Origin of the sequence: Limosilactobacillus oris (genome assembly GCF_025311495.1) — a bacterium.
GTDB classification, from domain to species: Bacteria; Bacillota; Bacilli; order Lactobacillales; family Lactobacillaceae; genus Limosilactobacillus; species Limosilactobacillus oris_A.
Genome location: NZ_CP104398.1, coordinates 57,672 through 173,014 on the forward strand (window position 1 = coordinate 57,672; position 115,343 = coordinate 173,014).

Genomic DNA, 115,343 nt, shown 5'->3' on the forward strand with positions numbered 1-115,343 from the left:
TGGTAACCATTGACCTGCATGCTGCCCAAGTTCAAGGATTCTTTGATATCCCGGTCGACCACCTGCAAACAACAAGCCTTTTTGCGGATTATTTTGCAAAGCATGACCTGATTAACGATGAAACAGTTGTGGTGGCACCGGATCATGCCGGCGTTAGTTTTGCACGGAAGTTTGCGGAACGGATCAAGGCGCCCATCGCGATTATTGACAACCGGGCCGATGAGGTACGGGAACAAACTAATCAGAAGGTCCCCGAATATGTCATTGGGGATGTAAAGGGCAAGACCGCCCTCGTCGTCGATGATATTGTAGATACGGGGGTGCGGATGAAGTTATCTGCACAGGCCCTGGCCAAGTTTGGCGCTAAGAAAATTTACGGGGTGGCTACCCATCCAGTTCTATCTGCCGATGCAACCACCATTTTGCAGGATTCCCTCCTGGAGAAGCTAGTGGTCACCGATACGATTCACCTGCCGGCGGAAAAGCAGTTTCCTAAGCTGGTCCAACTTTCGGTGGCAGATCTACTAAAAGAGGCCATTGTTCGGATTCACAACCACCAATCAATTGACACACTCTTTAACCGCTAGGCTTCGTGTCTGCGTAAAGAGGAATGAGAAAAAGCATCCAAAATCTGCTTGGCAGCTGATCTTGAATGCTTTTTTGGTGTACAGCAAACTTTTAATTAACGCTTAAATTGAAATGGGGGAGCTGGTGGATGAAGTTCTGGTAAGCTTCCTGTTCACCGGTGGCAGTAACCTGCGCATCGTGGGCGGTGACCCTTCCCTGGTGGAGGAGGTCTTCGGCAATTTCAAGCTGGTGGGTAAAGGTAGCATTGCCGATTAATTCAATCCAGTAGCGGTGGTCGGCGAAGTGAACGCTGGTTTTGACCATCCCACCCGGATTGTAGACGGTAATTGCTTCGTCGAAGGCCGCGCTGGCGGGATGAAGTAGGGCAAAGGCCAGACTGGTGGCCGACATTCCGGTTCCGCAAGCGTTCGTGAAGCCAACCCCACGCTCATAGGTCCGAACAAAAAGTTTTTGTGGCCCGAGAATCTGAGCAAAGTTAACGTTGACCCCGTCGCTAAAGTAGGGGTTGGCGCCGTTAAGGTAGGACCCTAGTTCTCCCAAGAGGGGGCCCTCAATGGTTTCCTGGTTGACAAAGCTGATCAGGTGGGGGTTCGGAACCGCCAGGGTGGTGAAGGTGAGACCTGGAGCCAGCTCTGGTACCGGGGTACCCAATAGGCGGTCGTGTCCTAGATTGTCGAAGGGCAAGGCGGCCCTATTAAAGCGGACCGGTGAGATTTCCACGGCAAAGGCAGGGACGCCGGGCGCCAGTTCGCCTGCTTGCCGGACTTGCAAACTGCTGTCCATTGTGTCGACTTTGAACGACGTCTGGCCGTCCCGCTCCGCCACGTAGCGTGCGACGGTCCGGAGGCCATTGCCGCACATTGAGGCCTCGCTGCCATCAGCATTGATTACCCGCATTTGGGCGGTTGCCCCGGGGCGGGTTGGCCGGCCAACAACGAGGAGGCCATCCGCCCCGCCTAGCAAGCCATCCTGGGGGTCGGTCAATTGGCGGGCTAGGCGGCGGAGTTCGTCATCAGTTAGTGCCTGCTTCAGCTTTGTTTGGTCGAGGATAAAGAAGCTGTTCTGGGAGCCGTGAACTTTTAATAGTTGTGTCATCATAAAACCTCCTAATTAGCGAAGAACCGGTGATAAATTGCGCGGACAGCCTTGTCAGCATCCCGATCATAGGTGCCAATCATGATTGAGATTCGGGAGGCTCCCTGGTTGATGATTGGCACTGGGATCCCGTCTTCTGCCAGGGGGGCAAGGATGTCGTTGATTACCCCGATCCGGTTCCGCATTCCCTCGCCAACCACCATCGTGATGGCGTAGTTATTGATCCATTCGAGCTGGTCCGGGTTGATTTCCTCCTGGATTTCGTTGCAAATAGTATCCACTAGCTGGTCGTCGATTTGGTTCTTGTCTAAAATAATGGTGATATCATCAATCCCTGACGGCATGTGCTCGTAAGAAACGTTGTGGTGGGCCAGGATATTTAAGATTCGTAGAGTGAAGCCCGTTTCCTTGTTCAGAAGGTACTTGTGGAGGTAGATTGCGGCAAAGTGCTTACCGCTGACCACCCCGGTAACGATATCCGCGGGTTGAAATTTCTTGTCTGGGACAATCAAGGTCCCGGGCTTTTCGGGATGCTGGGTGTTCTTGACGTTAATCGGTATATTGCCCTGGATGGCAGGGATGAGGGCCTCATCATGGAAAACCGAGAAGCCGGCGTATGATAACTCCCGCATTTCCCGGTAGGTCATCTTAGCGATGGGTTGGGGATGGTCAACGACAGCTGGGTTCGCGACGTAGATTGCGTCAACGTCAGTGAAGTTTTCGTAGAGGTCAGCATGGAGGCCATGGGCAAGAATCGCCCCTGTAATGTCCGAGCCGCCCCGTGAGAAGGTTGCGAGGTGGCCGGCAAGGGTAATGCCGTAAAAGCCGGGGAAAATCAGCAGTTCACTGTCGTTAAAGGAAAACCGATCCAAGAGTGAGTAGGCCTCTGGAGTTACGCTGGCGTTATTGGGGGTCCCGGTGACCCGGAGACCGACCTGTTCGGGGGTAACAAAGCGGGCTTCGTAGCCCAACTGCTGGAGAATAATCGTCATCAATTGGGCGTTGAGCCGCTCGCCATGGGCCTTGAACGCGGCGAGAAGGTAGTTGTTATTGGGAAAGTGCCAGTTCGGCAACTTGTTAAGCCGTTCGGCTAGTGGGGCCAGCTTGGCCTGAGGAACGTTAAAATAGTCAGCAATCGCGGTATAACGGTCAATGATTTGGGTAACCGTTTCCTGGAACGGCTGTCCAGCGATTACTTGCTGGGCATATTTGATCAGGAGATCGGTGACCTTGGTATCATTTGCTGTCCGCTTACCAGGCGCAGAAGTGACAACGACCCGTCGCTGGGGGTCAGCAGTGATAATCTTAATCGCCTGGGCAAAGTGCTCACCATCTGCAAGTGAGCTGCCACCGAATTTAACGACTTTCATTTTTTAAGCACTCCTTTGGGAAAATGCCATTTGAACTCATTTTCCGTAAATAAATTTAACCGAATTCTAACATGTTTAAGAAAACTTGCAAGCACTGAATCTGAAAATCAAGTCTGTAATGGTGCACTTAACCAAAGCTAATTCTAGGGTTGCTTCATGCCAAATTAATTTTGCTATTGACTTTCTAATTATTTTTTTATAAACTAATTACAAATCGAAGAGGCGCAGCCAACACCAGTAAGTTGGGGGAGTTCCTGCCGGACGTTGATCCCCTCTGAACAGGGCGGCTGCCGAAGCACTTAACCGGGCGGCGGTTAGGCAGCTGGGGCGTGGTTGAATAAATCACGGACTGTCGCAGGACGGATAAGAGCCTGCGTTGCGCTATCGACAGATAAAATGGGTATTAGCTCCACTATTTGTTTTTGCGCAAATAGTGGATTTTTTTATCCCGTCGGTTTCCCCGTCAGCAGAATTGGAGGAATCAAGAATGAACGAACAGCTTTCAGCAAGCCAGCTTAACGCAGCCGGTCACCTAATGATTGGTGGCTGTGATAGCCTTGACCTGGCCCAGCAGTACGGAACGCCCCTGGTGGTTTATGATGTTAGTCAAATCCGGCACCAGATTCGCGCCTTTAAGCGGGTTTTCGAAGCTAACCAGGTTGAATACGAGGTTAGCTATGCTAGCAAGGCCTTTGCGGCGATTGCGATGTATCAAGTTGCCGACCAGGAGGGAGCCCATGTCGACGTAGTTTCCGGTGGCGAAATGTATACGGCATTGAAGGCCGGTTTCCCACTCTCCCATGCCAGTTTTCATGGCAACAATAAGTCATATGATGAGCTGGTAATGGCGGTTAAGAACAACATTGGCGTAATCGTGGTTGATAATTTTTACGAAATTAAGCTGCTAAACCAGGTGCTAACCGAACTGGACGCCCGGGTCAAAGTGATGTTGCGTATCACCCCGGGAATTTCCGCCCACACCAATAAGTACATCCAGACCGGCCAAGTCGACAGTAAGTTTGGCTTTGACTTAGAATCAGGACAGGCGGACAGGGCATTGGAGGCGGTCTTAGCGTCACCACGGATGACGATGATCGGCCTGCACGCTCACATCGGTTCACAAATTTTTGAACTGGCAGGGTTTGAAGGGGTTGCCAACAAGCTGGTGGAAGTAGCTAACCACTGGCAGCAGCGGTATGACTACCAAGCCCAGGTCATCAACGTTGGCGGGGGCTTTGGCATTCGTTATACAAAGGATGACCAACCGCTGCGGCCTGAGGAATTTGTCGATGCCATCATCAAGGCCATCAAGGCTGCGGTTGCGCCGACAGCTCTGGAAATGCCGGCAATCTGGATCGAACCGGGGCGGTCAATCGTTGGGCCGGCTGGCTATAACCTCTACACGGTTGGTTCCCGGAAAGACTTACCGGGTTACCGCCCGTTCGTCACCATTAACGGGGGAATGGGTGATAATATTCGTCCCGCCCTCTACCAAGCAGAGTACGAAACGGTGCTGGCAAGAGACCCCCAAGCACCATTGGCGGAACACGTCCGCCTGGCTGGGAAGTACTGTGAAAGTGGTGATATTTTAAGCCAGGACCAGGCCCTGCCGAAGACGAAACCGGGGGATGTTCTTGTAATGTTGGATACCGGGGCCTATGGATATGCAATGGCATCCAACTATAACCGAAATCCCCGGCCCGCAGTGGTCTTTGCGGAGAATGGCCACTCTCAGCTGGTGATTGAACGGGAAAGCTATGAAGACTTGGTTCACCTGGACCGTCCATATACTGAAGCAAAATAACATTAATATATAGGAAGAAAGAGTGATTAGAATGGCAGAATTAGATGCACAGGCAATCATCAACTACATTGGAAACGCCCCTAAGAAGACGCCAGTCAAGGTGCTGTTAAAAGGGGCAATCGACCAATTGACCTTCCCGGACGCGGTGCAGGCCTTCGCGGAAGAAAAAACGGCGACCCTTTACGGGGACTGGACAGTTATTAAGCCATTTTTAGCCGCAAACGAAAGCAAGATTGCGGATTACCACGTTGAAAACGACGCCCGCAATTCAGCGGTGCCCCTGCTAGACCTCAAGAAAATTAATGCCCGGATTGAACCGGGAGCCATTATTCGGGACAAGGTTCTGATTGGCGACAACGCCGTCATTATGATGGGTGCTATTATCAACATTGGCGCGGAAATCGGTGCTGATTCCATGATTGACATGGGAGCAGTGCTTGGCGGCCGGGCGATTGTCGGGAAGCATTGCCACATCGGCGCTGGAACGGTTCTGGCAGGGGTTGTAGAACCAGCCAGTGCCCAACCGGTGCGGATTGACGATAATGTTCTAATTGGCGCCAATGCCGTTGTTATCGAGGGGGTCCACGTTGGTGCGGGCGCTGTAGTGGCTGCGGGTGCGATTGTTACCCACGACGTCGAACCTGGGACAATGGTCGCGGGAGTTCCTGCTAAGTTTATCAAGCGGGTTGACCAGCAGACCAGTGACAAGACCGCCCTGGAAGATGACTTGAGGAAGCTATAATGGTATTAAATGAAGAAGAATTAATTCAGATTCGTCGCCACCTGCACACCATTCCTGAATTAGCCCTGCATGAAACGGCGACTCACGAGTACCTGCTTCAGGTGATTAAAAGTTTTAAGCAGGACTATCTGGAAATTAGGGAAACGCCAGAGCTGCCCACCGCCCTGTTTGTACGGGTAAAGGGGACGGCCCCTCGCCGGACGATTGGTTACCGGACAGACATTGACGCCTTGCCGATTACTGAACAAACGGGGCTTCCTTTTGCGTCGCAGCACCCCGGTGTAATGCACGCTTGTGGTCACGATATCCATATGACGGTGGCCTTAGGGGTCTTGAACTACTTTGCGGAGCACCAGCCGCAGGACAACCTGCTGTTCTTCTTCCAGCCAGCGGAGGAGAATGACTATGGTGGTAAGCGGGCGTATGAAGCCGGGCTGTTTGCTGGTAAGTGGCGGCCAGATGAATTTTACGGCCTGCATGACAATCCGGATTTACCTGCCGGCGCAATTGGCTGCCGCTTAGGAACCCTCTTTGCCGGAACTACGGAAGTTAACATTGATTTAGAGGGGAAGGGCGGCCACGCGGCTTATCCGCAGGACGCAAACGATACGGTAGTCGCTGCCGCAGCACTGATTATGCAGGTGCAAACGGTGATTTCCCGTAGCATTGACCCGGTTCAAAGCGGGGTCGTGACCCTGGGCAAAATTCGGGGTGGCGAGATCCGGAACGTTATTGCTGGTCACACCCGAATTGAGGGAACGATTCGGGGACTTACCCAGGCTATGATTGAAAAGATTGATGCACGCTTGGAAGATATTTGCGCGGGAATCGGGCGCAGCTTTAACATGAACGTCAACCTGGAGCTAAACCAGGGCGGCTACTGGCCGGTTGAGAATAACCCGCAATTGACTAAGTTCTTTATTAACTACATGCAGCAGGCCCCGAACGTAGACTTTGTGGAAACCGCCCCCGCAATGACCGGGGAGGACTTCGGCTTCCTATTGGCAAAGTTCCCAGGGACGATGTTTTGGCTAGGGGTTGATGATGACTCCCAGCTTCACTCCGCCACGTTAACGCCGCAGGAGTCGGCAATCAAGCGGGGCGTTGATGCTATCACCGGTTTTATTGAGGCACGAATGAACAAGGAGGAATAGTTATGCGATTAGCAGATGCAGACCTTTTGACGGCGATTGTCACGCCCTTTGATGATCAGGGGCAGGTTGATTTCGCCAGCCTGGAGAAGTTGACCAATTACCTGATTGACCAGGGGAGCAATGGCTTTGTGATTGGCGGAACAACCGGCGAAACACCAACCCTGACCCATGATGAGAAGATCCAACTATACGAGGAGTTCGGTAAAATGGTTGCGGGCCGAGTTCCCGTAATCGCCGGGACGGGAAGCAATAACACTGCTGAAACGATTGCCTTTACCAATGAGGTTGCTGCGATTCCGGGGATTGACTACGCCCTGGTCGTTGTTCCACCGTACAATAAGCCAAACCAACGGGGAATGAAGGCCCACTTCACCGCCGTAGCTGACCAGTCTCAACTCCCGATCGTGATGTACAATATTCCCGGACGCACGGGGGTCAAGATGGCCGCCGAAACAATCATCGAACTTTCCCAGCACCCGAACATCGCGGCCGTTAAACAGTGCGCTTCGCTGGAAGAGCTCGAAGAAATTGTTGAAGGGCGGGGAAGCGATTTTGCCGTCTTTACCGGTGAAGATGCCCAGGCACTGACTGCCCGTGTCCTCGGAGCCAATGGGGTAATCTCGGTTGCCTCACACAGCTATGCACACCAAATGCGGCGGATGTATGACGCCCTTTACCGGGGTGATTACCAGGAGGCGGGACGGCTGCAGCGCTGGCTGACACCACGGATGGCGGCCCTCTTTATGTATCCATCGCCATCACCAGTGAAGGCGGTATTAAATGCCCAGGGCTTTCAGGTGGGTGGCTGCCGCCTGCCGATTTTGCCGCTGAACGAAGAAGAACAACGGTCACTGGCAGCGGCGTTAGAACTACCAGCGGACCAACTATTAAAGAAGCAGTTACCACTTAACTTGGGGGAATAAGCGATGAAAAAAGTATTGATTGCGGGGGCCACTGGAGCAATGGGGCAAAAAGCGGTTGCCCTCGTCAACGGTCTTGCGGATACCCAACTAACGGCCGTGCTGGCACCTCACGCTACGGCAGACCAACGTGCCGAACTCGGGTTGGGACCAGACGTAAAAATCTACCAGAAGCGGGAGCAAGTCGACCCTAACGTGGCGGATATCTGGCTGGACTTTACCGTCCCGGCAGCCGTTTATGAAAATGTCCGGTTTGCGCTTGAGCACGGCTTGGCACCGGTGGTCGGCACTACCGGTTTGACTGACGAACAGGAAGCGGAATTAATCGCGGCGAGCCGGGCAAAGCATGTCGGTGGACTGGTCGCGCCAAACTTCGGAATGTCGGCGGTCTTGCTAATGAAGTTTGCCCAGGAGGCTGCAAAGTACTTCCCGGATGTTGAAATAATTGAAATGCACCACGCTGATAAAAAGGACGCACCATCAGGGACGGCCCTGAGTACCGCCAAGCTGATCGACCAGGTTCGTCCAAGTCACGAAAGCAGCCCAGACGAGGTGACCACCCTCGACAATGTGCGTGGTGGGGATTACCACGGAATCAAGGTTCACTCTGTACGCTTGCCCGGCTATGTTGCCCATGAGCAGGTCCTGTTCGGTGGTGCTGGTGAAGCGTTAACGATTCGCCAGGATTCTTTTGATCGGCAGTCATTCATGAGCGGGGTTAAGGTGGCATTGGAGAAGGTCCTGGATTTAGACGAGCTAGTAATTGGCTTAGAAAATATTTTATAGGAGGTAACACGATGCCATCATTAGCAAAAGAACTACGAGGGACTGCCAATAAGCGCATTGCTAGTCTGCCGCCCGCTCAAATTCGGGCCTTTGATGAGGAGATTTCCGGAGTGCCGGGAATCGTTAAACTGACTTTGGGTGAACCGGACTTTGACGTTCCAGAGCACGTTAAGCAGGCGGCGGTTAAGAGCATCCAGCAGAACGATTCTCACTACTCGGCTAGTCGGGGGACACTGGCGTTGCGGCAGGCAATTAGCCGTTATTTGAAGACCAGTCGGCAGGTTGATTATGATCCGGCAACAGAGGTTATTGTAACCGTTGGAGCTACCGAGGCCATTACCGCTACCACCTTTGCCCTCCTGAATCCGGGTGACAAGGTAATTGTGCCAACGCCGATTTATTCGCAGTATTTTTCGAGTATTGCGCTGACTGGGGCGCAGGCAATAATTGTTAACACTGCGCCGGATGGCTTCTTGCTAACCGCGGACCGTCTGCGCAAGGAGCTGGCCCAGGCAGGAACAGGGGTGAAGGCGGTTGTCCTTAACTACCCGAATAATCCGACCGGCAGAAGCTATTCCGCCATCGAAATGGCAGAGCTGGCACAAGTGCTGGCGGATCACCACTTGATTGCGATTGTGGATGAAATCTATAGCGAGTTGGTCTACGATCATCAATTTGTCTCCCTTGCTAGTCAGTTGCCTGATCAGACAGTGCTGATCAACGGCCTTTCAAAGTCCCATGCCATGACGGGATACCGGTTGGGCTACCTAGCTGCCCCAGCAGAACTGGTAGAACAAATTTCCAAGATGCACTCCTTTATGGTAACGGCAGCAAACGATACCGCCCAGGCAGCGGCGTTGGAAGCCTTAACCAACGGTAAGGAAGACCCAGCAATTTACCGTCAGCAGTACCAACACCGCCGGAATCACTTGGCGGGTGCAATGCGGGCGTTGGGCTTTGAAATTGCAATCCCTGACGGCGCCTTCTACCTTTTCGCCAAGATTCCCGCTCAGTACGGGGATGATGATGTTCAGTTTGCACGCGACCTGGCGCATCAGGCCCGGGTGGGTGTGATTCCCGGGAGCGCGTTTGGCCCCGGTGGTGAAGGTCATATCCGCTTGTCATACGCCGCTGCTGACAGTCAGATTGACGCAGTGATCGACCGTTTGCAGGCCTTTATGACCAAACTTAATAAGGAATAAAAATTAGCGAGTAAGGCTGGGAATAAAAGCTGGGAATAAAACCAGTCTTTTCGTCATTTTAAAAATAAAAAGGCAGTGCAGTGGCTGGTAGTTCAGGAGCAACCCCCATGGCCTGTGTGGGACGGGGCTAGTTTTATCATCCGCTCGGCGGAACCGTTAAATGAGAAAGCTTTCATCGGAAAGTAACCGAGATGTAAAATAGAAAGGGTTAACTTTTCCCTAATTTCGTGATAACTTGGCAGTATGCAATTAATGATTGCTTTAAATATTTACTGAAACGGGAGTGTTTAAAGTGAGCAATAAACACGAGATTGAAGAAGAGTTAGCACAGGCGGAGAGCCAATTGGCGACACTGTGCCAAAGCGAGCAGCACCCCACCTCTGATGGTAATGAAACAGTGACCATCCAGCCAACGTGTGGGGACCAGATGAGTTCATTGCGGGAAGAGTGCAGTCAGCTGCGAATAATCTTAGAGGCAATGGAAGCATCGGAAGATTAATTAGCTTAATTTAAGAATAACTGAAAGGGGGCGTGACAGAAGTCATTTATGACTTCGTCTTCACGCCTCCCCATAAGCAAAAAGAGGGCTTCAGAGTTCGGCTTTGCCGAGCACTGAGGCCCCTTTGTGTACTGCGCTGTTCGCTTTTTTTGTTAAAGTAATAGGACTTATTATGTCACGGTCTCCTTTTAATGTTGCTGCAAAAACGGGTAGCTGGTGGAAGTGATTGTCATGTCAAGGAAACGATTGCCCATGGGCTCACCATCCACCTGGCAAAATTCCAGCGAAGTGGTGGTAAGGTGAAAGTTCGTTCCTGACTGGTGGATTGCCCACCGGGAACTGGCGAGGCGTCCACGGTAGAACTGGTGAAGTTGCCAGAAGGTTAGCGGCCAGCCGCGTCGTTCGGCCACAATCAGGTCAAGGCTATTTTCGTGAAGCCCCCCTGTGGTAGTCAGCTGAATTCGGCTGTCGGTAAAGGGATGGTTAGCGACCATGGCGATGTAGGCTTTTGGTGATAACAGACGCCCGGTCGTACCGTTTAACATTAATTGAAACGGTTGCTGGTTGTAGAGGATGGCAGTTGCGCGGCTGAAAAAGGCTAACCGGCTCCAGCGAAACTTCTGCCGCTTGCTGGCCTGGTTGCGCTGGTTGAGTAGCGCAGCATCAAAGCCAATCCCAATGCTGTTTAGGAAGTAGCCGTCATTATCTTTGATGGCGTCATGGTAGTGGCCGATATGGACCTGTTCGCTCGCCTCGGTAGCTAAAACTTGCTGAAGGGCTCCAGCAGGGTCGAGGGAGATTCCGTAGGCACGGGCAAAGCGGCTGAGCTTACTGACTGGAATATATGCGAGGGGGAGCTGCTGCGCGTGCGCCGGTGTATTAGCGATTAGACTGTTCAAGACATCATGCAGCGTCCCGTCCCCTCCGATTACGAGGACGGTTGTCTTCGTAGAATGCCGCGCGGTTGCTAGGCGGCGGGCAAAGTAGTCGGCGCTGGTCTCGTCCTTTGTTGCCTGCATCGAAAAGTCGACCTGATTTTCTACTAATTGCTGCTGAATACCGGGCCATACCCGAGAACCGTTACCGTTGCCAGCAGTTGGGTTAAGAATAATTGAATAGTGCATAAACGATGTTCCTCTTTTGTGTAAGCAAGAAAAAAGAGGCTGAGTAATTTTTCCCAGCCTCTGACAATCCTAATTAAAATGTCGTGATTTTGAAGTTAGGATTTTGCTTCTCATATTCCAGCGCCTTGGTGTCAAGTTGTTCGACATATTCAATGTTATAGTCGGTGTTGTGCTCAACCATCAATAACGCTTCCGCTTCAGAATCCGCTTCGATGTAAATTGACTGCGTGTTCTCCCGCACGGGGCGCTTGGTATTATCTGGTTGAAAATATACTTTAAAAGTCATTCTACTAAAAACTCCTTAATAGTAATGATATTATGGTCTGCGATTTACTTAAACTATTTTAGCACATCTGCGAAAGGCTGTCTTAATAATTAGCAACATGGTATTATAATTTTAGGAAAGACAGGAGTGGGGGTCTGGTGGATGAAAGTATTTTTGATTTGTTTAATCGCGGTGATTCTAGTAGCGGGGCTCTACGTGTGGGTCCACCGGATTTTGATTAACCGGGCCACAATCATGCTCCGGAACCGGGCCCAACAGACGACGGATCAAGCAGTTAACCAGTGCTTGCAAGACGACCTTGGCTGGGACTGGACGCTGCAATCCGAGCTGGTTGCAGACGTGTGGGGAAAGGGCGTTTTAGCGTTCGAATATCATTTTCCGGTAGCAGACTTGGCAGACCTGACAAAAGAACGGCTGGAACAAAAACTCAATGACTATGCCCGTGGTCACCAGCTGCCGGAAGCCGGGGAGAGCTTTGTCGTGACTGATTGGTGGCAGTATGAGCATGTTCAGCATATTGACGTTGCCTACCTGTTGAATGAAGCCACGAGGGAATACGTTGCTGACCTAAAGAAAATTGACCATTAATAAAAGGGATTGCACCTTGCCGCAAGTAATCACTCAGGGAATATTTTCCGGGTGATCCTGTGGGGGTGGAATCCCTTTTGCTTTAGCTGATCATGATGGTATCAGCGGGAGCCTCAAATGGCTTTTGCTTGTTAATGTGGTCATAGAAAAGCATCCCGTGCAGGTGGTCAATCTCATGCTGGCAAACAATTGCCGGATAGTTCTTTAACCGTACCTGGTGCTTTTCACCGTTAGTGTCTTGGTAGCGCAGGGTGATCCGGTCATGGCGTGGAACATAGCCTGGGACATCCTTGTCTACGGAGAGGCAGCCTTCTCCTTCTGTCAGCGCGCCATACTGCACTGACTCGCTGACAATTACCGGGTTGATGATAACATCCTTGAATTCTGGTTTGCCCCCTTCTTCAGTTGCAGGGACCAGTACGGCTGCCATCTGTTTAGATACGCCGACTTGGGGCGCCGCTAGTCCGACACCCGCCCGTAACTTGTACTTTTCACAGAGTTCGGGATCTTGGCTGACTTCTAGGTACTCCATCATTTTTTTAGCAAGCTCTTGGTCCTCGTCAGAAAGGGGAAAACTGACCTTAGCTGCTCGTTTCCGAAGAACGGGGTCACCGTCACGGACAATATCCTTCATCAAAAACAAACTTTCCGCCTCCAAATAATATATTCTCATTAATTAGTCTACCATAATTAGTCTGATAACCATAAACCCGTGTATTGCAATTTAAACTTGCAGTCGAAAGTGACAACGTTTACATTGGGGCGTTTTCTAGTCAATACCCACTTAAAAAGTCTATGAAAGCGCTTGTATTATGATGAAAAATCGGTATACTAGAAACTGTAAGTAGGCAATCGCTTATATATGATGTTAATTGGATTTGGAAAGGGATGTTTATAATGGCCGATGCCAAAGCTGTAGACTTTGCTAAGATTAAAGCCGAAGAAGGCGCTGCATTCGCAAAGCCCGTTCAAATTCTGGATAACGATGGAAAAGTCGTTAACAAGGAATTGATGGCTAATTTTACTGATGACCAACTTGTAGACTTAATGAAGAAGATGGTTTGGGAACGCGCTCTGCACGAACAAACTATGAGCTTCTCCCAACAAGGTCGGCTTGGGTTCTACGCACCAACCTGGGGTGAAGAAGCCTCCGAAATGGGGACCGCGGCTGCGTTTAAGAAGCAGGACTTCTTGTTCCCAGCTTATCGTGACTTGCCACAATTAATCCAGCATGGTGCGACTGTCGCTCAGATGTACTTATGGTCTAAGGGCCACGTCAAGGGGAACCTCTTTGACGCTCGTGCTTTGCGGCCACAAATTATCATTGGTGCCCAAATGGTTGAAATGGCCGGTGGTGCCTTAGGAATTAAGAAGAACGGTGAAAAGGATACCGTTGCGTATGCCTATACCGGTGAAGGTGGTTCTTCACAGGGTGACACTTACGAAGGGATGAACTTTGCCGGTGTCTTCCAAGCACCTGCTGTCTTCATCATTCAAAACAATGGTTGGGCTATTTCCTACCCACGGAAGCTCCAAACGGAAGCTGAAACCATTGCTCAAAAAGGGGTTGCAGCTGGAATTCCTGCTGTTCAGGTTGACGGAATGGACGTCTTGGCATGTTACGAAGTTGCAAAGGAAGCCCGTGAATTTGCTGCCGCTGGCAACGGGCCTGTCCTGATTGAAACCTTAACTTACCGGTTTGGTGCCCACAGTTCTGCTGGTGACGACCCTAGCCGTTACCGGACAAAGGATGAAGAAAAGCCATGGTTCGACAAGGACCCACTGATTCGTCTCCGCAAGTACTTGACTGAAAAGAAGCTCTGGTCCGAAGAAGAGGAAGAAAAGTACGTTGCTGAATGCAAGGATGACTTCAAGAAGGCTATGAAGGAAGCCGACTCTGTTGAGCCAGAAAAGGTTTCTGACATGCTCAAGCGGACCTTTGAAGTACCAACCCCAGATATTAAAGAACAAATCAAGAAGTACGAAGCAAAGGAGTCGAAGTAATCATGGCTAAGAAGACTTATATCAAAGCTATTACTGAAGGTATTGACATTGCTTTAGCTGAAGATCCTAAGACCCTGGTTTTTGGTGAAGATGTCGGTAAAAACGGTGGTGTATTCCGGGCTACTAACGGCCTGCAAGAAAAGTACGGCGAGGATCGGGTCTTCAGTACCCCACTTGCTGAATCTGGTATCTTAGGCTTATCCATTGGGTTAGCGGTTACTGGCTGGCGGCCGGTTCCGGAAATTCAATTCAGTGGTTTTATCTTTGAAGCCCTGGATTCAATCGTTTCTCAAATGTCACGGATTCGTTTCCAATACAACGGTACCAAGAACGCCCCAATTACGATTCGGACACCATATGGTGGTGGTACCCATACCGCAGAACTCCATGCGGACAACTTCGAAAACTTCGTTATTGGTGTGCCAGGTTTACGGGTAGTTACGCCAAGTTCTGCGTACGACGCGAAGGGCTTGATTATTTCCGCAATTGAAAACAACGACCCAGTGGTCTTCCTGGAAAACTTGCGTCTGTACCGTTCCGTTAAGGGCGAAGTTCCTGATGACAAGTACACTGTTCCGTTGGACAAGGCAAACGTTGTTCAGGAAGGTAGCGACGTAACGATCATTGCTTATGGTGGTGAAGTTTCAGAAGCACAGAAGGCTGCTAAGAAGCTCGCTAAGGACAACATTTCTGCGGAAATTATCGACTTGCGGTCACTTTACCCACTCGACACCGATACGATTTTTGAATCCATCAAGAAGACACACCACGTTGTTATTGTGCAAGAAGCACAGAAGCAGGCGGGGGTCGGTGCTGAAGTTGCTTCAGCAATTTCCGAAGGTGCCATCATGTACCTGGATGCTCCAATCACCCGGGTAGCGGCTCCAAACTCTGTTTACCCATTCCCACAAGCAGAAAACGTTTGGATTCCAGCATCTAAAGATATCGAAGATGCAGTTCGCGAAGTAGTTAATTACTAATCGTTAATTTGTTAACGGTTATGAAAGGAAGTTAATACGATATGGCATATAAATTCAGACTACCAGAAATGGGTGAAGGACTGACCGAAGGGGATGTAGCTTCATGGTTGGTTAAGGAAGGCGACCAAATTAAGGCCGACGATCCGTTAATTGAAATTCAAACTGATAAGTCAACCACTCAGCTGGTTTCTCCTGTTGACGGGACGGTTAAAACTCTGAACGTCAAGGAAGATGACCACGTTGAAAAGGGCGACGACTTACTGTTGATTGATGACGGCAAAGATGGCGTCAGCACCAACGTTGAGGGTGACGACGATGATGATGAACCGGCTGCTGATGACGGTGCGGAGGAAACTGCTGCACCAGCAGATGACAAGAAGGAAGAAGCTGCTCCGGCCCAAGGTGGAGTTGCTCCATTAGCTGAACCAAACAAGCTGGTTATGGCAATGCCTTCAGTTCGTCAATACGCTCGTGATAAGGGTGTTGATATTTCACTCGTTCAACCAAGCGGTAAGCATGGTCAAGTCCTCAAGGCTGACATTGACAACTTTAACGGTGCCGCTGCCCCAGCTGCTGCTAAGGCTGCTCCAAAGGCCGCCGCTGCTGCCCCTGCTAAGGCTGCCGGGAACACCATCAAGCCATACAAGGGTGCTGGTGAAGATGCCGAAACCCGTGAACCATTGACACCAATGCGGAAGATTATCGCCAAGAACATGCGGAACTCCGTTGACATTAGCCCAATGGTTACCCTGTTCGATGACGTTGAAGTATCTAAGCTGATGGCCCAACGGAAGAAGTACAAGGCTGTTGCTGCTGATCAAGGTATTCACCTGACCTTCCTGCCATACGTTGTGAAGGCATTAGTTGCGACGATGAAAAAGTTCCCAGAACTGAACTGCTCAATCGATGACGCTACTCAGGAACTGGTTCAAAAGCACTACTACAATGTTGGAATTGCTACGAACACCGATCATGGTCTATACAACCCGAACATTAAGGATGCCGACAAGAAGGGTATGTTTGAAATTGCCCAAGAAATCGCCGACAACGCTCAGGCTGCCAAGGACAACAAGCTGAGTCCATCCTCGATGGCTGGTGGGAGTATCACGATTTCGAACATCGGTTCAATGCGTGGCAAGTGGTTCACTCCAATTATCAACCAACCAGAAGTTGCAATCTTAGGTGTTGGGACGATTGCTACTGAACCAATCGTTAACGACAAGGGTGAAATCGTTGTTGGACACATGATGAAGTTGTCCTTAACTGTTGATCACCGGTTGATTGATGGTGCATTGGCTCAAAACGCAATGAACTACCTTAAGCGGATGTTGAATGACCCAGAATTAATTATGATGGAAGGTTAGAATAGTATGGCTGAAGTTGAACAAAAAGATACTGTCGTTGTAGGTGGCGGCCCTGGTGGTTACGTAGCTGCCATTCGGGCTTCTGAACTTGGTCAAAAGGTTACCCTGATTGAAAAGGGTGACCCGGGCCTGGGTGGTGTTTGCCTGAACGTTGGTTGTGTCCCTTCAAAGGCCCTAATTGCTGCTGGACACCGTCTTCAGGAGGCTAAGGATTCATCGACTTATGGTGTTTCCAAGACTGATGCCACAATTGATTTCAAGAAGACCCAGGAATGGAAGGACAAGAAGGTTGTCGACCGGATGACCCGTGGGGTTGAAATGCTTTTGAAGAAGCACAAGGTTGAAATTATTAATGGTGAGGCCATTTTGGATAACGACCATCAACTTCGTGTCATCAAGCCAGGTCCAAAGCAATTTATGGACAATGACACTGGGCGAACGATTACCTGGAAGAATTTAATCCTGGCAACCGGTAGCCGTCCAGTCGAAATTCCCCACTTCAAGTTTGAAGGCCGGGTCATTGACTCAACTGGTTGCCTGAACCTGCCTGAAATTCCAAAGGAACTGATTGTGATTGGTGGTGGCTACATCGGTTCAGAATTGGCTGGTGCATATGCTAACCTGGGATCCCATGTCACAATTTTGGAAGGACTTCCATCAATTCTGAACGGCTTTGATGACGACATGGTCAAAGTTGTTGAAAAGAACATGAAGAAGAAGGGCATTGACATCATCACTGGTGCAATGGCGAAAAACTCCGAACAGGACGATTCTAGCGTCACTGTTACCTACGAAGTTGATGGTAAAGAACAGACCATCAAGGCGGATTACTGCATGGTTTCCGTCGGCCGGAAGCCAAACACCGACAACTTCGGTTTAGACATGACCAGTGTTGAGTTCAACGATCATCACCAGGTAATCGTTGACCGGCAAGGTCGAACCAACGTTGACGGCATCTGGGCAATTGGTGATATCGTTCCTGGTCCGGCCCTGGCCCACAAGGCATTCTTTGAAGCAAAGACTGCGGCGGGTGCTATTGCTGGCAAGAACACTGCTAATGACTGGGTAGGTGTACCAGCAGTTTGCTTCACTGATCCAGAAATGGCAGAAGTCGGGCTGAACAAGGAACAAGCAAAGGAAAAGGGCATTGAAGTTGCTACTGCTCAATTCCCATTTGCCGGGAATGCCCGGGCCGTTTCCCTGGACTCACCAGATGGCTTTGTTCGCCTGATTTACACGAAGGATGAAAAGAACGTTGTCGGTGCACAAATCGTTGGTCCTGGTGCCAGCGACATGGCCGGTGAATTATCCTTAATTGTCAACTGCGGCATGAACGTGGAAGACGTTGACCTGACGATTCACCCGCACCCAACCTTGAATGAACCAATTCAAGAAGCAGCGGACATTGCAATGGGCTTCCCAACCCACATCTAAAACTATTGAGAGCATGTTGGAAGTTTGCTTCATGCCCTGAAAGTACAAGCAGGTCTCTAGCGTCCGGTTTTACCGGCGCTAGGGGCCTGTTTGTTTTTATCCGCGTACTGTGAGGAACTGTAAAAATAATGGCCTACGGAGGGAATCGTCAGGAATAAGGGGCTGGGGCTTTGATTTTTATAGGTCGGTAGCGAATCGATAGAAAGTGGGCAGAGCCAAGCAAGTTAGGTCCGGTCGCCGTTCTTTTCTCGCCAATTTAAAACTAGCACGGTATAATGGGGACAGCAGAATTAAAGTGGGGGATAATTGATGAAAGAACAAAATTATGCTTACCCATTAGACAGCGACTGGTCAATTTCAGAAATGGAAACGGTGATTGCCTTTTGGCGGGCGGTTGAGGATGCCTATGAAGCAGGGATTGGCCGTCAAGTCTTTTTGGACCGTTACCGTGACTTTAAGACGGTTGTTCCTAGTAAAATGGGTGAGAAACAGTTGTGGCGTCAATTTGCCCAGACATCCGGCTACGAGGCTTACCCTGTCTTGAAGCGGGCACGCGAGTCACAAGCAAAATTTATTAAGATGGTTGGCGATGAAAAGTGATTGACGAATTAGATAGACAAGTAATTGAAATGCTCCGGCGGGTTAACCAGCAAACCCTCCACCGGATGCAGGAACCCTTTCAGGTAGCGACAAAAACCAATTATAATGACCTGGTGACGTCCGTGGATAAACAAAATGAGCGGGAAATCGATGCTTTCCTCCGGCGGGTTGACCCAGACTGTCAAATTCTCAGCGAGGAGGGGTATGGTAACCAGCAAATTACCAGTACTGCCGGTCACGTATGGATTGTGGACCCGATTGATGGAACCCTGAACTTTGTTAAGCAGCGCAATCACTTTGGAATTATGCTAGCGCTCTATATTGATGGGCAACCAACACTGGGTTACATTATGGACAGCATGAATGAGCAGCTGTACCATGGTGGTCCGGGACGGGGTGTCTTTGTCAATGATCGCCAATTGGCTGCCCCTGCCGACCTTTCCTTGCGGGAGGGCCTGGTCTCAATCAGTAGTCCGCTTATTTTAGGGAACGTGAAGAACCTGCCGATGGTTGCCAAGGCTGCCAGTGGACTCCGGATGTACGGGAGTGCGGCAATGGAAATGATCGGGATGCTGAAAGGTGAATTAGCGGGCTACGTTTCCCACCTCCATCCTTGGGACCTGGCTGCAGGCCGGGCGATGGCAGAAGAATTAGGCTTAGTAGTTAAATCGATTGACGGAACCGCACCAGATGTGCTATCATCTAACCTTGTATTGATAGCTACTAAACAAGTTAGCCGGGAGATTGCTGAGCTTACTGACTAATTGTTAAAAGCTGTGACGAAATGGTCACAGTTTTTTTATGAAATCAACCCTAAATGAGTGTATACTAATTCAGGAGAATGGATTGTAGAAAGGAAGAATCGAACTTTGAAAACACGTGACGACATTCGTAACATTGCGATTATTGCCCACGTTGACCACGGTAAGACGACCCTGGTTAATGAAATGTTAAAGCAGTCTGACACTTTGCCGGAGCACTTCTCAATTGAAGACCGGGCCATGGATACTAACGCCATTGAACGTGAACGGGGAATCACTATTCTTTCCAAGAACACGGCTGTTAAGTATGGCAAGTACCAGATCAACATCTTGGATACCCCAGGCCACGCCGACTTCGGTGGTGAAGTGGAACGGGTTATGAAGATGGTTGATGGGGTGCTCTTGGTTGTGGATGCCTTTGAAGGAACCATGCCCCAGACCCGTTTCGTATTGCAAAAGGCGCTGGAACAACACTTGACGCCAATCGTTGTTATTAACAAGGTTGACCGGAAGGGTGCCCGTCCGGAAGAAGTCGTTGATGAAGTGTTAGACCTCTTTATCGAACTGGGGGCAGATGAAGACCAGCTGGACTTCCCAGTTGTTTACACTTCAGCAATGAACGGGACTTCTAGTTATGATTCTGATATTTCTACTCAGGAACACACGATGAAGCCGCTCTTTGATACCATTATCAAGACCATTCCGGCACCAGTTGACAATTCAGATGAACCGCTCCAATTCCAAGTGGCTATCCTGGATTACAACGAATTCGTTGGCCGGATCGGAATTGGCCGGGTGGTTCGCGGCTCAATCAAGGTCGGTGACAATGTTACCCTGCTCAAGCTAGACGGCTCCAAGAAAAATTTCCGGGTTACCAAGCTCTTTGGTTTCTTCGGTTTGAAGCGGTTGGAAATCAAAGAAGCCAAGGCTGGTGACCTGATTGCCGTTTCCGGGATGGAAGACATCAATGTCGGTGAAACGGTTGCTGATTCCGAACATCCTGAAGCATTGACGCCACTGCGGATTGATCCACCGACGCTGCAAATGACTTTCCGGACCAACGATTCACCATTCGCTGGTCGGGAGGGTAAGTTCGTGACTGCTCGGCAATTGGAAGACCGTTTAAAGCGTGAAATGCAGACTGACGTTTCCCTGAAGGTTGAAGATACTGATGATCCGGGTGCCTGGACCGTTTCAGGTCGTGGTGAATTGCACCTGTCAATCCTGATTGAAACTCTGCGGCGTGAAGGCTACGAACTGTCAGTTTCCCGTCCACAGGTTATCTACCGGGAAATTGATGGGGTCATGAGCGAACCATTCGAAGAAGTTCAAATCGATACGCCTGATGAATACACTGGTTCCGTCATTGACAGTCTTTCCAAGCGGAAGGGTGAAATGCAGAACATGGAACCAAGTGAGAATGGTCAGACCCGGCTGATCTTCTTGGCACCATCACGGGGCCTGATTGGTTACTCCACCGAATTCATGACCCTGACCCGTGGTTACGGAATTATGAACCACACCTTCGAAAAGTATGCTCCGGTAATTAAGAACTGGAACCCTGGCCGGCAAAAGGGTACTTTGGTATCAATGAATGCTGGTAAGGCTACTACTTATGCTATGATGGGAATTGAAAGTCGTGGTCAGCTGTTGATTGACCCAGGTACGGAAGTTTACGAGGGAATGATCGTTGGTGAAAACAGCCGTGAAAACGACATTACGGTTAACATCACCAAGGGGAAGAACCTGACCAACGTTCGTGCTGCGGGTTCTGACGAAATGGCCCACATTAAGACCCCAACTCACTTCTCTCTGGAAGAATCCTTGGAGTTCTTGAACGAAGATGAATACTGTGAGGTCACGCCAGAAAATATTCGTCTGCGGAAGCAGATTTTGAACACGAATGCACGTGAAAAGGCTGCTAAGCGTCGTAAGGCTGCCTCACGGAAGTAATCTCTACCAGTCGGCAAGGATCTACGCGGGAGTTTTCCTGCGTGGGTCCTTTTTGCTTAGTCCGGGGATTTTTAACCCCTGGTCGATAATGGTATAATGAGCCTTGTATTTACAGATAGAGTTAGGTGGCAATAGGAATAATGAGAAAAACAACGATTCGACCGCGGCCATGGCGCACCGCCTGGCATAATATGCGTTACTGGGACTACTTCCTGCTAGTCCCGTACCTTTTACTGTGCCTAACCGGTGTAGTAATGGTGTACTCAGCTAGTGCTGGCCTGAGTATCCAGGGAATCAGTCCCCGCAGTTACCTGATTAAGCAGGCATTATATGCAGTGATTGGCTTTTGCTGCGTCTTCTTCTTTGCCAATTTCCCAATGCAAAGGTTGCGGACCCGGCGATTTCTTCGAGACTCTACCGTGGTTATGTTCCTGCTTTTGACAGTGGTCCTGGTGATTGGTCGGGCAATCAACGGGGCGAAGGGGTGGATTTCATTGGGGCCAATTAATATCCAGCCGGCAGAGTTTTGTAAACTGTACTTTATCCTCTACCTCGGTGACCGGATGGCCCGGGCCCGGCAACGAGGAACCCACTTCCTGGAGTCCAGTGCCGCAATTGGTCCATTGGTGGTCGCAATCGTTTTCATCATGTTAATCTTTGCCCAACCCGACACTGGGGGTGCTGCAATCAATTTTGCCATCATCTTCGCCATGGCCCTCGCCTGTGATTTCAGGTGGAGTTACGGGATTGGGGCCCTGATTGGTTTTCCCCTTGTGGGCTACTTCCTCCTGGAAAAGGCGGTCGAGAGTGGCCTCTTCCACGGCGGTTACCGTGCCCAACGGTTTATTGCCTTCATGAACCCGTTCGGCAATGCCAGCGGGTCGGGAAGTCAGCTGGTTAACTCCTACTACGCGATTAGTAACGGTGGTGTCTTTGGTGTGGGGCTTGGTAATAGTATCCAAAAAATGGGCTACCTTCCCGAACCGAATACTGACTTTATCATGTCGATTGCCAGTGAAGAGTTGGGCTTGGTAGGGGTAAGTTTGATTCTGGGCCTCCTGCTGTGCTTGATTTGTCGAATCATCTTGATCGGTGTGCGGAGCCGGTCGCTCTATCAGACCCTGATTTGCTACGGGACGGCGATGTTTATGATGGTGGAGACCCTCTTCAACATCGGTGGGGTACTAGGCCTCCTCCCCATCACCGGGGTGACCTTTCCCTTTATTAGTTACGGGGGTTCTAGTATGCTAGTCCTTTCCAGTGCGGTTGGAATCGTAATGAATATTAGTGTTCAGCAAAATAAGGAGCAGCTGCAGATGGGCCAACCATTTATTTCTGCTGAAGGGAGTGGTGATTAATGTTCGAGTTAGTCTCCCGGCGTGCGCTGATTGTCCGGATTAATAGCAACCGGGTTATTCGGAGCTTGCGGCGGTACGGGCTGGTGCGCTACGTTTCCCGCCATATGCACTACGTGGTCCTGTACGTCAATCAGGACGAGGTGGAAACGGTGACTGACCGGTTAGAAAAGTTGCGGGCGGTACGTTATGTCAAGCCGTCTTACCGGCCAGACCTGGACCCGACATTGACGGATTTAGAAATGAGTGGCGTTTATAAACTACATGATGAGGATGATAAGGAATGAGAATTGTTGCTGGTAAGTTCGGCGGCCGCCGGTTAAGCGCGGTCCCTGGGATGGCAACCCGGCCAACTACGGATAAGGTCAAGGAAGCCCTGTTTAACATTATTGGTCCTTACTTTGACGGTGGGACAAGTTTAGACCTGTTTGCGGGCAGTGGGGGACTCAGTATTGAGGCTGTTTCGCGTGGCGTGGACAATGCCGTCTTGGTGGACCGTCAGTATCAAGCAATCAAAACGATTAAGAAAAATATTGCGGTGACCAAGCACCCTGAGCAATTTACTGTCTATAAGATGGACGCACAAAAGGCCCTGGGAATGCTTGCTAAGGAGGGGCAGCATTTTCAGCTGGTATTCCTGGACCCCCCATACGCAAAACAGCAAATCGTCAAGGATATGACGGCAATGGCAGAACGGGAATTACTGGCTGACGGCGCCCTGGTGGTTGCTGAAACCGACCAGACCGCCCAGTTGCCAACTGCCGATTGGGCTGGTTTTAAATTTATTAAACAGCAGACCTACGGAATTACCGTATTAACTATTTATCGTTACCAAAAGGAGTTGTAACTTATGAAAGTAGCATTATTTCCTGGAACATTTGACCCGTTGACCCTTGGACACCTAGACTTAATTAAGCGGGGGAGTGCCCTGTTTGATCAGTTAGCAGTTGCGGTGATGACTAACGAAAATAAGGACCCGTTGTTCTCGGTTGATGAACGGGTGGCCCAAGTTAAGGAAGCGGTGAGCGGACTGAGCAACGTTTCGGTGATTACTGCCGAAGGGCTGACTGTCGACCTGATGAATAAGATCGGGGCCGACTACTTGATGCGGGGACTGCGAAATACGGCCGATTTTCGTTATGAACGTGATATTTCAGCGATGAATAATTTCCTGGATGACCAGAGCGAAACGGTCTTTTTCCTTGCCAGACCGGAGTATCAGCACCTTTCAAGCAGCCTTCTCAAAGAGGTGACGGCAGCCGGGGGCGATATTTCCGCTTACTTACCAGCTAATATCAACAACGCCTTAAAGAAACGGCTAGAAGAACGTCAGCTAATGCAGGTGAAGAAAGACAATGAAAAGACAAGATAAAAAAGTATCGCGTTGGATTGGGATTGCCCTGGCGGCAGTCCTTTTTATCGCTTGGACACTCCTCTGGCCGCTAAACTCATACATTGAAGCGCCGGGCAGTGCTAGTAACTTACGTTCATTTGTTCAAGTCAAGGGACATCCGGACAAGGGCAAGGGGAGCTTTATGATTACGTCCGTAGCACTCCAGCAGGCCCGGCCGGCAACCTACGTGATGGCAAAATTAGTACCGTACATGTCGATTGAAAGTGCGGATGACGTTACCGGCGGGCAGAATAGCGCCACTTTTGACCGGGTCCAGAAGTTTTATATGCAAAGTTCGATTAACGAGGCGATTGCGGTGGCCTACCAGGCAGCCCACCAGCCGGTCAGCAAAAAATATTTGGGAATCTATGTTTTGCAGGTTCAGCCGAATTCCCAATTTAAGAAGGCCATCCGAGTGGGGGATACCATTACTAAGGTCAACGGCCACCACTTTAACACGGCTCAGGGCTACCAAAAGTATATTGGCCGCCAGAAAGTGGGCACGCCATTGACGGTTACTTACCAGCGTGATGGTAAGACTCACACGACGACCCATAAGCTGGTTAAATTAACTGGCAGTCGTGCTGGGATTGGGATCATGCTGACTAATAATATGAAGGTGACGACTAAGACACCCGTTAAGGTCAACCCGGGACAACTTGGCGGTCCGTCCGGCGGCTTAATGTTTACCCTGCAAATTTACCAGCAGATTAGCGGTCACGACCTGCAAAAGGGGCGTAAGATTGCGGGGACCGGAACCATTGACGCTAATGGTCAGGTGGGAGAAATCGGCGGTATTGACAAGAAGATTATTGCGGCCCATCGTGCTGGGGCAACGGTCTTCTTTGCGCCGTATGTTAAGCCAACAAAACTTCTCCTAAAATATGAAGACGGTCATCAGACCAACTACCAGTTAGCGAAGAAGACGGCGAAAAAGTATGCACCGGGGATGAAAGTTGTACCGGTAACCAGTTTTAAGCAAGCTGTCCATTACCTAGAAACAACTGAATAAAGTAAAAAATCCATGGTTATAAAAAACGTAACCATGGATTTTTTGCGTATTTAAATAACAGGAGGGGAGATAGATGGAAAAATTTAAGGAACTATGGGCGCTGTATCGCTATCAGATAATTGCTGGGACGGCAGCCTTACTTGCGGCGATCGCACTGCTTGCATACCGGACCGTCAAACCCGCTCCCAGCGCGGAGCCGGCCGGCCTCTCGTCGGCAGCGAGCTCAGCACTTGTGAGTAGTGATGCTAGTAAGGTGAGTAATCGGTCGCCGGCTCGTGTCTGTGTGGATGTTAAGGGGGCAGTCCAAAAGCCAGGAGTGTATTATTTTAAGCGCGGAGCACGGATTCAGGAGGCAATTCGGGCAGCGGGTGGAGCGTTGCCGAATGCTGCGATGAAGGACGTGAACCTCGCTAAGGAACTGGCCGACCAGCAGATAATCTATATCCCGGCGGAGGGCGAACAGGTAGCAAACCAAGCACCAGCAGGCCCGGCCGCCGCTGACCCAGTGACGGGGAAGGCGCCGGTCAACCTCAATACAGCCACTAAGGAACAGCTCTGTCAAATTACCGGAATTGGTGATAAAAAGGCAGATTTAATATTAGAGTACCGTCAACAGCACGGGCAGTTTAAAACCGTGGATGAATTGATGCAGGTTTCAGGGTTTGGCGAAAAGACCGTTGCTAAGATTAAAGAACAAGTCGCCGTCTAAACATTTGGCAGTTCATCATTATTTGCTATACTAAACTTAACGCAAGGGAGTGATTAGATGAAAAAACGAATTGATTGGGATCAGTATTTCATGGTCCAGGCTGCACTACTGGCCTCGCGGAGTACCTGTAAGCGGCTTTCGGTCGGTGCTGTCCTCGTCCGGGATAAACGGATTATTGCCGGTGGCTACAATGGGGCTGTTTCTGGCGATGATCACTGCATCGACGAAGGCTGTTACCTGCGTGATGGACACTGTGTTCGGACGATTCACGCCGAAATGAACGCTATTTTACAATGTGCTCGTTTTGGAATGTCAACGGACGGAGCCAGCCTTTACGTGACTGATTTCCCATGCTTACAGTGCACAAAGAGTCTATTGCAGGCAGGAATTAAGGAAATTAATTATATCCGCAATTACCATAATGATGACTATGCAATGAAGCTGATTAAACTTAAAAATGTTCGTTTGCGCCAAATCAATTTAGACCAAGATATTTTAGACCAAGTCCACCTGGATCAGTATATCGATCCGCAGGTGGCCCATAAATAAATTCGCCATTACTGGGTCTTTCCGGCGTTATTTGCCGGACTCCTGGCAACGGTTCTGATCTGCCCACGACCGGCGCTATTACTGCTAACAGCTTGGATGCTGTGGCGGATTATGAGCCTTGCTCAACCGCGGGTCTTAGTGGTAACGGCTCTAGTAGCAGGTGTGATTGTAGGGGGAGTGGCGATTAACCGCCAGTGGGCCGCTCAGCAACGGTTAACGCGGGCAGCGGCGGTCCAGCAGACGTTGCTGGTAATGCCGGATGACGTCCATATTAACGGCAGCCTGGTAACGCTGACGGCTCGGGACCAACAGTCGCAAGCCAAGGAAACCGTAATATTAAGGGCTCGCGAACCAGCAGAACTGCGCCGGCTAAGGATGGTTGACCATCCAGCATTATGGCAAGTTACAGGGACCTTGCAGCCACTGGTACCGGCGACTAATGACCAGCAGTTTGATCGCCGCTTTTACTTTCAGCAGCACCACATCTATAACGAATTACGGGTTAAGGAGCTCGGGAAGGTTCACCCCCAGACAATTAGGGGATGGCGGTCGTTATGTCACGTCATTCGTTACCGGCTAATTGGATATTTTAAGACAATGCCCCAGCCATTAGGAGCATACTGTCAGCAACTACTGGTTGGCGACAACAGCGCTGGTGATCACGCTTTGACTTTAGCGGTAAAAAGGCTTGGAATAATCCATTTGTTCTGCATTTCGGGGATGCACATTATCCTGTTGACCGGCCTGACGCGCCTAATAGGGAGCTATCTGTGCTTGGAACGGGAAAAGATTGACTGGATACTGGTCATTGGGCTGCCATTTTACTTGATTATTGGTGGCGGTTCGACCAGTTTGATTCGGGCAGTAATTATGGCGGAAGTAACGCTGGGCCAGCGGCTGTTTAAAATGGACGCGCTTGATGGCTGGGCAATCAGTCTAATCGCCGGCTTGCTCTGGAACCCGTACCTGTTGTTTAACCTCGGTGGTCAGCTCAGCTACTTGCTGTCGCTGATTCTCCAGGTATTGACGGGGGAAGAGGGGGAGCTGAAGCGCTGCTGGTTGTTGGGGCTTCTCAGCCTCCCTGCGATTCTCAGCCGAACTTTTGAATTTCACCTGCTAAGCCTGGTTGCCAGCTATGTCATGATTCCGCTATTCTCGTTATTTGTTTTTCCGCTGGTAGTATTTAGCGCCATGTCGTACCACTTCTTCCCGGTCTTGGGCGGACTTGTCAATGCTTTGCTCAGCGGCTTTCAAATTGTCCTTTTCTGGCTGGCTTCCCTTCCCGGTGAAATTCACTTTGGCAAGCCACCGCTGTGCTTTGCATTGCTGCTCTTTTTGGCGACCCTGTGGCTCCTCCAACGGCCACGACGAGCCCGCTACGTAGTCTTATTTTTGCTATATTTCTGTTGCTTCCTGCAAATTCACTACCCACCCTTTGGTGAGGTCATTTTTACAGATATTGGGCAGGGAGACAGTATTATTATTCGAACACCGTTTAACCGGCAGGTTTTGCTGATTGATACTGGTGGGAAGGTTCAGTTTAACCAGCCCCGCTGGGCTCAGGTAGAAAGTCATACCAATCTTGCTGAACAGACTAGCATTAACTACTTAAAAAGTCGTGGTATTTCCCAGATTGATATGGTTTATTTAAGCCACCATGATGCAGACCACATTGGTTATTTACCGTCAGTATTGAAGACGATGACCGTTAGGCAGATCGTGGTTCCAGCCGGAATGGAAAAACAGCCGGCGTTATTAAAACGGTTGGCGGCCCAGCAATATCGCGGGAAATTAATCGCGGTTACTGATCAGGTGCAACTACCAAATCAGTGCTTGCAAATTGTCCACCCCTTTACTTCGGGGGAGGCAAAGAATGAAGACTCAGTAGTACTAACAGGACGGTTCGGTGGGCAAGACTTTCTCTTTACCGGCGACCTTGACCGGACTGGTGAACTGGCGGTTATGGCTAAGTATCCAAACTTGCGCGCCACCGTACTCAAGCTGGGGCATCATGGCAGCAAGACGGCTAGTGATCCACGCTTCTTGCGGCAGCTGGGTGTAAAAACAGCGATTATCTCTGCCGGGCGGTTTAATCGTTATCACCACCCGAGTGACGAGGTGGTGGCTGAATTGAAGCGGGCCCGGATTGCGGCCCTTTCCACTCAGCAGTACGGAATGATAAAATATCATTATTACGGTGACAAGGGTTACTGGCAGACGACATTAAAGGGGGATGAACTTCGGTGGATGTTACCGAACTCGTTAAACAACTAAAAGAAAAAACGCCGGCGCTGGTATACCTGGTGCTCGGCACCCAGCAGGTGTTACAGGAAAAGGCGTTGACCGCTTTTTTGTCATTGATTCCTGAAGAGCAGCAGGTCATGAACGTCGGCCGCTATGACATGGAAGTTACCCCAGTTGCGAGTGCACTGGACGATGCAGTGTCAGCACCGTTTTTTGGTGAACGCCGGCTTGTAATCATTAACAAACCTTATTTTCTAACAAATGAAAAAAGGGGTGGGAAGGTAGACCATGATTTATCGGCAGTGATTAAATATCTCCACCATCCGGAACCAACAACCACGCTTGTTTTTCTCGCTCCGTATGAGAAACTGGACGGGCGAAAAAAACTTGTTAAGGAACTGAAAAAGGTGGCGGTGAATGTCAGTGCGGCTCCCTTGGATGAACGCAGTGCCCGTCAGCAGGTTGAAGGACAGTTGCGCCAAGCCGGGTTTACTATTGACGATGCAGCTCTTGAATTGTTGGTTCAGCGGACAAATGCTGATTACGGGTTAATGGTCGCTAACGTGGCTAAACTGGAGATTTTGGCTTACCAGGATAAGCATATTACCGCACCAATGGTTCAAGCATTGGTGCCGCAGTCATTGGATGACAACGTGTTCGACTTGGTGACCGCAGTTCTCCGCCGGGACCAGCCACGGTCGTTAGAACTCTACCAACAGTTGCTTGCTAGCCAAAAGCAGCCTTTGCAGATCAATGCAGTTCTCGTGAGCCAGTTTCGCTTATTAATCCAGTTAAAAGTACTGGTTAACCATGGCCTGAGCCAGGGGAGTATTGCTAGTAAACTTAACGTTCACCCTTACCGGGTCAAGCTGGGCCTCCGAACGGTTCGCCAATTTTCCCTTGAGCGGTTGGCAAACGCGTATCTCGGGTTGGTCAAAATCGAGCAAAACCTCAAAACGACCCAACGGGATCCGGAATTGCTTTTTCAACTATTTATGCTCCAATATGCTCGGCAAAGGTGAGGCTTTCACGTGAGGGGCCTGGCAAGGGAGAACATTGCTGGTTCGATAGCGCGGGACTTGCCAGACGATTTGAAATAGTGAGAAGCAGTCAGCCCGATAAGGCGGATGACTAGCCTATGGTTATTTTGCACATTATCACAGTAGTAAGCGGCTGAAAATCAATGCAGTAGGTAGCTGGCAGGTCAGATGTTGATAAAGCAGCGTGGCCAACCACAATCGTCTTGCTAGCCAGCTACTGGCTTACGGCAGCATTAGCTTTAAAATAACGAAGAGGCTGGGAATATTTTCCAGCCTCTTTTTGTATGTTTGTAAGAAAGAAAAAAGGCAACTAGGATAAGTTGCCTTCTTGAACCTCATTACTTGTGGTAACGAGCTGACAGACGAGACTTATCCCGTGCTGCTTTGTTAGCCTTGATAAGGCCCTTTGAGTGGGCACGGTCGATTGCTGAAATAGCATCCTTGTATAACTTTTCAAGGTCGCCTTCACCAGCAAGCTTAGCCTTGTCGAACTTCTTGATTGCAGTCCGCATGTGACTTAATTGGGAAGCGTTCCGTGCTTCGGCCTTTGCACTAGTCTTAACACGTTCGATCGCTGATTTGATGATTGGCATAACTTTCACCTCCGTTATCCGGTATTCAGTTGACCAGAATTTTCAACATTTGTCATTATACAAAAGACTGGCCAGCATTGCAATAGTTTCACGGTAATAGGATTTTCGGGACGGGAAAGAGTTGCAAAATGAGTTGAAATACCTTATATTATTAAAGGTCGCAAGTGCGACGGTGCCTCTTCTCAGTTTGGCGATCCTCACCGACGCCATACTTAGAACTAGGCAGACTTATTAATTGAAAGGTGGGAAATTGATCATGGCTCTTTCAAAAGAACGTAAAGATCAAATCATTAAGCAATTCGCAACTCACGAAGGTGACACTGGTTCTACTCAAGTTCAAGTCGCTGTATTAACTGCTGACATTAACGAACTGAACGAACACCTTCGCACGCACAAGCATGATTACCACTCACAACGTGGTTTGATGAAGAAGATTGGTCACCGGCGGAACCTGTTGGCTTACCTGCGGCGCACTGACCTTCCTGCTTACCGTGAATTGATTAAGGAATTAGGATTACGGCGGTAATTTTATTTCCGCAAAGAGGCTGGGGAAATCCCCCGGCCTTTTATTGTTTAAAAATAGATCAAGGGCGGGGAAGCCCGTTAAGATTGTTTCGCGACGGCCCTCCGTGTGTGGGCCAAAGTTAGGCCAGCTGGTTCGTGGCACCACCTTTGGCAATTCGTGTTAAGGAGGTAAATGTTGATTTGTCAGCGCATGACCTGCCAGCCAGCTACTGCACTGGTGCATTATTCTTGAAAATAGCTAAGAGACTGAGCTTTTTCAGTCTCTTTTTGTTTTTAAAATGTTTGATTTCCATTGTGAAGAGCGAATGTGGTAAGATATTAATAGCTATTTATGAACGAATAAATTCTCTGAGCAAACGAATAGCAATACAGAGAAATCAACTTAAATAAAGGAGCCAATCTAAATGAGCAAAATAAAGATTATCCCGTTTGGCGGGGTTCGCGAAAATGGCAAAAATATGTACGCAGTGGAAGTCGACGACCAGATTTTCATCCTGGATACTGGTTTGAAGTACCCGGAAAATGAGTTGATGGGAATCGATGTAGTAATTCCGGACTGGGAATACCTGCGTGACCGTAAGGATAAAATTGTCGGGGTCTTTCTTACCCACGGGCATGCCGACTCAATTGGTGCATTGCCATACTTTTTGATGGACTTTAATGTTCCCGTCTTTGGAAGTGAAATGACGATTGCCCTGGCTAAACTGGCGGTTAAGAAGCATAAGGAAGTTAAGAAATTTAATGACTTCCACGTTGTTGATGCAGGGACCGCGATTGACTTTAATGACGTCACCGTTTCGTTCTTCCAGACCACGCACACGATTCCGGAAACTCTGGGAATTGTCCTCGAAACCGCGGAAGGCAACATTGTTTACACCGGCGACTTCAAGTTCGACCAAACGGCTACCAAGGGTTACCAAACAGACTTAGCCCGGCTTGCTGAAATCGGCTCGCAAGGAGTACTGGCATTGCTGAGTGATTCTGCTGGTGCTGGAATTACTGGTGCTTCCTCACGTGAAAAGGATATTGGTGAATATATCAAGGAAACGTTCAAGTACCAAGATGGCCGGATCATCGTGGCGAGTGTGGCCTCAAACATCATGCGGGTGCAGCAAATCATCGATGCGGCCGTGGCGGTAGACCGGAAGATTGTTCTCTCCGGCAGTGATATCGAACAGATTATCAACACCGCCATGGAGCTAGGTAAACTAAAGATGCCTCAGGACATCCTGATTAGCCTGAAGGAAGCCGATAAGCTGGACCCTAAGCAGGTGGTAATTCTGGAAACGGGGAAGATGGGGGAACCTATCAAGTCCCTGCAACAAATCGCTAACGGCGACAACCCGAAGATTAAACTCAGTGATCAGGACCTGGTATTCGTTACTACTACCCCTTCATATGCCCAGGAAACCGAAGTTCAAAAGACGAAGGATATTATCTACCGGACCGGAGCTGAGGTGAAGTTTATTTCCGATGACCTTAATCCGTCCGGTCATGCTAACCAGAATGACCAGCAGCTGATGCTTAATTTCATGAAGCCGCAGTACTTTATTCCTATCCAGGGTGAATACCGGTTGCTGGATCGTCACGCGGAGTTAGCAGAAGAGGTCGGAATTGCACCTGACCGGATTTTCCTAACGAATAAGGGTGACGTGCTGACATACGACCAGGGTGAATTTCACGTTGGGGAACACCTGGATGTTGGCAACACAATGATTGACGGAACCGGTATTGGCGACATCGGAAATATTGTGCTTCGTGACCGGCGGGTCCTGTCTGAAGATGGAATTTTTGTTGTCGTTGCAACGATTGACCGGAAAAAGAAGAAAATCGTTGCCCGTCCCCAAATCACCTCGCGGGGCTTCGTCTTTGTCAAAACTAACCATCAGCTGATGAAGCAGAGTGCTGACCTGGTAGAAAAGGTGGTCCAGGATAACCTTGATCAAAAGGAATTTGACTGGGGACACCTCAAGCAGGATGTTCGTGAGAAACTGAACCGGTTCTTATTTGACCAAACTAAGCGCCATCCCGTTATTTTGCCGGTGATTATGGAAATTAACCAGCATGCCAAGAAGAAGACCAAAAACAAGGGCGAGGCGAAAAAAGATAGCGGTAGTCACAAAAAGGAAGCCCATCACGGTCATGGCCGTGGTCGGGGGCGCAAACGCCAAGCAGAAAAAAGTAAACAAAGTAACTAGTTGAGTAGTGGGGCTGTTGGCAGGGATGCCACAACCCCACCCTGTATCTAAAAGGAAAATTAATATGAATAATGAACAAGAAGAACGCTACCAAAAAGCGCTCCAATTAATGACGGATGAGAAGTGGCTAGAAGCGAGCAGCCTGCTCGAAGACCTGATCAATGAACAGCCTAGTGATGACGTGACAAAGGCACTGGTCCTAGCACTTTACCGTGCCAAACAATACGCACGGGCATTTGTTTACTTTGCGGAACAGGCGGAAGTTTTTACTGGAGATAAGGGACATGCCCGGTTAGCAGTCCACCTTCTTTTGCACAACCAATCCTATATCGCCGCCCGTCTTTTTATTACGGATTTGCCGCTGGACTGGCAGGATGAATTTGAAACGCTGATTGCTGAGGCTGAGCAGACGGCCGAAGAAAAATTTCAGACAACAATCCAGACCGCGCTCCGGTCCTTTTACCACCTTGGTGACTGCCCACTGAATGAGCAGCAGGAGCGGTTGGGAGCTGCCCGACAGCTACCGTTAAAAGAGTACCTGACGGGAGCACAGTTTTTACTCAGGGACCCGTATGCCCACCAGCTGATCAAGGCGGCCCTGGTGGATACCCTTCGTCAATTAGGGGTTGATCAGCAGATGGCGCTTCGGTGGTTGGATGCACGGGAATACACCATTAATCCGGCAAAATTATCCGCAATTGAAGAGCTTCCGGTTGTCCAGGAATTGCACCGGGAACTGGCAGACCGTCTTGCCAACCGCAACCCCAGTGAATATCAATTGGCTGGTCAGGAGCTGAAAATGCAGCTGATGTTGTTGTACCCGCTGATTGAGGAAAAGGTGACTGATCCTGCTGGCTGGGTCGACTGTCTGATTGGCCGGATCCGCGGAGCGACTTCTGAGGCGCAGCCAGCCATTCTGGCGGTTCAACGTCAACTGGGGCGGGTAATTGATGGTTTAGGTGAAAAACCTTAGCAATATTATTTACAAATGCGGCAAGAGTTGATATGATATTTAAGAATTCTTCTTCAAGCCTTTGATATAAAAGCTTTCAATTGGCGAAAAGAAGTAGTACAATAACTATAAGGGTGTGTCAGTCATTTCTATGAAAGGACTGGCATTATACTTGTAAATTATCAGGAGGTTTTCATTAATGGCTGAAAAAGAACATTATGAACGTACAAAGCCCCATGTAAACATTGGTACTATTGGCCACGTTGACCATGGGAAGACTACTCTGACTGCTGCTATCACTAAGGTATTGGCAGCTAAGGGTCTTGCAAAGGCAGAAGATTACGCTGATATCGATGCTGCTCCAGAAGAAAAGGAACGTGGTATCACTATCAACACTGCCCACGTTGAATACGAAACTGAAAAGCGTCACTACGCACACATCGATGCGCCAGGTCACGCCGACTACGTTAAGAACATGATCACTGGTGCCGCACAAATGGATGGTGCTATCTTGGTTGTTGCCGCAACTGATGGTCCTATGCCACAAACCCGTGAACACATTCTTCTTGCTCGTCAGGTTGGTGTTCAATACATCGTTGTCTTCTTAAACAAGACTGACTTGGTTGACGATGACGAATTGGTTGACTTGGTTGAAATGGAAGTACGTGACCTTCTTAGCGAATACGATTTCCCTGGTGACGATATTCCGGTTGTTCGTGGTTCCGCCCTCAAGGCTCTTGAAGGTGACCCAGAACAAGAAAAGGTTATCCTTCACTTGATGGATGTTGTTGATGACTACATTCCAACTCCAAAGCGTCCTACTGACAAGCCATTCATGATGCCTGTCGAAGACGTCTTCACTATCACTGGTCGTGGTACTGTTGCTTCTGGTCGTATCGACCGTGGTACTGTTAAGGTCGGTGACGAAGTTGAAATCGTTGGTTTGACTGAAGATGTTCTGAAGTCAACCGTTACTGGTCTGGAAATGTTCCACAAGACTCTTGACCTTGGTGAAGCCGGGGACAACGTTGGTGTTCTTCTTCGTGGTATTTCTCACGACCAAGTTCAACGTGGTCAAGTTCTTGCTGAACCAGGTTCGATCCAAACTCACAAGAACTTCAAGGGTGAAGTTTATGTTATGACTAAGGAAGAAGGGGGCCGTCACACGCCGTTCTTCTCCAACTACCGTCCACAGTTCTACTTCCACACTACTGATGTTACTGGTACGATTGAATTACCAGATGGTGTAGAAATGGTTATGCCTGGTGATAACGTAACGTTCACTGTTAACTTACAAAAGCCAGTTGCCCTTGAAAAGGGTCTGAAGTTCACCATCCGTGAAGGTGGACACACTGTTGGTGCCGGTGTGGTATCAGAAGTCTTAGACTAATTTTCAATTAGGCAAATTCAAGAGGTTGGGGCTCATCCCCAGCCTCTTTTTCTTTTAATTTGGGTCGGGAGAAAGCCGTCAATTGGTTGCAATTGCTTGGCCTGTAAGGTAAACTAATAAAGTATGTAAAGACCTGCCTGTAAGGTAAGGATCAAATTGATTGTTATTGGAGGAAATAAAATGTCAGCAAAATGGGAACGCGATAGCGATGCCAGCAAAGGGACATTAACGTTTGATATTGATGTCGACACGATTAAGAAGGGAATTGACGAAGCCTTTGTCGAAACCCGGAAGAAGATTACGGTTCCAGGTTTCCGGAAGGGCCGTGTTCCTCGCCAAATCTTCAACCAAATGTACGGTGAAGAATCCCTTTACCAAGATGCTTTAAACAAGGTCTTGCCAGACGCTTACAGCGCTGCTGTTAAGGAAACTGGAATCAAGCCGGTTGACCAACCAAGTATCGATATTAAGAGCATGGAAAAGGGTCAACCATGGACACTGACTGCCGAAGTTGCGGTTGAACCTGAAGTTAAACTTGGTGACTACAAGGGAATGGAAGTTCCTGAACAAGACACGACCGTTAGTGATGCTGACGTTGACTCTGAAATTGAAAAGAAGCGCCAACAACAAGCGGAATTAGTTTTGAAAGATGAGGACCAGGCTGCTGCTAATGGCGATACTGTCGTTATCGACTACGAAGGTAGCGTTGATGGCGAAAAGTTCGATGGCGGTTCTGCTAACAACTACTCATTGGAACTGGGTTCTGGCTCATTCATTCCCGGCTTTGAAGATCAGTTAGTTGGTCACAAGTCCGGTGATGACGTTGACGTTAAGGTAACCTTCCCAGAAGACTACCACGCTAAGGAATTGGCCGGCAAGGACGCTCTTTTCAAGGTTAAGGTTCACGAAATCAAGGAAAAGCAACTGCCAGAGCTTGACGATGACTTTGCCAAGGACGTTGACGAAGATGTTGATACCCTTGATGAGTTGAAAGACAAGACTCGCAAGCAATTGCAAGAACAAAAGGACAACCAAGCCAAGGGCGCGATTGAAGATGCTGCCATCGAAAAGGCAGTTGCTAACGCTGAAATCGAAGATATCCCACAAGCAATGCTGGATGAAGACACTAACCGGCAAATGCAGCAATACTTAGCTGGGATGCAGCAACAGGGAATCAGTCCGCAAATGTACTTCCAAATTACTGGTACGAAGGAAGATGACCTGAAGAAGCAATTTGCTAACGACGCTGCACAGCGGGTCAAGACCAACCTGGTTCTGGAAGCCATTGTTGACGATGCTAAGCTGGAAGCTAGCGAAGACGAAATCAAGGATGAAATCAAGGACCTGGCAAAGCAATACGGCATGGAAGAAGATGCAGTGGAAAAGGCATTGTCTAAGGATATGCTGAGCCACGACATCAAGATCAAGAAGGCCGTTGACTTAGTTGCTGATTCTGCAAAGCAGGTTAAGGCAGACGACAAGAAGACTGACAAGTAAGATTTAGTCGGTCTTAGTAGTGAGAAAAGCTCAATCACGCGGTTGAGCTTTTTTTATTGGAGAACAGAATATTCGAATTCGGACTAGAATTCTGGTATGATTATTCCATAAGTTTAGAGGAGGTTCATGAATGTTGGAAGATACCACGAGAACGGATACCATCCACTGTTCGTTTTGCGGAAAGTCGCAAGATGAAGTGAAAAAGATTGTCGCTGGTCCCGGGGTCTACATTTGCAATGAATGTGTTGACCTCTGCCAGGAGATCATCAAACAGGAACTGGCTGAAGATAGTGCTAAGCAAACCTTCCGCGTGCCCACTCCAGCAGAAATCGTTGGTGAATTAGATGACTACGTAATTGGTCAGGCCGACGCTAAAAAGACACTGGCGGTAGCGGTTTACAACCACTATAAGCGGGTTAACGCCATGATGACGGGGGAAAATGACGAGACAGAATTACAGAAGAGCAATATTGCTGTAATCGGGCCGACTGGTTCAGGGAAGACCTACCTGGCACAATCGCTTGCCCGGATTCTCAACGTGCCTTTTGCAATCGCCGACGCCACGACCCTGACTGAAGCCGGTTACGTCGGCGAAGACGTCGAAAACATTATCCTAAAGCTGCTCCAGGCGGCGGATTTTGATGTGGAACGGGCCGAAAAGGGAATTATCTACATTGATGAAATTGATAAGATTGCGAAGAAGAGCGAGAATGTTTCAATTACCCGGGATGTTTCTGGTGAGGGGGTTCAGCAGGCCCTGCTGAAGATCCTGGAAGGAACGGTTGCTAACGTTCCGCCACAGGGGGGCCGGAAGCACCCACAGCAAGAATTTATCCAGGTGGATACCAGCAACATCCTCTTTATCGTCGGCGGGGCGTTCGACGGAATAGAGAATATTGTCAAGGAACGGATTGGTGAAAAGACGATTGGTTTTGGCACCAGCAGCTCTGCACGGGATAACATTACCGAAAAGAACATTTTACAGCACGTGATTCCAGAAGACCTGCTCAAGTTCGGCTTGATTCCGGAGTTTATCGGTCGGTTGCCAGTCATGACGGCCCTGCAGAAGTTAGATGAGCAGGACCTGATTCGGATCCTGACAGAGCCGAAGAATGCCCTGGTAAAGCAATATCAGGAACTGATTAAGCTGGACGGCAGCGAACTAAGCTTTACTGATGGCGCCCTGCGCGCGATGGCTGAACTGGCAATTAAGCGGAATACCGGAGCACGGGGACTCCGGTCGATCATTGAAGAGGTCATGCAGGATGTGATGTTTGACCTGCCAAGTCGTGAAGACGTTGCCAAGGTGGTAATCGGGAAGCGGTGCGTTACTGACCACGCCGAGCCTAAGTACGTATTAAAGGACCAGCAGGCGTCATAGCCGGGGAGTTTTTCAATGGAAGTTCATAATGTTGATTTAACAATTAGTGCGGTGCGGCCGGACCAGTATCCGAAGACCAACTATCCAGAAGTGGCCCTGGTGGGGCGGTCAAATGTTGGAAAATCATCGTTAACCAACGTGTTGATTAACCGGCGGAATTTTGCTCATACTTCTAGTCAGCCGGGGAAAACGCAGACTTTAAACTTCTACGCGGTTGAGGATCAGCTGTACTTTGTCGATGTCCCGGGTTACGGCTACGCCAAGGTTTCTAAAAAGGAGCGGGAACGCTTCGGCCAGATGATTGAGCAGTATTTAACCCAACGGGATCAGCTGCGGGGCGCAATTTTACTGGTTGATGGCCGGCACGCACCGACAGCGGATGATGTTAGTATGTACCAATGGTTGCAGTACTACCATATTCCGACCCTGGTGGTGGCTACCAAAATTGATAAGGTCAAGGGGAATACCTGGAACCGCCAGGAAAGCCTGATTAAAAAGACGCTGGGGCTGGCGGCTGGTGACCAGCTAGTCCTTTTCTCAGCAGTGAACAAGACGGGGAAGGACGCTGTCTGGCAGTGGATTGATGAACGAACGGGGATGAAGTAACGGTGGATTTTAATGAATACCAAAACGCGGCGAAGCGCACCTTGTATGGAAACGAGCAGGTATTGACTAACTGCGCCCTCGGCTTAGCGGGGGAGTCCGGTCAGGTAGTTGACCTGGTGAAGAATTACGTCTTCCGGGGACAAAAGCTGAGCCGCCAGGAATTAGTCCACGAGATGGGAGATGTCTTGTGGTACTTATCGCAAGTCGCGGAATGGGCAGATATTCCGTTTGAAGAGGTTGCTAAGGCTAACATTGCCGAGCTCAACCGTCGCTACCCAGCTGGGTTTAAAAAGCAAAACTAAAGGGAGAGCACGGGACGAAGATTAGGCGGGCTTCGTTTCCGTGTCCCTTCCGGCTAGTCACAAAAGGACCATCAAGTTCGGCAATGCGAATTTGATGGCCCTTTTAGCGTTCATAAAAAATAGGGGAGTTGCTTTTCTCCCCCTGTTACTAGGTTACTTGTTCTTCTCGTCTTGTTTATCGGCTGACTTTTCTTGATCCTTAGCTGGTTTTTTAGCCGGCTTCTTCTTTGGGTCAATCGCAAATTGGTCGAAAAGGCGGTCTAGTTGTTCGCTTCTCCTGGTTACTAAGCCCATTCTTATCGCTCCCTTGGTTAATATTCAGAACATCATAGCATAGCGCTTCCCCGGTTTGCAAGGAAAATCCTGGGAAAGTAGAACGGATTCTTTGCGTTGCTAGCGCGTTTTCCGATATAATATTATACTAGCATTTATCACGGAGGGTTACGATGGCAAGCGAATATCTTGAACATAAGTTAGCTTTATTGCCGGATAAGCCCGGCTGCTATTTAATGAAAAATATCAATGGGCAAATTATTTACGTTGGTAAGGCCAAGAACCTCAAGAACCGGGTGCGTTCGTACTTTAAGAGTTCACACACCGGGAAGGTCGCCAAGATGGTTTCAGAAGTAGCCGATTTTGAAACCATTGTGACTTCAACCAATAAGGAGTCGTTCCTGCTCGAAATTACGCTGATTCAGAAACACCAGCCCTACTTTAACATTAAGTTAAAGCGGGGGACCGGCTATCCCTACATTAAAATTACTAATGAGCGCGACCCCCAGATAAAGATCACGGGAAAAATCAAAAAGGATGGTGCCTACTACTTTGGCCCCTATCCTAACGTGTACGCTGCGGAAGAAACGGTCCACTTTATACAAAAGGTGTACCCTTTACGGCGGTGCAATGGCTTTCAGGGGCGTCCCTGCCTGTATTACCACATGGGACAATGCCTGGGGGCCTGTTTTAAGGAAGTTCCGCCAGCCGAGTACGCGGCCCAAATTAAGCGGATTAAGTCTTTCCTTAATGGCAATACCGCAAATGTGAAGAAGCACTTGCTGGCAAGGATGAACAAGGCCGCTAGTGATCTAGAGTACGAACGGGCTGCCGAAATTCGTGACCAGCTCCACTATATTGAGGTCACGGTGGAAAAGCAGAAGATCATTTCGAATGATAAAACCCCACGTGACCTCTTTAATTTCTACATGGACAAGGGCTGGCTGTCGATTCAGATCTTCTTTATCCGCCAGGCCCGGCTGATGAAGCGGGAAAAGCGGCTGTTCCCAATTGTTGATACGGCGGTCGAGGAAATGACCAGTTTTATTCTCCAATTTTATAACAGGCGCAATAACATCCTTCCCCGGGAGCTCCTCCTCCCCGCTGGTCTTCCCAATAAAGAAATCAGCGAAATCCTGGGGATCCCAGTTCGGACACCTGAGCGGGGGGAGAAGCGCGACCTGCTCGCAATGGCGGCCGAAAACGCGCGACTGACCCTTGATGAAAAGTTCCGGCTGCTGGAAATGGATAAGGGCAAGACTACCGGCGCGATGAAGGAGATCACAGACGCCCTGGGGTTGCCGGTGGGGCATAAAATCGAAGCCTTTGACCATTCTCATATTCAGGGAGCCGACCCAGTCAGCGCGATGGTTGTCTTCGTTGATGGCGAGCCCGCAAAGAAGCTCTACCGCAAGTATAAGCTCAAGACGGTAGTTGACCATGCGGATGAAGCTGCTAGTACCCGGGAAGTCATTCGGCGGCGTTATGGACGGCTCTTGAGGGAGAATAAACCGATGCCGGACATGATTTTTATGGATGGCGGTGACATCCAGATGAACGCGGTTAAGGATGTGCTTGAAAACGAACTGGGCTTGGATATTCCAGTCGTGGGGATGGTCAAGAATGACAAGCACAAGACGGCGGACCTATTGTTTGGGAGCGAAGATGCCCACGTTAACCTTGACCCCCGCAGTCAGGGCTTCTACCTTGTTCAGCGGATTCAGGACGAGGTGCACCGGTTTGCAATTACCTATCACCGGAGCGTCCACACGAAGCATTCCCTGAGTTCCCGCCTGGATGAGATCAAGGGAGTCGGGCCACGAACCCGGACAAAACTGCTCAAGAAGTACGGCTCGGTGACCAAAATTGCCCAGGCACCGGTGGAAGAGATTCATGCGCTGGGGATCAATAGACCGACCGCCCAGTTGATTAAGGTTTCCCTCCAAAAAAACGCCGAAGTCGCGAAGGGGAGCAGTCACGATTGATTTTGACGCCCCCTCTTTTTTCCAATATACTAGAGATAAGACAATAGAACGGAGAAAATCATCATGAATACCTTTGTTGATCAAATTAAGATAGAAGCGCATGCCGGAAAGGGCGGCGATGGGATGGTCGCCTTTCGGCGGGAAAAGTACGTTCCTAATGGCGGCCCAGCCGGAGGGGACGGTGGCCATGGTGGCAGCATCGTTTTGAAAGTTGATGAAGGCCTGCGTACGCTGATGGACTTTCGTTATCACCGGATTTTTAAGGCGAAAAATGGTGGGAACGGGATGAACAAGCAGATGACCGGTCCGAGTGCGCCGGACACGGTAATTGCGGTTCCTCAGGGCACAACCGTCCGCGACCTCGATACCGGCCAGATTATCGGGGACCTGGTTGAAAACGGCCAGGAGCTGGTAATCGCCCAGGGCGGCCGGGGCGGCCGGGGAAACATTCACTTTGCGAGTGCCAAGAATCCGGCCCCCGAAATCGCTGAAAATGGGGAGCCGGGAGAAGACCGCTACCTAGAACTAGAATTGAAGATGTTGGCTGACGTGGGGCTCATCGGTTTCCCTTCGGTGGGGAAGTCGACCTTACTGTCAGTAGTCACGGGTGCTAAGCCGAAGATTGCCGCCTACGAGTTCACCACCCTGGTACCAAACCTGGGAATGGTGATGCTCCCGGATGGGCGGGATTTTGCCATGGCTGATATGCCCGGATTGATTGAGGGTGCTTCAAAGGGAATTGGTCTCGGCCTTAAATTCCTGCGGCACATCGAACGGACACGGGTGCTACTCCACCTGGTTGACATGAGCAGTGAGGACGAAAACCAGGCCATCGAGCGCTACCGGCAAATTAACCAGGAGTTGGCAAATTACGATCCAGAGCTCTTGAAGCGGCCGCAAATTGTCGTTGCAACGAAGATGGATCTGCCAAATGCTGAAAAGAACCTGGCCGTGTTCCAAAAACAGCTGGCTACGGATAAGAGCCTGGAAAAACAGCCGGCAATTTTCCCGATTTCGGCAGTTACGCACCAGGGGGTCCAAAAGTTGATGCAGCTGACCGCCGACCTGCTTGACCAGACGCCGGTGTTTGATAGCGAAAGCCACGATGAACAATTGACTCCTGAGTATGAAGCAGCGGGGAAGAAATTCCAGGACGCGCAGGGACCAGACTTTACCATCAGCAAGGATGATGACGGCACATGGGTCCTGGGCGGCGAAAAGTTGCTGCGTCTGTTTGACATGACCGACCTGACCCATGAGCAGAGTCAATTACGCTTCGCACGCCAGATGCGGCAGATGGGAGTCGATGATGCCTTGCGTGAAAAGGGAATTCAGGATGGCGATATGGTTCGAATCCGCAAGTTCGTCTTTGAATTTATCCAGTAATTGAGAGTGAGAAGGTAGGGAAGTTTAATAATGCAACTTGAATTTTTAGGAACCGGCGCTGGGTCACCTAGCAAGCAGCGTAATGTTTCTAGCGTTGCCCTGCGGTTGCTGGAGGAGCGCAATGCTATCTGGCTGTTTGATGTTGGTGAGGCGACGCAGCACCAAATCTTAAACACCACCATCCGCCCACGGAAAATTGAAAAGATTTTTATCACCCACCTGCACGGTGACCATATTTTTGGCCTACCAGGACTATTGAGTTCACGGTCTTTCCAGGGGGGAACCGAACCCTTGACTATTTATGGTCCAGTGGGGATTAAGCGCTTTGTGACGACGGCATTACAAGTTAGCGAGTCCCGTTTGAGCTACCCGCTGCACTTTGTGGAAATTGATCACGAGGGGGAGGTCTTTCACGACCGGGGCTTCACGGTCACTGCCAGAAAGCTGGACCATAAAATTGCTTGCTACGGTTACCGGGTGGTTGAAGCTGACCATCCTGGTGAGCTGCAGGTTGATAAGCTCCGGGCATTGAACATTCCGTCCGGGCCGGTTTATGGGCAACTAAAGGCTGGTAAGGTAGTCACCTTAGCTGATGGACGCACTGTCAATGGGCAGGACTTCATTGGGGCGCCACATAAAGGCCGGATCATTGCCATTTGTGGTGACACCCGCAAGACGGCTAATGCTGTGGAACTAGCGCAGGATGCGGACGTCCTGGTGCATGAAAGTACCTTTGCTAAGGACGAGGCGAAACTCGCCCGCAGCTATTACCACTCGACCAGTTTACAGGCGGCCGAAATTGCAAAACGGGCCGGGGTCAAGCGGTTATTGCTGAACCACATTTCCGCTCGCTATGCCGGCCGGGCTGCCTATCAGCTTGCCTACCAGGTTCGCGATGTTTTCCCGGAGACCCGGGTGGTCAATGATTTTGATGTAGTTGAGATTCCGTTTAATAAATAAGGGGTGGTCGTGATGATGAGGCGAGTAAAGACTTTGCGTTTCTTACGTAATGAAGTCGTGCTGATTACAGGAGGTTCTAGTGGGATTGGTAAGGCCTTAGCACTAGAAGCCGCACGGCGGGGGGCAATCGTTGTTGTGACTGCCCGGAATGAAGAAAAGCTGGAGCAAGTCGCCAAACAGTGTCTCCTGTTATCAGGTCGGCCCGCCTTTGCTTACCGCATGGATGCCACTTCGCCGGATGACATTGACGAGGTCCTTGACAAGATTCAGCACCAGGTCGGTGGAATCGACGTCCTAGTTAATTCGGCTGGCTTGGGTGAGTTTACCCCCGCGGCTAGCCAGTCTTATAAGACAATGAGACAAATGACTGACGTAAACCTGCTGGCATTGATGTACATTAGTCGTTGCGTGGCTCGGCAGATGATGGACCAGGGCTACGGAGCAATTATTAACCTGGGGTCGGCAGACGGTAAGATTCCGACCCCGAATAGTGCGGCTTATTCAGCCAGCAAGGCGGGGGTCATTCAGTTTGATAACGTCTTGCGGATGGAAGTGGCAGACTACGGTGTCCAGGTGCTGACAGTTAATCCAGGACCAGTTAGCACCCCCTTCTTTGAGAAGGCCGACCAGGATGGCAGTTACCGCTCGCACCTGCCGAAGTGGATGTTCATCTCAGCTGATGAGTTAGCTCGCCGGGTATGGAATAATGTTGGCTATAAGACGCGGGAAATTAACGTTCCTGGCTACGTAGCCTACCTGGGCTGGGCCTACCAAGTTTTCCCTGGACTGGGTGACTGGGCGATTAAGAAGTTCTTTGACTTCCAGCAGAACAAAAATGAATTGTAAAGTTGACAGGAGTGGCTTGGTGGTCACGCCTTTCTTATTTTGAGAGAATGTGGGGAAGAAAATGATCGAAGCACGTTATAATTGGCAGGACCAAAGTGCCAAAGTTGATCAACAGGTTGTCCAAACGCTTCAGGATGAATTAGCGATTACTAAAACGATGGCAGTCCTGCTGGCCGAACGGGGGATTGCCGATGTTCAAGCAGCACGGGACTTCCTGAATCCTAGTTTGTCAGCTGTTCATGATCCCCGGCTACTTCATGATATGGATCAGGCAGTCGAGCGGATTGAAACAGCGGTTGCCAATGGCGAAAAGATTACGGTTTATGGTGACTACGACGCGGATGGTATTACCAGCACTGCTGTGATGTATGAAGCCTTGACCAGTATCGGTGCCAATGTTGACTACTATGTTCCTGACCGCTTTAAGGATGGCTATGGGCCGAACCAGGCCGCTTACGATCGAATCATTGCTAACGGGACTAAACTGATTGTCACGGTGGATAACGGGGTGAGTGGCAAGCAAGTGATTGAATCCACCATTGCCCAGGGTGTCGATGTCGTAATCACGGATCACCACGAATTGCCCGCAGAACTGCCGAAAGCAACCGCCATTGTTCACCCCCGTTACCCGGGGAGTAGCTACCCGTTTCCCGACCTTTCCGGTGTGGGGGTAGCGTTTAAACTTGTCTGGGCTCTTCAGGAGGAATTTCCCGAGGAGATGTTGGACCTGCTGGCCATCGGGGAAATCGCAGATGTGGTTAGTGTTACGGATGAAAACCGTGCTTTGATTTCGCTGGGGATTCAAGAGTTGCGGCAGGGGATGCGGCCGGGTCTCCACGCACTGATCAGCTTGGCCGGCGCTAACGAAAGCCAGCTAACGGACCAGGAAATTGGTTTTACCATCGCTCCGCGTTTAAATGCCCTTGGACGGGTGGCAAATGCTAATGCTGGTGTGGAATTGCTGACGACCCTGGATGAAAATCGGGGCCGTGAACTAGCCGAGCAGGTGGAAGCTGCTAACCAAGAACGCCGGCAGCTAGTTGATGATATTATGATCGCTGCTAAAAAACAGGCTTTAAGTCCTGCTAACCAGCAGCGCCCGGTACTCATGTTGGCAGGGCATGGTTGGCACCAAGGAGTGCTGGGAATCGTGGCTAGCCGAATCATGGACGATACCGGCAAGCCGACAATTGTTGCCGGAATTAATGAAGACGAAGAAGTTGCCAAGGCCTCGGGGCGGAGTTTGCCCGGCTTCAACCTTTTTCAGGCATTGGATCAGCACCGGGACTTGTTCACCGCGTTTGGTGGGCACCCGGCCGCCTGTGGCTTGTCCCTGCCTGAGGAGCAGTTAGAAGCTTTACAGGAGGCCTTAGTGGCGGAAGCAGCTGAGCAGGGCTTTACGGGTAAGCAGAAGCAGCCGCTGGCAGTTGCAACTGGGTTAGCGGTTGGCGATGTGACGGAGCAACTTTATCAGCAGCTTCAACAGCTGGGACCGTTTGGACCAGGAAATGATCAGCCCGTCTTCCTGTTCCGTGATGTCCAGCCAACGAATGTGAAGACGATGGGGAAGGATAATAGCCACCTTAAATTTAACCTCAGCCCCCAGTTGGCGGTGGTGGCCTTTAACCAGGGCAACTTGGCACCGCTACTGGCTGGGCAGGGGACCACGGTGGACATGGTTGCAAAACTGAGTATTAATGAGTGGCAGGGCAAGCGTCAGGTTCAGTTGATGCTGGAGGATATTCAAATAACGGGAACGGTTATCTTGGATCGGCGAACGAACCATTTAACACCCCACCATTTTGAGATGCCGGGCTATTACCTGGTTTATAGTGACCGCTTGCGTCAAAACATTGCTCCTCACCTTCCAGCGGGGACTGCAATTTCGCCGGTGGAGGCGGGGAAAATTGACTTCGCCAATGAGCGGCTGACGGTGGTTGATTGTCCGGCCGACTTAGCTGCTTTTAAAGCACTCTTCGCCAATGATAGTGCTGCGCCGGCGATCATCCGTCTCCTGCTCTACGAGGCTAATAGTATTTATTTGGCGGGCTTGCCCACACGGACGGACTTTGCCAGTCTGTACCGCTTCCTCGCCCAGCAGGCCAGCATACAGTGGCCGCAACAACGGTCTGCTGTTAGTCGGTATTTAAGAATCAATGAAGTCCGCTTAAATTTGATGATAAGTGTGTTTTCTGAAGCAGGATTTGTTACAATAAAGGATAGTGTTTTAAACCTGGTTGCTGACGTTCAGAAAACCGATTTAAAACAAACGGATCACTATCAAGCGCGATTAGCTCAATATCAAGCTGAACAGACGCTGCTGTTTAGTGATGCGGGGACGGTGGCTGAATGGGTCAGCCAGTGCCTGAAGAAGAATTAAAGGAGAAAATTTCTGGTATGACTTTAGACCTTTATAAATACGTTGCCAGTATTCCTGATTACCCGGAGAAGGGGATTATTTTTCGGGACATTCTGCCATTAATGGCGAATGGTGAGGCTTATAAGCAGGCAACTGATGAGTTGGTTGATTACGCTAAAAATAAGAATGTCGATATGGTAGTGGGCCCTGAAGCCCGTGGCTTTATTGTCGGGTGCCCGATTGCCCGCGAATTAGGTGTCGGCTTTGCGCCAGCACGGAAGAAGGGGAAGCTCCCCCGCAAGGCAATTAGTGCGAGCTACACTTTAGAGTACAGCACTGCAACCCTGCAGATGGAGGAAGATTCCATTAAGCCTGGTCAACGGGTCCTGGTCGTTGATGACCTGTTGGCAACCGGTGGGACCATCTCCGCGACAATTGAAATGGTTGAAAAGATGGGCGGTATTGTGGTCGGTTGCGCCTTCTTGATCGAGTTGAAAGACTTAAACGGTCGGGAAAAGATTAAGGATTACGATGTCAAGGCGTTGATGGAGTTTTAATAATTGGGGCTGAGGAGTAACTCAGCCTTTTTTAAGTTAAATAGCTGACCTGATTGATTAAAGGAGTTTTGTAATGTTAATTTTAGTAATTTTTGCCGGCTTGACGTTAATCCTCGGCGCGTTTTATTTGACCAATTCCTGGCAGCGGTACCGTGAATGGAAGTCGGGGACGATTATCGTTGTTTTAAGCTTGATTGCGGTCGTTTATGGGGCCATCAATTTGCCGTACTGGAATAGGAGCTCGCAGTCAGGCAGCTCTAGTACGAGCTCATCACAGCAGGTGCAGAGTAGTAGTTTTTCGAACGCCCTTAGCGGGATTAACGGGGCGGCTAACGGCCAGAACCAGCAGATGTCTGTTTTGCGACAATTGCAAAAGGGCTATTCGAAGTTGGGAACGGTTGAATTTCGGGAGGAGGACAACACTTACGTTGTCAAGCCAACGGATGATAATACCGTGAAAGCAATCCAGGCACTGGTTCAGGATCCCAGCCAGGCTAGCCAGATTGGCTGGTCGAACTTAACTGATTCAATCAAGAAGAACTCGGAACAGGTTTCTAAGGCCCTGAACGGGGATTACTCCATCAGCATTGTTAATCCAGATAAGACCAGCCAAGCAGTGTACACCGCAAAGAACGGCCAGACAACTTACGATATTGCTAACCAGAAGTAAAAAGTCAACGTCTTCACAGTTCTATCCAGGCGAACTGTGAAGACGTTTTATTCTGTTATTTTAGTTCGAATTGGCAGAGTTAACTTTTGAGTTTACTATTAGGGGAATTTTTGGTATAGTATAGAAGTTGGAAATTTAATGGAGAGTTGGCAGAGTGGTAATGCACCGGACTCGAAATCCGGCGAACCCGTGTTGAGCGGGCGCGCAGGTTCAAATCCTGTACTCTCCTTTTTTACTACCGTTTAACCACGGTTAAACTTAAAACGTGTAACCGGCTAGGGCGTTGAAGCATCATCGTTCTAGCCGGTTTCTTAATCTTAGCTCATGGTATCCGTTTGCTGGTATTGGCGTGAAAGTTAACTCGGCCTGGTTTCGATAGTATAATATTTAAAATGGCTAGTGAAGAATAAAGGAATTAAGAAGTATGACAAGAAAGTATTATGCGGTAAAAAAGGGACGGCAAACAGGCATTTATACCAGTTGGCCGGAGTGTCAAAAAATGGTCATCGGCTTTCCCGGGGCGGTGTATCGTTCATTCGTTGACCGTCCGGCGGCTGAGAACTGGTTGCACTCCGACCAGGAATCGCAACCACACCGGGGTAATAAGCAGCTGCAATTAAAACTGGACGAGCATTCGTTTGCCCAGCAGGCTCCTGCCACTATCAGCCGGCCGACAATTTTGCTCTATACAGACGGTGGTTCTCGCAATCACGGGAACCAGCTTGGTCAGCACGTCAAAAATGACGATAAGGCTGCCTGGGCGTACCTGATTGAACGCCGGGGTCACCAGTACACCGGAACCGACGGCGAGTTTGGGGCAACCAACAATAAGATGGAACTGACGGCCCTGTTAACGGCACTTCAGACGATTAAGGCACACCACTGGCAAGATGAGCTGATTAGTGCGACCCTGGATTCACACTATGTCTTGGATCCCATTACTAGGGGCTGGCTCTACGGCTGGCAGCGGCGGGACTGGAAAACTTCTACCGGTAAGCCGGTCGCCAACAAGGCGCTCTGGCAGGAATTGCTGAAAATCCTTCCCCAGTTTACGCACCTTCACTTTAAGTGGACCAAGGGCCACGCTGATAACCTCGGGAATAACATAGTTGATGAATTATTAAACACCACGATGGACAAGATGGGAGAATAGGGAATGAAGATTGGAATTGATAAGCTCGCTTTTGCAACTACGGATAAGTACATGGACCTGCGGGAACTAGCAGCTGCCCGCAAGGTTGACCCTGACAAGTACACAATCGGAATTGGCCAGGACCTGCAAGCGGTTGTCCCGCCAACTCAGGATATCGTAACGCTTGCCGCCGCTGCTGCTCAAAAGCTGCTTACGCCAGCAATCGCCAAACGCATTTCGACCGTGATTGTAGCTACGGAATCAGGCATTGATAACTCGAAGGCCGCGGCGATTTACGTAAAGCAGCTGCTGGGACTAGGGGACTTCGTGCGCACAGTAGAATTAAAGGAAGCCTGTTACTCGGCCACCGCGGGTTTGCAGTTTGCACGGGGAATTGTGGCCTTGAACCCGCAGGAAGAAGTGCTGGTCATTGCGGCTGACATTGCCCGTTATGGGTTAAATACACCAGGCGAGGTAACCCAGGGGGCCGGTGCGGTAGCGATGATAGTGAGTCAAAACCCACGGGTCCTGGCAATTGAGGACACCAGCGTCAGCCTGACGAAGGACATTATGGACTTCTGGCGGCCACTATACGCTACCGAAGCCTTCGTTGACGGGAAGTATTCGACTAGTGTCTACATCGACTGCTTCCGGGAAGTCCTAACTAGGTATCAGCAACTAACCGGCCGTCCGCTTGCTGACTTTAGCGCATTGCTTTTCCACCTGCCGTTTACGAAAATGGGCAAGAAGGCCTTAGAGGCAGTGTTAGGCGACCGGGCGGATGCAACTGCTGAGCGCTTTCGCCGGGCACTAGCAGCCAGTCAGGCAGCCTGCCGCCAGGTCGGCAACTTATACACCGGTTCATTATATCTGGCCTTAATGTCCTACCTCCAAAACGGTGAAGCCCAGGCTGGCGACCGGCTTGGACTGTTTAGTTATGGTTCGGGAGCGGAGGGAGAATTCTTTACTGGAATTTTACAGCCCGACTTTGCTGATTATGTATTACCACTTAGCTCAGCCTTGCGGGACCGCCAGCAAGTTTCTGTTGCTGAATATGAGCGTCTTTTCAACCAGCAGCTGGGGATGACTGCGGAAGACGTTAATTTTAGTACAGAAGGCGACTCCGCACCCTTTGTGCTGGCCGGGCAAAAGGATCACCAGCGCCAATATCGGGCTAACTAAGCAAAAAATAGGAGAGGGATAAAACGGTTGCGTTTGGTTGGAAAATCAAACCCAGCCGTTTGCTTTTGCCTGAGCGGCTAGTTGCAAATTAGTTTTAAAAATAACAATGAGGCTGGGAGAAAAGGTTGCTTTCTCACCAGCCTCGTGCTAGTTTTCAATAATTACAAAGGTCACGTGGCAAACCTCCAGGCTGACTTTGTCAAGGTAGGTAATTTGCCGCCGGACGCTAGTCATTCATGTCAGGCAAGGAGGTTATTCCCTATTTTCCCCCGTCTTTTGAGGTGTTTAAAAAATGTTATCCCGGAAAAGGCCAACGACCCGGCCGAGGATTCTAACATTCTTAAGATAAATGGGGTCCATCGTATCATTTTCCGGTTGGAGACGGAAGCGGTCTTTTTCCTTGAAGAACCGCTTGCAGGTGGCCTCGTTGTCCTCGTTCATGGCAATGACAATATCACCGTTTTTGGCGGTTGACTGTTTCCGGACGATCACCTGGTCGCCGTTAAGGATTCCCGCCTTAATCATACTGGTTCCCCGAATGGTCAGCATGTACAGGTCGTTATTATCCTGAATCGATGGTGGGATGGGGAAGTAGTCGGTGGCGTCCTCCACGGCCAGAATTGGCTGTCCGGCGGTAACCACCCCTAGCAAGGGAATCTTTGTCTGCAGGGGCTTTACGCCGAGAAGGTCGAACCCCTTGGGCGTAATTTCCAGTGCCCGGGGCTTGGAGGGGTCTTTTTGGAGGAAACCGCCCTCGATTAGGCGGTTGATGTGTCCATGAACCGTCGACGTGGACGAAAGACCGACCGCACTGCAAATTTCACGCACGGTCGGTGGGTAGCCGTGTTCGGTCACTGCTTTGTGAATATAATTGAGGACCGCTAATTGTTTATTTTTTACTGGCTTCATTATGCCAACACCTCATTAAAAATAGTATTATAATAAAGAATATCATAGTTTGTGCCGAACTTCAAACACACGTTCGCAATTGACAAACTTTGACATTAACTTAAAATGAGAGTGTGCTAGAACCAGCCTGTTTAGTTCGTCGTAGCTGCCTTTGCAAGAATGGTTGCGACATGCAGCAAGTCTATTTTGGGCAACCTGGCTGCGAGTTTGCGCTGCAACACTGTTATTTTTAAACCAGGGGGATTTCACCCCATGTTAAAGCCGACCAGGTTGCTGGATAATTTTCATTTAACTGAATTACGATTGGAGGGTAAAAATTATGGCTGAATCCGCAGAACAAGAAAAGTTATTGAAACGGATCAATGAACTGGCTCACAAAAATAAAAAAGAAGGGTTAACCGAGGCGGAAACACGTGAACGTGAGCGTCTTCGCCGGGAATACATTAAAAACTTCCGGGAAATGATGCGTAGTAACATTGAAATGATGCGTATCTATGATAAAGAGGGCAATGAAGTTACTCCGGAAAAAGTCCGGGAAGTTCAACGTAAAAAGGGCCTGCGTGATGATTAAATTGGATTAGCTCTTTTCAATTTATTAACATTCGTGTAATATGAACAAGTAACTATGCAAAGGGGGAAATACTCGTGGCGACAACAATTGTATGGGCCATTTTAGCCCTATTAGTCGGTCTGCTGGTCGGCTTCTTTGGTGCTCGTAAGTACATGGAAAATTACCTTCGCAACAATCCACCGATTTCTGAGGAAATGCTGCGGACGATGATGCTCCAAATGGGTCAGAAACCATCCAGCCGGAAGTTGCACCAAATGATGCAATCGATGAAGGCCCAGGCTAAAAAAGCTAACACTAAGTAATTTTGACCTGTCCCATAACTAAAAGCAGGCCTCCAGCGTTCGACTTTGCCGAGCGTTGGAGGCCGTTTGTATACTGCGCTATTATATATGGGGTTAGAAGTCGTCGTTCTTTGGCTTGGGGGGCATGACGTATTTGAAATCCGGGTTGATTTGCTGATCGAGCTGGTCGAACGCGGCTTGCATTTGCGCTTCTAGCTGGGCTTGATACTTTTCGTCCAGCTTGGTCTTGCGGTCGACGACGATTGGCTTACCAAATGCAATCTGCCGGGGTTGCCGGGTAAAGAGCTTACCGAACGAGAGTGGTCCCTGGTAGACAGCCGGCACGAGCGGGACGTTTGCCAACTTGGCAATCAGGGTCGCCCCACCCTTGAGCTTCGCTGAATAGCGGGAGCCGCTCGGGAAAATGATGGTCGAGAGGTCCGACTGACGCAACAGCTTGACCGGTTGCTTGATGGCTGATGGGCCCGGGTGTTTTCGGTCTACCGGATAGGCATTGAGCGCCCGCAGGAACTTGGCCGCTAGCGGATTCTTAAAGAGCTCTTTTTTGGCCATGAAGCTGAACTTCTTGGGCCAAACTGCGATTGCGATGAGGATCGGGTCCATCCAGGTCCGGTGTGGGGCGACGATGATGTAATTTCCTTCCGGAAGGTTTTCTCGGTTGTATATTTTAGCCCGCCCGTTAATGAGGGTTAAAAATGGGCTAACGATTTTTACTAAGACGGTGTAAAGCATAGCGATTTCTTCCAATCTTTTTAATTTCTTTGTAAAGTATGACGAAAAATAACGCAACATGCAAGTGGAGGGCGAAAAGTGTCATGAAAAACCAGGCTAACCTATTGAAAGACGATGAGCGAATCGATCAGCTATACAGTAATGATGTGCGGTTAATTCAGAGCCCGAGCTGCTTTGCCTTTTCACTGGACGCGGTCCTGCTCGCTGACTTTGTTCGCCCCAACCAACGGCAACGGCTGCGGACGGTTGACCTCTGTGCCGGCAACGCAGCAATTGGCTTGTTTTTACATGATAAGTTGGGCGGGCAGTTTACCGAAGTGGAACTGCAACCGCGGATTGCGGATATGGCTCGCCGGAGCATCGAATTAAACGGCCTGGCGGAGCGGTACCAGGTTCTCAACCTGGATATTGCGGATGTTTTTTCTGTAATTCCGAAGGACTCCGCCGATGTGGTGCTGTGTAACCCGCCGTATTTTCCGGTGACCGCAAAGAGCCAGAAGAATCCCAACCAGTACTTGGCAATTGCCCGACACGAACTTAAAACCAACTTGGTGACCGTTGCCCGGCAGATGAGCGGCCTGCTAAAAATGAACGGCCACGGTTACCTGGTTCACCGGCCGGACCGGCTAACGGAAATTTTAACGGTCCTCCAGCAAAACCGGCTGGTGCCGAAACGTCTCCGTTTAATTTATCCTAAGCCAGGGCGGGAGGCTAACATGGTGCTGATTGAAGTTATTAAGGACGGCAAGGCTGGGGGCTTGAAGGTTGTCCCACCATTGACGGTCAACGATGCGGCAGGAAATTACCAGTCGGAAGTGAGGAAGCTGTTGTATGGAGAAGAGTAAAGATTACTATATCTACGTTCTCTACTGCGCCGATGACAGCCTTTATTGTGGCTTTACCGATAATGTAGCCCGCCGATTTGCTGCCCACCAGGAGTTTCGAGGAGCCAAGTATACGAAGGTCAAATCCCGCCACCCGTTGCGGCTGGTTTATAGCGAGCGCTTTAGTAGCAAGCACGACGCACTCAGTGCAGAATACCACTTCAAACACCAGTCCCGGCAAAAGAAACTGCTTTACCTGTCGCACCACGGGGTCAACCTGGCTTCCTTCGTGCGGTCACGGAAATTTAACTGATTAGTGGCTGAAAGACTTGTCAAGTACGGGGCTTTTTTGTATACTATTATTCGGTGTTTAATAACATATAACACACCCGTGCCGATAAGTGGGGATGTGCCTAACTTTTGTCAGGTTCCGCACTTAGCTGACGCCCGGGGAGGAAAAAACATTTTGGAGGTATAACACTAATGTCTGTTGTTACTATGAAGCAATTGCTTGAAGCTGGTGTTCACTTCGGTCACCAGACTCGTCGTTGGAACCCAAAGATGGAAGAATACATCTTCACTGAACGTAACGGTATCTACATCATCGACTTACAGAAGACTGTTAAGCTGATTGATACTGCTTACGACTACATGAAGAATGTTGCTGCTGATGGCGGTGTGGTTCTCTTTGTTGGTACCAAGAAGCAAGCTCAAGACTCAATCGAAGAAGAAGCCACTCGTGCTGGTCAATACTACGTTAACCACCGTTGGTTAGGTGGTACCCTGACCAACTGGAAGACAATCCAATCCCGGATTGCTCGTCTGAAGGAATTGAAGAAGATGGCTGAAGACGGGACTTTCGATGTCCTTCCTAAGAAGGAAGTTGCTGTTTTAACTAAGCAACGCGAAAAGTTGGAACGGTTCCTCGGTGGGATCGAAGACATGCCACGGATCCCGGATGTTCTGTTCATCGTTGACCCTCACAAGGAACAAATTGCGGTTAAGGAAGCTCAAAAGCTGCACATTCCAATCGTTGCAATGGTTGACACCAACACCGACCCAGACGACATTGACTACGTTATCCCTTCAAACGATGACGCTATCCGTGCCGTTCGTCTGATCACTTCCAAGATGGCAGATGCAATTGTCGAAGGTAAGCAGGGTCAAGATGATGCTCAACAAGCAGAAGCTGCTGCCGACGAAAACGCCGAAGAAGAAACTGTTAGTGAAGATTCATTGAAGAACCTGAAGAACAGTGTTGAAGGCAAGTAATATAACCGATTAATACTTGGGCTGTTTTGTGTTATGGACCATTGTGGCCCTAAGTACAAACAGCCCTTTTTTAGCAAAGATCTTAAAATTAAAGGAGAGAGTTAGTAATGGCTGAAATCAAAGCTGCTCAAGTTATGCAATTACGTAAGAAGTCCGGTGCCGGCATTATGGATGCTAAGAAGGCCTTAGTTGCCAGCGATGGTGACATGGACAAGGCCATGGATTACCTTCGTGAAAAGGGAATCGCCAAGGCTGCCAAGAAGAGCGACCGGGTTGCTGCCGAAGGGTTAGCAGAAATTGCCGTTAATGGTAATACTGCAGCCATCGTTGAATTGAACTCCGAAACGGACTTCGTTGCGGCTAGTGATCCCTTCAAGGACCTCTTGAAGAAGGTTACTGAATTAATCAGTGAAAACAAGCCAGCTAACGTTGAAGAAGCTCTGGCCATCAAGACTGACAACGGGACTTTGAACGATGACATCATCGCTACTACCCAAAAGACTGGTGAAAAGGTTAGTCTGCGCCGGTTTGCCGTTGTAGAAAAGGATGACGGCGACAGCTTCGGTGCATACCTGCACCAAGGTGGTCAAATTGCTGCCCTGGTTGTTCTGGAAGGTGCTGACGAAGCAACCGCCAAGGACGTTGCAATGCACGTTGCCGCTATTAACCCTGAATTCATGACCCGTGATGACGTTTCCCAAGACCGTTTGGACCACGAACGGGCAATCTTCAAGGAAGAAACGCTCAACGAAGGTAAGCCAGCTAAGATCGTCGACAAGATTGTTGAAGGTCGGTTGAACAAGTTCTTATCCCAAATCTGCCTTGCTGACCAAGAGTTCGTTAAGGATTCCGACAAGACCGTTGCTGAATACGTTAAGGATAACGGCGGGAAGCTGAAGTCCTTCATTCGTTACGAAGTCGGCGAGGGAATCGAAAAGAAGCAAGACGACTTTGCACAAGAAGTTAAGGACCAAATGAACTAAGCGTTCGGTTGGCTACGAAAGGACGTACTGGTGAGTGCGTCCTTTTTTACAAGGTCTGTTAAGGAGGATCACGATGGCAGAGATTAAGTATCAACGAGTTATCCTAAAGCTGAGTGGGGAGGCCCTGGCCGGTGAAAAGGGCTTCGGGATTAACCCGCCGGTTTTACAGGATGTTGCAAAGGAGCTAAAGGCCGTTCATGACAAGGGAGTTCAGATTGCAATCGTTGTCGGTGGCGGTAATATGTGGCGGGGCGTTACTGGCGAACAGCTGGGGATGGAACGCGCCCAGGCCGATTATATCGGGATGCTGGCGACGATTATGAATGCCCTGTCCTTGCAGGATGCCCTGGAATCAATCGGGGTGCCAACCCGGGTTCAAACTTCAATTGAGATGCGGCAGATTGCTGAACCATATATCCGGCGGAAGGCAATCCGCCACCTTGAAAAGGACCGGATTGTGATTTTTGCTGGTGGAACGGGGAGCCCATACTTCTCCACTGATACCACGGCGGCATTGCGGGCTGCGGAAATTAACGCCGACGCAATTTTGATGGGTAAAAACGGGGTCGACGGAGTTTACTCCGCGGATCCCAACCAGGATAGCAGTGCCGTTAAATTTGACGAATTGACCCATATGGACCTGATCGAAAAGGGCCTCCATGTGATGGACACAACTGCCAGTTCATTATCCATGGACAACCACATTCCAATCGTGGTCTTTAATTTGAACACTGCTGGTAACATTATGAAGGTTGTTACTGGCGAGCAAGTCGGAACAACAATTGAGGGGGATTAACAATGGCATCAAGCAAAGAAATCTTAAACGATGCAAAACAGAAGATGAAGAAGTCGGGTGACGCGTTACAGCGGAGCCTGGCGGATATTCGGGCCGGGCAGGCCAATGCCAGCCTACTGAACTCAGTGAAGGTCGAATACTACGGAGCACCGACACCGTTAAACCAAGTGGCGTCGATTACGATTCCGGAAGCACGTCAATTGCTGATTACGCCATATGACGAGAGCATTCTGGAAGAAATTGAAAAATCAATTTACGCTTCGAACCTCGGCTTGACACCGCAGAACGACGGTAGTGCAATTCGGCTGATTATTCCGCAATTGACGGAAGACCGGCGAAAGGAACTGGTCAAGGACGTAAAGGCGGAATTAGAAAAGGCCAAGGTTGCTATCCGCAACGTTCGTCGTGAAGCCATGGATGACCTCAAGAAAGGGAACAAGAACGGCGATTTCAACGATGATGAATTCCATGATCTGGAAAAGCAGGTTCAAAACGAAACCGATGCTGGGATCAAGAATTTGGAAGACATCGCTGCGGCGAAGGAAAAAGAACTATTGCAATAACGTAATTAGTTGTGGAGGCCGAGGACTAACTCAGCCTCTTAGCTATTTTAAAGCTGAAAATGCACCAGCGTGGTAGCCAATTGGCGGGTCGAACACTGATAAAACAGGGCTTGACCACTCCCCAATAGACTAGCTGCGCGTCGATGGAGGTGGGACGACGAACTAGTCAGGCTTGTTCTGTCCCGCCCTCTTTCAAATTGTATTTTATTCGTAGGAGCTTTATAATAAATTAGCGTTTATTTTTGAATGGCAAAGACACGCTAATAGATGGAGGAAAAAAGATTGTTCGCAAAAAAGGATCCCGTTAGTGAAAACATGGCGATTGATATGGAGCGCATTCCTCACCATATCGCCATCATTATGGACGGCAATGGCCGGTGGGCGCAAAAACGCCACTTGCCACGGGTTGCGGGCCACAAGCAGGGAATGCAGACCGTGAAAACAATTACGATTGCGGCCAGTAATTTGGGGGTGAAGGTGCTCACCCTCTATGCCTTTTCGACCGAAAATTGGAAGCGGCCCTCAAGTGAGGTTAACTACCTCATGCAGTTACCAATCCGCTTCTTCTCGACCTTCGTGCCTGACCTGGTGAAGAATAATGTGCGGGTAATGGTGATGGGAGACATTCAGCGCCTCCCGGCCAAGACGCAGCAAGCGGTTAACGATGCGGTTGCGGATACGGCTAATTGTGACGGAATGGTGTTGAACTTTGCCCTTAATTACGGCAGCCGAGATGAAATTACCCGTGCCGTTCAGGAGGTGGCTGCTGCCGTTCAGGCGGGAACCATTTCCCCAGAGGCAATTGATGAGGAACTGGTTAGTCAGCACTTAATGACGGCACCGCTTGGTGAATTCGCTGACCCGGATTTATTGATTCGGACGAGTGGTGAAGAGCGAATCAGTAATTTTCTTCTTTGGCAACTGGCGTATAGTGAATTAGAATTCGTCCCCGAACACTGGCCGGACTTTGACGCGGAGTCGTTAAAGCGGGCAATTATAGAATTTCAGGGACGCCACCGGCGGTTCGGTGGTTTAAAAAATGAATAGGAGCGGGTGGTAACGTGAAAACGAGAATTATTACTGCAGTAATTGCCCTGGCAATTTTTATTCCACTGATTGTCTACGGCGGCTGGCCACTGACGATTGCTGCACTTGCTTTGGGAATTGTTGCAATTTCTGAAGTATTAGTCATGAAAAAGATGTTTTTGATTTCCTTTGAGGCCATTATCAGTTATCTGGGGGTGGCGCTGCTAATCCTGCCAGACAGTTGGCTGGACTTTCTCCCTAGTGTGGCAACCCGGTGGTTCGGCTTCTATGTCTTAGTGGTCCTCTTACTGCTGCACACTGTAATTCGCAAGCAGCGCTTTACCTTTGACGACGCTGGGGTGTTGACCCTGGCAATGTTATATGTTGGGATGGGCTTCCACTACTTTGTTGTTGCCCGGGCAGTTAACTTCCAGACCCTGTTATACGGAATGCTGATTGTTTGGCTGACTGACAGTGGTGCTTACCTGATTGGCCGTAAAATCGGCAAGAATAAGCTGGCCCCGCGAATCAGCCCTAATAAGAGCTGGGAAGGTTCTGTTGGTGGAACGGTGGCCGCAACAATTATTCTAGCGGTCTACCTCTACTTCTTCCCGGTGGGCGATGGTTTTATCACGATGATTATACTGACCCTGATTCTTTCAATCATGGGCCAGTTAGGAGACCTGATTGAGTCTTCGCTGAAACGCTACTACGGCGTTAAGGATTCGGGTAAGATTCTTCCGGGCCACGGGGGAATCTTGGATCGTTTTGATAGTATGCTGATTGTGATGCCGATGTTGCACTTAGCAGGGATTATTTAATAGCTAAGGAAGGGATTCAGTGATAGTCACAATTATTACCTTTATTCTAGTATTTGGGATTCTGGTCCTGGTACACGAATATGGACACTACTATTTTGCTAAGCGTGCGGGGATCCTAGTACGGGAGTTTTCTATCGGGATGGGGCCGAAGATTTGGTGGACCCGCAAGAATGGAACAACGTATACCGTGCGGCTATTACCCGTGGGTGGCTATGTCCGCCTAGCCGGCAGTGATGACGAAGACGAGGATGAATTGCGGCCGGGGACCCCGTTAACCCTGCAGTTAAACCAGGACGATCAGGTAGTTACGATTAACGCTAGCTCCAAGGCGACGCTTTTCCAGGGCATCCCGATGCAGCTGGTTGCTAGTGACCTGGTGGATGGGCTCTGGGTGAAGGGCTATGTTAACGGTGATGAAAGTGAACTGAAGACCTACCCGGTGAATCATGATGCGATGGTGGTTGAACATAATGGGACCGTTGTGCAAATCGCACCGCGGGATGTGCAGTTTCGCTCTGCCAGCCTGCCTGCGCGGATGATGACGAATTTTGCGGGGCCGATGAATAACTTTATCTTGTCGTTGCTGGTATTTATTATCCTGGGCTTTACCCTTACGGGGGTACCCACTAACAGCAACCAAATCGGCAAGGTCAATGCAGGCTCTGTTGCGGCGAAGGCCGGGCTAGTCGCGGGGGATCGGATCACTAAAGTTAACAGTACGAAAGTTGCTAACTGGGCCGAACTAGCGACTAACCTTTCTAGCAAACCGAACCAACAGGTAAAGTTGACATACACCCATAAGGGGGAAACAAAGACGACCACCGTGCGTCCGCAGGCAGTTAAGCAGGGGAAAGAAACGGTGGGTCAGATTGGAATCCTCGAACAACAGGAGAAGGGCATTCGGGCCCGGCTCATGTTCGGCTGGCAGCAATTCATTCAGGCCGGCACGCTAATTTTTGCGGTCCTCGGTCACATGTTTACCCATGGTTTTAGCCTGAATGATTTAGGCGGTCCGGTTGCTATTTATGCGGGAACTTCACAGGCAACCGCGCTGGGAGTTAATGGTGTTTTGAACTTCTTGGCGCTCCTGTCGATCAACCTGGGGATCGTTAACCTGCTGCCGATTCCGGCACTAGACGGTGGGAAGCTGCTGTTAAATATTATCGAAGCAGTAATCAGGCGGCCAATTCCGGAAAAGGCTGAAGGAATTGTGACGATGCTTGGTTTTATGATACTATTAGTATTGATGATTTTAGTTACTTGGAACGATATCCAACGGTATTTCATTCGGTAGCTAGTAAAGGAGAAGCATTATGAAGCAGTCAAAATTGTTGATTCCTACTAAAAAGGAAAATCCAAGTGATGCGGAAGCGCTCAGTCACATTATGATGGAACGGGCCGGCTACATTTACCAAATTTCGGCCGGTGTTTGGGCCTACCTGCCACTGGCTTACCGGGTCATCCGGAAAATCCACCAGATCATGCACGAAGAGATGGAAAAGGCGGGGGCCTTTCAGATGGAAACACCGTCAATGCTGCCGGCTGACCTTTGGAAGCAGACCGGGCGGTATGAGGCTTATGGTGATACCCTCTACAAGTTTAAGGACCACAACGACCGAGAATATATTTTAGGACCAACCGATGAGGAAGCAATGACTGAAATCCTCCGCGATAGTGTTAAGTCCTATAAGAAGTTGCCGCTGGTCGTTTACCAAATTACCGATAAGTTTCGGAACGAACCGCGGCCACGGTATGGGGTCCTCCGGGGCAAAGAGTTCTCCATGCTGGATGCTTACTCCTTTGCCGCCGACGAAGAGGGACTAGACGAGGCCTACCAGGCGCAAGCTCAAGCCTACCGTAATATTTTTGACCGGGCCGGGCTAAGTTACAAGGTAATCTTAGCTGATTCCGGGACAATCGGTGGGGACAACTCGCAGGAGTTCTCCGCACCGGCTGAAATTGGTGAGGACGTGATTGTCTACACCGATGGCGGCTATGCGGCGAACCTGGAAAAGGCAACATCCAAGTTTGATGCTGTCCAGCAGACGGCTGAACCAAAGGAACTGGAAAAGAAAGCCACGCCGGGTGCCCACACCGTCGACGAAGCCTGTGCAAGCCTGGGGGTTGACCAGGGACAGATGATTAAGTCAATGCTCTACATGGCTAAGATGGGTGAGGATGATTACCAACCAGTAATGGTCCTGATGCGCGGTAACGACGAGGTTAACGAAACAAAGGTCGAGAATGCCCTTGACTGTGACGAATTGGAACTGGCTTCTGAAGAGGACGCTGTTAAGTACCTCGGTGCCCACCCTGGGTCCCTGGGGCCTGTCGGGGTCGGCGAAGACGTCAAGATTTTAGCTGACAACTACGTTAAGGTGCTAGTCAACATGGCCTGTGGCGCCAATGATGATGGTCACCACTACGTTAATGCCAACATTGACCGCGATTTCCGGGTAGACGAGTTCAGTGACTTCCGTAACGTTCAGGAAGGCGAAATTGCTCCAGACGGCTACCCAATCAAGTTCACCAACGGAATTGAAATTGGTCATATCTTTAAGCTGGGGACTGGCTATTCCAAGAAGCTCGGCGCGCAGGTGCTGGATAAAAACGGCCGCCTCGTGGACATGATTATGGGCTGTTATGGAATCGGGGTTACCCGGATGCTTTCTGCGGTGGCCGAACAAAATGCCGACGAAAACGGGTTGGTATGGCCAGACAGCATTGCACCGTTTGATGTTCACGTCATTCCGGTAAATGCAAAGAAGGATGAGCAGATGACCATGGCAAACGAGTTGGAGCAGCAACTGACTGCGGCTGGCTACGAAGTCCTGGTTGATGACCGGAAGGAACGGGCCGGGGTTAAATTTGCTGACTCTGACCTGATTGGGATTCCGCTGCGAGTCACGATTGGTAAGAAGGCCGCTGACGGCATTGTCGAAGTTAAAATCCGTAAGACCGGTGAAACCCTTGAAGTCAAGCAGGAAGAGCTGGTTAATACGGTTGGAATCTTATTGAAGCAGCTAGATAAGCAAACGAGCAACGATTAATAAAAATGTGGTGCGAACACTAAAAATCGAACGCACCACATTTTTTAGCTAGGAGGAGCGAAGAGTAGTGGCGCTAAATCGACAAGAGTTATTTGAAAAATTACTGGAGCAGGTCCACTTTCCGGAAAAGGGCAACCCGGCGTTCAAGGGGGCAGCCGTCCAGTCAGTGGTTGTTCACAAGAATAGCCGTCGTTGGGAATTCCACCTCATCTTGCGGCGGCCGCTATCCCTCAACCTGTTCAAGGAACTTTACCAGGCGGTCCGGGTTGGCTTTAAAGACATTGCCGAAGTCGACCTGCAAATTAGCAGTCCCACGACTGAGGTCGACCCTAAACTGGTGGCCGATTATTGGGAGTACGTTATCCAGCATGGCGCTGTGGATTCACCAATGTTACGGCAGGCCTGCCTAGAGACGGTGCCGGAAGTCCGCGACGGTCGGGTGACCATCGTGGTCGAGAACGAGATCATTAAGGAGCGGTTAACGCAGCAGTCGCTATCGGCAATCGAGGCGGGTTACCAGCAGCTGGGCTTCCCCCGCTTTAAAATTCACCCCTTTGTCGACCAGTCGGCCTCCCAGGCAAAGATTAAGGAGCTGCGGGAAAAGCACGAGGCTGCGGATGCTGTGCTGGCGGCCAAGGCAATGGCGCAAATTAAAAAGAAAAACGCGACCCACAAGCAAAAAGCAGCTGTTCAGCCAGCAGATGGTCCGGCACAACTCGGCCGGGTTATCAATGATAAACTTGATGTTGTTCAGATGAAGGATATTCAGGGGGAAGAACGGTCGGTAGTGGTCGAAGGCTATGTCTTTAACACTGAGGTTCGTGAACTCCGGTCGGGCCGCCAGCTACTGACCTTTGAAATCACTGACTACACCTCATCATTTGCAGTTAAGAAATTCTCCCGGAACAGTGATGAGGAAGCCCAGTTTGCAAATATTAAACCGGGGATGTGGCTTAAAGTCCGAGGGCCGGTCCAGGAAGATACCTGGATGCACGACCTGGTGATCAATGCCTATGATATCAACCAGGTGAGCCACCAGGAACGTCAGGACCAGGCACCGGCTGATGAAAAGCGGATTGAACTGCACACCCACACAGAGATGAGTCAGATGGATGCCACCAATTCCATCACGGAAATTGCTAAGCAGGCCAGCAAGTGGGGCCAACCGGCAATCGCGGTAACGGATCATGGTAACGTCCAGGCCTTCCCGGAAGCCTATAAGGCGGGGAAGAAGTTCAAGCTCAAGATGATTTACGGGATGGAAGCCAACGTGGTTGATGATGGGGTCCCACTGGTTTACAACGAAAACCATGCCCAGCTCAAGGATAATACTTACGTCATCTTTGACGTGGAAACGACCGGTCTATCCGCAATTTACGACAAGGTAATCGAGCTGTCCGCGGTCAAGATGAAGAACGGTGAAGTCCTGGCACGCTTTGATGAGTTTATTGATCCTGGTTTCCCGCTCTCCGAACAGACGACCAACTTGACCAGCATTACTGATGAGATGGTCCGGGGTTCGAAGACCGAAGAAGAAGTCTTTAAGATGTTTAAGGACTTTTGCCAGGGGACGATCATTGCCGGGCATAACGTTTCTTTTGATATGGGCTTTATGAATACCGGTTACCGGCGTCACCAGATGGAGGAGATTACCGAGCCCGTGATTGACACTTTGCCACTGGCGCGCTTCCTATATCCCAATATGCGTGGTTACCGCTTAAATACCCTGAGTAAGAAATTCAAGGTGGCCCTTGAGCACCACCACCGTGCCAATTATGATGCTGAGGCGACTGGGCACCTCCTTTACAAGTTCCTCAAGGATGCCGAGAAGCGGTATGAAATTCGCTACGTTGATGACCTGAACCAGCACATGGCGGAAAACGATGCTTATAAGCACGCCCGGCCGTTCCACGTGACCCTGCTTGCACAGACGCAGGCGGGTTTGAAGAACCTCTTTAAACTGGTTTCCCTGTCCAACGTCCGCTACTTCCACCGGGTTCCACGGATCCCCCGGACGGTGCTGACCAAGTACCGGGAAGGCCTTCTTCTGGGGACAGCCTGTTCCTCTGGCGAAGTCTTTACCGCAATGATGGAAAAGGGGTATCCGGAGGCGCTCAAGAAGGCGCGTTACTATGACTATATCGAAATTCAGCCCCGGCCCAACTATGCCCCGCTGCTGGAAACACACGTGATTGCGGATCGTGATCACCTTGACGACATCCTGCAAAATATGGTTAAGTTGGGAACGGAGCTCAAGAAGCCGGTCGTTGCGACGGGGGATGTTCACTACATCAACCCGCATGATGGGATTTACCGGCGAATTTTAATTAATTCACAGGGGGGTGCCAACCCGCTTAACCGGACGAGGCGGCCAGACGTCCACTTCCGCACGACTGATGAGATGTTGGAGGAATTTAGCTTTCTCGGTGAAGACACCGCTAAGCAGGTGGTGGTCGATAATAGCCATGCGATTGCGGATATGATTGCTGACGATATTCGGCCGGTCAAGGACAAGCTGTACACGCCGCACATGAAGGGTGCTGAGCAGGAAATTCAAGACCGGACATGGAATACTGCCAAGGCCTGGTACGGTAACCCGTTGCCTAAGATTGTCAAGGACCGGGTGGAACTGGAGCTAAACAGTATCGTTAAGAACGGGTTCTCGGTTATTTACCTGATTGCCCAGCGACTGGTAGCCAAGTCCAATAAGGACGGGTACCTGGTTGGGTCCCGGGGATCAGTTGGTTCGAGTGTGGTTGCAACCTTGTCGGGGATTACCGAGGTTAACCCGCTGCCACCGCACTACCGCTGTCCGAAGTGCCAGTTTGCCCACTTCTACACGAAAGGGGAATACAGCTCCGGCTTTGACTTGCCAGAGAAGAAGTGCCCGAAGTGTGGGACCCTGCTGGTGAAGGACGGTCACGATATTCCTTTCCAAACCTTCTTGGGATTCAAAGGAAACAAGGTGCCGGATATCGATTTGAACTTCTCCGGAGACTACCAGCCAATCGCCCACAACTACATGAAGGTATTGTTCGGCGAGGAGAACGTTTTCCGGGCCGGGACGATTGGAACGGTTGCCGATAAGACTGCCTATGGTTATGTTAAGGCTTTCGAGCGGGATAACGATGTTCAGTTCCGGGGAGCTGAGGAGGACCGTCTCTCCCAGGGCGCAACTGGGGTCAAACGGACGACCGGTCAGCACCCGGCGGGGATTATTATTGTGCCCGATGATATGGATATTTACGATTTCACCCCGGTTCAATACCCGGCCGATGACCAAAATGCGGCCTGGGAAACGACCCACTTCGATTTCCACTCGATTCACGATAACATCTTGAAGATGGATATCCTGGGCCACGATGACCCGACGATGATTCGGGCCCTGCAAGACCTTTCCGGGATTGATCCGAAGACGATTCCAATGAATGATCCGGGCGTGATGGCCCTCTTCTCGAGCCCGAAGATTTTGGGGGTAACCGAGGAGCAGATTCAGAGTAAGACTGGGACCCTTGGCTTGCCTGAATTCGGGACCCGCTTTGTCCGGGGGATGTTGGATGACACCCACCCGAAGAACTACTCCCAACTGTTGCAGATTTCCGGTCTTTCCCACGGGACCGGGGTGTGGCTGGATAACGCCCAGGAGCTGATTAAGGAGGGGACCGCGACGATTGCCAACGTAATCGGTTGTCGTGATAACATTATGACCGACTTGATCCACTACGGCCTGGACTCGGAAACTTCTTTCCAGGTGATGGAACATGTTCGAAAGGGCCGGGGGATCCCTGATGAATGGCAAAGCAAGATGCTAAAGGTCGGGGTGCCGCAGTGGTACCTGGATTCATGTTTGAAGATTAAGTACATGTTCCCGCGGGCGCACGCGGCCGCTTATGTTTTAATGGCCCTGCGGATTGCCTACTTTAAGGTTTATTTCCCGCTGGTTTACTACTGCGCCTTCTTTTCTGTCCGGGCTGACGACTTTGATATTGTTGCCATGGCTCACGGGAAAGAGGCAGTCAAAGCGCGGATGGCGGAAATTAGCAATAAAGGCAACGATGCCAGTGCTAAGGAGAAGAGTCTGTTAACGATCCTTGAACTGGCGAACGAGATGCTGGAGCGGGGCTTTAAGTTTAAGATGGTCGACCTGGAACGGTCCGACGCGTCAAACTGGCTGATTGACGGCGATTCTTTGATTGCACCATTCCGTGCAATTCCTGGTTTGGGTCTGAGCGTGGCAAAGCAAATTGTGGCGGCGCGGGAAGAGCGGCCATTCCTTTCAAAGGAAGAGCTGGCTGACCGGGGAAAGGTTTCCCAGACGCTCATCGATTTTATGACGGAGAACCATGTTATTGACCAATTACCGGATAGCAATCAGCTCGACCTGTTTTCTGACTTGGGTTAAAATACGAAAATAATTATAGCTGCCTTGCTGCCCTCGTTATGGGGCAACAAAGGGGCAAAAATGAGAGGCTGGGAACCACTCCAGCCTCTTTGCTATTTTAAAGGTAATAAAATGCTACAACGCAGTAGCTGGCAGCTTAAATAGGCTAGCGCTGACCCTTATTATTTTAAAAGGATTGAGTTCCAGGATTAATTATAGTATCATCAATACGAACGTATGTTTTGGATGAGCGGGGAAGTTCACCCGCAAAGAGGAGGATACAATGCGCTTTTTACATACTGCTGATTGGCATATTGGCAAGACTTTGAATGAATTCAGTTTGTTGGAAGACCAGCAGGCAGTGTTTGCCCAAATCGAACAAATCGCTCAGCAAGAGCAGGTAGATGCAGTTGTGGTGGCGGGGGATCTTTACGACCGGAGTATCCCCAGTGAGGCAGCTGTGAAGGAGTTGAATGGGATGCTACGGCGCCTTAATTTAACAGACCACTTCCCAGTGCTGGCAATCAGTGGCAACCATGACTCGGCCACCCGCCTTAGCACGGGAGCTGACTGGTTTGCCCGCAGCTCATTTTATTTGAACACGGACCTGGCAAGCGCTTTTACCCCGGTGACTATTAAGGATACCCAGTTTTTCCTGCTGCCGTTTTTTGGCATTCAGGCCGTGCGGAACTACTTTCATGATGAGCGCATTAAAACCGTCAATGACGCAATGGAGAGAATTGTGGCAGAAATGCAGAAGGCTTTTTTAGCCGATAAGCACCATGTCCTGGTAGCGCACTTCTTTGCCGCGGGCAGTCAGCGCACTGCTGATTCCGAAACGCTGATTGAAGTTGGCGGCCTGAGTGCTGTGGCGACTTCCCTGTTAGCACCGTTTGATTACGTGGCGTTGGGACACCTCCATAACCGAAATGCCTTGAACGAAGAGCGCATTAAGTATAGTGGTTCGCCATTGAAGTTCTCGGTTTCAGAGGCGCGACAAGAAAAGGGAGTCTGGTTGGTTGATACGGACCCGTTTGCAGTTCAGTGGCTTCCCCTGGAGCCGCTTCATGATATTACGCTCTTAAAGGCCAGCTTTAAGGAACTGATGGCTAATGCTAAGGGCTATCCGGCAACGGATTTCTACGACATTGAGTTAACAGACTGGGAGCGGATTCCTGATGTGTTGAATAAGTTGCGGACAGTTTTTCCTAAAATCGTTAGTCTCCATCGCACCCACCAGGCTCAGCAATTGGCACTGAACCCTCAAAAGCATCGGGTGACAGAATCACCGTTGGACTTGCTGGCTGATTTTTATTCCCAGACTTTAGGAGGCAAGTTAAGTCCGGCGCAGTATCGATGGGCGGAGGAAGCCCTCACCGAGGCCACTAAGGAGGAACAGTAATGCGTCCATTAAAGTTAGAATTACAGTACTTTGGCCCCTACGAGCACGAAACAGTAGATTTTACCCAGTTTCCTGACCAGTCGTTATTTTTGGTGGCGGGGAACACTGGGGCCGGCAAAACAACCATCTTTGATGCCATGTGCTATGCCCTTTTTGGTCAAACGACCAGCGATCGTGACCGGTCAGCGGCAGCGTTGCGGTCAGATTTTGCCCCTGCCGACCAGGAGACCCGGGTCACGTTTACCTTTACCCACCAGGGAAAGGATTACCAAATTATGCGACGGCCCAAGCAGGTTCTGAAAGGACGTCGCGGTAACCTTGTTGAGCATAACCAGGCGGTCAGCCTGCGTTATCCACTCACTGGTAATCAGCCGCAAGAGATCACTAAAATCAAGGAAGCCGATACCTTCATCGGTGACTTGCTAAACCTGACACGGGACCAGTTTAAGCAGATTGTCTTACTACCGCAGGGGAAATTTCGCCAGTTTTTAGATTCGGATAGCAATACCAAGGAACGCCTCCTGCGGGATTTGTTCAATACCGGTCGCTATGCGCGGTGGACTCAGGCTCTGCGGGAAAAGCTAAGTCAACGTAAAAAGGGGATAGAAGTTCAACAAACTAAACTCCAGTCGCTTAAAGAAAATGTTCCTGACATTGATGCCGGAGTCAATACAACCGAATGGCTCCACCGTGTTAAGGGGCGGGTCACGGAATTAAATGAAGAATTGGCAGTAAAAAATGCCCAGGAACGTCGGCAGCAAGGAGTTATCAAGGACCTTACTGATCGTTTACACACGGAGAAGGAGCTAGCGGCCAACCTGGCAGCCTTGGCCCAGCTGAAAAAAGCGGCTACCCAATTAGCTAGCCGCAGGGCGGAACTCACGACTGTTGAAAAACGGGTTGCCGACTTGGAATGGTTCCAGGAACACCAAACGGACTACCAACGGTGGCACGATGGTCAAAACCAACTTGCCAAACTTGATCAGGGCTACCAGCAGGCTACCGACCTCCTCGCTGACCTAACTGACCAGCAAGGGCAACTACAAGGCGAAGAAGAAGCGGTTCAAGGACAGCAGCCTGAAATTGACCAGCTTCACGAACGTTGCCTGACGTTGCAGCGTCAGTTGCCATTATTTGCGGAAGCTGATCGTCTGGCAGCTGAGCTTTCTCAGGCGACAACAGACTACCAGCAGCAACGGCAAAAGCAGGAGAATAGGCAACAATTATTGGCAGTTAAACAGGACCAGTTGAAAGAACTGGATCAGCAGTTGACTGCCCATAAGGATTTAGCGCAACGTCGACTGGACCTTACAAAGCAGCTAAGCCAGCAGGAAAAACTGGCAGCGGAGGGTGAGCGGCTTGACCAGTTGCTCCTGGAGCGTGACCGGCAACAAGAACGCCAGCAGGAGCTAGCAGCCAGTCTTACCCGGAGCACGGAGGCGGCGAAGGAGGCAACTGCAACGTTAACTGACTTGGACGATCGTTTTGCACGCCAGCAAATTGCGCGGCTTGCAAGGAAGCTCAAGCCGGGGACTCCCTGTCCGGTTTGCGGCTCGTTAGATCACCCGCACTTGGCAGTGCCCGCTGAGGATACGGGAACACTGGTTACTGAAGAGGACGTCGAGACGGCTACCAAAGCTGCCCAAAAACAGCAACAGACAGTTGTGCACTATCAGGAACAACTGGCGACGGCACGCCAACAAGTGAAGAAATTGGACCAGCAGCTAACGGCTAGTCAGGCTACGGTAGCCCAGCTGCTGTCCGCGGATAGTTTGCCCGCCGGTTGGCAGCAGCTGATTGCTGACCGCCAGCAGCAACTGACGACAGCTGACCATGACCTGCGGAAGCTAGAGGGGGCGGTTCAAGAATGGCAGCAGCAGGCAACGGAGCTTCGTCAGAAGATAGCCGCTGATCAGCCAGCTATTCAACAGCTGACTACTGAATTAGCAGCTACCCAGCAGGAGCTCATTAGGAAGCAGACCGTCCTGCAGGAAAAACGGGGCCAGCTACCAGCCGACCTGGCAACGGAACAAGCTGCCCAGAAACAGTTAAGCAAGTGGCAAACGCGGGTTGCCGAGTTCGAACAGCAGGAAAAAAGAATTCAAGGCCAGCTCCAGAATGTCCGGCAGGATTTGGCAGCTGCCCAGAGTCGGGCAGGACAGTTTAAGCACGACGCTAGCGAATTGAGACAGACCCAGGTCCAACGCCGTGCTGACTTAGTAGGACGATTAGCAGAGCGTGATTCGCAGCTTGGCTGGGCCTTCTGGCAAGAATCAGCGGAGCACTTAGTCCAGCTGCCCAAACTGCGCCAGCAAGTCAAGGACTTTCACGACCAGCTTCGTGACAACCAAGTCCAGCAAGAACACCTGCGGGACTTGGTTGCTGATCAGCCAACACCCGACTTAACGGCACGGCGGGCCCAGCTTGCAGCAGCCCAGCAGCAAGCGGCTGACCAGCAACAATCAATTGGTCAGCTAAAAAGTCGGCTAACTGCACTTCAAGACAACCAGCAGAAGGTAGTTAAACTGTTGGCCCAGACAGATAAAGCCGATGAGCAGGTAAACCAGTTGCAGACACTGACAGATGTGATTGCCGGCAACACGGAGAACCATCTCAGCTTAGAGCGCTACGTGCTCCAGGCCTATTTCCAGGACGTCCTGGAAGCTGCAAATGTTCAACTGGCACGGCTGACCAATGGCCGCTACCAGTTTGAATTAGCTACCGAAAGTCACGGTGCGGGGGCCAAGTGGAGTGGGCTTGAGGTCAACGTTTATGACGACAATGCAGGCAAGACTAGGAGTGCCCGGACACTCTCTGGCGGAGAGAGCTTTATGGCCTCGTTAGCCTTGGCCCTCGCCCTCTGTCAAATCATTCAGGAGCAGAGTGGCGGCATCAGTATCGATGCTCTTTTTATCGACGAGGGCTTTGGCTCGCTGGATCAGCAAGCGCTTGCTGATGCTTTGCAGGCATTACAAGAACTAGAGGGTCACCGGATGATCGGCATTATCAGCCACGTTACAGAATTAGAGGACCAGATTCCTGACCAGCTGCTGGTCCGTTCATTAAACGGGCGGAGTACAGTCAGCTACCAGCACGAATTATAAATTTGCAACATCGTAGAAATAACCCCGTTTGTTGGGGATAAGAGTGCTACAATTAAAATAATTATAAGATTTAGGGGTTATTATTATTTCTAATAATACAAAGCCCAAAAAGCTCTCATTTATTTCAATCTATTTTCTGGGCATTAATGGGGTAATTGGTTCAGGAACTTTCCTCTTGCCTTCCGTCATCTATCGTTATATGAACCTCTCGGCCGTTCTGGTGTTATTGTGTACTGCCCTGACGGTTTCGCTGATTGCGCTATGCTATGCGGACCTAGCCAGCCGGTTTACCGGTTTGGGTGCTGCCTGGTTATATTCCTACCATGCTTTTGGCCGTTTTACCGGCTATGAGTTAGGAATCTTTACCTGGTTCCTCGGCTGCTGTACTCTTTCCGCCGAAATCGTTGCTCTGCTGACGACCATGAAGAGTTTCCTGCCAGTATTTGATAATCGCCTGGTGTACTATGCCGCTGCCTTTGGGTTGATTATCCTGTTTGCGGTAATTAACTTCTTCGGCCGCAGTCTCGTTAAGGCAGTCAATAATTTATCCGCCGCTGTTAAGATTTTGACCCTGCTGGTTTTTATTATCGTGGGGGTCTTCTTCGTCCATGGCGCTAATTATTCACCGGTAATTCCGGCTGCGGCCCTGACGGGGGCTGGTCCTTTTCTGAAACACTTTGGGGCGGCCTTCACGCCGATTTTCTACCTGTTTACCGGCTTTTCATTCCTGCCGATTGCCGCTAAACAGATGAAGAACCCAGAGAAGAATATTCCCCGGGTCTTGGTGGCAGTGATGGTTAGTGTTACTATCTTAGACGCGTTAATGATGCTAGTGGCGATTGGTATTTCTGGTCACCACTTAGCTGGGTATTCGACTCCGCTAGCGAATGCGTTTGGTACCGCAATTGGGAAGTGGGGCTACTCGCTGATTATTGTCGGAATGCTGGTCAGCATCTTTGGGGTGGCCTTCAGCGCTTCGTTTAATACACCATCGCTGGTAGCTTCCCTAACAAATGAACACGGGATGCTGCCCAAGGCCTTTGGGAAGAAGAACAAGCACGATGCGCCATGGGTCGGAATCCTATTGACGGCAGCACTGTCAATTGCCTTTTCTAATCAAAGCTACTTATTCTTGGTATCATGTACGGTGTTAGCCTCCTTTATTCAGTATGTGCCATCGATTTTGGCGGTTGTCAAGTTTACGCACAGCAATGAGTATCCAACTCACGGCTTTAAGCTGCCAGGGCGGTATTTAATCCCCGCCTTTGCATTGTTGGTATCATGTTACATGGTTACCAACTTTACCACTGAAACACTGCTGCTGGGGACCTTTGTTGCCCTCCTGACTGCGGCAGCCTACTTCTTCATTCAACGGGACGAGGAAGCGGATAAACGGCATGCTCAGTTTCTTGCAGCCTTAAACAGGGGAAAAAGAAAAGTGACTGACTTGTACTTCATGGCCGGTCATGATACAATAACTATGGTAAATAACTCGTTGGAGTGAGCAGCAATGCTCGCTCTTTTTATTGCAAATAATATGGAGGTGAGAAGGATGAGTACAGTTACTGAGACCGTTACGGATTTAGTAACCCCGATTCTTGATGAGCACCATTTTTACTTATACGACATTGAATTTGTGAAAGAGGGCAAGAGTTGGTATCTTCGGGTATACATCGACAAGGATGGTGGAATCACGCTTGATGATTGTGCAACCGTAAGCGATCAGCTAAGCGAGGCCCTGGATAGCGTTGAACCCGACCCGATTCCGCAGGCCTATTTCCTGGAAGTTTCGTCACCCGGCGCTGAGCGGCCACTCAAAAATGAAGCTGACTACCAGCGGGCGGTTAACCACTATATCCACGTTTCCCTGTACCAACAAATTGCTGGCAAGAAAGTCTATGAAGGGACCTTAATGGAGCTATCCGATAAGGAAATGACCTTGGACTTTATGGATAAGACCCGGCACCGGCAAGTGGTAATTGACCGGAGCAAGGTGGCCAAAGCACGGTTAGCAATCAAGTTTTAATTAAAAGGAGTGTTCGAAGTGAGCAAGTCAAAAGTCAACAGCGAAATGATTGGCGCCCTAGACTACTTGGAAAAAGAAAAGGGGATCAAGAAGGAAGTCGTCATTGAGGCCTTAGAACAGGCTCTGGAATCTGCCTACAAGCAGAACTACGGTGATAAGAACGTTGAAGTTGAGTTCAACGCAACGACTGGGAATATTAAGGTCTACGCCGTCAAAACGATTACTGACGATGAAGAAAAAGTTGCTGCTGACAGCAACCAGTACATGAGCTTGGCCGAAGCCCGCAAGCTCCCCCATGGGCAGGGCTATGATGTTGACGATCAGATTCGGGAAGAAGTAACGCCCCGCAATTTTGGGCGGATTGCTGCTCAAACTGCTAAACAAGTTGTTATGCAACGGCTCCGTGAGGAAGAGCGGCGAATCGTTTACGATAAGTACAAGACCTATGAAAACGAAATCATCACCGGTGAGGTTTCCCGAGAAGATAAGCGGTTTACTTACGTTGACTTAGGCGACGGTGTTGAAGGGGCAATGGGCTTCCGCGATAAGATGCCGAATGAGCATTACCGTGTTCATGACCGGATTCAGGTTTATGTATCGAAGGTTAATGATGACCGGCGGGGACCACAGATTTACGTTAGCCGGACTGCTCCAGAACTGCTGAAGCGGCTCTTTGAACGCGAAGTTCCAGAAATCAAGGACGGGACGGTCCTGATTGAAAACATCGCGCGGGAGGCTGGCGACCGGGCTAAGGTTGCGGTGTACTCCAACGATGATAATATCGATCCAGTCGGCACCTGTGTCGGTCCTCGTGGCTCCCGGGTTCAGGCGATTGTGAACGAGTTAGATGGCGAAAACATGGATATCGTGGAATACGTTAAGGATCCGGCGAAGTTTATCGCGAACGCCCTTAATCCAGCCGAAGTATTGGATGTTATCTTTAACGATCCGGTAACGATTGAACGTGAGGATGGCGAAGAAGAACAGGAGCGGTCCTGCACGGTGGTTGTTCCAGATGACCAGCTCTCCTTGGCAATTGGGAAGCGGGGGCAGAATGCGCGCCTAGCAGCCCGGTTGACTAAGTACAAGATTGATATCAAGTCAGCTTCGGAAATGGAAGAACTCCAGGCCCAGGCAGAAACTGCCGAAGACCAGTCGCTGGTTGATGACCAGCCGCTGGTTGATGAAAACGACCAACCAGCCGATGAAGAATAATTGAGCAATAGGGTGAAAAAATGAAAAAGAGAAAAGTACCAATGCGCAAGGATATCGTCACGGGGGAAATGATGCCCAAGCGGCAACTAATCCGGGTTGTGAAGAACAAGGAAGATGAGGTTTCCCTAGACCCAACTGGTAAGAAGGCGGGGCGTGGCGCCTACATCGCCGTGGACGTAGAGATTGCTAAGCGGGCGAGGGCGGAAAAGACCTTTGAAAAAGCCTTCCATGTTAAACTAGATGATGAGTTTTATGATGAACTGATCAAGTACACTGACCACTTACAGGCCCGTCAAGAGTTATTTGGCAACGATGGCAAAAAGTAACGATCAGCAGGTACTGAGCTTACTCGGACTGGCCCGCCGCGCGCGCCAACTGGTAAGTGGAGAAGCAATTGTTTTAAAAAATATTCAAACTAATCAGGCAAAGTTTGTGTTTTTAGCAAAGGACGCGGGCAAGGCAACGAGCAAGAAGTTCACTGATAAGTGCCACACTTACCATGTGCCCTGCTCCCAAGAATTTACTAAAAGCCAGCTCAGTCAGGCAACGGGCCAATCACGGACCGTTATTGGTGTTGTCCAACCAGGTTTTGCAAGAAAGTTTGAGGAATTACTGAGAATGGAATAAGGAGAGTGAGCGTATGGCCAAAGAACGGATTTATGAACTAGCTAAAGAGCTCAAAATGCCAAGCAAGGGTCTCGTCAAGGTAGCAAACCAGCAGGGGATGAACATTAAAAGTCACATGTCGTCCGTCACACCTGCTCAGGCCCAGAAGCTGCGTGATGTAGTAAAGAACGGTGGTCAGCAGTCAAGCGCCAAGGCGGCCCCTAAACAACGGCCAGCAAAGAAGGATAGTCATAAGAAGCAGGCCCATGATAATTCTCACCAGGGTGCAAAGGGAAATCAGCAGCATCAAGCTAAGCGCCAACAGGAAGAAGAACGGCCACGGGAAGAACACCAGAACTGGCACAGTGAAAAGAAGCATGATGACAACCGCCGGAACCAGAATCTTGGTGGCCGGTTTGGCGGCAGCTTGAACAACAACGACCGCCACGGCAAACGCTTCAACAAGAAGAACAAGAAGCGTAATAAGCACAATAAGGGAAATAACCGGATGCGGGAAGTGGCTCATAAACAGCCAACTCAGCGGAAGGACAAGCCGTTACCAGACGTGCTGGAATACACTGAAGGGATGAATGCTCAGGACCTGGCTAAGCTGCTTCACCGGCCATCTGCGGAAATCATCAAGAAGCTCTTTATGCTCGGCGTCATGATCAACCAAAACCAATCCCTGGATAAGGATACGATCGAGCTGCTGGCTACTGATTACGGGATCGAAGCCAAGGAAAAGGTTGAAGTTGACGTTTCAGATATCGATAAGATGTTTGAAGACGAGCAGCAAAATACTGCGCACCTGGTTAAACGGCCGCCAGTAGTTACCGTTATGGGACACGTTGACCATGGTAAGACGACCCTGTTGGATAAGCTGCGGCACTCCCACGTTACGGAACACGAAGCCGGGGGGATCACCCAGGAAATCGGTGCCTACCAAGTGCACTATAACGACAATCTGATTACCTTCCTGGATACGCCAGGACACGCCGCCTTTACTGAAATGCGTGCGCGGGGTGCTAACATCACCGATATTACTGTTCTGGTGGTGGCGGCTGATGATGGTGTTATGCCGCAAACTGTTGAAGCCATCCACCACGCCCAGGCTGCTAAGACCCCAATTATCGTGGCGGTCAACAAGATTGATAAGCCGGGCGCTAACCCAGACCGGGTAACGGAAGAATTGGCTAAGTACAACCTGATTCCAGAAGACTGGGGTGGGGACACCATCTTCGTCAAGATTTCCGCTAAGTTTGGCAAGAATTTGGACGAGTTGCTGGACATGATCCTGCTCCAGGCGGAAATGATGGAGTTAACTGCCAACCCAGACCAAAACGCGGCCGGCTCCGTTGTTGAAGCCCGGTTGGATCAGGGACGGGGTTCAGTTGCCACCGTGCTGGTTCAACAAGGGACCCTTCATGTTGGGGACCCGATTGTTGTCGGCAATACCTTTGGTCGTGTGCGGACGATGACGAACGAAAATGGGCGCCGGATCAAGGCGGCAACCCCAGCGACTCCAGTGGAAATTACCGGCTTAAACGAAGTCCCAGAAGCTGGGGACCGGTTCGTGGTCTTTGATGATGAAAAGACTGCCCGGGCGGCCGGAGAAGAACGGGCTAAGCGGGCCCAGGATAAGGAACGGCAACGGACTTCTCACGTTACCCTTGATAACCTGTTCGCCACGATGAAGAAGGGGGAAATGAAGACCCTCCCAATTATCATCAAGGCGGATGTGCAAGGGTCTGTTGAAGCCCTCAGCCAGAGCCTGCAAAAGATCAAGGTTGACGGTGTACGGGTCGATATTATCCACCAAGCCGTTGGTGCCATTAGCCAGAGTGATGTTACCCTGGCGGAGGCATCAAACGCCGTTATCATCGGTTTCAATGTTCGGCCAACACCAGTCGCCAAGTCCCTTGCCGACTCCAGCAACATTGATATCCGTCTCCACCGGGTCATCTACAACGCAATTGAAGAGGTTGAAGATGCCATGAAGGGGATGCTGGAACCAGTTTACGAGGAAGAAACGATCGGTGAAGTTGAAGTACGGCAGATTTACAAGGCTTCCAAGGTCGGGACAATTGCCGGGGGAATGGTTACTTCCGGTAAGATTACCCGGGACGCGAAGGTGCGGCTGGTTCGTGACGGCGTGGTCGTTTACGAAGGCGAACTGGGCAGCTTGAAACGGTTTAAGGATGACGTCAAGGAAGTCAAGTCCGGCTTTGAATGTGGTTTAACGATTGAAAATTATAACGACATTAAGGAAAATGACGTGATCGAAGCTTACCAAATGAAGGAAGTTCCGGTTAAGTAAGGAGGATATAAGTATGCCTAACAAACAATACCGGGTCGATCGGCTCGCCCAGCAAATTCAGCGGGAAGTCGATGATATTCTTTTGAAGCGGGTCCGGGATCCGCGGGTCCAAGGAGTTACGATTACCGGGGTTGACGTTACCGGTGACCTCCAGCAAGCAACGATTTATTACAGTATCCTATCTGATAAAGCATCGGAGATGGAAAAGGTGCAGGCGGGGCTGGATAAGGCGACTGGCCTGATTCGAAGTGAGCTGGGCGCCCGGTTGAATATCTTCAAGACACCGGAAATTAAGTTTGAACGGGACAAGTCTGTAGCTTATGGGAGTCGGATTGACCAGTTGATCAACCAGCTTCACAAGCAGGACAAGTAGTCCGAAAAAGGGAGCGGGATGGCCAAGCTCAACCCAGCCCCCTTTTAAAATACATACGGAGGAATGCGGAAAATGGACGGAATTATTCCTTTATACAAAGAACGGGGGATGACCAGTTTTGACTGTGTCAGCCGCTTGCGGCGCATCCTCAAGACTCGTAAAATCGGCCATTCTGGTACGCTTGATCCATCAGTTGATGGGGTCTTGCCGATCTGCGTGGGTACTGCTACCAAAGCAGTTGAATACTTGATGCAGAGTGGCAAGGTTTACCAGGGGGAGTTGGTGATTGGGCGAGCCACGGAGACGGAGGATTTTGATGGTCAGGTGATTGAACAGGCACCAGTGAAAGCAGCCATCAGTGACGAAGCGGTCACCGCGGCGATGACCAAGCTAACCGGCGAAATTACCCAGGTTCCCCCCATGTATTCAGCAGTTAAAGTTAACGGTAAGCGGCTGTATGAGTATGCCCGTGCAGGAGAAACGGTGGACCGGCCGACCCGTCACGTCACGATTACCGACTTTACGCTAATCCGCAACCACTACGACCAAGCACAACAAGAGCAGCACGTCTTTTTTAAAGTTGCTTGCTCGAAGGGTACCTATGTGCGGACCTTAGTGGTCGACCTTGCCCGGCAACTAGGTTATCCGGGGGCAATGAAGTGGTTGACCCGCCTGGAGAGTGGCGGCTTCACAATTGATCAGACCCTCAGTTTAGCGGATGTACAGGACGCGGTGGCTAGCCAAACGATGAAACGCTACCTCTATCCGCTTGACTATGCGTTGAAGGATTATCCGGTCGTTGAGCTGACGGAAAAGCAGTGGCGGGCAGTTCAAAATGGCGGCTGGCTGACAAACGCGGAGCTTTCTTTGGCGGCCGAGGAGGTCGTCCTGAAATATGATCACCAGGTGAAGGCGCTGTATCACCGGGATACCGACCACTATAAGCCGACGAAAATGTTTTCTGTGAACTAGGAGGGACCAGGTTGCGAGTAATTAAAATTCACCACCCCTTAAATCAACAGTTGGTTCCGGACGGGCCGGTTGTACTGGCGATGGGCTTTTTCGATGGTGTCCACCGGGGCCACCAGGAAGTGATTGGAACTGCTAAGAAGATTGCGCAGGAACGGAATCTGCCTCTGGCAGTCCTTACCTATGATCATGCGCCCGGAATCGTTTACCACCAGTATCCAGATGGCTTTGACTACCTGTCAACTACCAAGCGGAAGTTAGAATTATTAGAAGAGCTGGGCGTGGACTTGGTCTACCTTGTTAGCTTCACCTCGGCCTATGCCAGTTTGTCACCCGAGGACTTCGTTACGGACTACTTGCAGGCTTTTCACAGCCAGGTGGTGGTGGCTGGCTTTGACCATACCTATGGTACGAAAGATGTTGCGACGATGGAACGGCTGCCAATGTATGCTGCCGGCCGGTTCGAAGTGGTCACGGTTCCCAAGTTTACGTTAAGTGGTCAATCAGGTGCCAAGGTTGGCTCACGGCAAATTCGTCAACTAATCGCTACGGGGCAGGTAGGGGCAGCTAATACGGCCCTCGGTTACCGCTATCAGACCAGCGGCCTGGTTGTCCATGGACTGGCGCGGGGCCGGACCCTGGGGTTCCCAACCGCCAATATTGAGGCTCCACAAGAAGAGCTGATTCCTGGAATCGGTGTTTACGCAGTGGAAGTAAAAATCGGTGCCCGTTGGTACGGCGGCATGGCGAGTGTTGGCCATAACATCACCTTTGGCAAGGCGGCGAAGTTAACGGTGGAAATCTACCTTTTTGACTTTAAGCAAATGATTTATGGTGAGGAGGTTAGAGTTCGGTGGTACCAGTACCTGCGTGGCGAAGAAAAGTTTGCCGGTGCTGATGAACTCGTTGCTCAAATGCACCATGATGAGACGAATGCACGCCGGGTTCTAGCCGATGCTTCGTGGTCTGACTGGCCGTTAGAGTAAACAAAAGTGGGAGCAGGAAAGGACTAGCTTGCCTAGTTTGTCTTCCCACTCCCATTGACACAGAGTTAGCGTTATCTTTGTAATTAGTAAGAACTAGCAAGAGGCTGGGAATTAACTCAGTCTCTTTACTGTTTTAAAGATAAAAATGCACCAGCGCAGCAACACCAAATAGGCTAGCTTTGCGTCAAAAGACAAATGCCTAAAATCAGCTTGCCGCCGATTTTAGGCATTTTTTCTCACACTCTTTTTTAATGGCGACTGGCCCGGTGGCTGCCACTTTGATGAATTTTATGAACCCGACGTTTGAACTTGGGCGTTTGGTCGCTGACCAATTTGAAATGACGGAGCTTGAAGTTGAACGGCCGGCCAGAAAGGCGAATCGTAGTCCAGCGGCGCATGGCAGCGCTCAAATTAGAAAGGTCTTCTAGCTGGGTCTCCTGACCTTCCTTAACCGCGGCATCATGGATATCACTGCCAAGACGAAAGATAAGGTTATTGTGATAACTGAGTAGCTCCTGGGTAAGCGGGGCATTGCGGTAGCTGTTAAAGAGCTTTTGGATAAGGAGCAATGCTTCCCGGGTATTTTGCGGTTGAATGTAACGTTCTTCCTGCTTCACGATAAAACTTCCTTTTGTAGTTTGACATTCCTTGACTTTTAGACGGGGGATTGGTATATTATAAATTGTGTTTAGCACTTAGCCCTAACGAGTGCTAAAAGGGGATGTGATTAAAATGCTAACACAGCGACAAAAAAAGGTCCTGCAAGCGATTGTACGTCAATATACCTCAACGGGTCAACCGGTTGGTTCTAAGCACCTGGCCGAACAACTACCGTTTAAGGTTAGTTCGGCGACAATCCGCAATGAAATGGCCGTTCTGGAGGAGCAAGGCTTAATTGCCAAGGAGCACTCATCTTCTGGCCGTATTCCATCAAAAACGGGTTATCGTTACTACGTTGACCATCTGTTGGATCCGGGAGCGGTAACGGATAACGATTTAGTCGTGATTCAAAATTCATTGGGGACCAGTTTTCAAAAGATTGATGAGATTGTCTCGCATTCGGCTGACATTTTATCCGACTTAACCTCATATACCGCGTTTACGCTTAAACCAGAGCAAGCGGATGTCCGTTTGAGTGGCTTCCGTGTTGTCCCACTGGGAAATCGGAAGGTAATTGCTATCCTGGTTACTGATAGTGGTGAGGTGGAGAGTCAGTCCTTTACCCTGCCGCGTGATTTTGACGCTGAGGCTTTGCAAGCAGTCGTCCGGATGATTAACGATCAACTGGTTGGCTTGCCGCTGGCAGAGGTGCTCAAGCGGCTGAGTGACGACATTCCAGTGCGGGTGATGCACTATATGCACAGCACGAACGGTTTCCTGGACCTGTTTGACAACGTGGTTTCACGGGCAGCCCGGGAGCGGTTCTTTGTGGGCGGACGCCTAAATATTTTAGGCTTTTCCAATAACCAAGATCCGCAAGCACTTCAGGCACTGTATAGTTTGCTAGACCGCAACGATGAACTGTCGCACCTCCTCGATGCTGATTCGACGGATAATAAAGACATTAACGTTAAAATCGGCTCGGAGATTTCCAAGGACCAGGTCTTGAACGACTACAGCCTGATTACGGCTAAGTATAATGTTGACCAATACGGGAAGGGAATTATCGCCGTTTTGGGACCAACCCGGATGCCATATTCACGGACAATCGGAATTGTGAATGCTTTTCGCCAAGAACTAGCAAAGCGGTTGCTTGATTTTTACCGCCATTATTACGATTCATAGGAGGCGAGTCATTTGGCAGAAGAAAAAAAGAAGGACCAGCAGGAAACAGCTGCTCAACAGAAGCCTGAGAAAGATTCAAAGCCTGACCAGGCGAAACATCATGAACAGTGTCATCACCGCTGTGAAAAGCTGCAAAAAGAAATTGATGACTTAAAAGCCCAGTTAGCAGATAAGGATGATAAGTACCTGCGTGCGGAAGCGGAAATTCAAAACATGACTAACCGCTTTAAGAAAGAACGCGCTCAGATTCTAAAGTATGATGGTCAGGACCTCGCCAAGAGTGTTTTGCCTGTCTTGGATAACCTGAAACGGGCATTGAACATTGAAGTGACTGACGAAAATGGTCAGCAGCTCAAAAAGGGGATTCAGATGGTTCACGACCACCTGATCAAGGCCCTGACCGACCACGGGATTACTGAGATTCCTGCCGAGGGGGAAACCTTTGATCCGACTCTGCACCAGGCAGTGCAAACTGTCCCGGTTCAAGATGACCAGAAGCCAGAGACGGTGGTCAAGGTCCTCCAAGCTGGTTACCAGCTCAAGGACCGGGTTTTGCGCCCAGCAATGGTTGTTGTTGCACAATAAATTAATTTAAGAGAGGGAATAAACAATGGCAAGTAACAAGATTATTGGTATTGATTTAGGTACTACTAACTCCGCCGTTGCCGTTATGGAAGGTAACGAACCGAAGATTATTACTAACCCAGAAGGAAGCCGGACAACGCCATCCGTTGTTTCATTTAAGAACGGTGAAACGCAAGTTGGTGAAGTTGCTAAGCGGCAAGCAATTACGAACCCAAACACGATTTCTTCCATTAAGAGTCACATGGGCGAAGCCGGCTACACGGTTGAGATTGATGGCAAGAAGTACACGCCACAAGAAATTTCAGCAATGATTCTGCAATACCTCAAGAAGTACGCTGAAGACTACATCGGTGATACGGTTGATAAGGCGGTTATCACCGTGCCAGCATACTTCAACGATGCCCAACGGCAGGCGACTAAGGACGCTGGTAAGATTGCTGGCTTGGACGTTAAGCGGATTATCAACGAACCGACTGCTTCTTCTTTGGCTTACGGCCTGGACAAGAAGGATAAGGATGAAAAGATCCTGGTTTACGACCTTGGTGGTGGGACTTTCGATGTTTCCATCCTGGAATTAGGTGACGGGGTCTTCCAAGTCCTCTCAACCAACGGTGATACTCACCTGGGTGGGGATGACTTTGACCAAAAGATCATGGACTGGTTAATCGATGGCTTCAAGCAGGAGCATGGCGTGGACCTGTCCCAAGACAAGATGGCTCTGCAACGGTTGAAGGACGCTGCTGAAAAGGCTAAGAAGGACCTTTCCGGTGTCCAAGAAGCCCAAATCAGCCTGCCATTTATCTCCTCTGGTGAAAATGGCCCACTGCACTTGGAAAAGAGTTTGACCCGGGCACAATTCAACCAACTGACTAACGACCTGGTTGAACGGACGAAGCAACCAGTTTTGAACGCCTTGAAGGATGCCGACCTGTCATTTGATGACATCGACGAAGTTATCCTCAACGGTGGTTCAACCCGGATTCCAGCCGTTCAAGAAATGGTTAAGGAATTGACTGGCAAGGAACCAAACCACTCTATCAACCCTGATGAAGCCGTTGCCCTTGGTGCTGCTATCCAAGGTGGGGTTCTGACTGGTGACGTGAAGGACGTTGTGTTGCTTGATGTTACGCCACTCTCCCTTGGGATTGAAACCATGGGTGGGGTCTTCACAAAGCTGATTGACCGGAACACGACCATTCCAACTTCCAAGAGTCAGATTTTCTCAACGGCTGCTGATAACCAATCCGCCGTTGACATCCACGTTCTCCAGGGTGAACGGCCAATGGCTGCTGACAACAAGACCTTAGGGAACTTCCAGCTGACAGACATTCCTGCTGCTCCTCGTGGTGTTCCTCAAATCAAGGTTACCTTTGATATCGACAAGAACGGGATTGTGAACGTTTCTGCCGAAGATCAGGGTACCCACAAGAAGCAAAACATCACGATTAAGTCCAACTCTGGTCTGAGCGATGAAGAAATCGAGCGGATGAAGAAGGATGCTGAGGAACACGCCGAAGCCGACAAGAAGAAGAAGGAGGAGGTTGACCTGAAGAACGAAGTCGACCAAGAACTCTTCCAAGTCGACAAGACCTTGAAGGAAGTCAAGGGCAAGGTTCCAGAAGACGACATCAAGAAGGCCGAAAGTGCCCGTGACGACCTGAAGAAGGCTAAGGAAAGCGGCAACCTGGACGACATGAAGGCCAAGAAGGATGCTTTGAACAAGGTTATCCAAGACCTGAGTGTTAAGCTGTACCAGCAGGCTCAAGGAGCACAGGGCAACGCTCAGGGTGGCCCTCAACCAAACGGTGGTAACGCTGGCAACAATAATGGTGACAGCAAGGGTGATGACAACACCGTTGATGGTGACTTCAAGGATGTTACTCCGGATGACAAGAAGTAATTAATTGCTTAGTAAAAGCCAAAGGCCAATCAGACAGGACTTTGGCTTTTACTTTCTGTTCATACTTATGGTATAACTAAACAAGCAATTAAGTGATGAGGGATAATCAATGGCAGAAAAGAACTATTATGATGTTTTAGGGGTATCAAAGGATGCTTCTGAGGCAGATATTAAACATGCTTACCGACGCTTGGCAGCGAAGTATCACCCGGACGTCAACCATGAACCGGGGGCGGAGGAAAAGTTTAAGGATATTAACGAAGCCTACGAAGTACTGAGCGACTCACAAAAGCGGGCCCAGTATGACCAGTTTGGGACGACCGGGCAACAAGCAGGCCAAGGTTTTGGTGGCTTTAATGGTGCCGGTGGCTTTAGCGGTCAAGGCTTCGGAGGTGCCGGCGGCTTCGAAGATATCTTTAGTCAATTCTTTGGTGGCGGCGGTCGAGCGCGTCAAGATCCAACAGCACCACGTCCTGGCCGGGACTTGCAGTATGCAATGACCTTAAAGTTTATGGATGCAATCTTTGGTAAGACGACGACAATCAAATATGACCGTGACGCCCAGTGTAAGACCTGCCACGGTACAGGCGCTAAGCCAGGCAAGTCGGCTAGTACCTGTCAGCGTTGTGGCGGGAGCGGGGTCGTCGTGACCGTTCGCCAAACGCCACTTGGCAACATGCAGACCCAGACTACCTGTCCTGAATGTAACGGGACTGGGAAGGTAATCAAGCCAGAAGACCGTTGTGATACCTGTCACGGTTCTGGTCACGTTCACGAAAAGCACGAGCTGGAGGTTAAGGTTCCAGCTGGGGTGGACGATGGCCAGCAGATGCGGTTGCAGGGGCAGGGGGATGCCGGTGAAAACGGTGGTCCCGCTGGTGACCTCTACATTATCTTCCGGGTGACGCCAAGTCGGGAATTCCGGCGTGAGGGGACGAATATTTACGTCGACCAGGACATTTCCTTTGCCCAGGCGGCCCTCGGTGATGAGGTCCAAGTCAAGACGGTTCATGGTGATGTTAGCCTCAAAGTGCCAGCGGGGACCCAATCGGAAACTAATTTCCGCCTGCGTGGCAAGGGTGTTCCGTTCCTTAATGGGAAGGGAACCGGGGATGAACACGTCACAATCCACGTTAAGACCCCGAAGAACCTCAATAAGCGGCAGCGGGAGGCCATGATGGCGTTCGCGGCAGCTAGTGGTGAAGATGTTAAGGGGGTCAAAAAGTCCGTCCTGGATAAACTGAAAGATGCCTTTGAAGACCGGTAAATAGTAAAACGGGATAGCTGCCTAATTGATGGGGCTATCCCGTTTTACTTATTTTGCTAATTCCAAGTGGTTTTTGTTATACTAATCTTAGTATTTTCGTAGAAAGTAGTGAATAAACATGACGATGAGCTTAGATGAGATGAAGGAGCGGCAAAAGCGTATCCGCAACTTCTCAATTGTCGCCCACATCGACCACGGGAAGTCGACGCTGGCGGACCGGATCCTGGAAATGACCGATTCCATTAGTAAGCGGGAGATGAAGGATCAGATACTTGATGATATGCCACTGGAACGAGAACGGGGCATTACGATTAAGCTAAACGCCGTTGCCCTGACCTACCATGCTAAGGATGGGCAAGACTACATCTTCCACCTGATTGACACCCCGGGACACGTCGACTTCTCCTATGAGGTTTCCCGGTCACTGGCGGCCTGTGAGGGGGCTGTATTGGTGGTGGACGCGACCCAGGGGGTAGAAGCCCAGACCCTGGCAAACGTCTACCTGGCGATTGACAACGACCTGGAAATTCTGCCGGTCGTCAATAAGATTGACCTGCCATCCGCGGATGTCGAGGGAACGAAGAAGCAGATTGAAGATGAAATCGGGTTGGATACCGATGAAGCGGTTGACGTCAGTGCGAAGACAGGTTTAAACGTTGACCAGGTCCTGGAAAAGATTGTCCAGGATGTTCCAGCGCCAACTGGTGATCTGACGGCACCACTAAAGGCCCTGATTTTTGACTCCAAGTACGATGACTACCGGGGGGTCGTACTGAGTGTGCGGGTTTTTGAAGGAACCGTGAAGAAGGGTGATAAGATTCGCCTGATGAACGGCGGGACCGAATACGAGGTTGCCGAGGTCGGGATTAACTCACCGAAGCCCCTGGCCCGGGATGTCCTGATGGCGGGGGACGTTGGCTACATCACCGCAGCCATCAAGGACATCAAGGATACCCGGGTCGGTGATACCGTCACAGACGCCAATAACCCGACTGACAAACCGCTGGAGGGTTACCGGCAGATGACGCCGATGGTCTACGCTGGACTGTACCCAACCGATAACGCCAAGTTTAACGACCTCCGGGAGGCCTTGGAGAAGCTGCAATTGAATGACGCGGCGCTGACCTTTGAACCGGAAAGCTCCCAGGCCCTCGGCTTTGGTTTCCGTTGCGGCTTCTTGGGCCTGCTCCACATGGACGTGGTTCAGGAACGCTTGGAGCGGGAGTTTAACCTGGACTTGATTACCACGGCACCGTCAGTAACTTACCACGTTGACCTGGCAGACGGTTCGACGGTTGAGGTGGAAAACCCGGCCGAGATGCCAGATGCCTCGTCAATTAAGGATATTAAGGAACCGTTTGTTAAGGCCTCCATCATGGTGCCGAATGATTATGTCGGCCCAGTAATGGAGCTCTGCCAGCGTAAACGGGGGATTTTTGAAACGATGGAGTACCTGAGTGACACCCGGGTTAACGTGATTTATCACATTCCATTGTCTGAAATCATCTTTGACTTCTTTGATAAGTTGAAGAGCTCGACCCGGGGGTATGCTTCGCTGGATTATGAGATTGATGACTACCGGCCAAGCAGCCTGGTGAAGATTGATATCTTGCTGAATGGTGATAAGGTTGATGCATTGAGCTTTATTGCCCACAAGGACTTTGCGGCCGAGCGGGGGCGGGAAATCACTTCTAAGCTCAAGAAGATTATTCCCCGGCAAAACTTTGAAATCCCAATTCAGGCGGCAATTGGTTCTAAAATTATTGCCCGGACCAACATCAAGGCCTACAGGAAGGACGTTACGGCCCGAATTCACACCGGGGACCCAGACCGCCGGGCCAAGCTGCTGGAGAAGCAGAAACGAGGGAAGAAGCGGATGAAGGCCGTCGGGAGGGTTGACATCCCGCAGGAAGCCTTCATGGCCGTCCTCAAGACCGATGAAGAGGTCGAGGGGAAGTAAACATTCTAAATACGAGCAGGTTATTCTTTATGAAGAGAATAACTTGCTCGTATTTTTTATCTTCAATTGTCGTTTACAAGCAATCCACCACTACTTTAGTGAGAGACCCGTCCTGCCACTGCGGGGCGAGCTTAGCGAGCTGGTCCCAAAAGGCTGGTTGCTTGGCCTGGTCGAGAATCTCGTAGGTGAGTGGTGTAACGTTGCTGATGATAATGTCCCCATCGTCATCGACCGTTCCCGTGAAGACTCCCTCATGAAGCAGTTCCATAAAAATTTTCTCAGTGACTTTGCGCCAGTCAGTATCTTGGTACTTGTTGACAATCGCCGCAAACTTTTGGTTGTTCTTGCTCATGTCGTTGAAAATTACCTTATCGTAGTTAGGAATTGAGTGGGCGGCCTTATCAACGATTGCGAAGTAGGTAAATAAGTAGTCTTTAGTATCCATCGTCCGTACTCCTTTTAACTTTTAAGACTATTATAGCTAATCTTGTCGTGATTAAGAACCGCCCCGGGACGATTTAAATAAAACTAGCGGCTAAGAATAAATTCAGGTATAATTAAACCGAACATATGTTTTGATGGAGGAACAGAATGGCTGAACAACAACGACTTCAAGAAGCAGGGTATGCCCCGATTCACTTTTCGTCACTTTTTCCAATTTCACAGTATATTATGGTCGGTCAAAATCTTAACGGGCCAGCTGCTGCTCCGGTCGGCAGGGCGAAGGCAGCCCCGGTGGAAAGCCTTACCCAGTTGCGAGCAGTCCTCAATGGTTCTGCCCGATTACTAATCCTTGATTTAGAATTCTTTCAAGCCGGCAACCAGAACCACATTTTCCAGTTAGCAGGACGAATATATGGTCAAGCTGAAAAGTTCAATTATTACTTTTTCAATAGTCAACAGACTGATGCGCGTCAACTCCAGTTCCTGCGCCGTTACGATGTTCCTTTTTCTCAGGCACAGCAGTATACCGTTAAGTACCAGCTGCCACGAATTATCAAGCTGGTCGCCAGCCTGGCTCCCGACTATCTCGTCAGTTGGGATAATAGTCAGGATTTTAAGGCCTTGCAACGGGCAGCTAATCGGCTTGCGCTTCCTAAGCAAAACCGCTTTTGGAATACTATCCAGGCAATTGACCTGGAAAAATTAGTGGCCCAGCAAGTTTGGAATGGACAAAAGGCGCTGGGGCTGAAAAAGATGTGCCAGCTCTTGAACCTACCGCCGTTTAAGTTCCACCAGGCTCAGCATGATGTCCGGGCAATTGAGGCAATTTTGAAATTCTATTCACTTGATTTAAGTCGGGAGTTGTTGCTATAAAAAAGCCCCCGGACGTTTTAAACGTTCAGGAGCTTGCAATTACTTTTGCCAATTAATTAGGCGATTATTATTTTTGCTGCTTTGACCGATTAGCTGGTTATTCAGGTAGACCTTAGTTTGGATGCCCTTGTGGATATCACCTTCCGCTAGTTTTTCTTGCTGGTCGTCCATTAGGGTGTCCAAAATGCCGTTTTGCATTGTGTCAATTAACAAGTCACGACGAGGCTTAGACAGTTGGTAAAAGTCGTCATTAACAGTAATTTTGACGCGATTATTCCCACGGTATTCAATTGCCTTGATGCTGGTAAAGCCTTGGAACTGTTTGTCGTTAGACTCACTCGTATTGCTGGCAGTTGGCCAGGTAGTTGGCAATGTCACGGTTAGAGATATCGATATTTTCGCGGCTGGCAGCGGCCACGGTCGGGATAGTCAATCCGGAATTAATGGCTACTGTACTAACTCCAGCAATAGAAAGGCAAGCTAAAGCAATTCCACAAATGTTAGTAAATTTTCTCATCTTTTTTTCTCCAATCAAACATGTCTATAAGGAGCATCTGGATAACCTCAATGGTGGGATGATTGCAATCATCCTAACCGTAATGGTTTTAGAAGTTCCTTTGCCAAGTCAGGCTGGTGTTTCTTACCGTAATTTCATGGGGTCGATTTTTATTTTCCTGGTGAGCTTCTTCGTGGTCGCTAACTTTTGGTATGACTTGAACCGGCTCCTCCTGGTCTTAAATCGGGTGACGAAGAAGATGATTATTAATGACTTCATCTTTCTGGCAGCATTGTCGGTGATCCCAATGTTAACCAAGTGGATGATGCTCCGGCCCAGCAGTCTGGCTGTGTTTGACTACGGGATTGCCTACTTCATTGCTAACTTAATGAAAATGATTATCTCAGCTAACGCTTGGGAGGAGTTTTTTAATGAAGTTGATGGTAGTCCAAAGATGTACTCTCTACGGTGGGGACGACGGCTAGTAATCGTTTTAGCCCTTAACCTGCTGCTGATTTTTCTAGCGTATGTGACACCGCGGTGGGTTCTGCTGGCCTACCTGCTACTAACGATTTATAACTTTTTCTACCCTGAAAAACGATTATTGACCAAAAGATCAGTTAGCCGAAGGGGGAGCGGCCACGGTCGATTACGACTTTGCCTTGCCGATACCTGGTAGGAAGTGTAAAATATTATTTTGTGAAAGCGATTACGAGAAAGTGAGCGATACTAATGAACGGTTTTAGCGGTGAGTTCTTCGGAACGCTAATTTTGATTTTAATTGGGTGTGGCTGTTCCGCCAGTGTTAACCTCAAGAAAAATTATGCTACGGGAAGTAACTGGTGGTTTGTGTGCGCCAGCTGGGGCCTGGCAGTAACAATGGGAGTTTACGTCGCGGGCTTTTTAGGTTCCCAAGGGCACCTGAATCCAGCCGTGACGATTCCCTTTGCCATCTACGGTCTTTTTCCCTGGCACCAAGTCTTGCCATACCTGGCCGGTCAATTTCTCGGCGCCTTTGTTGGCGCAGTTTTGGTGGTTATTCAATACTATCCCCAATTCGCGGTAACTAAGTCGGGAGAGGGGAATACCGTGGGGATTTTTGCTACCCGGCCGGCAATTAAGTCGCCGCTGTTTAATTTCTTGTCGGAGGTGATTGCCACCTTTGCCTTTATCTTTATCCTGCTTAACCTTGGTAATTTTACCGTGGGGATTAAGCCCTTTATTGTCGGCCTAGTTATTACTGTCATTGGGACGGGATTAGGTTCAACCACTGGGTTTGCACTGAATCCGGCCCGGGACTGGAGCCCGCGGTTTGCCTATACCGTTTTGCCGGTGCCTAATAAGGCAGGGGCAGAATGGTGGTATGCCTGGGTTCCAATGTGCGGTCCGCTGTTTGGGGGCCTCCTCGCCTGTGCTTTAGAAAATATGGTTGCTTAGCCTGTAAATGATGAAACGGCCACCATCAGCTTTTGCTGATAGTGACCGTTTTGCTTTGCTAGCTGGCTTCCCCAGCCGTAAGGGGTGCTAATCTGAAATCATACTTGGGGCTGACGTGTCCGTAAGACCACTAGGATGACTACCATATTAATCAGCAGAGTCAGGCCAGTGACCGCAAAGACTATTGGGTAGTTGAACAGACCGGAAATGACCGAGCCAATAAGAGAGCCCATCACAGCCCCAACAGCTTGAAAGGATTGGTTGACACTGAAGATCCGCCCAAACGCTTCCGCTGGAACATCTAGGGTAAGAACAGTTTGGATAGCCGGATTGAGGGCGGCATTGGCCAGACCGAGCAGGAACCGCCAAAAAGCTAGCGACCAGGCTGAGTGGGTAAAGGTCATTGGAATAAAGAGGACAAAGGCAACCATCAGCCCTGTACGCAGGACGACTTTCGGCCCGATTCGGTCCATTGTGTGCCCAACCTTCGAGGCGGCAATTAGCGTTCCCAGTCCCGGAGTGGCAGCAACGATTCCGGCAACTAGCGCGACGTTGCCCTGGTTATGCATTAAGGATTTAACGTACAGACTAATAATCGGTGTAATTGACATTGATGATGAAATAACAACCATTGTCGTGAAGAACATCGCGATAATGACCCCGGGGTTATCAAGCTCTTGGAAAATTTGGCGGAGCGGTTTCATCTTTTCCTTTTTGATCGGCTTAAAGTGTTCCTTCGCTAAGAGGGAAGTACCAACGAAGTTCAGGAACATTAGGCCCCCGGTGATGAAAAACGGGATCCGGTAGCCAAATGCCCCGGAAAGCACCCCGCCGAGCAGGGGGCCAACCAGGTTGCCGGCAACCCCGGCGGTTGCCATGGCTGACATTACCCAACCAGAGTGGGAACGAGGCGTTTCGCCTGCCATCAGGGCCGTGGCATTATTGATATAACCCGAAAAAGCTCCCTGCAAGAAGCGCAGGCCAATAATCATCCAAACGTTTTGCGCGAGCCCCACGCAGAAAATGGTAATGGCCATGACCCCGGCGGCCCGCATACACATCAATTTGCGTCCTTTTCGGTCCGCCAGGTTTCCCCACAGCGGCGAAACGATTGCCTGGCTGACAAAGGTTGCGGCAAAGGCGAGACCAGAATAAATATTTAGCTGAAAGCGGGAAAAGTTTCCCAGTTCGTTAATAAACAGTGAGATAAACGGCATGGTCATCGAATAGCCAGCCCCCGTAATAAAGGAACCGAGCCACATGGTATAAAAGGTTCGGTGCCAGCCGCTTGGATAATGTTCTTCCTGTTCGCTTGTCTCCATCTTTGTTCCCCATCTCCTCCAAATTTAATCCTGCTTATTGTAACAGAAATTAGCGGCGCTTACTAATCGATAGGTAGTGACCAAAAGTGATTAGCATCAGGAAAATCAAAATGACGGTAATCCACATGGACAACCGAATCCCGGCAACCGGGTTCTGAGGGATCCCAGAAATAACTACCAGCATGGTGACCGATACAGCTCCGGCGACCTGGCGGAGGGTGTTGTTAAGCGCCGTTCCGTGACTGTTTTCTGATTGGGAAAGGGCGGAAAAGGCTTCAGAAAGGGCGGGGCTGAAGACAAATGCATTCCCAACCATGCGGACCGCGTAGGCAATGGTCAGAACCAGGACTGAAGAGCGGGATGACAGCGTAATCAGGGGATAGGAGGCAACAATCATCAGGAACCCGCCAGTGATGATTAGCCACTTAGGGCCGTACTGGTCATAAAGACGCCCAATGTAGGAAGCGGCGAGTCCGTTGCAAATTGCTCCTGGCAGGAGAATCAGCCCGGAGGCAAAGCTCCCCATCCCTAAGACGTTTTCGGTAAAAATAGGGATTAGCTGTTCGGTTCCCAAAAGAATCATGAAAGCGAAAATCCCAACGAGGGTCATTAGGCGGAAGGACGAGTATTTAAAAATCTGGACCTTTAACATTGGGTTAGTCAGATGGAGTTGACGGTGAACGAATAGGGCAATGATAATCAAACCGCTAACCAGCATTGCCCAGCCGGCGGCCAGGTTAAGTTCAAAGACCGTCAAACTCCCTAGGGCCAGGCTAGACCCGATGAGTGAAACAAAGACGGAGAGGTAGTCAATTTTAATCTCACGTGGCGTAGAGAAGTTTTGCAGCTTAAAGTAACCGATGATAAAGACGAGCATCATGAATGGCAAGACGCTGATGAACAGCCACCGCCAGGGGAGTACCTGGAGGATGAAGCCGGCAAGGGTCGGCCCGATTGCCGGGGCCGTGGAAATGACGAGGCTGGAGAGTCCTAAAATGGAGCCCCGTTTTTCAATCGGGTAGATGGAAATCATGGTGGTCATCTGAAATGACATTAGCATTCCGCTGGCGGCCGCCTGAATTAACCGTGCAAGAAGGAGCGAATAGAAGTTAGTCGCTAGGCAGCCAATCGTTGTTCCGATAATAAAGGCTCCAATCGTCCACAGGAAGACGTGCCGGTTGGTAAACTTATCGTACATGTTGGATGAAAGTGGCGTAACAATTCCGATGATTAGGGTGTAACCGGTGGTCAGCCACTGGACAGCGTTCAGTGAAACGTGGAGTTCATGCTCAATTACCGGTAGGGCAGTTACCATCATCGTTTGGCTAGCGAGACTAACGAAAGCTGATAGCAAGAGAATCGCGGTGATTAACCGTCGTGTTCGCGGGGTAATGGTGGTTGGTGATTGTGACACAGTTGCAAGTTCCTTTCTGGTGTTAAATTACCCCTCCAACTTTACCACTGCTATTTTGACATTTCTAATGGAAATTATATCTTGAGCTGTTCAGGCCATTATCTGGTATCATATTCAATGACGAGAAAAAGGAGGAATCACGGCTTGAGAACACGAATTGCAGTTTTTTCTGATGTCCATGGAAACTTCAGTGCTTTTGAGGCGATGTATCAAGACAGCCTAAAACAAAGTGTTGACCAGTACTGGTTTATCGGCGACCTCTTGATGCCAGGCCCCAGTGTACTCAAGGTTTGGAACCTATTTGAAAAAATCGCTCCCCAAGTGGTTGTCCGGGGCAATTGGGACGACCTGGTTGTGCGGGGTGCCCGGGGACTGATGGATACTGAGAAGCCTTCCCACGTCTACTTTGCCCGGCTGGCCCAATATGTTGCGCAGCACGGCTCAACGGACCTGATTGATAGTTTAGCCAGTTGGCCCTTGCACGTGATGAAACAGGTGGGGCCGTTAAACTTTGGTATTTCCCATAACCTGCCGAAACTGAATATGGGCCAGGACCTCTTCCCCACGAAACCAACTGCAAACTTCGATCGTCTTGTCAACGTTGAGAGTGAGCAGCCGGTGGATGTTGCTGTCTATGCGCATGTTCACCATCAACTGCTGCGGTATGCTGATGATGAACGAATCATTCTCAACCCGGGTGCGGTTGGGGAACCATTTAACCACTGGCCTGGATTGCAACGGGATCTACGGGCCCACTATCTAATTCTCGAGGTCGACGGCCAGGGATTAGCAGAGACCAGTTTTCGTCACGTCGGTTATGACCGAATGGTAGAGAGTACCCGGGCCCATAGCGATGCACTTCCTTACGCGGAGCTGTACCAGCGAATGATGAAGACGGGATTAGCCTACACCCATGATGATGAGCTGCTCCGCCAGTTTAACAATCGCTACCACTATGCGGACGAGTACCGGCAATTTGCGGCTCAAAAATTGCGGTAAGGCAAATTACTTGCAAATGGTCAGTGAATATCAGATAATTTAATTGAATAGTTTCGCAAATGTTGATTTTAGCTGTTAGTCGTTATTGTTTATAATCACTATTAATAAGGAGATAACAACTTACATGGCAAAAAAATCTAAGATTGCTAAATTACACCACCAAGAAGCGCTGGTTAAAAAGTACGCGGCAAAGCGAAAAGAGCTGAAGGCGCAGGGGGATTACATCGGCTTATCTAAGCTGCCCCGCAACTCAAGCGCAGTTCGCCTACACAACCGGGACCGCTATGATGGGCGCCCTCATGCCTACATGCGGAAGTTCGGGATGTCGCGGATTAACTTCCGCAACCTCGCCCACAAGGGTCAAATCCCGGGCGTTCGGAAGGCAAGTTGGTAATACCATTATTTAACAAGAGGCTGGAATGCAATTCCGGCCTCTTTGTTGTTTAAAACTATCGATCGTCAGCGGGCAGGCAGTAAACTAAAGCCGCTTGATTTTGGCCCAGCCGGCTTTTTAATACTTTTAGAATAGTTCTAAAAATCCCTTGATAAATTCTGCAAAGCGGTTATACTTATAATTGTAGTTAAGAATAATTCTAATTAAGGAGAGGATATCTATGAATTTTGTTGGTCACGAAATCGACGACTTCAAGGTTAATGCATACCAGGACGGTGAAACTAAGGAAGTAACTAAGGCGGACGTACTTGGCAAGTGGAGTATTTTCTTCTTCTACCCAGCAGACTTTTCCTTTGTTTGTCCAACCGAGCTAGAAGCTCTGCAAGACGAATATGAAAACTTTAAGCAGGCGGATGCAGAGATTTACTCCGTCTCAGAAGATACTGAATTCGTCCACAAGGCATGGGCAGAGGCCTCAGAAAAGATTGGCAAGATTAAGTACCACATGCTTGCAGACCCTGCCGGTAAGCTAGCTCGGATGTTTGATGTCCTGGATGAAGATGCCGGCCAGGCCTACCGGGGTGTCTTCATCGTTGACCCAGATGGTAAGATCCAATCCTACACGATTAACAACATGGGAATTGGCCGGAGCGCTGCGGAAATTCTGCGGACCCTTCAGGCCGCACAATTTGTTCGCGAACATGGTGACCGTGTTTGCCCTGCTAACTGGAAGCCAGGCCAAGACTCAATCAAGCCAAGCCTAGACCTTGTTGGTAAGTTGTAAAGGGAAAGCTGGTGGATGAAATGGCAGATAAACACTTATACGACCTGATTATTGTTGGCGCTGGGCCTGCGGGATTGTCTGCCGGATTATATGCCGGCCGGGCGACGCTTGACACGTTGATTCTAGAAGGGGATACCGTTGGCGGCCAGGTTACAACGACTTCGGTAGTTTACAACTATCCGGCCGTTGAAAAGGTCGATGGTACCCAGTTGATGAATCAAATGCAAAAACAAGTGACCGACTTTGGCGTTACGATTGCACATGACCAGGTTGAGAAATACCAGCTGGCTGATGAGGTCAAGCTGCTGGTTGGCAAGAGCGGCCAGGAGTACCGGGCTCGCAGCGTGATTATTGCGACCGGTGCACAGCCCCGCACGGTTGGTTTTAGCGGTGAAAATGAGTTTCGGGGCCGGGGAGTAGCTTACTGCTCGACCTGTGATGGCGAATTGTTCTCGGGTTTGCAGATTTTTGTCATCGGTGGTGGCTATGCTGCGGCGGAAGAAGCTGACTACCTCAGCCGCTTCGGCAAACACGTCACGGTACTGGTCCGGGGAGATCATTTTAGCTGTCCACCGCTGATGGCAGCACGGGCATTGAATAATCCGAAAGTATCAGTAAAGTACAATACGGAAGTCAAGCAGGTTACTGGTGATGATTATGTAACTGCCGCCACCCTGGTGAATAATAAGACCGGGAAAGAAACGGTTTACCACGTTGATGACGGTGACAATACTTTCGGCATCTTTATTTACGTAGGGACTAAGCCAGCGACGGAGAAGCTGCAGGGATTGGTTGACTTGAATGACCAAGGCTATATCAAAGCGGCTGCTGATGGTGCTACTAACGTTCCTGGTGTGTATGCGGCGGGGGATGTAATCGTCAAAAACCTTCGGCAGATAATCACCGCTGCTTCGGACGGGGCGGTTGCTGCCACTGCTGCTGAACAGTATGTGACCGCTCAAAAGCAGCGTCAGGGAGTTCCAATTCACAGGGCGCCGGTGAAAACTGCCACCCAACCAGTTGGGCAAACTACTGACTTAGAGCACCAGGAAAAGGTTAGTCCTCACCAGGGCAACTGGCTGACCGCCGAAATTGACAGCCAGCTCAAGCCGATTTTTGCGCGGCTCACGAAGCCAGTGACTTTGGAGGTTAATACTGATGGGAGCGCGCTTAGTCAACAACTGCTTAGTTTCACGACGGAATTTGCCAGCCTGGATGACCATCTGACTGTCAAGACTAAGGAGGGCCAGGGAGATCTGCTGCCGTTATTAAAACTCCTGGACGCCGATGGACAAGATACGGGTCTGCACTATGCCGGCATTCCAACCGGGCACGAGCTGAATTCCCTTGTCCTGGGGATCTATAACGTGGCAGGACCGGGGCAAACAATCGACCCGGCATTGGCTGACCGTATTAAACGCTTACCAGCTGCCAAGATTCGAATTGGCGTTTCTTTGACCTGTCATTTCTGCCCAGACGTTGTTGCGGCGTGCCAACGGATGGCGTCATTGAACCCTGGCATTACGGCGACGATGATTGACTTGCAACACTTTCCAGATTTACGGAAGAGCAAGAAAATCATGAGTGTTCCCGCGACGATGATTAATGATGCGCCGGTTATTTTTGGCAGCCAGTCGCTGGAACAACTAGTTGCTGCTGTCGAAAAGAATAGTTAAAAAGGCTACACTTTGAATCGTTAAAGAGACAAGAGAGTGCGTAAAGATGCCCCAAATCGGCTGTTAAGCTGATTTGGGGCATTTGTTTTTCGACGCGCAGCAAATATTTGAGGGGGGTTAGCTACCAGCCAGCTACTGCGAATCGATGAGTTAATTCGCACGCTCAGCTCTTGTTGCTACTAATGGCCGGGAATTTATAAACTGATAATTCTTTCTAACTATTCTAGCTTGCTTTGGTTCCGATAAGCGTTGCTAGCGCTAACCACTTGCTATTCGCTAAGAGAGAAGCTGCCTGCCTTGCCCTGGCCGCTCTCAAATGCCTAGTTCCAAAATATAATGATTATAAATTAAATTATCTTATTCTTTTATCACTTGGAATATCAATTTAAGGTGTTATTGTTTAAATATCGAAAAGTGATGAGAGGAGCAATGACAATGCTATCACGTGATAATCAGAAAGAAATGCTTAGAAAATACACTGGTCAACGGCAACATTATGCTATTAAGAAGCTGACTGTTGGGGTTTCATCAGTCCTGGTCGGTTTGTCGTTCTTGGGCGTCCAGGCCCAAAACGCTTCAGCTGATGCCAATGTAGCGTCAGTAGTTTCCACAACGCAAGTCGAATCTAACGAGAATGGAAACTAAGGGCTAAGTGATTCAGTATCCGTAGCAAGGAATGTTACCTCAGCTAATCTGGTAGCAGTTTCTAACTCGGCTACCGAGCGCGCTAAACTAAATCAGGACCTTCCCGCTATCTATGCGAATAATCCGAGTGACGGTTCCGCAGTTAAGACGGCGGGCGACCATATTATTCCAGGTTTGGCTAATGAAGCCCAGTACAATCTTTCGGTTACCGCTCGCAACGATAGTACAAGTGGTAGTCAGGCGGGAAAAACTGCGGGAGTTTACCTTCCTAGCGGTGAAACCACCAAGCACGCCCTAGTTAACTACCAGACCGCACAAAATTTGCAAATTAATTTTGAACTGAGCAACCCTACTGATCAGGAAATGTAGATTTCACCGGTGGTTTACCTAAACCCTTATGGCCCCTACCATAACGTAGTTGATCCCTCATTACTCCGCTTTGGCGACAAGGGGGAAATTGTTGATCAGAATGGTCAAGTGATCAATGGCTTACAACTTGTTTTTGCCTTTAATGGTAACAAAAACTATTATACTTACGACGAACTGGTCGCTCGTGGCCTTGCAGTCGGCCAGGCTGATACGTTTAAGGTTGTTGGGACCTTGGCTGCGCATACCACTGCGCATGTTATTCTTCCCCTGACGTTTGATACGGCGAACATCGGCACCTATTTGACGACTCACCAGTCGGCCGCCAATGAAATCTGGCTGGCGGGCGCTAATGATACCGGAACGATTGACCTGCACCTTTCAACACCACTTTGGCGACAAACAGATGTTGCAAATGATGACATCTTACCAATGCTTAAAACGGCTGAGTCACTGTACCAGCTTCTTCCGGCCGAGACTACGGCCCGGCTGCTGGCGGCATTACCCAAGGCAGGAGCAGTGTTGGTGAACGTTTCTAATATTGGAAACGTTGGCGGCAGTGCTAATAGCAACGACCCTGTTTTATGGATGAATGGGACCTACCAACTCAAACTTGACCAAGTGTAGGATGTATTACGGCAATTTGGCTACACTGTCAACCTCACTCCTGATGGACAAAACTTTGTAGACTACTATATGTACAATACCCAGGCTATGCAGGGCGTCCAGAATGCTGACGGTCACCTGGACGTGAAGACGAACTATGGCTTTTACGTTGAAGTACACCCGGTTTTGCTGACCTGTGATATAGAAACGCAAGTCGGCTCTAAACTGATTAATGACTGGCAGCCAACGGACAATATTGTAGCGGTCAATAACTTAGCCTACCAGGGCAGTGGTGCTACGGGTGATATTTTCAAACTTGTTCCGGTTGCCCCAAGCCAAGTGCGGGTCGTTGGTATCGCAAACCAGGATGGTCAAAGCGTTTCGACGATTGATCCTACTGTTCCTGGAACGTATACGGTTAGTTATGAATACTACCTGAATGGCAACCAAAATCCGGCCTTTAGGGTTACCAACACGGCCCAGGTGAGGGTCACCCAGGCGACGACTCCAATCGTGCCGGTCGATCCAGAAATCATTGACCCGAATAAGGTCCACAATGACGATGACCATGGTGGAAATGATAACTCTAAACCTAACGGCGAATTGATTGATGGCGAAAACAGCAGCAACAGTCAGACTGGACGCGGTCAACTAACCGGGCAGGGGCAGCCAGCAGGTCAGGCGACTGGCGTTGTTAGTGCCAGCCAGGCTCAGCGGCAACTGCCCCAGACTGGGAATCACAGCTCAATGCCGGTCGTTGGGCTGGGAATTGCCAGTTTCTTAGCCATGTTTGGCTTGGCTAGGGGGAAGTAGCGGCCGCCTAGTTTAGCTGGCAAGTCAGATTAAGCAGTACCCGGTAGCAATAACCGGTTTAATTCTGGCAAACTAACTTTGACCACTGTTAATCAGCTGGATACTAAATAAGCAGTTCCTCAAATCAGCTTGATCTGAGGAACTGCTTTTGTCTTTTATAGGTTTTCATCAGTGTTGAAGTTCAGTGGGGAGTAGTCAGTCATCTTAGTGATTAACTCCAGTGTGAGCTTCTTATAGGCATTCATTGTATCCGTAGCGAAGTTTTCACTTTGCTGGGTTAGGAAATTTGCCCGCTCGCTGCCCTGGTAGCTGGCTAAGGCGCGGTCGGTTTCTTTAATCAGTTTAATTGCCGCGGCGTTCCGCTCTTTTTGCACTTCTTCTAGCAAGGGAAGGAAGTCGTGAAGGTGGCTGTCAACGAGGACGCTTGCGTGCTTGAAGATCCAGTAAGCGGAATTAAGCTGGGCTGGCAGTTTCCCTCGCTTATAAGGAGCAGGGACATCTGTGATTCCGTTGAAGAAGGGAACGTAAGTACTCTCGGCGGCAACTCCCATTGCGAGCCAGTGGATGTTAGCCCCCGTTTGCCGCCCCATCTGCAGGATGTGCGACTCTTGAGTCTTAGCCAGGCTAATTGGACGGTAGCGGTGGGCAAGAGGACCCTTGCTCAATGGATCGTAAGGGGTGCCGGCGAAGTGATCGCTGAGGTAGCGCTGGGCATCAAAAATGGAAAGCCGGCGGTTTGGCCTCATGATGAAAGGCAGGTCAGCACTTTCAGCTTGCTCGTCTTGTGCGTCCAGCGGGCTGAACATCTGGTGCCCAATCCAAACCCGGGGTTCACTATAAACGGCGTCGGCCCGGTCAGCAGTACCAAAAATTTGCCGGAAGTTGAAACCGGCAGGGTGAGGATTCAGATGGTTTTCCTCCACGAACTCGCGGATTCCCGGGTGGAACATAAAGTTTTCGGGGTCGTTGAAGTCAACCTCCTGGATTGCCAGCTGGTTAGCAACCACCGCATAGGCGTCATCTGGAATGCGTTGGGCAACCCAGTAGTGGCCACTGCCGTTTTCGAAGTACCAGGCTTCATTATTATCCGCAAAGAGGACGCCATTGGTTTCACCGCTGCCATATTTGGCGACTAAGTCACCCAGACGTTGGACACCTTCCCGAGCAGTTTTGACGAACGGCAGAACAACGGTGATCATCGCTTCCTCGTTTAAGCCGTGCTCCACGTGGGGGTCGCAGCCGAGGACCAGCTGGTTTGAGTAGGCACTCTCGGTTGCGCTCATTGCCACGTCGTATTCGTTGATTCCGTCTTCTTCAAAGAGCCCCGCCCGGTCAGTCCACTCGGGGGTGGCGGTATAGCGGGCGCTTTCTCCGGGGAGGACTAACTCGAGCTTAGTTTCTTTGGAGATAAAGCGCTTGCCGAGCTCACCCCGCTGGTGAACAACCATGTGCTTAGGCCAGGCTGCCTTTGCATCTTCGTTCCGGCCAATCATGATTGAGCCATCAATACTGGCCTTTTTACCAATTAGAATGCTCGTACAAGCTGATAGCGTGTTTGTCATGTGGTTTTCCCCCTTTATTTCAATAGTCGATAACGTTTAGCAATTGTACCGCGAAATGGCGGACAAGTCGAATAATATCTTTTTTTAGGGAGGGAGTTTTCAGGCGAATTATGAACGATTATAATAGGTAGGATAGTTTTAAGAGAGGAGTGAGGAAGATGGAGCAGGGTTCAGTGTTGATTGTAATGGTCGCGGCCTTGGTGATCCCCATCGCGATGGCCCGGTTGAATGTCTCTAACATTCCCACGGTAGTCGCCGAAATTATCACTGGTATTATTCTTGGTAAGAGTGCATTTAACATTGTGCAAGCTAATGAGATGCTGACGTTGATGTCAACGCTTGGTGTCATCATGCTGATGTTCTTGTCAGGGATGGAAATTGACTTTGACTTATTTAAGAAGGGACCGGATAAAAACCAGGACGGCCAAAATCCAGTTCAGCTTGCTGGGCAGGCGTTTGGTTTGATTATTATTACTGCGGCAGTGCTGGGGATTATCTTACGTAGTTTGGGCCTGTTTTCTGATTTCTTCTTAGCAACGATTTTATTTTCGACCGTTGCGCTTGGGGTGGTAATTGCCACGCTCAAGGAAAAAGAAATTTTAGGACGGCCGGCAGGACAAACGATTTTGCTGACGGCAGTCCTCGGTGAGGTCGTGCCAATGCTCTCACTAACGATTTACGTGTCGCTGAACGGTGGGGATGCCAAACGTTTATGGCTGATTATCCTATTGTTTTTAGCGGCGATTATCCTGCTGCGGCGGTTTAAGCAGCCCTATATCTGGTTTAGCCGGATTTCAAAAGCCACGACGCAATTGGACATCCGCTTGGCCTTTTGCTTGATTTTTGTTCTGGTAACAATTGCGGAAACGGTAGGGGCAGAGAACATCCTAGGGGCCTTTTTGGCGGGGATGGTAATGAAGCTCCTGGAACCAACTGAGGCGACTAAGGATAAGTTGACGTCGATTGGTTACGGCTTCTTGATTCCTTTCTTCTTTATTATGACTGGTGTTAAGTTAAACCTGCGGGAGCTTTTTGCCCACCCCCAAGCCTTGGCATTGATCCCCATTCTGGTGGCTTGCTTTATTATCGCCAAGTTACCGGCGATGTTGGTTTACCGGCGGCGTTTTTCAACCCGCAACTCGTTTGCCGGCAGCTTTCTGGTTGTAACTACGATTACACTGGTTTTGCCTTCGCTGACGGTGGCACGCAACCTCCACGCAATCACGGCAAACCAGTCTGACGCCTTTATTTTGGCAGCCGTAATTGTCTGCATTATCGCTCCAATCGTCTTTAACTCGGTCTACAAGCTGGAAAAGGCGGATCTGATTAAGCAACGGGTTGTCTTTGTGGGTACTAATACCTTTACGGTGCCGGTCGCGCAGCAACTGTCAAAGAACTGGTATAATGTCCGGATGCTGACTGATAACGAAGATAACTATAAGACCTTTAACAGTGAAGTCGCTTCGTTGACCTACCTGCCAACGATTGATGAGGAGAGTTTGCGAGCCGGTCATTACTTCGATACGGATATTATGGTGATTTGTTTCCCTGCTGATAGTAAGAATGCCCGGCTGGCGAAAATTGCCAAGGGAGCAGGGGTCGGCCGGGTGATTGCCGGCCAAAATGATCCTGGCCGGGGACAGTCCCGGATGAAGGTCCTTAAAGACTTGGGAGTTGAGATTTATAACCGCTTTAACGTCCACATTAGTGTCCTTCGTTCGTTGATTGAAACACCGTCAATTCTGGAGATGCTAACTGATACCGAGGCGGGCTTATTTGAAGCCGTTGTGCGCAACCCGAATATTGTTGGTCAGGAGCTGCATACATTACCGTTTATTGACCAGATTACGGTTAGCCGGATTTATCGTAACCATCGGCCAATCTCTCCTCATGGGGACACCGTCCTCGAAGCTGGTGATCACGTTATCTTTACTGGTGAACGTCTGGCGGCCGAAGAAGCACGCCGTCAACTGCGCCGTCGAAGCTGACCGAAGCGGAGAGGGGATTTCGTTAGCGCTTTATTTATGTTAAGATAGGGAAAGATTAATTGGAGGAGGGTTACCAAATGCCATTAGTTCATATTGACCTGATTGAGGGCCGGAGTGAGGAACAGCTCAAGGGCCTGGTTAAGGATGTCACCGCAGCGATTTCAAAGAATGCCAATGTTCCAGCAGACCGGGTACACATTGTCTTGAATGAAATGCGAAAGGATCGCTACAGTGTCGGCGGCACGATGGTCAGCGACAAGTAAATAAAAGCCACCCGGAGATTAGTTCTCAGGTGGCTTTTTTGAAAGGATGAAGTGAATTTGAACGAGCAACAATACATTATGGCAATTGATGAGGGGACTACCAGTGCCCGTGCAATTATTTTTGACCATGACGGAAATAAGGTCGGAATGAGTCAAAAGGAATTCTCCCAGTACTTTCCCCAGCCTGGATGGGTTGAACATGACGCGATGGAAATTTGGGATAGCGTCCAGGCAGTTATCTCGGACGTGATGATTAAGACCCAAATCAAACCATATAAGATTGCCGCGATCGGAATCACTAACCAGCGTGAAACGACGGTCATCTGGGACAAGAATACTGGCAAGCCGATTTATCATGCGGTGGTCTGGCAATCAAAGCAAACGAGTGCATTGGCGGAGCAGCTGATTAAGGACGGCTACAAAGAAATGATTCATGCCAAGACTGGTTTGGTGATTGATTCCTACTTTGCGGCGACTAAGATTAAGTGGATCCTGGACCGGGTGCCCGGAGCGCGGGAAAAAGCGGCACGAGGAGACCTGCTCTTTGGAACTATTGATACTTGGCTGTTGTGGAATTTAAGTGGTCGACGTGTTCACGCCACGGATGTCTCGAACGCGAGCCGGACGATGCTGTTCAATATTCACGATTTGGAATGGGACCAGGACATCCTGGACCTGCTGGATATTCCTCGGGCGATGCTGCCAGAAGTAAAGCCAAGTTCAGCAGTCTTCGGCTATACTGGTGATTACCACTTTTATGGCGTCCAAATCCCGATTGCAGGAATTGCCGGTGACCAGCAGGCGGCGTTGTTTGGTCAGGCGGCTTATGAGAAGGGCTCGGTAAAAAACACTTACGGAACTGGTGCCTTTATTGTGATGAATACGGGGTTAAAACCGACCCTCTCTGATAATGGCCTGTTGACAACCATTGCGTACGGCTTAGATGGTAAAACTTACTATGCCTTAGAAGGGAGCATCTTTGTAGCTGGCTCGGCGGTACAGTGGCTGCGAGATGGTCTTCAACTGTTTGAGCACGCGAGTGAATCTGAACAGATGGCGGTCGCTGCCGAATCGACTGGCGGGGTGTATGTTGTTCCTTCATTTACCGGTCTGGGTGCCCCATATTGGGATCAAGAAGTGCGGGGAGCCATTTTTGGCCTTACCCGGGGGACCAACCGGAAGCACCTGGTGCGGGCAACCCTGGAATCGATTGCTTTGCAGACTCGTGATGTAGTAGATACGATGGTTCAGGATACTGGCCTTCCATTGACGGCCCTGACAGTTAATGGTGGGGCTTCACGAAATGATTTCCTAATGCAGTTCCAGGCGGATATCTTGCAAACGCCGATTAAGCGGGCGGCCATGGAAGAAACTACGGCATTGGGGGCTGCCTTCCTGGCCGGGCTAGCAGTTGACTTCTGGAATGACCAGGACGAGCTGCGACGCCTTTCTAAAATTGGCGACCAGTTCCAGCCTGCAATGAAGCCTGAACAGGCCAACCAGATTTACGCTGGATGGCAACAGGCAATCAAAGCAACCCAGTTTTTCAGCCATGGAAAATAGAACTTGTGGGTAATGTTGGTAAGAAAATTGGTTTTAAAGAAGCTAAGAAAATATCCCAGATTCTTAAAAAATGATGGTGTTATAGTGCATGGCTGCAAACTGGCAATTTAAATGCTGGAATTACCAATTACGGTTAAATAGATTCACAATGCGAACTAGTCATCCTTGAGGGAGTGGACTAATGAACTAGGTAGGATAGTTCATTAGTCCACTCCTTTTTTAATCAACGTAATAACTCCTGATAATTAGTGAAAAATAGGCGTTTTTACGTATGGGTGGGAGCATATATGAATGATTAATCATGTAATTGTAATTAAAAAGAACGTTTTTACACATAAATAAAAAATCATAAATAATACTTACTTTTATTAATTAAATAGTTGCTATATATTAGGCGGCTCCTTCCACTATTGTCTTAATAGGATTGCGTGATAATCACGGGAGACAAATTTGTTGTTTCACAAGTAGTTAATTGATATTTATATGTAAAATAGTAAGCGCTTACTAGTAGTAATTGCAAATGGTTATGAATATTAATTGTGAAACGATTTTGGAAATTGAAAAAGGATAGTCTAATGATATAGTGATGATGTGCACAACATATGTGAAGTTAAACTAAATAGCGCGTTAAAGTTCTACTTTTGTAAATTTTATTTATGTTCTATAAGGGGGGATTTCGATGAAAAATTCAAGTCAGGAGGAAATGATGGCCTCTAAGGCTGGCTTAACGGTTGATGAATGGCGCAAAGAAACAAAATTTGACAGTGTTGATCGTGGCTGGGTAATTATGAGTATCGGAATGGCAATTGGTGCGGGAATCGTTTACCTTCCGGTTAAAGTTGGTATTGTAGGTATTTGGACATTTTTAATTTCTGTAATCATTGCTTACCCAGCAATTTATTTGTTTCAAAAGCTTTTTATTAACACGCTAGCTGAATCGAAAGAATGCGTGGACTACCCAACCGTAATCACAAACTACTTGGGGAAAAATTGGGGATTCTTTCTAGGAATTCTATATTTCCTTATGCTGGTTATCTGGGTGTTTATATATTCAACTTGTGTCGTTAATGATAGTGCCTCTTTTTTGCAAACTTTTGGTGTTACTAAGGGTGTCCTTTCAGATAATCCATTTTACAGTCTTGCGGTTATCTGTATCTTAGTTTTAATTTCTTCACTAAGTGAGAAACTGCTATTCAAGATTTCAGGCCCACTAGTAATTATTAAATTAGCGGTTATTGTACTACTAGGAATTGTTATGATTCGTTTCTGGAATTTAAGCAACCTGGGGGCCTTTCCACCGTTGGGATATTTGATTAAGCAAACAATTGTATTATTACCGTTCACGCTCACATCAATTATTTTTATTCAGTCACTATCCCCGATGGTAATTTCTTATCGAGCCCACAATAAGAATATTGAGGTAGCTCGCTATAAGGCATCACGAGCGATGAAAATTGCCTTTTTGACTTTATTCGCTGCGGTACTGTTTTATGCATTCTCGTTCAGCTTTTCAATTGACCATGCTCAAGCTGTTGAAGCCAATAAAGAGAACATTTCCGCACTTGCCATTGCAGCCAAAGGGATGAGTGGCAATACAGTTAAGGTTGCTGCGTTGACAATGAGTATTCTTGCGGTGGTTACAGCATTTTTCTCAAATTTTCAGGGCTTTAGAGAGGCTTGTCAAGGAATTGCTGTGAATGTTTTAAAACGATTCATGCCAGAGAGTCGAATTAACATGAAAGTCTTACATGTAGGAATCTTAATTTTCGCAATTTTAATCACTTGGCTGGTCGCGGTTATTAATGCACCTATTTTAAATTACACCTCATATTGTTCACCGATATTTGGAATTATCGGTTGTCTGTTACCGACGTATCTTGTTTATAAAGTCCCTGCTCTCCATCACTTGAAGAGTCCCGGCTTTATCTTAATTATTTTAACCGGAATCTTATTAGTAATTTCACCATTTTTAGCTGTTTAATATAGGGGGAATAAAAAATGGAACAAGCAAAACAAAGTATGTATCTAAAGGCCCTTCATAAGGGAGTCTCTACTGCTACTGGCTGTACGGAACCGGTGGCAGTAGCCTTTGCAGTGGCAACCTGTGCTGAACAATTGAATCACGAAGAACCTAAACAGATCGACGTGAAAGTTTCGGCCAACATTATGAAAAATGCAATTGCAGTTATTGTACCAGGAACAGGTCAACCAGGTTTGCCAATTGCTGCTGCGGTTGGTTACCTATATGGGGATGCTTCCAAGGGAATGAAAGTAATTCCTAAACTAACTGCTGAAGATGATAAAAAAATAGTTGCTTTGGCAACTTCTGGAAAGATTACGGTCTCAGTAGCTGATGTCCAGGATAAATTATACGTTCAGGTTAAGGTAACGACCGTCAACAATAATACTTCAGAAGTATACATTGCAGCTGATCATACAAATATATATCTTATCAAGAAAAATGGAGAAACTGTATTTTCGAAGGAACGTCCGGCAGTGGATTCATTGGCTGACTGGGAATTATTTATGCAGAAGAGCAGTTTAGAGGAAATTTGGAATTTCTGCATGACTACACCGTTGGAAGAACTAAAATTTATTAAAATTGCACAGGAATATAATATGGCACTGGCCAAAGAGGGGCTCACGAACAACTATGGTATGAAAGTTGGCCGTTCAATGAACAATCCACAAGGCATTGCTTATGAAAATTCTTTGACCAACGAAATTGTTTCAAAGACAGCGGCGGCTTCCGATGCAAGGATGGGTGGTGCACAGTTACCGGCTGTCACTAACTCCGGATCAGGCAACCAAGGAATCACGGCTACGGTACCAGTATGTGTGATTGCTGAATATAAAGGTGCGGATGAGGAACAGCTAATTCGCGCACTTGCCTTATCGCATTTAACTGCTATTTACGTCCATTCATTTTTGCCGATTTTATCGGCATATTGTGCGACTCATTCTGCCGCAATGGGAGCTGCTACCGGGATTTGCTACCTGCTTGGCGGGAACATAGACGATGCCAGCCGTGCAATTAAGAATATGGTTGGTGACGCATCAGGTATGATCTGTGATGGTGCTGGATGCTCATGTGCTATTAAGGTTGCCACATCAATTCAAACGATGTTTAAAGCAGTTAATTTGGCCATGCAAGGAGTTACTATTCCAGGAACTAATGGAGTGGTAAGTGATTCGGTTGATGAAACGATTAGAAGTTTAGGCAAGCTTACGCGCAATGGGTTGGCAGCGTCTGATTCAGTAATATTAAAAATTATGATGGATAAACAGGGCAACTAGCCCGAAAAGAGGTTAAATTAATAATTTGTTTTCTTAAGGCTGTATTGTTAGTCAATGTAAGTTTATTTAATGACAAGAAATATTAAGAAGTTAGCAGAATTTTGCACAGGAATAAGCGATTAGTCTTTTATAATTAAAGTCAAATAATATTTTGCTCATATCACCCTCATAATCTTGTGAAACCATTCATTATCTATCAAACATGGGGTATGATAAATTTTGGAAACGCTATTATATTTATTGGGTATTCCAATTAGGGGGAATATTATTATGAAGAAAAAGACTCTTGATCAGTCGGCGTATGGCGGTGTACCAGGAAGCAAGTACATTCCATATCTAGGTTCACACGATGGACTTGGTGGTAGTCCGCTGATTATGATTTTTGGTGCTGTTTTGGCTGTAATTTTTGCAGCATCAACGGCATATTCTGGAATGAAGGCTGGATTGACAGTTTCAGCTGGTATCCCTGGAGCAATTTTAGGATCAGGCTTAGTTGCGGCCTTTGCTAAGAAAAAGGGGATTCTAGGAGTTAACTTAATCCAAGGAATGTCTAGCGGTGGTGAAGCGATTGCCAGTGGGATGATTTATGTCTTGCCGTCAATCGTTCTGATTGGTCGTAAGATCAGCTTTACCTATGGCTTCCTTGTGGGGGTTACTGCCGTTGCGTTTGCAATCGGTGTTTCTAATATTGTTTTTAATTACTTAATCATTACGCAGCATGGGACATTAAAGTATCCTGAATCGATGGCGATTGCTGAAACACTGGTTGCTTCGGAAGCTGGTGGTGAATCACTAAAGATGATGGGAGTGGGTTTTGGTATCGGTGGTATCTTAACCTTCTTTACAACCCAGTTTATGGGTTGGTGTAACAGTATGATTGAATTCTCCAGCAAGAAATTTTATAAATGGGATATGTCGACTGAAGTAAACCCAATGCTACTCGGAATTGGGTTTATTATCGGGATTAATATTTCCATCATCATGATTTCTGGGACAATATTTGCTCAATTTGCGGTTGCACCTTTACTTAGTTACTTCATTGGGATGTCAGGTGATTCGTTTAAAGTTTGGAACGATGCAAGCATCCAGCTGAACCAGGCAGGAACTGACGTCGTAATTGGCGCCTATCTGAAATACATCGGTGCCGGGATGATGCTTGGTGGTGGAATTATCGGTGCTTTGAAGCTGATTCCTGCTATCAAGCAGTCAATTTCTGAAACTCTCAAAGCACGGAAGAGTAGTAATGGCGACAATGGTGATAAGTTCAGTTCAATGCTCTTGTTACTGGGAGCTGTATTGATTTTGGTAGTTTCCTTCTTCTTTGCAAAGTATAATATTATGATTGCATTGATTGGTGGCCTGCTATCAATTATTCTTTCATTCCTCTTCGTCATCGTTTCTGCCCGGATGGCAGGTTTGATTGGTGCTTCCAATAACCCGGTTTCTGGAATGACCATCGCGTCAATGGTAATTTTAACGTTGATTTTTGCAATTTGTGGCTGGTCAGACAATGACCATGTGCAGATTCTATTGACTTTTGGTGTATTTATCGTTACTGCCATTTCTGTTGGATCTGGTTATATGCAGACTCAAAAGGTTTCCTTTGTTATCGGCGGTAATAAAAACGAAATGACTAAGTATTACTTAATTGCCGGTATTATTGGGACTATTGTTGTTGTGGGAACGATGATTCTTCTGGAACCACAATTGCGAATTACCGGCTCAAACCCACCATTTGGGTTACCACAGGCTAACCTGATTGCTGCCTTGACTCAGGGGATTATGTCCAATAAGCTTCCATGGGTAATGGTAATTGCCGGTGTTATCCTTTCAATTGTTTTCTTCATGTTGGGCGTCCCTGTGATGGCATTTGCATTGGGCTTTTACCTTCCGGCTTCCACGACATCTATCATTTTCATCGGTGCGGTTGTTCGTTACTTTGTAGAGAAGGTTACCAAAGACAAAGAAACCTCTAAGCATCGAATCTCGAGCGGTATTAGTATGTCATCTGGTTTAGTTGCCGGAAGCTCGATCATCGGTTTGATTGGTATCTTCCTGCACGTCTTTGGTGTTATTAAGGATAAGACCTTGACTGGTTTTGTGGCATCTAATGAAATGGCTTGGGTCCTGTTAGTAATCATGCTGGTAGCAGTGCTGATTCCACTGTTTAGAATTCATGGACCGCAGGCAAATTCGGGAGAAGACAAGTAATGCAACTGAACCGTGAAAAGAAAAAGGGGATTACGGAGGACGACTTAAAACGGCTAGTTTATAAGCGGAATCCGCAGGCACATTATGTTGTTAAAGATGGGATTGTCACAATTATTAAGGAAAATAATCATCCAATACAGCGTTTCTTTCGCAATCGACTCCATTTTAATATTCCCGAAGAGAGCACGCTTGATTTAGACCGGTATGGAAGCTATGTTTTTTTGCACTTAGATGGCAAAACCAATGTATACGACTTGGGTCAGGCATTGGGAAGGAAGTTTGATGAAACCCGCAAGTATCAATATACGCGACTTGTCTTATATCTTCGCCAGCTTGATCACCAGAATAATCTAATCATTAAAGTAAAAGGTAACTAATTTTAGGAGGTTATCGCTATGCAAAATAAAGATGCTTGTACGTCAATTATGGTTGGTAAAAAGGCTTCTTTGGATGGAGCTACTTATATTGCTCGGAACGAAGACCGGGTTAAAGCAATTGAGCCGAAGCGCTTCCTGGTAAAGCCTGCCGTTGAAGGACGGCATGAAACTTACGTGTCACCTTATAATAAGGTAACCGTCCCGATGCCAGAAAAGGGGATGCGCTACACTTCTACGCCTAGTTTGAATCAAAAGACTGGTCCAAACGAAGAAGATGGAATCAACGAAGCTAACGTTGCCGCCTCCTTTACCGAGAGTGTTTATGCGAACGATCGGGTTCTGGCTTATGACCCGTTTATCAAGAATGGGTTGGCAGAGGACTCGCTCTGTACGTTAATTCTGCCATTTATCCACTCTGCCCGGGAAGGTGTTGAATATACCGGAAAATTAATTGCCAAGTATGGTTCAGCGGAGGGTAACGGGATGCAATTCGCTGATGAGGACAGTGTTTGGTACATGGAAGTTGTCACTGGTCACCAGTGGGTAGCTGTTCGGATTCCGGATGATTGTTATGCTGTGACACCAAACCAGGTAGCAATTGAGGACATTGACTTTGATGATCCTGAAAATTACATGTGGGCTGATGGTATCCAAGAATTTGTTGAGGAACACCAATTAAACCCTGACACTGACCGTTGGGACTTCCGGCACATCTTTGGGACCAGCACTCAAAAGGACCGGCACTACAACACACCACGGACTTGGTTTGCACAACGCTACCTTAGTCCTCAGGCTTCCCAGGGACAAATGCCAGAAGACTCGGAAATGCCATTTATTCGTAAGGCCGAGTTTAAGATTTCTAATGAAGACATCCAGTACGTTCTGAAGTCGCACTTCAACGAGACGCCTTATGACCCAATGGGGGACTCACCGGAAAACAAGACCTACCGGGCAATCTCCCTGTCCCGGACCGCGCAGTCACATATTTTGCAGGTTCGGAATGACAAGAAGTATAAGACCAGTGTTCACTGGATTGAGTTAGGGGTTCCAGCCTTCAACCCGTACGTTCCGTTCTTCGCTAACGCTGACGACACCGACGAGTCGTACCGGAATGTTCCTGAAAAGATGGACCTCAAATGTGCTTTCTGGTTAAATGAAGCTTTAGCGGAAGTTGTTGAAAGCCACTACAACGAATTTATCGAAAAGAACGAGGACTATCAAAAGGAACTTAACGAGTGGGCACGCCGGAAGATTGCCGAAGTCGACAAGGAAGCCGCTCAGTTGGACGGTCAAGCATTGGTTGACTACCTTACCAAGCAGAACCATGAGGTAGCCGCTCACTATAACGAACGGACAAAGGAACTCTTCTTTGAATTACTGACCGAGGGGTGTGAACTTTCAAAGATGTCGTTCAAGATGGATCCAAACTTGTAATGAATGCTAGCCATAAATAAAAAGGCTCAGGAACCGGATAATGTTAACGGTTCCTGAGTCTTTGCTGGTTTTAAAGGTGGAAAGTTTTTAGCTCCTTGCTAGTGTGGGTGAATGGTTCGCAGCCATCCTCGGTAATATGAACGCAGTCTTCAATTCGGACACCGGCAACCCCTGGAATATAGATTCCTGGTTCAATGGAGAAGCACATTCCGGGTTGGAGAACTAGCGAGTTGCCTTCCATGATTGAAGGGAATTCGTGGTCGCTCATACCGAGCCCATGGCCTAAGCGGTGGATAAAGTAGTCACCGTAGCCGGCCTTGCTGATGATCTTTCGAGCAATTGAATCCAGTTCTTCGGCAGTTATCCCTGGTTTAGCTGCCTCCTGGGCGGCCAACTGTGCTTCCAGACAGACCTGATAAATATCCTTTTGCTTCTCATTGAGCTCCCCGATGGCGACTGTCCGGGAAACATCACTGCAGTAGCCATCAACGACACAGCCAAGGTCGAACAGGACCAGTTCATTGTTTTCAATTTGATTTTGCGAAGTAGCGCCGTGTGGTTCTGCAGCATGGGCACCGGCCTGAACAAGGGTGTCAAAGCTAGTGTGCATAATGCCATGCTGCTTCAGTGCGTATTCCAAGTTGGCAGCGACTTCCTGTTCGCTGCGGCCCAGCTGGAGGTTCTTGAACCCTTCCTCCAGCATAAAATCAGCCCATTTACCGGCCTCGTTCAGCTTAGCAATTTCATCGGCTGATTTGATCAACCTCATTTTCTCGATGGTTGGGGTTAGGTTGGTCGAAAACTTTGCTGCTGGCAGGACTTGCTGGAGGCCGAGGAGCCGTTCAACGGTTAAGTGGCTTTCTTCGATTCCCCAGTTGATTGGTGTGCCGGCGTGCTTTTTTACGTGGTCGGCAATTAATTCGTAGGGATTTTCGTGGTCGAGGTAGCCGTAGACCGGTTGCGTCCAACCGGCACCTTTGGCCGCCTCGACTTCCAGTGCTGGAGTAAAGAGGAATGGTTCCGCATCTGCAAAGACAACCAGTGCCATGACCCGTTCGATTGGGTCCTCATAAAAGCCCGTTAAGTAACCAATTGTCATTGGGTCACTGATGTAAGCAGCATCAAGCTGCTGGTCAACAAGGCTTGCTTGTAATTGTTCAATTTTTGACATTAAATAGCCTCCTTAAAAAACATTGTTACTTCCTATAGTTATCTTAGCTTACTTGGAAAACGGAAACAATAAAAAGAGGCTAGGGGGTTAACCCTAACCTCATCGTTGCTTAACGGCGAGAATTAGTTATTGCCTTCCAGCTTAGCTAAACCGTTTTTAGCAACTTCGGCTAATGCTGCTGCAGAGTCAGCCATAGCCTTCTTTTCGCGGTCATTCAGTGGCACTTCAATAACGCGTTCAATCCCAGAAGCGTTGACTACGGCAGGAGTACCGATGTAAATGTCCTTCAAACCATATTCACCATTCAGTGGTGCACCAACTGGCAGAACAGAATTTTCATCCCGCAGGATTGCCCGTGAAATCCGCATCAAGGCAGTAGCAACACCGTAGAAGGTTGCACCCTTCCGGTTGATGATTTCGTAAGCCTTGTTCCGGACGTCATCTTCAATCTTCAGCAGGTCATCTTCAGAAACACCTTGTTCCTTAGCCATGTCCAGTAATGGCTTGCCACCGATAGTCGCACTGGAGAAGGCAGCAAATTCGGAGTCACCGTGTTCTGCCATGATGTTAGCTGAAACATCACGTGGGTCAACATGGAACTTCTTAGCAAGGGCAACCCGCAAACGAGCGGAGTCCAGAGAAGTACCGGAACCAACAACCTTGTTCTTCGGGAAGCCAGAGAACTTTTGAACGGCGTAAGTTAAGATGTCAACTGGGTTAGCGGCAACCAGGAAGACACCGTCAAAACCAGACTTAACAATTGGTTCAACTACGGACTTGATAATCTTCAAGTTCTTGTCAACTAATTGCAGACGAGTTTCGCCAGGCTTTTGTGGAGCACCGGCAGTAATAACAACCAGGTCGGCATCCTTGCAAGTGTCGTAGTCAGCAGAGTAAATACTCTTTGGGGCAGTAAAGGCAGTGGCATCTTCCAAGTCTAAAGCGTCCCCTTCAGTCCGCTTCTTAATGATGTCCACAATTGCGAATTCTTCCGCGATTCCTTGTTGTGCCATTGCAAAGGCGTAGCTTGAACCAACGGCCCCGTCACCAACGAGGACAACTTTTTGATGATTCTTTGACATAAATATACAGTCTCCCTTTCATCTTGTCTCTTGTAAAATTTCGAGATTAGATCTCGTAAATATTATAGCATTCCTAGGTATAAAATCTATAAATAGGTTAAAAAATCATTGCCAGTAATAATGCCAGTGATAATATGTAGAGATTTGGCTATGGAAGAACTGCAACATGTGCTAAAATAGTAATATCTATTAAGGTAAGGCTAATTGTGGGCCTAATGAATTCTTTGGGGAGGAGGTGATTACCATTCTAAATCGAACGAAGCAGTTTATGCGTGATAACGACTTGATGTATAAACGTGAATACATTCGGCCGATGATGACCCCCCAGCACGTTTATGTTTTCCGCTTTGGCAAGCATCGGTTAAATAACCGGGTAATCATTCGTTACTCCCATACTTGGACTGGTCGGTTAAAGATTAATGAAATTGACGTGCGTCTTCACCACCAGCACCACCCGCGAATTTTTCTAACGGAGTCGGATTTAATCGACTACCTGAAGCATCACATGGAAAAGGAAAAGAAGAAGCGGGACAATGATGATGACGAATAGGATAGTAGGAAATCGTGACCAGTGCTTTTAGTGGTCACGATTTTTGTTAATTTTAAGGAGGAACAAGAATGGATTGGACAGCGGTAACGGTAATTACTTCAAGTGAGGCCGTCGAGGCGGTTAGCTACATCTTGACAAGTGAGGGGGCCCAGGGAGTGCAGATAGATGACGCCGCAGACTTTGCCCACCTTCAACCGGGAAAGTATGGTCGTTACGGCGAGATTATTGATCCAGAGGAGATACCCCATCGGAAGCAAGGGGCCGCGGTCACGGGGTACTTCCCGGAAAAGACCTTTGTCCCTGAAGTCGTCCCGACCATTACGAGCAAAGTAGCTAAACTCAAAGAGTATGGGCTAAACCCGGGGGCAAATAAGGTTACTGCGGCGATGGTCAATAACGAGGAATGGGCAACGGTCTGGCAAAAGTACTACCACCCGTTGCGGGTGACCAACGAGTTGACCATTGTTCCGCAGTGGGAGGACTACACTCCTGAGCAGGAGA

Annotated in this window: 110 protein-coding genes, 1 tRNA gene and 1 riboswitch (2 of these 112 cut by a window edge); of the genes, 93 read left to right on the forward strand and 18 right to left on the reverse strand. The window is 49.2% G+C overall.

Annotated features, from left to right (window positions below; all coding sequences use genetic code 11):
• Window positions 1–587, forward strand: the 3' portion of a protein-coding gene (locus N4599_RS00370) for a ribose-phosphate diphosphokinase (RefSeq protein ID WP_056984608.1). It extends 388 nt beyond the left edge of the window; the window shows 587 of its 975 coding nt (coding positions 389–975); its start codon lies off the left edge, out of view; its stop codon occupies window positions 585–587.
• Window positions 588–678: 91 nt separating this feature from the next.
• On the opposite strand, the gene dapF is transcribed toward N4599_RS00370, so the two are convergent.
• A complete protein-coding gene (dapF, locus tag N4599_RS00375) occupies window positions 679–1,683 on the reverse strand; it encodes a diaminopimelate epimerase (protein ID WP_191363406.1) in 1,005 nt (334 codons plus the stop codon).
• 11 nt (window positions 1,684–1,694) lie between these two features.
• Window positions 1,695–3,053 carry an aspartate kinase gene (locus N4599_RS00380; protein WP_191363407.1) on the reverse strand — a complete coding sequence of 453 codons (1,359 nt, stop codon included), beginning with the start codon at window positions 3,051–3,053 and terminating at the stop codon, window positions 1,695–1,697.
• A gap of 209 nt (window positions 3,054–3,262) precedes the next feature.
• A riboswitch (Lysine riboswitch) is annotated at window positions 3,263–3,446 on the forward strand.
• Between the two features lie 94 nt (window positions 3,447–3,540).
• Here N4599_RS00380 and lysA point away from each other — a divergent pair.
• The 7 genes from lysA (at window position 3,541) to N4599_RS00415 (ending at window position 10,160) form a co-directional block, all read left to right on the forward strand.
• Window positions 3,541–4,857 (forward strand): diaminopimelate decarboxylase, encoded by a 1,317-nt coding sequence (gene lysA / locus N4599_RS00385; RefSeq protein ID WP_260900609.1) that lies wholly within the window; start codon window positions 3,541–3,543, stop codon window positions 4,855–4,857.
• 31 nt (window positions 4,858–4,888) lie between these two features.
• Entirely contained in the window at window positions 4,889–5,599 is a 711-nt protein-coding gene (gene dapD / locus N4599_RS00390) for a 2,3,4,5-tetrahydropyridine-2,6-dicarboxylate N-acetyltransferase (protein WP_034537399.1), read from the forward strand.
• The gene (locus tag N4599_RS00395; protein ID WP_191363409.1) at window positions 5,599–6,753 is read left to right on the forward strand and encodes an N-acetyldiaminopimelate deacetylase; all 1,155 of its coding nucleotides are present in this window, start codon (window positions 5,599–5,601) and stop codon (window positions 6,751–6,753) included. The genes dapD and N4599_RS00395 overlap by 1 nt, the downstream gene beginning before the upstream one ends.
• Window positions 6,754–6,755: 2 nt before the next feature.
• Complete coding sequence (dapA, locus tag N4599_RS00400; protein ID WP_191363410.1) at window positions 6,756–7,676, forward strand: 4-hydroxy-tetrahydrodipicolinate synthase; 921 nt, start codon at window positions 6,756–6,758, stop codon at window positions 7,674–7,676.
• A gap of 3 nt (window positions 7,677–7,679) precedes the next feature.
• Entirely contained in the window at window positions 7,680–8,459 is a 780-nt protein-coding gene (dapB, locus tag N4599_RS00405) for a 4-hydroxy-tetrahydrodipicolinate reductase (RefSeq protein ID WP_191363411.1), read from the forward strand.
• 11 nt (window positions 8,460–8,470) lie between these two features.
• Window positions 8,471–9,661, forward strand: a complete 1,191-nt coding sequence (locus tag N4599_RS00410) for an aminotransferase class I/II-fold pyridoxal phosphate-dependent enzyme (protein ID WP_191363412.1) — start codon at window positions 8,471–8,473, stop codon at window positions 9,659–9,661.
• Between the two features lie 292 nt (window positions 9,662–9,953).
• Window positions 9,954–10,160: a hypothetical protein gene (locus tag N4599_RS00415; RefSeq protein WP_003711693.1), complete on the forward strand. Its 207-nt coding sequence runs from the start codon at window positions 9,954–9,956 to the stop codon at window positions 10,158–10,160.
• Between the two features lie 188 nt (window positions 10,161–10,348).
• Here N4599_RS00415 and N4599_RS00420 read toward each other — a convergent pair whose 3' ends face one another.
• Complete coding sequence (locus N4599_RS00420) at window positions 10,349–11,284, reverse strand: diacylglycerol/lipid kinase family protein (RefSeq protein ID WP_260900658.1); 936 nt, start codon at window positions 11,282–11,284, stop codon at window positions 10,349–10,351.
• 73 nt (window positions 11,285–11,357) lie between these two features.
• Window positions 11,358–11,570: a DNA-directed RNA polymerase subunit epsilon gene (locus tag N4599_RS00425; protein ID WP_260900665.1), complete on the reverse strand. Its 213-nt coding sequence runs from the start codon at window positions 11,568–11,570 to the stop codon at window positions 11,358–11,360.
• Between the two features lie 141 nt (window positions 11,571–11,711).
• Between N4599_RS00425 and N4599_RS00430 the strand changes: the two genes are divergently transcribed.
• Complete coding sequence (locus N4599_RS00430; RefSeq protein WP_260900667.1) at window positions 11,712–12,158, forward strand: hypothetical protein; 447 nt, start codon at window positions 11,712–11,714, stop codon at window positions 12,156–12,158.
• An 82-nt stretch (window positions 12,159–12,240) separates the two neighbouring features.
• Here the strand turns inward: N4599_RS00430 and def are convergent, their stop codons facing one another.
• Window positions 12,241–12,801: a peptide deformylase gene (gene def / locus N4599_RS00435; RefSeq protein ID WP_003711702.1), complete on the reverse strand. Its 561-nt coding sequence runs from the start codon at window positions 12,799–12,801 to the stop codon at window positions 12,241–12,243.
• Between the two features lie 254 nt (window positions 12,802–13,055).
• Here def and pdhA point away from each other — a divergent pair, with 254 nt between their 5' ends.
• From pdhA to holA, 16 genes are all read left to right on the forward strand, one after another.
• Window positions 13,056–14,162, forward strand: coding sequence for a pyruvate dehydrogenase (acetyl-transferring) E1 component subunit alpha (gene pdhA / locus N4599_RS00440; protein WP_003711711.1), 1,107 nt, complete (start codon window positions 13,056–13,058; stop codon window positions 14,160–14,162).
• Between the two features lie 2 nt (window positions 14,163–14,164).
• Entirely contained in the window at window positions 14,165–15,142 is a 978-nt protein-coding gene (locus tag N4599_RS00445) for an alpha-ketoacid dehydrogenase subunit beta (protein WP_191363415.1), read from the forward strand.
• A gap of 41 nt (window positions 15,143–15,183) precedes the next feature.
• Entirely contained in the window at window positions 15,184–16,506 is a 1,323-nt protein-coding gene (locus tag N4599_RS00450; protein WP_260900692.1) for a 2-oxo acid dehydrogenase subunit E2, read from the forward strand.
• Between the two features lie 6 nt (window positions 16,507–16,512).
• Window positions 16,513–17,940, forward strand: coding sequence for a dihydrolipoyl dehydrogenase (gene lpdA / locus N4599_RS00455; protein WP_191363417.1), 1,428 nt, complete (start codon window positions 16,513–16,515; stop codon window positions 17,938–17,940).
• Window positions 17,941–18,249: 309 nt separating this feature from the next.
• On the forward strand, window positions 18,250–18,540 hold the full coding sequence (locus N4599_RS00460; protein ID WP_191363418.1) for a UPF0223 family protein: 291 nt from the start codon (window positions 18,250–18,252) through the stop codon (window positions 18,538–18,540).
• Window positions 18,537–19,304 (forward strand): inositol monophosphatase family protein, encoded by a 768-nt coding sequence (locus N4599_RS00465; protein ID WP_191363419.1) that lies wholly within the window; start codon window positions 18,537–18,539, stop codon window positions 19,302–19,304. The genes N4599_RS00460 and N4599_RS00465 overlap by 4 nt, the downstream gene beginning before the upstream one ends.
• Window positions 19,305–19,409: 105 nt before the next feature.
• Entirely contained in the window at window positions 19,410–21,254 is a 1,845-nt protein-coding gene (gene typA, locus N4599_RS00470) for a translational GTPase TypA (protein ID WP_191363420.1), read from the forward strand.
• Between the two features lie 140 nt (window positions 21,255–21,394).
• Window positions 21,395–22,612 carry an FtsW/RodA/SpoVE family cell cycle protein gene (locus N4599_RS00475; RefSeq protein WP_260900718.1) on the forward strand — a complete coding sequence of 406 codons (1,218 nt, stop codon included), beginning with the start codon at window positions 21,395–21,397 and terminating at the stop codon, window positions 22,610–22,612.
• Window positions 22,612–22,896, forward strand: coding sequence for a YlbG family protein (locus N4599_RS00480; RefSeq protein ID WP_003711768.1), 285 nt, complete (start codon window positions 22,612–22,614; stop codon window positions 22,894–22,896). The genes N4599_RS00475 and N4599_RS00480 overlap by 1 nt, the downstream gene beginning before the upstream one ends.
• The gene (gene rsmD, locus N4599_RS00485; RefSeq protein ID WP_260900726.1) at window positions 22,893–23,456 is read left to right on the forward strand and encodes a 16S rRNA (guanine(966)-N(2))-methyltransferase RsmD; all 564 of its coding nucleotides are present in this window, start codon (window positions 22,893–22,895) and stop codon (window positions 23,454–23,456) included. The genes N4599_RS00480 and rsmD overlap by 4 nt, the downstream gene beginning before the upstream one ends.
• A 3-nt stretch (window positions 23,457–23,459) precedes the next feature.
• Window positions 23,460–23,981 (forward strand): pantetheine-phosphate adenylyltransferase, encoded by a 522-nt coding sequence (gene coaD / locus N4599_RS00490; RefSeq protein ID WP_260900741.1) that lies wholly within the window; start codon window positions 23,460–23,462, stop codon window positions 23,979–23,981.
• The gene (locus tag N4599_RS00495) at window positions 23,965–25,014 is read left to right on the forward strand and encodes a SepM family pheromone-processing serine protease (protein ID WP_260900745.1); all 1,050 of its coding nucleotides are present in this window, start codon (window positions 23,965–23,967) and stop codon (window positions 25,012–25,014) included. The genes coaD and N4599_RS00495 overlap by 17 nt, the downstream gene beginning before the upstream one ends.
• Before the next feature lie 73 nt (window positions 25,015–25,087).
• Window positions 25,088–25,723 (forward strand): helix-hairpin-helix domain-containing protein, encoded by a 636-nt coding sequence (locus N4599_RS00500; protein WP_260900755.1) that lies wholly within the window; start codon window positions 25,088–25,090, stop codon window positions 25,721–25,723.
• A gap of 57 nt (window positions 25,724–25,780) precedes the next feature.
• Window positions 25,781–26,272: a ComE operon protein 2 gene (locus tag N4599_RS00505; RefSeq protein WP_191363427.1), complete on the forward strand. Its 492-nt coding sequence runs from the start codon at window positions 25,781–25,783 to the stop codon at window positions 26,270–26,272.
• Between the two features lie 111 nt (window positions 26,273–26,383).
• Complete coding sequence (locus N4599_RS00510; RefSeq protein WP_260900771.1) at window positions 26,384–28,546, forward strand: DNA internalization-related competence protein ComEC/Rec2; 2,163 nt, start codon at window positions 26,384–26,386, stop codon at window positions 28,544–28,546.
• Window positions 28,516–29,538: a DNA polymerase III subunit delta gene (gene holA, locus N4599_RS00515; protein WP_260900782.1), complete on the forward strand. Its 1,023-nt coding sequence runs from the start codon at window positions 28,516–28,518 to the stop codon at window positions 29,536–29,538. The genes N4599_RS00510 and holA overlap by 31 nt, the downstream gene beginning before the upstream one ends.
• A 356-nt stretch (window positions 29,539–29,894) precedes the next feature.
• Here the strand turns inward: holA and rpsT are convergent, their stop codons facing one another.
• Window positions 29,895–30,149, reverse strand: coding sequence for a 30S ribosomal protein S20 (gene rpsT, locus N4599_RS00520; RefSeq protein WP_003711755.1), 255 nt, complete (start codon window positions 30,147–30,149; stop codon window positions 29,895–29,897).
• A 256-nt stretch (window positions 30,150–30,405) separates the two neighbouring features.
• Here rpsT and rpsO point away from each other — a divergent pair, with 256 nt between their 5' ends.
• From rpsO to N4599_RS00560, 8 genes are all read left to right on the forward strand, one after another.
• Window positions 30,406–30,675, forward strand: a complete 270-nt coding sequence (rpsO, locus tag N4599_RS00525; protein WP_003711721.1) for a 30S ribosomal protein S15 — start codon at window positions 30,406–30,408, stop codon at window positions 30,673–30,675.
• Between the two features lie 403 nt (window positions 30,676–31,078).
• Complete coding sequence (locus N4599_RS00530) at window positions 31,079–32,872, forward strand: ribonuclease J (RefSeq protein WP_191363430.1); 1,794 nt, start codon at window positions 31,079–31,081, stop codon at window positions 32,870–32,872.
• Window positions 32,873–32,936: 64 nt separating this feature from the next.
• A complete protein-coding gene (locus N4599_RS00535) occupies window positions 32,937–33,845 on the forward strand; it encodes a hypothetical protein (protein ID WP_260900808.1) in 909 nt (302 codons plus the stop codon).
• 178 nt (window positions 33,846–34,023) lie between these two features.
• On the forward strand, window positions 34,024–35,214 hold the full coding sequence (gene tuf / locus N4599_RS00540) for an elongation factor Tu (RefSeq protein ID WP_003711740.1): 1,191 nt from the start codon (window positions 34,024–34,026) through the stop codon (window positions 35,212–35,214).
• Window positions 35,215–35,394: 180 nt separating this feature from the next.
• On the forward strand, window positions 35,395–36,711 hold the full coding sequence (gene tig, locus N4599_RS00545) for a trigger factor (protein ID WP_191363432.1): 1,317 nt from the start codon (window positions 35,395–35,397) through the stop codon (window positions 36,709–36,711).
• A gap of 130 nt (window positions 36,712–36,841) precedes the next feature.
• The gene (clpX, locus tag N4599_RS00550; protein ID WP_003715216.1) at window positions 36,842–38,092 is read left to right on the forward strand and encodes an ATP-dependent Clp protease ATP-binding subunit ClpX; all 1,251 of its coding nucleotides are present in this window, start codon (window positions 36,842–36,844) and stop codon (window positions 38,090–38,092) included.
• Between the two features lie 15 nt (window positions 38,093–38,107).
• Window positions 38,108–38,698, forward strand: a complete 591-nt coding sequence (gene yihA / locus N4599_RS00555) for a ribosome biogenesis GTP-binding protein YihA/YsxC (RefSeq protein ID WP_003711715.1) — start codon at window positions 38,108–38,110, stop codon at window positions 38,696–38,698.
• Between the two features lie 2 nt (window positions 38,699–38,700).
• A complete protein-coding gene (locus tag N4599_RS00560) occupies window positions 38,701–39,000 on the forward strand; it encodes a nucleoside triphosphate pyrophosphohydrolase family protein (RefSeq protein WP_003711778.1) in 300 nt (99 codons plus the stop codon).
• 153 nt (window positions 39,001–39,153) lie between these two features.
• Here the strand turns inward: N4599_RS00560 and N4599_RS00565 are convergent, their stop codons facing one another.
• Entirely contained in the window at window positions 39,154–39,294 is a 141-nt protein-coding gene (locus N4599_RS00565) for an SPJ_0845 family protein (RefSeq protein ID WP_191363433.1), read from the reverse strand.
• A 152-nt stretch (window positions 39,295–39,446) separates the two neighbouring features.
• On the opposite strand from N4599_RS00565, the gene uvrC reads away from it, so the two are divergent.
• The 10 genes from uvrC to N4599_RS00615 all read left to right on the forward strand — a co-directional run bounded on the left by uvrC (window position 39,447) and on the right by N4599_RS00615 (window position 50,350).
• Window positions 39,447–41,258 (forward strand): excinuclease ABC subunit UvrC, encoded by a 1,812-nt coding sequence (uvrC, locus tag N4599_RS00570; RefSeq protein WP_003711760.1) that lies wholly within the window; start codon window positions 39,447–39,449, stop codon window positions 41,256–41,258.
• A 63-nt stretch (window positions 41,259–41,321) separates the two neighbouring features.
• Window positions 41,322–42,644, forward strand: a complete 1,323-nt coding sequence (gene obgE / locus N4599_RS00575) for a GTPase ObgE (RefSeq protein WP_191363434.1) — start codon at window positions 41,322–41,324, stop codon at window positions 42,642–42,644.
• A 30-nt stretch (window positions 42,645–42,674) separates the two neighbouring features.
• Window positions 42,675–43,604, forward strand: a complete 930-nt coding sequence (gene rnz, locus N4599_RS00580; RefSeq protein ID WP_191363435.1) for a ribonuclease Z — start codon at window positions 42,675–42,677, stop codon at window positions 43,602–43,604.
• Between the two features lie 12 nt (window positions 43,605–43,616).
• Window positions 43,617–44,450: an SDR family NAD(P)-dependent oxidoreductase gene (locus tag N4599_RS00585; protein ID WP_191363436.1), complete on the forward strand. Its 834-nt coding sequence runs from the start codon at window positions 43,617–43,619 to the stop codon at window positions 44,448–44,450.
• 61 nt (window positions 44,451–44,511) lie between these two features.
• Entirely contained in the window at window positions 44,512–46,830 is a 2,319-nt protein-coding gene (gene recJ, locus N4599_RS00590; RefSeq protein ID WP_191363437.1) for a single-stranded-DNA-specific exonuclease RecJ, read from the forward strand.
• Between the two features lie 17 nt (window positions 46,831–46,847).
• Window positions 46,848–47,366: an adenine phosphoribosyltransferase gene (locus N4599_RS00595; RefSeq protein ID WP_034537415.1), complete on the forward strand. Its 519-nt coding sequence runs from the start codon at window positions 46,848–46,850 to the stop codon at window positions 47,364–47,366.
• A gap of 73 nt (window positions 47,367–47,439) precedes the next feature.
• The gene (locus tag N4599_RS00600) at window positions 47,440–48,036 is read left to right on the forward strand and encodes a hypothetical protein (RefSeq protein WP_003711733.1); all 597 of its coding nucleotides are present in this window, start codon (window positions 47,440–47,442) and stop codon (window positions 48,034–48,036) included.
• Between the two features lie 140 nt (window positions 48,037–48,176).
• Window positions 48,177–48,265 (forward strand) — tRNA-Ser (locus tag N4599_RS00605).
• 195 nt (window positions 48,266–48,460) lie between these two features.
• Window positions 48,461–49,189: a ribonuclease H family protein gene (locus N4599_RS00610; protein WP_191363500.1), complete on the forward strand. Its 729-nt coding sequence runs from the start codon at window positions 48,461–48,463 to the stop codon at window positions 49,187–49,189.
• 3 nt (window positions 49,190–49,192) lie between these two features.
• Window positions 49,193–50,350: a hydroxymethylglutaryl-CoA synthase gene (locus N4599_RS00615; protein WP_062812541.1), complete on the forward strand. Its 1,158-nt coding sequence runs from the start codon at window positions 49,193–49,195 to the stop codon at window positions 50,348–50,350.
• A 285-nt stretch (window positions 50,351–50,635) separates the two neighbouring features.
• On the opposite strand, the gene lexA is transcribed toward N4599_RS00615, so the two are convergent.
• On the reverse strand, window positions 50,636–51,259 hold the full coding sequence (gene lexA / locus N4599_RS00620) for a transcriptional repressor LexA (RefSeq protein WP_003711754.1): 624 nt from the start codon (window positions 51,257–51,259) through the stop codon (window positions 50,636–50,638).
• 319 nt (window positions 51,260–51,578) lie between these two features.
• Here lexA and N4599_RS00625 point away from each other — a divergent pair, with 319 nt between their 5' ends.
• Window positions 51,579–51,830, forward strand: coding sequence for a DUF896 domain-containing protein (locus N4599_RS00625; RefSeq protein ID WP_191363501.1), 252 nt, complete (start codon window positions 51,579–51,581; stop codon window positions 51,828–51,830).
• Window positions 51,831–51,904: 74 nt separating this feature from the next.
• Window positions 51,905–52,132, forward strand: coding sequence for a YneF family protein (locus N4599_RS00630; protein ID WP_003711776.1), 228 nt, complete (start codon window positions 51,905–51,907; stop codon window positions 52,130–52,132).
• A gap of 93 nt (window positions 52,133–52,225) precedes the next feature.
• Here the strand turns inward: N4599_RS00630 and N4599_RS00635 are convergent, their stop codons facing one another.
• Window positions 52,226–52,864 (reverse strand): lysophospholipid acyltransferase family protein, encoded by a 639-nt coding sequence (locus tag N4599_RS00635; protein WP_260902432.1) that lies wholly within the window; start codon window positions 52,862–52,864, stop codon window positions 52,226–52,228.
• Between the two features lie 83 nt (window positions 52,865–52,947).
• Here N4599_RS00635 and N4599_RS00640 point away from each other — a divergent pair, with 83 nt between their 5' ends.
• The 22 genes from N4599_RS00640 to ribF all read left to right on the forward strand — a co-directional run bounded on the left by N4599_RS00640 (window position 52,948) and on the right by ribF (window position 79,578).
• Window positions 52,948–53,709 (forward strand): tRNA1(Val) (adenine(37)-N6)-methyltransferase, encoded by a 762-nt coding sequence (locus N4599_RS00640; RefSeq protein ID WP_191363503.1) that lies wholly within the window; start codon window positions 52,948–52,950, stop codon window positions 53,707–53,709.
• Entirely contained in the window at window positions 53,696–54,001 is a 306-nt protein-coding gene (locus tag N4599_RS00645) for a GIY-YIG nuclease family protein (RefSeq protein ID WP_003711775.1), read from the forward strand. The genes N4599_RS00640 and N4599_RS00645 overlap by 14 nt, the downstream gene beginning before the upstream one ends.
• 170 nt (window positions 54,002–54,171) lie before the next feature.
• Window positions 54,172–54,960, forward strand: coding sequence for a 30S ribosomal protein S2 (gene rpsB, locus N4599_RS00650; RefSeq protein ID WP_003711718.1), 789 nt, complete (start codon window positions 54,172–54,174; stop codon window positions 54,958–54,960).
• Window positions 54,961–55,067: 107 nt separating this feature from the next.
• A complete protein-coding gene (gene tsf, locus N4599_RS00655) occupies window positions 55,068–55,943 on the forward strand; it encodes a translation elongation factor Ts (RefSeq protein ID WP_003711757.1) in 876 nt (291 codons plus the stop codon).
• Between the two features lie 73 nt (window positions 55,944–56,016).
• Window positions 56,017–56,739, forward strand: coding sequence for a UMP kinase (gene pyrH, locus N4599_RS00660; protein ID WP_003711736.1), 723 nt, complete (start codon window positions 56,017–56,019; stop codon window positions 56,737–56,739).
• 2 nt (window positions 56,740–56,741) lie between these two features.
• Entirely contained in the window at window positions 56,742–57,302 is a 561-nt protein-coding gene (frr, locus tag N4599_RS00665) for a ribosome recycling factor (RefSeq protein ID WP_062812545.1), read from the forward strand.
• A 267-nt stretch (window positions 57,303–57,569) separates the two neighbouring features.
• Window positions 57,570–58,349: an isoprenyl transferase gene (locus tag N4599_RS00670; protein WP_062812546.1), complete on the forward strand. Its 780-nt coding sequence runs from the start codon at window positions 57,570–57,572 to the stop codon at window positions 58,347–58,349.
• Between the two features lie 14 nt (window positions 58,350–58,363).
• Window positions 58,364–59,149, forward strand: a complete 786-nt coding sequence (locus N4599_RS00675) for a phosphatidate cytidylyltransferase (RefSeq protein WP_191363504.1) — start codon at window positions 58,364–58,366, stop codon at window positions 59,147–59,149.
• Between the two features lie 19 nt (window positions 59,150–59,168).
• A complete protein-coding gene (gene rseP, locus N4599_RS00680) occupies window positions 59,169–60,443 on the forward strand; it encodes an RIP metalloprotease RseP (protein WP_191363505.1) in 1,275 nt (424 codons plus the stop codon).
• A gap of 19 nt (window positions 60,444–60,462) precedes the next feature.
• Window positions 60,463–62,199, forward strand: coding sequence for a proline--tRNA ligase (locus tag N4599_RS00685; protein WP_062812547.1), 1,737 nt, complete (start codon window positions 60,463–60,465; stop codon window positions 62,197–62,199).
• 67 nt (window positions 62,200–62,266) lie between these two features.
• Window positions 62,267–66,601 carry a PolC-type DNA polymerase III gene (locus tag N4599_RS00690; RefSeq protein WP_260900996.1) on the forward strand — a complete coding sequence of 1,445 codons (4,335 nt, stop codon included), beginning with the start codon at window positions 62,267–62,269 and terminating at the stop codon, window positions 66,599–66,601.
• 262 nt (window positions 66,602–66,863) lie between these two features.
• Window positions 66,864–67,982 carry an exonuclease SbcCD subunit D gene (locus N4599_RS00695; protein WP_003711720.1) on the forward strand — a complete coding sequence of 373 codons (1,119 nt, stop codon included), beginning with the start codon at window positions 66,864–66,866 and terminating at the stop codon, window positions 67,980–67,982.
• The gene (locus N4599_RS00700) at window positions 67,982–71,086 is read left to right on the forward strand and encodes an AAA family ATPase (RefSeq protein WP_191363508.1); all 3,105 of its coding nucleotides are present in this window, start codon (window positions 67,982–67,984) and stop codon (window positions 71,084–71,086) included. Before N4599_RS00695 ends, N4599_RS00700 begins: the two co-directional genes overlap by 1 nt.
• 82 nt (window positions 71,087–71,168) lie before the next feature.
• Window positions 71,169–72,590, forward strand: coding sequence for an APC family permease (locus N4599_RS00705; protein ID WP_260902434.1), 1,422 nt, complete (start codon window positions 71,169–71,171; stop codon window positions 72,588–72,590).
• 48 nt (window positions 72,591–72,638) lie between these two features.
• Window positions 72,639–73,112, forward strand: coding sequence for a ribosome maturation factor RimP (rimP, locus tag N4599_RS00710; RefSeq protein ID WP_191363509.1), 474 nt, complete (start codon window positions 72,639–72,641; stop codon window positions 73,110–73,112).
• Window positions 73,113–73,130: 18 nt separating this feature from the next.
• The gene (gene nusA / locus N4599_RS00715; protein ID WP_260901025.1) at window positions 73,131–74,327 is read left to right on the forward strand and encodes a transcription termination factor NusA; all 1,197 of its coding nucleotides are present in this window, start codon (window positions 73,131–73,133) and stop codon (window positions 74,325–74,327) included.
• 20 nt (window positions 74,328–74,347) lie between these two features.
• Window positions 74,348–74,653 (forward strand): RNase P modulator RnpM, encoded by a 306-nt coding sequence (rnpM, locus tag N4599_RS00720; RefSeq protein WP_191363511.1) that lies wholly within the window; start codon window positions 74,348–74,350, stop codon window positions 74,651–74,653.
• Window positions 74,640–74,954 carry a L7Ae/L30e/S12e/Gadd45 family ribosomal protein gene (locus N4599_RS00725; RefSeq protein ID WP_003715132.1) on the forward strand — a complete coding sequence of 105 codons (315 nt, stop codon included), beginning with the start codon at window positions 74,640–74,642 and terminating at the stop codon, window positions 74,952–74,954. Before rnpM ends, N4599_RS00725 begins: the two co-directional genes overlap by 14 nt.
• A 13-nt stretch (window positions 74,955–74,967) precedes the next feature.
• Window positions 74,968–77,250 carry a translation initiation factor IF-2 gene (gene infB, locus N4599_RS00730; protein WP_260901044.1) on the forward strand — a complete coding sequence of 761 codons (2,283 nt, stop codon included), beginning with the start codon at window positions 74,968–74,970 and terminating at the stop codon, window positions 77,248–77,250.
• 13 nt (window positions 77,251–77,263) lie between these two features.
• Window positions 77,264–77,623: a 30S ribosome-binding factor RbfA gene (rbfA, locus tag N4599_RS00735; protein ID WP_003711749.1), complete on the forward strand. Its 360-nt coding sequence runs from the start codon at window positions 77,264–77,266 to the stop codon at window positions 77,621–77,623.
• 72 nt (window positions 77,624–77,695) lie between these two features.
• On the forward strand, window positions 77,696–78,595 hold the full coding sequence (gene truB, locus N4599_RS00740; RefSeq protein ID WP_191363513.1) for a tRNA pseudouridine(55) synthase TruB: 900 nt from the start codon (window positions 77,696–77,698) through the stop codon (window positions 78,593–78,595).
• Between the two features lie 11 nt (window positions 78,596–78,606).
• Window positions 78,607–79,578, forward strand: coding sequence for a riboflavin biosynthesis protein RibF (ribF, locus tag N4599_RS00745; RefSeq protein WP_260901066.1), 972 nt, complete (start codon window positions 78,607–78,609; stop codon window positions 79,576–79,578).
• 248 nt (window positions 79,579–79,826) lie between these two features.
• Here the strand turns inward: ribF and N4599_RS00750 are convergent, their stop codons facing one another.
• Entirely contained in the window at window positions 79,827–80,195 is a 369-nt protein-coding gene (locus tag N4599_RS00750; RefSeq protein WP_191363515.1) for a hypothetical protein, read from the reverse strand.
• Window positions 80,196–80,310: 115 nt separating this feature from the next.
• On the opposite strand from N4599_RS00750, the gene hrcA reads away from it, so the two are divergent.
• The 5 genes from hrcA (at window position 80,311) to lepA (ending at window position 87,075) form a co-directional block, all read left to right on the forward strand.
• On the forward strand, window positions 80,311–81,363 hold the full coding sequence (gene hrcA / locus N4599_RS00755; protein WP_191363516.1) for a heat-inducible transcriptional repressor HrcA: 1,053 nt from the start codon (window positions 80,311–80,313) through the stop codon (window positions 81,361–81,363).
• A 12-nt stretch (window positions 81,364–81,375) separates the two neighbouring features.
• The gene (gene grpE / locus N4599_RS00760; RefSeq protein WP_191363517.1) at window positions 81,376–81,948 is read left to right on the forward strand and encodes a nucleotide exchange factor GrpE; all 573 of its coding nucleotides are present in this window, start codon (window positions 81,376–81,378) and stop codon (window positions 81,946–81,948) included.
• Between the two features lie 25 nt (window positions 81,949–81,973).
• Entirely contained in the window at window positions 81,974–83,848 is a 1,875-nt protein-coding gene (dnaK, locus tag N4599_RS00765; protein WP_003712389.1) for a molecular chaperone DnaK, read from the forward strand.
• A 109-nt stretch (window positions 83,849–83,957) separates the two neighbouring features.
• Window positions 83,958–85,115, forward strand: a complete 1,158-nt coding sequence (gene dnaJ / locus N4599_RS00770; RefSeq protein ID WP_191363518.1) for a molecular chaperone DnaJ — start codon at window positions 83,958–83,960, stop codon at window positions 85,113–85,115.
• 124 nt (window positions 85,116–85,239) lie between these two features.
• Window positions 85,240–87,075: a translation elongation factor 4 gene (gene lepA, locus N4599_RS00775; protein WP_191363532.1), complete on the forward strand. Its 1,836-nt coding sequence runs from the start codon at window positions 85,240–85,242 to the stop codon at window positions 87,073–87,075.
• A 73-nt stretch (window positions 87,076–87,148) separates the two neighbouring features.
• On the opposite strand, the gene N4599_RS00780 is transcribed toward lepA, so the two are convergent.
• The gene (locus N4599_RS00780) at window positions 87,149–87,520 is read right to left on the reverse strand and encodes a hypothetical protein (RefSeq protein ID WP_191363519.1); all 372 of its coding nucleotides are present in this window, start codon (window positions 87,518–87,520) and stop codon (window positions 87,149–87,151) included.
• 146 nt (window positions 87,521–87,666) lie between these two features.
• Here N4599_RS00780 and N4599_RS00785 point away from each other — a divergent pair, with 146 nt between their 5' ends.
• On the forward strand, window positions 87,667–88,392 hold the full coding sequence (locus N4599_RS00785; protein ID WP_191363520.1) for a 3'-5' exonuclease family protein: 726 nt from the start codon (window positions 87,667–87,669) through the stop codon (window positions 88,390–88,392).
• 39 nt (window positions 88,393–88,431) lie between these two features.
• Here the strand turns inward: N4599_RS00785 and N4599_RS00790 are convergent, their stop codons facing one another.
• A complete protein-coding gene (locus tag N4599_RS00790; RefSeq protein WP_224757967.1) occupies window positions 88,432–88,770 on the reverse strand; it encodes a hypothetical protein in 339 nt (112 codons plus the stop codon).
• Window positions 88,727–88,909 (reverse strand): hypothetical protein, encoded by a 183-nt coding sequence (locus N4599_RS00795; RefSeq protein WP_260901115.1) that lies wholly within the window; start codon window positions 88,907–88,909, stop codon window positions 88,727–88,729. Before N4599_RS00795 ends, N4599_RS00790 begins: the two co-directional genes overlap by 44 nt.
• On the opposite strand from N4599_RS00795, the gene N4599_RS00800 reads away from it, so the two are divergent.
• Together N4599_RS00800 and N4599_RS00805 are read left to right on the forward strand one after the other, a co-directional pair.
• The gene (locus N4599_RS00800; protein WP_224757968.1) at window positions 88,890–89,567 is read left to right on the forward strand and encodes a TMEM175 family protein; all 678 of its coding nucleotides are present in this window, start codon (window positions 88,890–88,892) and stop codon (window positions 89,565–89,567) included. The genes N4599_RS00795 and N4599_RS00800 overlap by 20 nt on opposite strands.
• A gap of 53 nt (window positions 89,568–89,620) precedes the next feature.
• A complete protein-coding gene (locus N4599_RS00805) occupies window positions 89,621–90,325 on the forward strand; it encodes an MIP/aquaporin family protein (RefSeq protein WP_191363521.1) in 705 nt (234 codons plus the stop codon).
• A 98-nt stretch (window positions 90,326–90,423) separates the two neighbouring features.
• Here N4599_RS00805 and N4599_RS00810 read toward each other — a convergent pair whose 3' ends face one another.
• Window positions 90,424–91,647: an MFS transporter gene (locus N4599_RS00810; RefSeq protein WP_191363522.1), complete on the reverse strand. Its 1,224-nt coding sequence runs from the start codon at window positions 91,645–91,647 to the stop codon at window positions 90,424–90,426.
• Between the two features lie 49 nt (window positions 91,648–91,696).
• A complete protein-coding gene (locus tag N4599_RS00815) occupies window positions 91,697–93,061 on the reverse strand; it encodes an MFS transporter (RefSeq protein ID WP_260901157.1) in 1,365 nt (454 codons plus the stop codon).
• Window positions 93,062–93,205: 144 nt separating this feature from the next.
• Between N4599_RS00815 and N4599_RS00820 the strand changes: the two genes are divergently transcribed.
• The 8 genes from N4599_RS00820 (at window position 93,206) to N4599_RS00855 (ending at window position 99,344) form a co-directional block, all read left to right on the forward strand.
• Window positions 93,206–94,060 (forward strand): metallophosphoesterase family protein, encoded by an 855-nt coding sequence (locus N4599_RS00820; RefSeq protein WP_191363524.1) that lies wholly within the window; start codon window positions 93,206–93,208, stop codon window positions 94,058–94,060.
• A gap of 124 nt (window positions 94,061–94,184) precedes the next feature.
• Window positions 94,185–94,454: a 30S ribosomal protein S14 gene (gene rpsN / locus N4599_RS00825; RefSeq protein ID WP_003712384.1), complete on the forward strand. Its 270-nt coding sequence runs from the start codon at window positions 94,185–94,187 to the stop codon at window positions 94,452–94,454.
• 220 nt (window positions 94,455–94,674) lie between these two features.
• Window positions 94,675–95,238 carry an alkyl hydroperoxide reductase subunit C gene (gene ahpC / locus N4599_RS00830; protein ID WP_003712395.1) on the forward strand — a complete coding sequence of 188 codons (564 nt, stop codon included), beginning with the start codon at window positions 94,675–94,677 and terminating at the stop codon, window positions 95,236–95,238.
• Between the two features lie 20 nt (window positions 95,239–95,258).
• Window positions 95,259–96,914: an FAD-dependent oxidoreductase gene (locus N4599_RS00835; protein WP_260901185.1), complete on the forward strand. Its 1,656-nt coding sequence runs from the start codon at window positions 95,259–95,261 to the stop codon at window positions 96,912–96,914.
• Between the two features lie 429 nt (window positions 96,915–97,343).
• Window positions 97,344–97,559: a YSIRK-type signal peptide-containing protein gene (locus N4599_RS00840; RefSeq protein WP_260901196.1), complete on the forward strand. Its 216-nt coding sequence runs from the start codon at window positions 97,344–97,346 to the stop codon at window positions 97,557–97,559.
• A 174-nt stretch (window positions 97,560–97,733) separates the two neighbouring features.
• Window positions 97,734–97,928 (forward strand): hypothetical protein, encoded by a 195-nt coding sequence (locus tag N4599_RS00845; RefSeq protein ID WP_260901198.1) that lies wholly within the window; start codon window positions 97,734–97,736, stop codon window positions 97,926–97,928.
• Between the two features lie 9 nt (window positions 97,929–97,937).
• Complete coding sequence (locus N4599_RS00850; protein WP_224757970.1) at window positions 97,938–98,552, forward strand: hypothetical protein; 615 nt, start codon at window positions 97,938–97,940, stop codon at window positions 98,550–98,552.
• Between the two features lie 69 nt (window positions 98,553–98,621).
• Window positions 98,622–99,344 (forward strand): hypothetical protein, encoded by a 723-nt coding sequence (locus N4599_RS00855; RefSeq protein ID WP_260901210.1) that lies wholly within the window; start codon window positions 98,622–98,624, stop codon window positions 99,342–99,344.
• A 155-nt stretch (window positions 99,345–99,499) separates the two neighbouring features.
• Here the strand turns inward: N4599_RS00855 and N4599_RS00860 are convergent, their stop codons facing one another.
• Window positions 99,500–100,906, reverse strand: a complete 1,407-nt coding sequence (locus N4599_RS00860; RefSeq protein WP_191363526.1) for a C69 family dipeptidase — start codon at window positions 100,904–100,906, stop codon at window positions 99,500–99,502.
• A 158-nt stretch (window positions 100,907–101,064) separates the two neighbouring features.
• Here N4599_RS00860 and N4599_RS00865 point away from each other — a divergent pair, with 158 nt between their 5' ends.
• The 8 genes from N4599_RS00865 (at window position 101,065) to N4599_RS00900 (ending at window position 112,039) form a co-directional block, all read left to right on the forward strand.
• Window positions 101,065–102,894 carry a monovalent cation:proton antiporter family protein gene (locus tag N4599_RS00865; protein WP_191363527.1) on the forward strand — a complete coding sequence of 610 codons (1,830 nt, stop codon included), beginning with the start codon at window positions 101,065–101,067 and terminating at the stop codon, window positions 102,892–102,894.
• A gap of 77 nt (window positions 102,895–102,971) precedes the next feature.
• Complete coding sequence (locus tag N4599_RS00870; RefSeq protein ID WP_003715255.1) at window positions 102,972–103,157, forward strand: 2-hydroxymuconate tautomerase; 186 nt, start codon at window positions 102,972–102,974, stop codon at window positions 103,155–103,157.
• Window positions 103,158–103,214: 57 nt separating this feature from the next.
• Window positions 103,215–104,720 (forward strand): glycerol kinase GlpK, encoded by a 1,506-nt coding sequence (gene glpK, locus N4599_RS00875; protein ID WP_260901238.1) that lies wholly within the window; start codon window positions 103,215–103,217, stop codon window positions 104,718–104,720.
• Window positions 104,721–105,399: 679 nt separating this feature from the next.
• Complete coding sequence (locus N4599_RS00880) at window positions 105,400–106,701, forward strand: SLC5/6 family protein (protein WP_224757981.1); 1,302 nt, start codon at window positions 105,400–105,402, stop codon at window positions 106,699–106,701.
• Between the two features lie 17 nt (window positions 106,702–106,718).
• Complete coding sequence (locus N4599_RS00885; RefSeq protein ID WP_191363650.1) at window positions 106,719–108,017, forward strand: L-cysteine desulfidase family protein; 1,299 nt, start codon at window positions 106,719–106,721, stop codon at window positions 108,015–108,017.
• Between the two features lie 270 nt (window positions 108,018–108,287).
• Window positions 108,288–110,228, forward strand: coding sequence for an OPT family oligopeptide transporter (locus N4599_RS00890; protein WP_191363651.1), 1,941 nt, complete (start codon window positions 108,288–108,290; stop codon window positions 110,226–110,228).
• Complete coding sequence (locus tag N4599_RS00895) at window positions 110,228–110,605, forward strand: hypothetical protein (protein WP_056984117.1); 378 nt, start codon at window positions 110,228–110,230, stop codon at window positions 110,603–110,605. Before N4599_RS00890 ends, N4599_RS00895 begins: the two co-directional genes overlap by 1 nt.
• Before the next feature lie 18 nt (window positions 110,606–110,623).
• On the forward strand, window positions 110,624–112,039 hold the full coding sequence (locus tag N4599_RS00900) for a C69 family dipeptidase (RefSeq protein ID WP_003715266.1): 1,416 nt from the start codon (window positions 110,624–110,626) through the stop codon (window positions 112,037–112,039).
• Window positions 112,040–112,109: 70 nt separating this feature from the next.
• Here N4599_RS00900 and N4599_RS00905 read toward each other — a convergent pair whose 3' ends face one another.
• Entirely contained in the window at window positions 112,110–113,210 is a 1,101-nt protein-coding gene (locus N4599_RS00905) for a M24 family metallopeptidase (protein ID WP_191363652.1), read from the reverse strand.
• 122 nt (window positions 113,211–113,332) lie between these two features.
• On the reverse strand, window positions 113,333–114,292 hold the full coding sequence (locus N4599_RS00910) for an L-lactate dehydrogenase (RefSeq protein WP_003714655.1): 960 nt from the start codon (window positions 114,290–114,292) through the stop codon (window positions 113,333–113,335).
• A gap of 268 nt (window positions 114,293–114,560) precedes the next feature.
• Between N4599_RS00910 and N4599_RS00915 the strand changes: the two genes are divergently transcribed.
• Entirely contained in the window at window positions 114,561–114,842 is a 282-nt protein-coding gene (locus tag N4599_RS00915; RefSeq protein WP_034537465.1) for a hypothetical protein, read from the forward strand.
• A gap of 68 nt (window positions 114,843–114,910) precedes the next feature.
• A protein-coding gene (gene prmA / locus N4599_RS00920; RefSeq protein ID WP_191363653.1) for a 50S ribosomal protein L11 methyltransferase crosses the window boundary here: on the forward strand, window positions 114,911–115,343 show its beginning. 530 nt of this gene lie beyond the right edge of the window; 433 of the gene's 963 nt are visible here — the first part of the coding sequence; the start codon lies at window positions 114,911–114,913; its stop codon lies beyond the right edge, outside the window.

Coding starts and splice junctions, on each gene's coding strand:
- dapF (WP_191363406.1), bottom strand. CDS start 1,683: ATGACACAACTATTAAAAGTTCACGGCTCCCAGAACAGCTTCTTTATC.
- N4599_RS00380 (WP_191363407.1), bottom strand. CDS start 3,053: ATGAAAGTCGTTAAATTCGGTGGCAGCTCACTTGCAGATGGTGAGCAC.
- lysA (WP_260900609.1), top strand. CDS start 3,541: ATGAACGAACAGCTTTCAGCAAGCCAGCTTAACGCAGCCGGTCACCTA.
- dapD (WP_034537399.1), top strand. CDS start 4,889: ATGGCAGAATTAGATGCACAGGCAATCATCAACTACATTGGAAACGCC.
- N4599_RS00395 (WP_191363409.1), top strand. CDS start 5,599: ATGGTATTAAATGAAGAAGAATTAATTCAGATTCGTCGCCACCTGCAC.
- dapA (WP_191363410.1), top strand. CDS start 6,756: ATGCGATTAGCAGATGCAGACCTTTTGACGGCGATTGTCACGCCCTTT.
- dapB (WP_191363411.1), top strand. CDS start 7,680: ATGAAAAAAGTATTGATTGCGGGGGCCACTGGAGCAATGGGGCAAAAA.
- N4599_RS00410 (WP_191363412.1), top strand. CDS start 8,471: ATGCCATCATTAGCAAAAGAACTACGAGGGACTGCCAATAAGCGCATT.
- N4599_RS00420 (WP_260900658.1), bottom strand. CDS start 11,284: ATGCACTATTCAATTATTCTTAACCCAACTGCTGGCAACGGTAACGGT.
- N4599_RS00425 (WP_260900665.1), bottom strand. CDS start 11,570: ATGACTTTTAAAGTATATTTTCAACCAGATAATACCAAGCGCCCCGTG.
- N4599_RS00430 (WP_260900667.1), top strand. CDS start 11,712: ATGAAAGTATTTTTGATTTGTTTAATCGCGGTGATTCTAGTAGCGGGG.
- pdhA (WP_003711711.1), top strand. CDS start 13,056: ATGGCCGATGCCAAAGCTGTAGACTTTGCTAAGATTAAAGCCGAAGAA.
- N4599_RS00445 (WP_191363415.1), top strand. CDS start 14,165: ATGGCTAAGAAGACTTATATCAAAGCTATTACTGAAGGTATTGACATT.
- N4599_RS00450 (WP_260900692.1), top strand. CDS start 15,184: ATGGCATATAAATTCAGACTACCAGAAATGGGTGAAGGACTGACCGAA.
- lpdA (WP_191363417.1), top strand. CDS start 16,513: ATGGCTGAAGTTGAACAAAAAGATACTGTCGTTGTAGGTGGCGGCCCT.
- N4599_RS00460 (WP_191363418.1), top strand. CDS start 18,250: ATGAAAGAACAAAATTATGCTTACCCATTAGACAGCGACTGGTCAATT.
- N4599_RS00475 (WP_260900718.1), top strand. CDS start 21,395: ATGAGAAAAACAACGATTCGACCGCGGCCATGGCGCACCGCCTGGCAT.
- N4599_RS00480 (WP_003711768.1), top strand. CDS start 22,612: ATGTTCGAGTTAGTCTCCCGGCGTGCGCTGATTGTCCGGATTAATAGC.
- rsmD (WP_260900726.1), top strand. CDS start 22,893: ATGAGAATTGTTGCTGGTAAGTTCGGCGGCCGCCGGTTAAGCGCGGTC.
- coaD (WP_260900741.1), top strand. CDS start 23,460: ATGAAAGTAGCATTATTTCCTGGAACATTTGACCCGTTGACCCTTGGA.
- N4599_RS00495 (WP_260900745.1), top strand. CDS start 23,965: ATGAAAAGACAAGATAAAAAAGTATCGCGTTGGATTGGGATTGCCCTG.
- N4599_RS00500 (WP_260900755.1), top strand. CDS start 25,088: ATGGAAAAATTTAAGGAACTATGGGCGCTGTATCGCTATCAGATAATT.
- N4599_RS00505 (WP_191363427.1), top strand. CDS start 25,781: ATGAAAAAACGAATTGATTGGGATCAGTATTTCATGGTCCAGGCTGCA.
- N4599_RS00510 (WP_260900771.1), top strand. CDS start 26,384: ATGAGCCTTGCTCAACCGCGGGTCTTAGTGGTAACGGCTCTAGTAGCA.
- rpsT (WP_003711755.1), bottom strand. CDS start 30,149: ATGCCAATCATCAAATCAGCGATCGAACGTGTTAAGACTAGTGCAAAG.
- rpsO (WP_003711721.1), top strand. CDS start 30,406: ATGGCTCTTTCAAAAGAACGTAAAGATCAAATCATTAAGCAATTCGCA.
- N4599_RS00530 (WP_191363430.1), top strand. CDS start 31,079: ATGAGCAAAATAAAGATTATCCCGTTTGGCGGGGTTCGCGAAAATGGC.
- N4599_RS00535 (WP_260900808.1), top strand. CDS start 32,937: ATGAATAATGAACAAGAAGAACGCTACCAAAAAGCGCTCCAATTAATG.
- tuf (WP_003711740.1), top strand. CDS start 34,024: ATGGCTGAAAAAGAACATTATGAACGTACAAAGCCCCATGTAAACATT.
- tig (WP_191363432.1), top strand. CDS start 35,395: ATGTCAGCAAAATGGGAACGCGATAGCGATGCCAGCAAAGGGACATTA.
- clpX (WP_003715216.1), top strand. CDS start 36,842: ATGTTGGAAGATACCACGAGAACGGATACCATCCACTGTTCGTTTTGC.
- yihA (WP_003711715.1), top strand. CDS start 38,108: ATGGAAGTTCATAATGTTGATTTAACAATTAGTGCGGTGCGGCCGGAC.
- N4599_RS00565 (WP_191363433.1), bottom strand. CDS start 39,294: ATGGGCTTAGTAACCAGGAGAAGCGAACAACTAGACCGCCTTTTCGAC.
- uvrC (WP_003711760.1), top strand. CDS start 39,447: ATGGCAAGCGAATATCTTGAACATAAGTTAGCTTTATTGCCGGATAAG.
- obgE (WP_191363434.1), top strand. CDS start 41,322: ATGAATACCTTTGTTGATCAAATTAAGATAGAAGCGCATGCCGGAAAG.
- rnz (WP_191363435.1), top strand. CDS start 42,675: ATGCAACTTGAATTTTTAGGAACCGGCGCTGGGTCACCTAGCAAGCAG.
- N4599_RS00585 (WP_191363436.1), top strand. CDS start 43,617: ATGATGAGGCGAGTAAAGACTTTGCGTTTCTTACGTAATGAAGTCGTG.
- recJ (WP_191363437.1), top strand. CDS start 44,512: ATGATCGAAGCACGTTATAATTGGCAGGACCAAAGTGCCAAAGTTGAT.
- N4599_RS00595 (WP_034537415.1), top strand. CDS start 46,848: ATGACTTTAGACCTTTATAAATACGTTGCCAGTATTCCTGATTACCCG.
- N4599_RS00600 (WP_003711733.1), top strand. CDS start 47,440: ATGTTAATTTTAGTAATTTTTGCCGGCTTGACGTTAATCCTCGGCGCG.
- N4599_RS00610 (WP_191363500.1), top strand. CDS start 48,461: ATGACAAGAAAGTATTATGCGGTAAAAAAGGGACGGCAAACAGGCATT.
- N4599_RS00615 (WP_062812541.1), top strand. CDS start 49,193: ATGAAGATTGGAATTGATAAGCTCGCTTTTGCAACTACGGATAAGTAC.
- lexA (WP_003711754.1), bottom strand. CDS start 51,259: ATGAAGCCAGTAAAAAATAAACAATTAGCGGTCCTCAATTATATTCAC.
- N4599_RS00625 (WP_191363501.1), top strand. CDS start 51,579: ATGGCTGAATCCGCAGAACAAGAAAAGTTATTGAAACGGATCAATGAA.
- N4599_RS00635 (WP_260902432.1), bottom strand. CDS start 52,864: ATGCTTTACACCGTCTTAGTAAAAATCGTTAGCCCATTTTTAACCCTC.
- N4599_RS00640 (WP_191363503.1), top strand. CDS start 52,948: ATGAAAAACCAGGCTAACCTATTGAAAGACGATGAGCGAATCGATCAG.
- N4599_RS00645 (WP_003711775.1), top strand. CDS start 53,696: ATGGAGAAGAGTAAAGATTACTATATCTACGTTCTCTACTGCGCCGAT.
- rpsB (WP_003711718.1), top strand. CDS start 54,172: ATGTCTGTTGTTACTATGAAGCAATTGCTTGAAGCTGGTGTTCACTTC.
- tsf (WP_003711757.1), top strand. CDS start 55,068: ATGGCTGAAATCAAAGCTGCTCAAGTTATGCAATTACGTAAGAAGTCC.
- pyrH (WP_003711736.1), top strand. CDS start 56,017: ATGGCAGAGATTAAGTATCAACGAGTTATCCTAAAGCTGAGTGGGGAG.
- frr (WP_062812545.1), top strand. CDS start 56,742: ATGGCATCAAGCAAAGAAATCTTAAACGATGCAAAACAGAAGATGAAG.
- N4599_RS00670 (WP_062812546.1), top strand. CDS start 57,570: ATGGAGGAAAAAAGATTGTTCGCAAAAAAGGATCCCGTTAGTGAAAAC.
- N4599_RS00685 (WP_062812547.1), top strand. CDS start 60,463: ATGAAGCAGTCAAAATTGTTGATTCCTACTAAAAAGGAAAATCCAAGT.
- N4599_RS00695 (WP_003711720.1), top strand. CDS start 66,864: ATGCGCTTTTTACATACTGCTGATTGGCATATTGGCAAGACTTTGAAT.
- N4599_RS00700 (WP_191363508.1), top strand. CDS start 67,982: ATGCGTCCATTAAAGTTAGAATTACAGTACTTTGGCCCCTACGAGCAC.
- rimP (WP_191363509.1), top strand. CDS start 72,639: ATGAGTACAGTTACTGAGACCGTTACGGATTTAGTAACCCCGATTCTT.
- rnpM (WP_191363511.1), top strand. CDS start 74,348: ATGAAAAAGAGAAAAGTACCAATGCGCAAGGATATCGTCACGGGGGAA.
- N4599_RS00725 (WP_003715132.1), top strand. CDS start 74,640: ATGGCAAAAAGTAACGATCAGCAGGTACTGAGCTTACTCGGACTGGCC.
- infB (WP_260901044.1), top strand. CDS start 74,968: ATGGCCAAAGAACGGATTTATGAACTAGCTAAAGAGCTCAAAATGCCA.
- rbfA (WP_003711749.1), top strand. CDS start 77,264: ATGCCTAACAAACAATACCGGGTCGATCGGCTCGCCCAGCAAATTCAG.
- truB (WP_191363513.1), top strand. CDS start 77,696: ATGGACGGAATTATTCCTTTATACAAAGAACGGGGGATGACCAGTTTT.
- hrcA (WP_191363516.1), top strand. CDS start 80,311: ATGCTAACACAGCGACAAAAAAAGGTCCTGCAAGCGATTGTACGTCAA.
- dnaK (WP_003712389.1), top strand. CDS start 81,974: ATGGCAAGTAACAAGATTATTGGTATTGATTTAGGTACTACTAACTCC.
- dnaJ (WP_191363518.1), top strand. CDS start 83,958: ATGGCAGAAAAGAACTATTATGATGTTTTAGGGGTATCAAAGGATGCT.
- lepA (WP_191363532.1), top strand. CDS start 85,240: ATGAGCTTAGATGAGATGAAGGAGCGGCAAAAGCGTATCCGCAACTTC.
- N4599_RS00780 (WP_191363519.1), bottom strand. CDS start 87,520: ATGGATACTAAAGACTACTTATTTACCTACTTCGCAATCGTTGATAAG.
- N4599_RS00785 (WP_191363520.1), top strand. CDS start 87,667: ATGGCTGAACAACAACGACTTCAAGAAGCAGGGTATGCCCCGATTCAC.
- N4599_RS00800 (WP_224757968.1), top strand. CDS start 88,890: ATGTTAGTAAATTTTCTCATCTTTTTTTCTCCAATCAAACATGTCTAT.
- N4599_RS00795 (WP_260901115.1), bottom strand. CDS start 88,909: ATGAGAAAATTTACTAACATTTGTGGAATTGCTTTAGCTTGCCTTTCT.
- N4599_RS00805 (WP_191363521.1), top strand. CDS start 89,621: ATGAACGGTTTTAGCGGTGAGTTCTTCGGAACGCTAATTTTGATTTTA.
- N4599_RS00810 (WP_191363522.1), bottom strand. CDS start 91,647: ATGGAGACAAGCGAACAGGAAGAACATTATCCAAGCGGCTGGCACCGA.
- rpsN (WP_003712384.1), top strand. CDS start 94,185: ATGGCAAAAAAATCTAAGATTGCTAAATTACACCACCAAGAAGCGCTG.
- ahpC (WP_003712395.1), top strand. CDS start 94,675: ATGAATTTTGTTGGTCACGAAATCGACGACTTCAAGGTTAATGCATAC.
- N4599_RS00835 (WP_260901185.1), top strand. CDS start 95,259: ATGGCAGATAAACACTTATACGACCTGATTATTGTTGGCGCTGGGCCT.
- N4599_RS00840 (WP_260901196.1), top strand. CDS start 97,344: ATGACAATGCTATCACGTGATAATCAGAAAGAAATGCTTAGAAAATAC.
- N4599_RS00855 (WP_260901210.1), top strand. CDS start 98,622: ATGTACAATACCCAGGCTATGCAGGGCGTCCAGAATGCTGACGGTCAC.
- N4599_RS00860 (WP_191363526.1), bottom strand. CDS start 100,906: ATGACAAACACGCTATCAGCTTGTACGAGCATTCTAATTGGTAAAAAG.
- N4599_RS00865 (WP_191363527.1), top strand. CDS start 101,065: ATGGAGCAGGGTTCAGTGTTGATTGTAATGGTCGCGGCCTTGGTGATC.
- N4599_RS00870 (WP_003715255.1), top strand. CDS start 102,972: ATGCCATTAGTTCATATTGACCTGATTGAGGGCCGGAGTGAGGAACAG.
- N4599_RS00880 (WP_224757981.1), top strand. CDS start 105,400: ATGAAAAATTCAAGTCAGGAGGAAATGATGGCCTCTAAGGCTGGCTTA.
- N4599_RS00885 (WP_191363650.1), top strand. CDS start 106,719: ATGGAACAAGCAAAACAAAGTATGTATCTAAAGGCCCTTCATAAGGGA.
- N4599_RS00890 (WP_191363651.1), top strand. CDS start 108,288: ATGAAGAAAAAGACTCTTGATCAGTCGGCGTATGGCGGTGTACCAGGA.
- N4599_RS00895 (WP_056984117.1), top strand. CDS start 110,228: ATGCAACTGAACCGTGAAAAGAAAAAGGGGATTACGGAGGACGACTTA.
- N4599_RS00900 (WP_003715266.1), top strand. CDS start 110,624: ATGCAAAATAAAGATGCTTGTACGTCAATTATGGTTGGTAAAAAGGCT.
- N4599_RS00905 (WP_191363652.1), bottom strand. CDS start 113,210: ATGTCAAAAATTGAACAATTACAAGCAAGCCTTGTTGACCAGCAGCTT.
- N4599_RS00910 (WP_003714655.1), bottom strand. CDS start 114,292: ATGTCAAAGAATCATCAAAAAGTTGTCCTCGTTGGTGACGGGGCCGTT.
- N4599_RS00915 (WP_034537465.1), top strand. CDS start 114,561: ATGCGTGATAACGACTTGATGTATAAACGTGAATACATTCGGCCGATG.